98 protein-coding genes and 1 pseudogene (1 of these 99 running past the window's edge) are annotated in these 115,343 nt (G+C 40.4%); 42 read left to right on the top strand and 57 right to left on the bottom strand.

Annotated elements, in window-relative coordinates; all coding sequences use genetic code 11:
- The 5 genes from B4Z90_RS21865 to B4Z90_RS21845 all read right to left on the bottom strand — a co-directional run.
- Positions 1–980: the 5' portion of a hypothetical protein gene (locus tag B4Z90_RS21865; protein ID WP_115048174.1), read on the bottom strand. The gene continues 34 nt to the left of window position 1, outside the view; the window shows 980 of its 1,014 coding nt (coding positions 1–980); its start codon is at positions 978–980; its stop codon lies off the left edge, out of view.
- A 579-nt stretch (positions 981–1,559) separates the two neighbouring features.
- Positions 1,560–2,000, bottom strand: coding sequence for a hypothetical protein (locus B4Z90_RS21860; RefSeq protein ID WP_115048173.1), 441 nt, complete (start codon positions 1,998–2,000; stop codon positions 1,560–1,562).
- Positions 2,001–2,195: 195 nt separating this feature from the next.
- Positions 2,196–3,746 carry a serine hydrolase gene (locus B4Z90_RS21855; RefSeq protein ID WP_115048171.1) on the bottom strand — a complete coding sequence of 517 codons (1,551 nt, stop codon included), beginning with the start codon at positions 3,744–3,746 and terminating at the stop codon, positions 2,196–2,198.
- Positions 3,747–3,899: 153 nt separating this feature from the next.
- Positions 3,900–4,559: a SanA/YdcF family protein gene (locus tag B4Z90_RS21850; RefSeq protein WP_201303515.1), complete on the bottom strand. Its 660-nt coding sequence runs from the start codon at positions 4,557–4,559 to the stop codon at positions 3,900–3,902.
- Between the two features lie 154 nt (positions 4,560–4,713).
- Positions 4,714–5,754 (bottom strand): endonuclease/exonuclease/phosphatase family protein, encoded by a 1,041-nt coding sequence (locus tag B4Z90_RS21845; protein WP_115048169.1) that lies wholly within the window; start codon positions 5,752–5,754, stop codon positions 4,714–4,716.
- 364 nt (positions 5,755–6,118) lie between these two features.
- On the opposite strand from B4Z90_RS21845, the gene B4Z90_RS21840 reads away from it, so the two are divergent.
- From B4Z90_RS21840 to B4Z90_RS21830, 3 genes are all read left to right on the top strand, one after another.
- Positions 6,119–7,045, top strand: a complete 927-nt coding sequence (locus tag B4Z90_RS21840) for a hypothetical protein (protein ID WP_115048167.1) — start codon at positions 6,119–6,121, stop codon at positions 7,043–7,045.
- Positions 7,046–7,060: 15 nt separating this feature from the next.
- Entirely contained in the window at positions 7,061–7,462 is a 402-nt protein-coding gene (locus B4Z90_RS21835; RefSeq protein ID WP_139145064.1) for a luciferase family protein, read from the top strand.
- 170 nt (positions 7,463–7,632) lie between these two features.
- On the top strand, positions 7,633–9,174 hold the full coding sequence (locus B4Z90_RS21830) for a protein adenylyltransferase SelO (protein WP_070568529.1): 1,542 nt from the start codon (positions 7,633–7,635) through the stop codon (positions 9,172–9,174).
- Positions 9,175–9,776: 602 nt separating this feature from the next.
- On the opposite strand, the gene B4Z90_RS21825 is transcribed toward B4Z90_RS21830, so the two are convergent.
- A complete protein-coding gene (locus B4Z90_RS21825; protein WP_115048163.1) occupies positions 9,777–10,109 on the bottom strand; it encodes a MerR family transcriptional regulator in 333 nt (110 codons plus the stop codon).
- A 123-nt stretch (positions 10,110–10,232) separates the two neighbouring features.
- Here B4Z90_RS21825 and B4Z90_RS21820 point away from each other — a divergent pair, with 123 nt between their 5' ends.
- Positions 10,233–11,120 carry an alpha/beta fold hydrolase gene (locus tag B4Z90_RS21820; protein ID WP_070568803.1) on the top strand — a complete coding sequence of 296 codons (888 nt, stop codon included), beginning with the start codon at positions 10,233–10,235 and terminating at the stop codon, positions 11,118–11,120.
- Between the two features lie 105 nt (positions 11,121–11,225).
- On the opposite strand, the gene B4Z90_RS21815 is transcribed toward B4Z90_RS21820, so the two are convergent.
- From B4Z90_RS21815 to B4Z90_RS21805, 3 genes are all read right to left on the bottom strand, one after another.
- A complete protein-coding gene (locus tag B4Z90_RS21815; RefSeq protein ID WP_147282024.1) occupies positions 11,226–13,916 on the bottom strand; it encodes a carboxypeptidase-like regulatory domain-containing protein in 2,691 nt (896 codons plus the stop codon).
- On the bottom strand, positions 13,897–14,676 hold the full coding sequence (locus B4Z90_RS21810; RefSeq protein WP_070568541.1) for a GLPGLI family protein: 780 nt from the start codon (positions 14,674–14,676) through the stop codon (positions 13,897–13,899). Before B4Z90_RS21810 ends, B4Z90_RS21815 begins: the two co-directional genes overlap by 20 nt.
- A 66-nt stretch (positions 14,677–14,742) precedes the next feature.
- Positions 14,743–15,057, bottom strand: coding sequence for a hypothetical protein (locus tag B4Z90_RS21805; protein WP_139145066.1), 315 nt, complete (start codon positions 15,055–15,057; stop codon positions 14,743–14,745).
- Positions 15,058–15,533: 476 nt separating this feature from the next.
- Here B4Z90_RS21805 and B4Z90_RS21800 point away from each other — a divergent pair, with 476 nt between their 5' ends.
- From B4Z90_RS21800 to B4Z90_RS21785, 4 genes are all read left to right on the top strand, one after another.
- Entirely contained in the window at positions 15,534–16,046 is a 513-nt protein-coding gene (locus B4Z90_RS21800; RefSeq protein ID WP_286803257.1) for a sigma-70 family RNA polymerase sigma factor, read from the top strand.
- 86 nt (positions 16,047–16,132) lie between these two features.
- Positions 16,133–17,317 (top strand): FecR family protein, encoded by a 1,185-nt coding sequence (locus B4Z90_RS21795; RefSeq protein WP_115048158.1) that lies wholly within the window; start codon positions 16,133–16,135, stop codon positions 17,315–17,317.
- A 225-nt stretch (positions 17,318–17,542) separates the two neighbouring features.
- Positions 17,543–20,752 carry a SusC/RagA family TonB-linked outer membrane protein gene (locus tag B4Z90_RS21790; RefSeq protein WP_286803256.1) on the top strand — a complete coding sequence of 1,070 codons (3,210 nt, stop codon included), beginning with the start codon at positions 17,543–17,545 and terminating at the stop codon, positions 20,750–20,752.
- A gap of 10 nt (positions 20,753–20,762) precedes the next feature.
- A complete protein-coding gene (locus B4Z90_RS21785) occupies positions 20,763–22,358 on the top strand; it encodes a RagB/SusD family nutrient uptake outer membrane protein (protein WP_115048156.1) in 1,596 nt (531 codons plus the stop codon).
- A gap of 25 nt (positions 22,359–22,383) precedes the next feature.
- Here B4Z90_RS21785 and B4Z90_RS21780 read toward each other — a convergent pair whose 3' ends face one another.
- The gene (locus tag B4Z90_RS21780) at positions 22,384–23,343 is read right to left on the bottom strand and encodes an SPFH domain-containing protein (protein WP_115048154.1); all 960 of its coding nucleotides are present in this window, start codon (positions 23,341–23,343) and stop codon (positions 22,384–22,386) included.
- A gap of 262 nt (positions 23,344–23,605) precedes the next feature.
- Positions 23,606–23,797, bottom strand: a complete 192-nt coding sequence (locus B4Z90_RS21775) for a hypothetical protein (RefSeq protein ID WP_201303514.1) — start codon at positions 23,795–23,797, stop codon at positions 23,606–23,608.
- A gap of 154 nt (positions 23,798–23,951) precedes the next feature.
- On the opposite strand from B4Z90_RS21775, the gene B4Z90_RS21770 reads away from it, so the two are divergent.
- From B4Z90_RS21770 to B4Z90_RS21760, 3 genes are read left to right on the top strand one after another with little or no spacing between them, the layout of a single operon-like run.
- On the top strand, positions 23,952–25,097 hold the full coding sequence (locus B4Z90_RS21770) for a PAS domain-containing protein (RefSeq protein WP_286803254.1): 1,146 nt from the start codon (positions 23,952–23,954) through the stop codon (positions 25,095–25,097).
- Between the two features lie 3 nt (positions 25,098–25,100).
- Positions 25,101–25,361, top strand: coding sequence for a sensor histidine kinase (locus B4Z90_RS21765; protein WP_349681263.1), 261 nt, complete (start codon positions 25,101–25,103; stop codon positions 25,359–25,361).
- A gap of 24 nt (positions 25,362–25,385) precedes the next feature.
- Complete coding sequence (locus B4Z90_RS21760; protein ID WP_115048150.1) at positions 25,386–25,814, top strand: sensor histidine kinase; 429 nt, start codon at positions 25,386–25,388, stop codon at positions 25,812–25,814.
- Positions 25,815–25,873: 59 nt separating this feature from the next.
- On the opposite strand, the gene B4Z90_RS21755 is transcribed toward B4Z90_RS21760, so the two are convergent.
- The gene (locus B4Z90_RS21755) at positions 25,874–26,674 is read right to left on the bottom strand and encodes an inorganic diphosphatase (RefSeq protein ID WP_159332899.1); all 801 of its coding nucleotides are present in this window, start codon (positions 26,672–26,674) and stop codon (positions 25,874–25,876) included.
- A 114-nt stretch (positions 26,675–26,788) separates the two neighbouring features.
- Complete coding sequence (locus B4Z90_RS21750) at positions 26,789–27,220, bottom strand: tetratricopeptide repeat protein (RefSeq protein ID WP_147282023.1); 432 nt, start codon at positions 27,218–27,220, stop codon at positions 26,789–26,791.
- Between the two features lie 293 nt (positions 27,221–27,513).
- On the opposite strand from B4Z90_RS21750, the gene B4Z90_RS21745 reads away from it, so the two are divergent.
- From B4Z90_RS21745 to B4Z90_RS21725, 5 genes are all read left to right on the top strand, one after another.
- Entirely contained in the window at positions 27,514–28,011 is a 498-nt protein-coding gene (locus B4Z90_RS21745) for a DinB family protein (RefSeq protein ID WP_115048144.1), read from the top strand.
- A gap of 88 nt (positions 28,012–28,099) precedes the next feature.
- The gene (locus B4Z90_RS21740) at positions 28,100–28,696 is read left to right on the top strand and encodes a DUF4142 domain-containing protein (protein ID WP_115048142.1); all 597 of its coding nucleotides are present in this window, start codon (positions 28,100–28,102) and stop codon (positions 28,694–28,696) included.
- A gap of 233 nt (positions 28,697–28,929) precedes the next feature.
- Positions 28,930–29,799, top strand: a complete 870-nt coding sequence (locus tag B4Z90_RS21735) for an alpha/beta fold hydrolase (RefSeq protein WP_115049522.1) — start codon at positions 28,930–28,932, stop codon at positions 29,797–29,799.
- 134 nt (positions 29,800–29,933) lie between these two features.
- Positions 29,934–31,658 carry an NPCBM/NEW2 domain-containing protein gene (locus tag B4Z90_RS21730; RefSeq protein WP_115048140.1) on the top strand — a complete coding sequence of 575 codons (1,725 nt, stop codon included), beginning with the start codon at positions 29,934–29,936 and terminating at the stop codon, positions 31,656–31,658.
- A 273-nt stretch (positions 31,659–31,931) separates the two neighbouring features.
- Positions 31,932–32,531: a DNA-3-methyladenine glycosylase gene (locus B4Z90_RS21725; RefSeq protein WP_115048138.1), complete on the top strand. Its 600-nt coding sequence runs from the start codon at positions 31,932–31,934 to the stop codon at positions 32,529–32,531.
- A gap of 17 nt (positions 32,532–32,548) precedes the next feature.
- On the opposite strand, the gene B4Z90_RS21720 is transcribed toward B4Z90_RS21725, so the two are convergent.
- Positions 32,549–33,004 (bottom strand): hypothetical protein, encoded by a 456-nt coding sequence (locus B4Z90_RS21720; RefSeq protein ID WP_115048137.1) that lies wholly within the window; start codon positions 33,002–33,004, stop codon positions 32,549–32,551.
- Positions 33,005–33,619: 615 nt separating this feature from the next.
- Here B4Z90_RS21720 and B4Z90_RS21715 point away from each other — a divergent pair.
- Positions 33,620–36,292, top strand: coding sequence for a DEAD/DEAH box helicase family protein (locus B4Z90_RS21715; protein ID WP_115048135.1), 2,673 nt, complete (start codon positions 33,620–33,622; stop codon positions 36,290–36,292).
- A 94-nt stretch (positions 36,293–36,386) separates the two neighbouring features.
- Here the strand turns inward: B4Z90_RS21715 and B4Z90_RS21710 are convergent, their stop codons facing one another.
- The gene (locus B4Z90_RS21710) at positions 36,387–36,959 is read right to left on the bottom strand and encodes a glutathione peroxidase (protein WP_115049519.1); all 573 of its coding nucleotides are present in this window, start codon (positions 36,957–36,959) and stop codon (positions 36,387–36,389) included.
- A gap of 342 nt (positions 36,960–37,301) precedes the next feature.
- The gene (locus tag B4Z90_RS21705; protein ID WP_115049517.1) at positions 37,302–38,591 is read right to left on the bottom strand and encodes a glycoside hydrolase family 71/99-like protein; all 1,290 of its coding nucleotides are present in this window, start codon (positions 38,589–38,591) and stop codon (positions 37,302–37,304) included.
- A gap of 483 nt (positions 38,592–39,074) precedes the next feature.
- On the opposite strand from B4Z90_RS21705, the gene B4Z90_RS21700 reads away from it, so the two are divergent.
- The 4 genes from B4Z90_RS21700 (at position 39,075) to B4Z90_RS21685 (ending at position 43,826) form a co-directional block, all read left to right on the top strand.
- The gene (locus B4Z90_RS21700) at positions 39,075–39,896 is read left to right on the top strand and encodes an ATP/GTP-binding protein (RefSeq protein ID WP_147282022.1); all 822 of its coding nucleotides are present in this window, start codon (positions 39,075–39,077) and stop codon (positions 39,894–39,896) included.
- A gap of 24 nt (positions 39,897–39,920) precedes the next feature.
- Complete coding sequence (locus B4Z90_RS21695) at positions 39,921–41,663, top strand: ABC transporter ATP-binding protein (protein ID WP_115048130.1); 1,743 nt, start codon at positions 39,921–39,923, stop codon at positions 41,661–41,663.
- Complete coding sequence (locus B4Z90_RS21690; RefSeq protein WP_115048128.1) at positions 41,663–43,468, top strand: ABC transporter ATP-binding protein; 1,806 nt, start codon at positions 41,663–41,665, stop codon at positions 43,466–43,468. The genes B4Z90_RS21695 and B4Z90_RS21690 overlap by 1 nt, the downstream gene beginning before the upstream one ends.
- Before the next feature lie 196 nt (positions 43,469–43,664).
- Positions 43,665–43,826, top strand: a complete 162-nt coding sequence (locus tag B4Z90_RS21685; RefSeq protein WP_115048126.1) for an NAD-dependent epimerase/dehydratase family protein — start codon at positions 43,665–43,667, stop codon at positions 43,824–43,826.
- Between the two features lie 205 nt (positions 43,827–44,031).
- Here the strand turns inward: B4Z90_RS21685 and B4Z90_RS21680 are convergent, their stop codons facing one another.
- The 8 genes from B4Z90_RS21680 to B4Z90_RS21645 all read right to left on the bottom strand — a co-directional run bounded on the left by B4Z90_RS21680 (position 44,032) and on the right by B4Z90_RS21645 (position 52,072).
- Positions 44,032–44,385, bottom strand: coding sequence for a YtxH domain-containing protein (locus B4Z90_RS21680; protein WP_115048125.1), 354 nt, complete (start codon positions 44,383–44,385; stop codon positions 44,032–44,034).
- Between the two features lie 325 nt (positions 44,386–44,710).
- Positions 44,711–45,094, bottom strand: a complete 384-nt coding sequence (locus tag B4Z90_RS21675; RefSeq protein WP_201303512.1) for a hypothetical protein — start codon at positions 45,092–45,094, stop codon at positions 44,711–44,713.
- Between the two features lie 259 nt (positions 45,095–45,353).
- Positions 45,354–46,208 (bottom strand): AraC family transcriptional regulator, encoded by an 855-nt coding sequence (locus tag B4Z90_RS21670; RefSeq protein ID WP_115048122.1) that lies wholly within the window; start codon positions 46,206–46,208, stop codon positions 45,354–45,356.
- A gap of 142 nt (positions 46,209–46,350) precedes the next feature.
- Positions 46,351–48,231, bottom strand: coding sequence for an MGH1-like glycoside hydrolase domain-containing protein (locus tag B4Z90_RS21665; RefSeq protein WP_115048120.1), 1,881 nt, complete (start codon positions 48,229–48,231; stop codon positions 46,351–46,353).
- Between the two features lie 442 nt (positions 48,232–48,673).
- Positions 48,674–50,614, bottom strand: coding sequence for a family 43 glycosylhydrolase (locus tag B4Z90_RS21660; RefSeq protein ID WP_115048118.1), 1,941 nt, complete (start codon positions 50,612–50,614; stop codon positions 48,674–48,676).
- 252 nt (positions 50,615–50,866) lie between these two features.
- Positions 50,867–51,292, bottom strand: coding sequence for a DUF1330 domain-containing protein (locus B4Z90_RS21655; protein ID WP_070568634.1), 426 nt, complete (start codon positions 51,290–51,292; stop codon positions 50,867–50,869).
- A gap of 1 nt (position 51,293) precedes the next feature.
- A complete protein-coding gene (locus B4Z90_RS21650) occupies positions 51,294–51,638 on the bottom strand; it encodes a GIY-YIG nuclease family protein (RefSeq protein WP_115048116.1) in 345 nt (114 codons plus the stop codon).
- A gap of 17 nt (positions 51,639–51,655) precedes the next feature.
- On the bottom strand, positions 51,656–52,072 hold the full coding sequence (locus B4Z90_RS21645; protein WP_115048114.1) for a MarR family winged helix-turn-helix transcriptional regulator: 417 nt from the start codon (positions 52,070–52,072) through the stop codon (positions 51,656–51,658).
- A 315-nt stretch (positions 52,073–52,387) separates the two neighbouring features.
- Here B4Z90_RS21645 and B4Z90_RS21640 point away from each other — a divergent pair, with 315 nt between their 5' ends.
- The gene (locus tag B4Z90_RS21640; protein WP_115048112.1) at positions 52,388–53,110 is read left to right on the top strand and encodes a DUF3667 domain-containing protein; all 723 of its coding nucleotides are present in this window, start codon (positions 52,388–52,390) and stop codon (positions 53,108–53,110) included.
- A 95-nt stretch (positions 53,111–53,205) separates the two neighbouring features.
- On the opposite strand, the gene B4Z90_RS21635 is transcribed toward B4Z90_RS21640, so the two are convergent.
- From B4Z90_RS21635 to B4Z90_RS21625, 3 genes are all read right to left on the bottom strand, one after another.
- Positions 53,206–54,672: a sigma 54-interacting transcriptional regulator gene (locus B4Z90_RS21635; protein ID WP_115048110.1), complete on the bottom strand. Its 1,467-nt coding sequence runs from the start codon at positions 54,670–54,672 to the stop codon at positions 53,206–53,208.
- Between the two features lie 6 nt (positions 54,673–54,678).
- On the bottom strand, positions 54,679–55,800 hold the full coding sequence (locus B4Z90_RS21630; protein ID WP_115048109.1) for a vWA domain-containing protein: 1,122 nt from the start codon (positions 55,798–55,800) through the stop codon (positions 54,679–54,681).
- A 311-nt stretch (positions 55,801–56,111) separates the two neighbouring features.
- Positions 56,112–58,199 carry a DUF7594 domain-containing protein gene (locus tag B4Z90_RS21625; RefSeq protein ID WP_115048107.1) on the bottom strand — a complete coding sequence of 696 codons (2,088 nt, stop codon included), beginning with the start codon at positions 58,197–58,199 and terminating at the stop codon, positions 56,112–56,114.
- A 276-nt stretch (positions 58,200–58,475) separates the two neighbouring features.
- Between B4Z90_RS21625 and B4Z90_RS21620 the strand changes: the two genes are divergently transcribed.
- Complete coding sequence (locus B4Z90_RS21620; protein ID WP_115048105.1) at positions 58,476–58,874, top strand: DUF1801 domain-containing protein; 399 nt, start codon at positions 58,476–58,478, stop codon at positions 58,872–58,874.
- Between the two features lie 27 nt (positions 58,875–58,901).
- Here the strand turns inward: B4Z90_RS21620 and B4Z90_RS21615 are convergent, their stop codons facing one another.
- A complete protein-coding gene (locus tag B4Z90_RS21615; protein WP_236560168.1) occupies positions 58,902–59,714 on the bottom strand; it encodes a class I SAM-dependent methyltransferase in 813 nt (270 codons plus the stop codon).
- A gap of 213 nt (positions 59,715–59,927) precedes the next feature.
- On the opposite strand from B4Z90_RS21615, the gene B4Z90_RS21610 reads away from it, so the two are divergent.
- From B4Z90_RS21610 to B4Z90_RS21595, 4 genes are all read left to right on the top strand, one after another.
- Complete coding sequence (locus B4Z90_RS21610; protein WP_070568657.1) at positions 59,928–60,752, top strand: helix-turn-helix domain-containing protein; 825 nt, start codon at positions 59,928–59,930, stop codon at positions 60,750–60,752.
- Between the two features lie 116 nt (positions 60,753–60,868).
- Positions 60,869–62,131, top strand: coding sequence for a serine hydrolase domain-containing protein (locus B4Z90_RS21605; RefSeq protein WP_201639365.1), 1,263 nt, complete (start codon positions 60,869–60,871; stop codon positions 62,129–62,131).
- 129 nt (positions 62,132–62,260) lie between these two features.
- Entirely contained in the window at positions 62,261–63,568 is a 1,308-nt protein-coding gene (locus B4Z90_RS21600) for a hypothetical protein (protein WP_159332897.1), read from the top strand.
- 173 nt (positions 63,569–63,741) lie between these two features.
- Positions 63,742–64,800 (top strand): alpha/beta hydrolase, encoded by a 1,059-nt coding sequence (locus B4Z90_RS21595; RefSeq protein WP_070568666.1) that lies wholly within the window; start codon positions 63,742–63,744, stop codon positions 64,798–64,800.
- Between the two features lie 17 nt (positions 64,801–64,817).
- Here the strand turns inward: B4Z90_RS21595 and B4Z90_RS21590 are convergent, their stop codons facing one another.
- The 9 genes from B4Z90_RS21590 to B4Z90_RS21550 all read right to left on the bottom strand — a co-directional run bounded on the left by B4Z90_RS21590 (position 64,818) and on the right by B4Z90_RS21550 (position 72,887).
- Entirely contained in the window at positions 64,818–65,330 is a 513-nt protein-coding gene (locus tag B4Z90_RS21590) for a 4'-phosphopantetheinyl transferase family protein (protein WP_115048101.1), read from the bottom strand.
- A complete protein-coding gene (locus B4Z90_RS21585) occupies positions 65,327–65,581 on the bottom strand; it encodes an acyl carrier protein (protein ID WP_070568672.1) in 255 nt (84 codons plus the stop codon). Before B4Z90_RS21585 ends, B4Z90_RS21590 begins: the two co-directional genes overlap by 4 nt.
- Positions 65,582–65,585: 4 nt before the next feature.
- Complete coding sequence (locus B4Z90_RS21580) at positions 65,586–66,857, bottom strand: beta-ketoacyl-[acyl-carrier-protein] synthase family protein (protein WP_070568675.1); 1,272 nt, start codon at positions 66,855–66,857, stop codon at positions 65,586–65,588.
- Positions 66,854–67,291 (bottom strand): 3-hydroxyacyl-ACP dehydratase FabZ family protein, encoded by a 438-nt coding sequence (locus tag B4Z90_RS21575; RefSeq protein ID WP_070568678.1) that lies wholly within the window; start codon positions 67,289–67,291, stop codon positions 66,854–66,856. Before B4Z90_RS21575 ends, B4Z90_RS21580 begins: the two co-directional genes overlap by 4 nt.
- A gap of 17 nt (positions 67,292–67,308) precedes the next feature.
- Positions 67,309–68,361, bottom strand: a complete 1,053-nt coding sequence (locus B4Z90_RS21570) for a type III polyketide synthase (protein ID WP_070568681.1) — start codon at positions 68,359–68,361, stop codon at positions 67,309–67,311.
- The gene (locus B4Z90_RS21565; RefSeq protein WP_159332896.1) at positions 68,358–69,071 is read right to left on the bottom strand and encodes a methyltransferase domain-containing protein; all 714 of its coding nucleotides are present in this window, start codon (positions 69,069–69,071) and stop codon (positions 68,358–68,360) included. Before B4Z90_RS21565 ends, B4Z90_RS21570 begins: the two co-directional genes overlap by 4 nt.
- Positions 69,062–70,195: an NAD(P)/FAD-dependent oxidoreductase gene (locus B4Z90_RS21560; protein ID WP_070568688.1), complete on the bottom strand. Its 1,134-nt coding sequence runs from the start codon at positions 70,193–70,195 to the stop codon at positions 69,062–69,064. Before B4Z90_RS21560 ends, B4Z90_RS21565 begins: the two co-directional genes overlap by 10 nt.
- A 236-nt stretch (positions 70,196–70,431) precedes the next feature.
- The gene (locus tag B4Z90_RS21555) at positions 70,432–72,078 is read right to left on the bottom strand and encodes a carboxylesterase/lipase family protein (protein ID WP_236560167.1); all 1,647 of its coding nucleotides are present in this window, start codon (positions 72,076–72,078) and stop codon (positions 70,432–70,434) included.
- Positions 72,079–72,254: 176 nt separating this feature from the next.
- Complete coding sequence (locus tag B4Z90_RS21550) at positions 72,255–72,887, bottom strand: hypothetical protein (protein WP_070568694.1); 633 nt, start codon at positions 72,885–72,887, stop codon at positions 72,255–72,257.
- Positions 72,888–73,095: 208 nt separating this feature from the next.
- Between B4Z90_RS21550 and B4Z90_RS21545 the strand changes: the two are divergent.
- The 5 genes and pseudogenes from B4Z90_RS21545 (at position 73,096) to B4Z90_RS21525 (ending at position 76,442) form a co-directional block, all read left to right on the top strand.
- Positions 73,096–73,415 (top strand): annotated as a pseudogene (locus tag B4Z90_RS21545) (ArsR/SmtB family transcription factor).
- On the top strand, positions 73,363–73,881 hold the full coding sequence (locus tag B4Z90_RS21540) for an SRPBCC domain-containing protein (RefSeq protein WP_312195394.1): 519 nt from the start codon (positions 73,363–73,365) through the stop codon (positions 73,879–73,881). The pseudogene B4Z90_RS21545 and the gene B4Z90_RS21540 overlap by 53 nt, the downstream one beginning before the upstream one ends.
- Positions 73,882–73,889: 8 nt before the next feature.
- Positions 73,890–74,474, top strand: coding sequence for a YdeI/OmpD-associated family protein (locus B4Z90_RS21535; RefSeq protein ID WP_236560166.1), 585 nt, complete (start codon positions 73,890–73,892; stop codon positions 74,472–74,474).
- A 152-nt stretch (positions 74,475–74,626) separates the two neighbouring features.
- Entirely contained in the window at positions 74,627–76,186 is a 1,560-nt protein-coding gene (locus B4Z90_RS21530; RefSeq protein ID WP_115048099.1) for a sulfatase family protein, read from the top strand.
- A 13-nt stretch (positions 76,187–76,199) separates the two neighbouring features.
- On the top strand, positions 76,200–76,442 hold the full coding sequence (locus B4Z90_RS21525; protein ID WP_286803250.1) for a hypothetical protein: 243 nt from the start codon (positions 76,200–76,202) through the stop codon (positions 76,440–76,442).
- On the opposite strand, the gene B4Z90_RS21520 is transcribed toward B4Z90_RS21525, so the two are convergent.
- The 4 genes from B4Z90_RS21520 to B4Z90_RS21505 form a co-directional block, all read right to left on the bottom strand.
- On the bottom strand, positions 76,413–77,162 hold the full coding sequence (locus B4Z90_RS21520) for an SDR family NAD(P)-dependent oxidoreductase (RefSeq protein WP_070568703.1): 750 nt from the start codon (positions 77,160–77,162) through the stop codon (positions 76,413–76,415). The two genes, B4Z90_RS21525 and B4Z90_RS21520, sit on opposite strands and share 30 nt — an antisense overlap.
- Positions 77,163–77,271: 109 nt before the next feature.
- Positions 77,272–77,955 (bottom strand): hypothetical protein, encoded by a 684-nt coding sequence (locus tag B4Z90_RS21515; protein ID WP_046675907.1) that lies wholly within the window; start codon positions 77,953–77,955, stop codon positions 77,272–77,274.
- A gap of 107 nt (positions 77,956–78,062) precedes the next feature.
- Positions 78,063–78,587, bottom strand: coding sequence for a hypothetical protein (locus tag B4Z90_RS21510; RefSeq protein WP_070568706.1), 525 nt, complete (start codon positions 78,585–78,587; stop codon positions 78,063–78,065).
- Positions 78,588–78,591: 4 nt separating this feature from the next.
- Positions 78,592–78,891: a hypothetical protein gene (locus tag B4Z90_RS21505; protein ID WP_046675905.1), complete on the bottom strand. Its 300-nt coding sequence runs from the start codon at positions 78,889–78,891 to the stop codon at positions 78,592–78,594.
- Positions 78,892–79,034: 143 nt separating this feature from the next.
- On the opposite strand from B4Z90_RS21505, the gene mazG reads away from it, so the two are divergent.
- The 4 genes from mazG to kdsB all read left to right on the top strand — a co-directional run bounded on the left by mazG (position 79,035) and on the right by kdsB (position 82,384).
- The gene (mazG, locus tag B4Z90_RS21500; protein WP_115048097.1) at positions 79,035–79,847 is read left to right on the top strand and encodes a nucleoside triphosphate pyrophosphohydrolase; all 813 of its coding nucleotides are present in this window, start codon (positions 79,035–79,037) and stop codon (positions 79,845–79,847) included.
- 76 nt (positions 79,848–79,923) lie between these two features.
- Positions 79,924–80,922 (top strand): tryptophan--tRNA ligase, encoded by a 999-nt coding sequence (trpS, locus tag B4Z90_RS21495; RefSeq protein WP_046675903.1) that lies wholly within the window; start codon positions 79,924–79,926, stop codon positions 80,920–80,922.
- A 12-nt stretch (positions 80,923–80,934) separates the two neighbouring features.
- Positions 80,935–81,552, top strand: a complete 618-nt coding sequence (locus B4Z90_RS21490; RefSeq protein WP_046675902.1) for a deoxynucleoside kinase — start codon at positions 80,935–80,937, stop codon at positions 81,550–81,552.
- Between the two features lie 88 nt (positions 81,553–81,640).
- On the top strand, positions 81,641–82,384 hold the full coding sequence (gene kdsB, locus B4Z90_RS21485; RefSeq protein WP_070568708.1) for a 3-deoxy-manno-octulosonate cytidylyltransferase: 744 nt from the start codon (positions 81,641–81,643) through the stop codon (positions 82,382–82,384).
- A 6-nt stretch (positions 82,385–82,390) separates the two neighbouring features.
- On the opposite strand, the gene B4Z90_RS21480 is transcribed toward kdsB, so the two are convergent.
- The 3 genes from B4Z90_RS21480 to B4Z90_RS21470 are packed head-to-tail and all read right to left on the bottom strand — an operon-like array spanning position 82,391 to position 85,007.
- Complete coding sequence (locus tag B4Z90_RS21480; RefSeq protein ID WP_070568711.1) at positions 82,391–83,296, bottom strand: aldo/keto reductase; 906 nt, start codon at positions 83,294–83,296, stop codon at positions 82,391–82,393.
- A complete protein-coding gene (locus B4Z90_RS21475) occupies positions 83,283–84,014 on the bottom strand; it encodes an FKBP-type peptidyl-prolyl cis-trans isomerase (RefSeq protein ID WP_070568714.1) in 732 nt (243 codons plus the stop codon). Before B4Z90_RS21475 ends, B4Z90_RS21480 begins: the two co-directional genes overlap by 14 nt.
- Before the next feature lie 6 nt (positions 84,015–84,020).
- Positions 84,021–85,007, bottom strand: a complete 987-nt coding sequence (locus B4Z90_RS21470; RefSeq protein WP_046675898.1) for a glycosyltransferase family protein — start codon at positions 85,005–85,007, stop codon at positions 84,021–84,023.
- Positions 85,008–85,226: 219 nt separating this feature from the next.
- Here B4Z90_RS21470 and B4Z90_RS21465 point away from each other — a divergent pair, with 219 nt between their 5' ends.
- Positions 85,227–86,138: a zinc dependent phospholipase C family protein gene (locus B4Z90_RS21465; RefSeq protein WP_236560165.1), complete on the top strand. Its 912-nt coding sequence runs from the start codon at positions 85,227–85,229 to the stop codon at positions 86,136–86,138.
- 101 nt (positions 86,139–86,239) lie between these two features.
- Positions 86,240–88,126: a TonB-dependent receptor plug domain-containing protein gene (locus B4Z90_RS21460; RefSeq protein WP_070568720.1), complete on the top strand. Its 1,887-nt coding sequence runs from the start codon at positions 86,240–86,242 to the stop codon at positions 88,124–88,126.
- 154 nt (positions 88,127–88,280) lie between these two features.
- Here B4Z90_RS21460 and B4Z90_RS21455 read toward each other — a convergent pair whose 3' ends face one another.
- From B4Z90_RS21455 to B4Z90_RS21445, 3 genes are all read right to left on the bottom strand, one after another.
- The gene (locus B4Z90_RS21455; protein WP_286803249.1) at positions 88,281–88,997 is read right to left on the bottom strand and encodes a ThuA domain-containing protein; all 717 of its coding nucleotides are present in this window, start codon (positions 88,995–88,997) and stop codon (positions 88,281–88,283) included.
- Between the two features lie 121 nt (positions 88,998–89,118).
- Positions 89,119–90,186: a 3-dehydroquinate synthase gene (aroB, locus tag B4Z90_RS21450; protein WP_070568725.1), complete on the bottom strand. Its 1,068-nt coding sequence runs from the start codon at positions 90,184–90,186 to the stop codon at positions 89,119–89,121.
- A 50-nt stretch (positions 90,187–90,236) separates the two neighbouring features.
- Positions 90,237–90,443: an RNA-binding S4 domain-containing protein gene (locus B4Z90_RS21445; protein WP_070568728.1), complete on the bottom strand. Its 207-nt coding sequence runs from the start codon at positions 90,441–90,443 to the stop codon at positions 90,237–90,239.
- Positions 90,444–90,538: 95 nt separating this feature from the next.
- On the opposite strand from B4Z90_RS21445, the gene B4Z90_RS21440 reads away from it, so the two are divergent.
- The 3 genes from B4Z90_RS21440 to xpt all read left to right on the top strand — a co-directional run bounded on the left by B4Z90_RS21440 (position 90,539) and on the right by xpt (position 94,420).
- On the top strand, positions 90,539–91,732 hold the full coding sequence (locus tag B4Z90_RS21440; protein ID WP_286803247.1) for a proline dehydrogenase family protein: 1,194 nt from the start codon (positions 90,539–90,541) through the stop codon (positions 91,730–91,732).
- Between the two features lie 265 nt (positions 91,733–91,997).
- The gene (locus B4Z90_RS21435; RefSeq protein WP_286803245.1) at positions 91,998–93,776 is read left to right on the top strand and encodes an AMP-dependent synthetase/ligase; all 1,779 of its coding nucleotides are present in this window, start codon (positions 91,998–92,000) and stop codon (positions 93,774–93,776) included.
- Between the two features lie 68 nt (positions 93,777–93,844).
- Positions 93,845–94,420, top strand: coding sequence for a xanthine phosphoribosyltransferase (xpt, locus tag B4Z90_RS21430; RefSeq protein ID WP_070568735.1), 576 nt, complete (start codon positions 93,845–93,847; stop codon positions 94,418–94,420).
- A gap of 67 nt (positions 94,421–94,487) precedes the next feature.
- Here the strand turns inward: xpt and B4Z90_RS21425 are convergent, their stop codons facing one another.
- Positions 94,488–94,973, bottom strand: coding sequence for a hypothetical protein (locus B4Z90_RS21425; protein WP_070568738.1), 486 nt, complete (start codon positions 94,971–94,973; stop codon positions 94,488–94,490).
- Between the two features lie 177 nt (positions 94,974–95,150).
- Here B4Z90_RS21425 and mnmE point away from each other — a divergent pair, with 177 nt between their 5' ends.
- Positions 95,151–96,530: a tRNA uridine-5-carboxymethylaminomethyl(34) synthesis GTPase MnmE gene (gene mnmE / locus B4Z90_RS21420; protein ID WP_070568741.1), complete on the top strand. Its 1,380-nt coding sequence runs from the start codon at positions 95,151–95,153 to the stop codon at positions 96,528–96,530.
- A 114-nt stretch (positions 96,531–96,644) separates the two neighbouring features.
- Here mnmE and B4Z90_RS21415 read toward each other — a convergent pair whose 3' ends face one another.
- The 9 genes from B4Z90_RS21415 to B4Z90_RS21375 form a co-directional block, all read right to left on the bottom strand.
- Positions 96,645–98,462 carry a glycoside hydrolase family 2 TIM barrel-domain containing protein gene (locus B4Z90_RS21415; RefSeq protein ID WP_286803243.1) on the bottom strand — a complete coding sequence of 606 codons (1,818 nt, stop codon included), beginning with the start codon at positions 98,460–98,462 and terminating at the stop codon, positions 96,645–96,647.
- Positions 98,463–98,475: 13 nt separating this feature from the next.
- Complete coding sequence (locus tag B4Z90_RS21410; RefSeq protein ID WP_286803242.1) at positions 98,476–99,090, bottom strand: sugar-binding domain-containing protein; 615 nt, start codon at positions 99,088–99,090, stop codon at positions 98,476–98,478.
- A 4-nt stretch (positions 99,091–99,094) separates the two neighbouring features.
- Entirely contained in the window at positions 99,095–100,030 is a 936-nt protein-coding gene (locus B4Z90_RS21405) for a hypothetical protein (RefSeq protein ID WP_070568744.1), read from the bottom strand.
- A gap of 49 nt (positions 100,031–100,079) precedes the next feature.
- Complete coding sequence (locus B4Z90_RS21400) at positions 100,080–101,708, bottom strand: RagB/SusD family nutrient uptake outer membrane protein (RefSeq protein WP_070568747.1); 1,629 nt, start codon at positions 101,706–101,708, stop codon at positions 100,080–100,082.
- A 12-nt stretch (positions 101,709–101,720) separates the two neighbouring features.
- Positions 101,721–104,858 (bottom strand): SusC/RagA family TonB-linked outer membrane protein, encoded by a 3,138-nt coding sequence (locus tag B4Z90_RS21395; RefSeq protein WP_201303509.1) that lies wholly within the window; start codon positions 104,856–104,858, stop codon positions 101,721–101,723.
- Between the two features lie 28 nt (positions 104,859–104,886).
- Positions 104,887–107,751: a TIM-barrel domain-containing protein gene (locus B4Z90_RS21390; protein ID WP_201303508.1), complete on the bottom strand. Its 2,865-nt coding sequence runs from the start codon at positions 107,749–107,751 to the stop codon at positions 104,887–104,889.
- Between the two features lie 182 nt (positions 107,752–107,933).
- Positions 107,934–111,944, bottom strand: a complete 4,011-nt coding sequence (locus B4Z90_RS21385) for a hybrid sensor histidine kinase/response regulator transcription factor (protein WP_115048092.1) — start codon at positions 111,942–111,944, stop codon at positions 107,934–107,936.
- 420 nt (positions 111,945–112,364) lie between these two features.
- Positions 112,365–112,955 (bottom strand): YdeI/OmpD-associated family protein, encoded by a 591-nt coding sequence (locus tag B4Z90_RS21380; protein ID WP_046675883.1) that lies wholly within the window; start codon positions 112,953–112,955, stop codon positions 112,365–112,367.
- A gap of 545 nt (positions 112,956–113,500) precedes the next feature.
- Entirely contained in the window at positions 113,501–115,198 is a 1,698-nt protein-coding gene (locus B4Z90_RS21375; RefSeq protein WP_115048090.1) for an ISL3 family transposase, read from the bottom strand.
- Positions 115,199–115,343 lie beyond the last annotated feature (145 nt).

Genomic DNA, 115,343 nt, shown 5'->3' with positions numbered 1-115,343 from the left:
TTTCTTCTACGCAGTACATAAATTAGAAGAAAGCTTATAATGCTAAAGATAATAATTAATGATAGAGACCACATGATCATATCTTGCATAGAGAAAGTTCTATCAATTTGTATTTTGACATTTTGTCTAAAACTAGACGATTCCATCTCTTGCTCCGTCATATTCTCTAATTGTGGTCGAATAATGATTTCATATTCTCCAGAATTTTTGAAATTCTCCCGACCTATTGAAATATTCGGTTGCTCTATTCCATCTACAGTGTAAAAACTGTAATTCCAAGAATTACTTTTAAATACAATGTTGCCAGTTTCCTTTTCTTTTACCAATAACGAGTAAATGGAACTGTAATCATTTTTTCTAACTGCAACCTTCAGACCTGTAACATCATTGTCCAAGATAATTTTCGACGCATCTGTTTTCATTTCAACCGCAGATCGATTTGATCTATCAATTAGCTCCCTTCCAAGAAAGATAATATCAGTTTTTGGGATCGCTGTGTTATATATAATCACGCTTCCCTGTTCTGAAGGATCTTTTTCGTTATATAAGGTTACAGAAATGGTCTTATTTCGGATCTCCGTTATTGGCAATTCTGCTATATAACCAAATAAGCCGTGTTTGTTAAAGGTCAGGTCCTCTAAGCGTCCGGATAACAACGTATTTTTTAAATCATCGACAACAGCAAAGCGATAGTTCTTTATGCCTGAAAGTAGTTTAGTACGAATTTTGAATTGTACCCTATTTCCATTATTGATATAAGTCAGCGCTTGGTTGCTTATGTTGGGAAACCTGTTTGCATAGCTCCTAATTTTACTTAGGCTATCGAAGGAGGCACCGATGCTTATTCCTGCAATATCTATACTCCCTAAATAATATTCTACCTTTTTGTCTATTGAATATTGTTCGCCCTTGCTGCTAACCTGAGCAACAATGGGTATCCAAAAGAATATAGCGATTAGTAAAAACGTGTTTTTTTTCATGATCTGCCGTTTATACTTACAAAACTCTATAATTATTAATTTTAAAAAAATGCAAAAACAGTATTGCTCTCCGCTCACTTGGTAAACTATACGCCAGGATCAGGATTTAATCATTTGAGCGCTCATCACAATTACGCTCTTATATAGAAAGGTATAAACACAAAGTCGACATAGCCGGACTCTATCTTATTGTATCCGACCGCATTCGCTTTCGAGAGTCGCTTTGCGATTACGTTGATCCTTATTCGCGCCATAAATGAACCTATTAGTTGAAGCTCAGACGTACCTGTCTTGATTCGTAGTAGCCATAACTTGACGAAAGCAATCCTGCTAGATTTTGCGAGTATTTAACTCGGTTACCTTTATATTCGGAGCGCCTATGCTGTTCTGGACATAATCATAAAGACCTCCCCTCCATAAGAAGAATTTTCCAATCAATAAGAGCTTCGGTAAAGAAGTCATTTAGGTTACAATAAGATCTGATTTTTTCACTTGGGTTACTGAGATATCACGGAGATAAGCGCCTTATACAAGTAATAAAAATAGGTATAAAAGCTTAAATATTCAAAGGGGGGGAAACTACTCAGTATCAAATTGAAGGATCCCCTTCCCCTCGCGAATTGATTTATAAATACTATCCCGCAGTTTTGGATCTATGTTTTTTTGTTTAATGTATTTTAAAAAACCTGTAATGGTGTCATTATGATGATATATTCTTTCAGCACTACTCTTTTTCAATAATAATCTGTGATTACCAAGCAGATCCATTTCAGTTAATTCAATAGTTGAATGTATAGGTATTGGATCAGATAAGTTCACCTTGAAAGTTGGAACCTTTGATTTTAATAATACCCGATCCACCGTTCCTATTTTTTGATCGTTGAAATAAATATCATTGGGCATGGATGCTATTGTCTTTTCTTCTCTGAATTCCAGAAAATACTGTTTTTCCCTATCGAAATTACACCCCATCAAAAGTACGACCTCAATTAGTATTATTTTTACAGGTGAATATCTCATAATGCGTCTATAAATTATCAGGGATTAAATCTCAAATACTTAAGATTCATTAAAGTCCCCATTTTTAAATTCTCCCAATCTTCTGCTTTCGTATGTTCAAATACAATTTGACAGCTAATCTTTTCTGTGGCAGCTGGCTTAGGAGTGCCGTCGGGGCACCTCCTTTTCATGTTATTGCTCCATACGATTGGTCGGTTACTGGGATGCAGTAACAGGACTGGGTTTACGATCAAACATAACCGGTTTTTCACTACCGTCCAACAGAATTCCTATACCTTGAATCTGACCGTCCACATCGCTAAAGAAGTTAAAGAGAAGATTACTTGGTTCAGGATCCGCTGCGCCATCTTTATCGACAGACCGTGGGTCAAAAACATCATAATGTCGGTGGATAAGGACAACCTTCTCATAACCGAGTTCACTGTATAGCTTGTTATCCTTAAGCCTTACCTCAATAATTCCATATGCAGGATTCTCAAAAGAACCAGTGTACTGTTTTAAGGAATGGGAAGGGTTCGTCGCTGGAATGGGCAACTTTTCTTCTTCTTTTTTAACATGACGCAGCGAATCGATTTCAGCCTTTTTTTCACCATTCCAGTCGATTGGATTCAAACCAAGAAGTATATCCGCTATAGAATTTCTGACCACCGTAGGAACTTTAGATACGTTTTGATTGGTTAATACGACAATTCCGAGTGTATCTGTTGGAAAAAATGCCACATTCGCAGAAAATCCGTTAATATTTCCACCATGTTCTACTTGATAATGTCCTCTATAGGAGCCAATCATCCAGCCTAATCCATAATTGGAAAGGAAAACATCTTTGTGTTTGTCCGGTAAAGCGGCATCCATCACCATTTGGGAGCTCGCAGCCTCCTTTATGTAATTTGCAGGGAGTATTTCTTTCCCATTGAAATAACCTCGGTTGAGCCAAACCTTGAGCCAATTAGACATGTCATTAGCACTGCTATTTATGCTTCCTGCCGGCCCCATGCCACTAATATTATAATAATCAATTAGTTTTATCGTGTTATCTTTGGAAAGTGTATAAGGCAAAGATGCATCGCTATCCCGTTGGAAGGCTAAGAGATTGGTGTTAGAACGGGTCATTTGTAGAGGGGTAAAAAACTTTTCCTGTATATTTTGTTCCCATGTCTTACCACTCAATCGCTCCACAATCATTCCTTGAGCAAGGTACATAAAGTTATTATAGAACCATTTCATGCGCAGGCCTGAACTGGGTTTCATAAATCTGACCCGTGAAATCAGACTATCTCTATTTTTACTATTGAACAGAAACCAAGATAAATCATAGCGGGACAAGCCTGTCCTATGCGCCATTAGGTCTTTAACCACGATTTGATTATCCATCTCATCATTGTAAAACCGTAACGCAGGCAGTAAAGATACCGCTCTGTCCTCAAATGTCAGTTTGCCATCCGCTCTCAACAAACCTAACAATGAAGCGGTAAAAGCTTTGGAGCTCGAACCGATTGCAAAAAGCGTATTCGGTGTAACAGGTTTTTTATTCGCGAAATCACGATAGCCAAATCCCTTATTATAAATTATTTTATCGCCTTTTACAACAGCAACGGCAAAACCCGCCACATGATGATCTTTTAAAACTTGGCCGAGAACAGAATCAATTGCTTTAAATTGATCTTTCTGCCCACCTACTTTCCCAACCTGAGAAAATAGTGAAAAAGAAAACCAGGAACAAAAAATAAAGGTTAAAAGGAATTTCATATCAAATTGGAATATATACGAAAATACTTATTCAACATGATTCCCGCAAACTACTGGAGACATTGCCTTTAATTTTTTTATTCCTGGTTGTTCTTAGGAGGTTGCTGAATTTTACGATAATAATTGGTCTATCAATCCGTAAAATCTCCTAAATTATTCTTTCGTATAATTCGACTTTCCGTTTACATCCACCTGCTTACCTAAATACTTTGGTTTTCTATTTCTCATTACATCCAAAACCGCTTTCGTTACCGATAGTTTTTCTCTAAATGCATAATATTTATATCCAGGGTAAACTCCTCGATCGGCACTATAACCGAATGATTTTATGCCTAATTTATCACCCAGATAAACACATCTATTTAGATGATATTTTTGAGATACCAAAATTGCCGTATCAACATTAAATATATATTTTGCCCGGTACATGGTCGAGTAGCTATCGAACCCAGCATAGTCAATGTAAATTTTAGCGGTATCGATGCCATTTTTCTGACAGTACAACTTCATTACGCTAAGCTCATCGTACTCGTCTCTTCCGTTGTCTCCCGACAACAATATTTTATCCACTTTGTGGTTTTTGTACAACGAAATCCCGGCATCGAGTCTATCTTTCAGATACCTACTTGGCTGATCACCATTGATGCCAGCGCCAAAAATGATGGCTACCTTGGTTCTTGGCACATCCTTAAGTTCAGTGAAAATCACCGAATCTGTTTTAGCCGTTACATTGCTATTGGTTATCACCACAACAACCAGGGCTACTACGCATAGAACGACAACCACTAAAACGAACCTTTTAATCTTTTTCATTAGCTTGATTTGTTCATGATAAACTTATCATTTTAAACACAAATTTAATAGTACAACCAATTGAAAATCGAACCAATTATAATTCGCTGCAGATAAATTATCATTCGTAGGCACTTACAGTCTTTTCGGTATATTTCATTTGGCTATTAATGCTCTAGAATTTAAACATAACCAACATCGCTTTATGATCGGTTGGCCACACGCCTTCGGGCAGCAGGAAGTTATCTTCACTATCTTTTTCCTGCTTCTGTCCATACTTTACGGTTTCTACAGGACCGACAATGTTAGCTTTTACTGGTTTCAACGGTTTTTTGCTGCGGTAATAAACATAATCGATCCGATCTCGATCATCCGCTGTGGGTGCCCATGCCAATTTCCCAATGGGAACATCCTTGTTAAAAGCAGGATAGGTAAAACCAGGATGACTGACCGGGTTGGGATATAATTGACGGAAACTATCTATAAATCCGGCTTTTTCTAATAAAACCGAACAGTCCCAAGGAACCACTGCCCCACGATGGTCGAAAAGATCTCTTGTAGCCAATGTCCAATCCAAATGTGAAGGCTCATTAAAATCACCTGCAATAATAAACGATTGTGATTGATCCTCTTTTTCTACGTCGCTCAGGATATCTTGGATAGCTTCATCACGTTTGCTTTTCCGATTAGCCTCAATAATGGTACCTACATCTGAAACAGGACGATCTAACTTCTCCCAGGTCAAACCATCGTAACCACGCGGCGAGTAGCATGCGTAATTTGTGTAGTCCAAGTGTAAAGAATAGCATACAAAAGAACGCTTTCCAATCTTGATCTTACTTTTTAAAACACCGCCCATGGTACTATCTTTTTCATAAAGCGCATGCTGTGATTCGATCGGATATTTGGAAATAAAACCGACATCCAGTTTTGCATCACTGGACTGGCCAAAATAGATAGCCCCTTTAGATTTGAGTTCCATTAGTATACGCTGAATAAAATCTGTTCCCTTGTAATTGCGGACTTCACTAAAGAGAACGACATCTGCATGCTTGGCAATAATTTCGTCTGCAATCGCAGGAAACCCATTGGGCACAACAGTCCCCTCCTGCCAAATGTTGATCTGCAGTACTTTTACCTCATTTTTTGCCTGAGCGAAGAGTGTATGCCCCAAAAGGGCTATCACTAAAAGCAATATCATCTTTCTTAATTTCATTGGAGTTGTCTATTTCTACTGGAAAGTATTACCGCAACGTTCTTGCCGAGAGCGGTTTCTACCATTATCATATGAGCGAGTTTCTTACTTATTTCTGTAATAACCAAATAATTTTATCCACATTATCAACTCCAACACATTGTCGTTGACTTGCTTCATCAACTTTTTCGCGATTTGTATCGAATTCAGCAGTAGGATACATCCAACGCAACGGCATTTTTGTATTTGTAACATTTTGATCAGCTTCAATTGAATAGCATCATATTAATCAGCATTCCACGATTTATTAAATAGCGAATTATTTAATACCTTAGCCACACAAAGTTTTAGCACAACCGGTTTATGAACATAAAAATCAAGTATCATGAGTTTGAAACAAACGTTTTATAAAGTACGAAGTTCTAAAACAGTTCAAGGAATTCTAATCGCCAACATTTTTGCATTTCTAATTATTGGTATGCAATCTTCATTGCTGCCCAAGGATGCAGGGGTACTTGTTTTTTCTGAGTTTGTGATTATTCCACTGTTGATGGGTATTATCATGGCTTGGTGTTGGAAAGATACTGACATGAGAGGTAAACAAATAACCGCATGTTCTATCTTGGGTGGCCTTATGGCTATCTTACTCAGCTTTATATTCCTAGGTGAGGGCATTATTTGCCTCTTAATTGTTTCACCTCTTATCTTTGGCTTTGTTATCGCAGGTGCCTTTATTGGAAGGTCAATGTTTAAAAAGAGTAATCAAAAATTGAATATAAGCATTGTTAGCCTCTTACTTGGAATTTTTATTGTCGACTCCCTGACTGATCACCATCATGAAAATATGGTCTCCGATGAGATCTTAATTCATGCGAGTCCAACGCAAGTATGGCAACACGTGGTCGCCTTCGATCCCATATCTCAGAAGGAAAACTATTGGCTTTTTAGTATAGGAATGCCGAGCCCCATGGCTACAACGGTAAGTGAACATAAACTGGGCGCAAACCGAAAATGTATTTTTAGCAACGGGTATATTTTCGATGAGAAGATTGTAAAATTTGACGTCAATGAAAACTTAATTTTTGATATCATTGATCAACCCAAAGACCCTGAAATCATGGGACATATCGATATCAAAAGAGGTCAATTTATATTGAAAGATAATGGAAATGGTACCACTACTCTTATTGGGAACAGTTGGTATAATCTCCATGTTTTCCCAACCTGGTACTATGATCTTTGGGCAGAAAGTATCACTAGGAATGTCCATTTCCGAGTCATGGAGCATATTAAACTTTTAAGCGAGCGATAATCTATGTTTTCTTTTGTGGTAAAAAGAGTTGGCTTTTTAAAGGATATCCCCTTATTAGCCATTCTATTTGATAGTCTCATGAGATTTTGGATGTTCATTGCCAAGCCTGAACTGCTAAATTGGATCGATGACCTGGAAGAAAATGTAAAAGGAATGCCCGGGACGACGATTGGGATACATAAATATGGTGGGACTGCGTTCAATTATTTGGGAAAGGAATTTGCACATGTCCATAGCAATGGTTTAGTGGACATTTTATTAAATAAAGAGCTAAAAAAATCATTGATGATGGAGGGAAAAATTAAGGACCACCATGTGTTTAAAAATTCAGGCTGGATCAGTTTTTATCTTCACAATAAGCAAGATGTTGCCTATGCCTGTTATCTCTTGAAAAAGGCTTACGATCGTGCTAGATAAAAACAGCAGGCTATATTCTTTTAGACAGGCTTTGTCTTCATAAAATGTTCATTCACTGCAATAATTAGCTATCGGCTCTTTATTTTGGCTATCTATGTACTCATTATTAAGACACCATCTAGGTATAAAAAAGGAAGGTCTTTATCTTTTAGATTTAATATCTTTGCTGTATGAATATTGAACAGATCAAACAACCTTTCCTCAAAAAATTCCCTGGAGATTTTTCCAATAACCCTACACAGCGAGGCACGCCAAAAGTGCTATTTGCTACGATTGAACCTGCAGGGTTTGAACAGCCTCAACGGATTGCTTTTAACGAAGCTCTTGCTGAGGAAATAGGGCTGGGTAAATTTGAAGAAAAGGATCTTAACTTTCTGGTAGGCTCTCACCTACCCGACAATATTCAGACCTACGCTACAGCTTATGCCGGACATCAATTTGGTAATTGGGCCGGGCAACTGGGCGACGGCAGGGCCATTCTGGCGGGAGAAATTACTAATGCTGCTGGTAAGAAGACCGAAATACAATGGAAAGGAGCCGGTGCAACACCCTATTCAAGGCGTGCAGACGGAAGAGCCGTATTGCGGTCTTCTGTACGTGAATACCTTATGAGTGAAGCCATGTATCACTTAGGCATACCTACCACCAGGGCCTTAAGCCTGGCCTTTACAGGAGAAGATGTTCTTCGGGATATCATGTATAACGGCAATCCACAATACGAAAAAGGAGCCGTAGTGATCAGAACTGCCGAAAGCTTCCTTCGCTTTGGGCATTTTGAACTGATGTTTGCTCAGGGTGAACATACGTTATTACAGGATCTGCTTGATTTTACAATTGAAAATTACTTCCCTGAAATTGTTTCATCCGATCAGCAGAAATACAAAGATTTTTTTGAGAATGTATGTATCCGCACAGCAGACTTAATGGTAGAATGGTTCAGAGTAGGTTTTGTACATGGGGTAATGAATACAGACAACATGTCCATCTTAGGCCTAACGATCGATTATGGTCCCTATTCAATGCTGGATGAATATAATTTAAATTTCACCCCGAATACTACGGATCTACCGGGAAGAAGATATGCATTTGGAAAGCAGGCACAGATTGCCCAATGGAATCTATGGAAACTCGCAAATACCCTCCAGCCCATCATCAACGATGAAAAGTTTCTTGAAAACACCCTAAATAATTTTGGCGTTTATTTTTGGGAAACTCATGACAGAATGCTCTGCAAAAAATTCGGATTTGATGAACTAAAAGAAGAGGATGAGGTGTTTTTTAATAACTGGCAGAGCTTAATGCAGGACCTCGCATTGGATCATACCTTATTCTTCAATCAACTGGAGAAAACAACACCAGAAACTGATTTACAGGAACATTTCAGCCCGGTAGCTTACGGCGCTTTAAATGAAGAAAAGCTCAGCAGACTGAAAGACTTCATGGAAAACTATCGATCCCGTCTGAATTCAAATGCTATTTCAAAAGCTGAGTCCGTGGAATTAATGAAAAAAACAAACCCCAAATTTATATTGCGGAACTATCTTCTTTACCAATGTATTGAAGAAATTAGTGCCGGAAAAACAGCACTGTTAATGAAGCTAACGCAAGCATTAGAAAATCCTTACCAGGAATTATTTCCGGAATTTTCCGTCAAGCGTCCTTCAAGCTATGACGACACCGCAGGATGTTCTACACTTTCATGCAGTTCGTAGTATGAAATGCCCCGTTCGTTAAACATTCAGGGTGGGTTTAAAAGCTAAAGTTTAGGATATGTAGATTTTCTAAAAATAATCATACACAATAGCCAGCCAACAAGTAAACCTGCCAAGAGATAAGACTCCAGGTGCATATCCTGAAAACTAACACTAGGTATATCACTATCCGAAGAAAACTCGGCCCTTTTTAATAGGTCACGTATCTGAGCAACTTTAAATTTTAAATAAATCACGCGTATTCCACAAAATATAGATCCTGACGTACAGATCAATAGTATAGTAAACAATTGATTTCTTACCGAAGATATTTTACAATAATTTTTGACTGACAGATACAGAAAAGGAAGAATCCCAAAAGAGAAAATAAAAATCAGTGCAGGCAAAACCTGACCGGGTAGGCGCCAACTATTATTAAGCAAAGGGCTTTCACCTATTATTTCGGTGGTAAAAAACACCAAAAACCGATCTCTAATAAAAAAGGCAATTAGACACAATACGATTGACAGTCCAATAGCAATGCTGTATTCCTTCATCATTTTCTTTTTCGCAAAGTTTTTTATAGGTTATCGACTTAAACCATTTTCGATATTGCTTTTACATCATACAATTTGTTTTTTCATTAGCTTAAGTTCCTTTATCTTAGTGTCTATCTGTTGCAATTTAAGATCAAGCACTTCCATTTTACTTGCCTGAGTCAGCTCTTTTTGATACCATGCATCAATAACCTGTTTAATTTCAGCTAAGGTAAAGCCTACAGCTTTCGCCATCTTTATGAACCTCAGTTTTTCGGTTACTTCATCGTCATAATACACGTACTTGTTGGAAGTTACATCCTTTTTTGTCATGCCAGAAATGAGTCCGCTCTTTTCATAAAAGCGTATAGTTCCAATAGGCATGTTCGCTTCCTTCGCTAGTTGACTAATTAATTTCACTTGATAATCAATAGTTTAAAAAAATAATAAAAGTATATAGTATACTTCATACTTGTGGGTTGTAAAAATACAGTTTAAATTTGTCTATTGAAAATCAATGGTAACTATCAATTATCTTTTATCATGAAAATAGGATATTCCGACAAAGAACTTATTAAACTTGTACCCGGCTTCACAAACAATTTTATTGTAATAAATGGCCTTTCAATCCATTATGTTCAAGGGGGCAAAGGAGACCCCATAATTCTTATTCCGGGTTATCCAGAAACATGGTGGGCTTACCATCATGTCATGCCAATATTAGCAGAAGACAACCAAGTATTTGTTGTTGAAATTAGAGGGATGGGTAGCTCGGATAAACCGGAAAATGGTTACGATAAAAAGAACATGGCCAAGGATATCTACGAATTAGTCAAGCATTTAGGCTTCGACAGCGTTTGTATTGCAGGTCATGATATCGGTGCACATGTCGCTTTTAGTTTTGCTTGTAATTATCCACAAGCAACAAGCAAATTGATACTGCTGGATACACCACATCCAGACCCAAGCATGTATCAGCTTCCGATGTTACCTATTTTAGGGAGCAGTTATTTATATCCCTGGTGGCTAGCTTTCAACCAAGTCAAAGAATTGCCAGAAAAGTTGCTTGAGGGACGCATGTCAATCGTCATCTCTTGGTTATTCGACAACCTGCTGATTAATAAAGATAGCATAAGCCAATTTGATATATCGGTGTATAGTAAAGCGTATGACAACCAGGATGCCATTCGTAGTTCCAATGCATGGTATCAGGCCTTTCCACAAGATATTAAAGATTACGGGAGCTATGATAAATTAGAAATGCCAGTCCTAGCGATTGGTGCGAGTGGTTATGACCTATTGCATCATTCTTTACCGGAAATCACCTGTAATCTAACACTTAAAAAAATTGAAAACTGTGGCCATTTTATTCTTGCCGAAAAACCTATCGAAACTGCCGAATTGATCAAAGAGTTTTTATTGACGATCTAATTTCAGACGAAATCAACTTGTAATCAACCAGCAACGATTGTGTTGGCTATCCGCGTAGGATTTTCAGCTTTGGGGATAGTACTGTCCTAGTTTCAAAATAAAAACTTAAAAGCTATAATCTACCCCAAAACTGATATAACCAGGCAAAAGCTTATATTCGGTGCTGGTATTATAAAGGTCTGTCAATTCAGCATTTCTGAAAAAGCGAGTATTGAAAATATTTTTTGCTGTCATGGTAAATCTTGTCCTATGCTGCCGCAGTTCATAAGCTAAGGAGAAATCCGAGAAATAATAGGTCTTAGAATCCTGGCCAAGGAAACTGCCAAAGCGATAGGATTCATTCTTTAGATTACACTGTATGTTTTTTCCCATATTCAAAAATACATTCAGAAACCCGCGGCTATTATGTAGTGTAGTTTTGCTATCTGAGCGATAAGTGACCGACTGCAGGGCGTAACCTGTGTAAATATTCAACCTGGATTTCCATGCACTTCTAAACGATAGTCCATAATCGTATGTATCTGTATGGATGCGACGATTGCCCACGCCCACCACCAATGTTTCGTAATCTGCTGTATTTGCACCTAAGTCCAAACGAAAATTTCCTCCTACAGCCTTCAGGTAGTAATTAAGATCCGCCTTATAATTGCTGCTCTTTTTGTTTTTGAGCAATACCTGTTGCACAAGGCTAAAATTGGGGTCTAAACTGCTTTCTGTACCCACATAATCAAACAAAATCTGATGTCCGACCGAGAGGTTCGCAAAAAAACGATCTGTCATACTGCCATAGGTATACATCAGCGTGCCACCAGAACTGCTTAGCGTCGCTAGCTTATCCATTCCTCGAATAAAGTTTCGAACTCCTGTCGTATAATAATGGGGAATGAGCTCGGTAAGCGAGGTATTCTGTTGCTGAAAATAGAGGTCGGTTTCCAGGCGCCCTTTTGGGTGGATAACCCATTTCCCCGATAATCCAGGCGAAAGCAAGAGGTTATTTTTAGGCATGGTTTTCCCAAAATCTGTTAACCTATTCTGTACGAGACCTACCTGCAAACGAGGTGTTAATTCCCATTTATTTCGTTTAAAAGTGTACTTGGAAGTAAAGTTTGTCTGGAATACGTTTAAGTCCATCGCATTAGAAAATCCCGAGGGAGAGACTGCTTTTCCCCCTAACTCATCTGGATTTGACAGCAAATCTAATTCGGTATTAAGCTGTTGCTGCTGATAGGCCATATTGAAAGCCAACTCAAAGAAGTCACCATTTTTTTTCCGGCTTACATAATGCGTAGTGGCACCCAAATACTGTAGATTATTTTCAATATGTTGTTTTACCGCACGGATATCTTCCCCCCCAAACAAGTCTTTATAATAATATTGATCGATACTGTAATCTACTGGCGATTGCTGGTTTATCCAACGTAGTGAGCTGACCAGTACATCCCGCTCCGAAAATTTGTAGCTATAACTCAGATTGTGGTTGGTCAAATACCCCTTGCTTTTGGTCAGTTCCTCACTTTGTACACCATTGAACAATAATGCGCCCAAATCATTTTTCCTCAAAGAACCTAGTGTACCTGAATAGCTCAACAATGTACGCTTATTGGGCTCCAACTGCAGCTCCAATTTCGTGAAGTAGTTATCGATGTTTCTGGTAAACTGATAATCTTCGGTGTTGGTAAATTGGATATCCTCCAAATGATAGTTCTGCACGGTATTTCGGTAAAATGATTTTTTAGTAGGATTTGCAAAACCCAGCCATTTGATTTTTAACTGTGGGGTCGGATTTAAAATGGTATTCAATGACAACAACTTGTCGTTATTGAAATTGGTTCTTTTATAATCAAAACCAGGCAGATTTGGTGTATTATCTATCAAAGTGGGTGTTGTTACCCCCACACCAATCTGACCTGGTTCATCTGGAGAACCAGACTGAATGAGGTGGTTGATGCTGCTTACGGCATCCACTCCGTTATTGTTAGCAGCACCCAAGAGATAATATTTGTTCTTCTTCCCAAAATTCATCAGGTTAGCACTCGCCTGAGAATATTTGGGGCCTATGGGAACCACCTGCGCATCAACAGAGCCAAGCCACTGTGCCCTACTTTCCTCCTTAAGTTGCAGATTTAGTGCAATCTTGTCCGAATTTTCGATACCTTTCAGCTGCTTATTATTGGAATACCGCTGCAATATCTGAATTTTTTCCAAGGGACGAACAGACATGCTTTGCGTCAGCAAGCGGTAGCCCTTTTCGAAAAAATCATCCCCTTCCACCATCACTTTTTCCACTTCTTTATTACCTATTTTGATACTGCCGTCGGTACCCACCTGAATACCTGGGATCTTTCGAAGTAGATCTTCTACCGTACGCTCGTCGCCCTGCAAAAAGGATTTCACAGCAAGCTCAATGGTATCTCTGCCCCGACGATAAGCCCCTTTGGAGTGGACAATCACTTCCTGCAATTGTTCCACTCCCCCAGCTGATAACTGCACATCAATTAGCGTATCAACCTGCATTGGTGTGATGGAAAGGGAAACAGACTTAAAGCTCAGCGCCTTGAATAGCAACGTAAATGATCCACTTTGGGCCGTTTGCACATGATATTTCCCCTGACCGTCGCTAAACGTATAAGCCAGCATTTTGTTATCGCCATCACGCCGTAAATCAATACGCACCCCTCCTAAAGGTTTTCCTTCAGTACTGACGCTTCCATGAATAGCAACTTGTCCATATACGGCCATACACAACAGACAAAAGCTGAGTAAGACCGCTATCCGCTTATTGATGTTCCCATTCATACACTTGCTCTACACTGCCCCTAACTTTTTGCTTCTCAACGCTTACGCCTTCCATCATTGGCATTTTGCTGTACATAATGCGCATTTGCTCTTCATTGAATTGGTCGTCTTTCTTGACAAACTCTTCCAGGCTCAATTTGGGTAAAGACTGAATATATTTATCATTTACGGGAATATCGCCAGTATAGGGATAATTTACCTCCTTCAAGTACCAATAGTTCGGATTAGCACTTTCGTTATAGAGCATCACGATAAGGCCTGGCAAGCCGCCAAATTTTGATGGTCCAACAGGCACGGGAATATCATTCGTATAATAAGCTACCAACGTAGTCCCTCGATAAGAGGCCGTTGCCTTATGGCATACATGTTTGCCCAATGTATCCACATCGGTGTAATCCGTATTCCAGACCAGCGCCGGAAATTTGTCCGTCACCAAATAGTTAACACCTTGAATGGAACGGGTTTCTAACTGTTGGTCAGTCTTATTTTGATGGATCACGACCCTGTTATACCTCTTGCCAGAACCGATTGTTATCGAAAATGAAGATGCTACTTCTTCATCGTCGGCATCTTTGTTAAGCTCTTGCTTACGAATTGGCATCGAATCACGAACAGCAATCTTCACTGTTCCATCATAATAGACCGCTTCTTTAAAAGTAGCCATTGCCGATGGAATGTATTCATATGCGGCATGAAGCCGCTGTGCAGAAGATAATCTGGAAAGGAACAGAAATAAAAAGAATATATAATATTTACACATGATAATTTAGTTTAGAAAGACGGGGTCAAAGCCCCGCTTTTGTTTTTTGTGATAATGAATAAAAAGTTAGTTGTTTGCAACCCAGTCATGCATTGCAGCAAAGAAACCCGCACAACCGCCAGCTGAAGAAGCATAATCTGTATAGACTGCGCTGCCTAGCAAAACGCCGTCGCTGCTATATATGCTTACCTTAAAATTACAGCGTACAAAGGCTGCATTCGTTTCCGTGGTTTCCTCGGTTACCCGGAGCGTATTGTTGGCCAGGCGCTGGGAAGTTGTTTTCATAGATGCATTTCCGTTGACCGGTGTTGTCGCTGTCTTAGCCGAAGCAACAGATGATAGCATAACCACTGCTACCAAACTCATCATTAATCTTTTCATTGTTTTTAAATTTACTTGTTAAACCATGGTATGATTTGATGGCATACCCTTGTATATGACGGTAAAAATAAAGACACATTTAATTATTTAAATGATGATTAAATATTTGTAAATGGTCACTTAGAATTCGTAGCTGATCCGTTACTATTCGCAATGGGCTTGTTCACTGAATAACTAAAATTATGGGGAAAATCGCTATGAGATAAAAACGTACAAAGCCTTACTGTAAAGTAGCCTATCTGAAAAAAAATCGATAGAAACAACATATGAAAGATTCCGAAAAACCAAGATGTTCACACAGAAAACCTTCTGTTATATCATATTTATATTAAATTACAGTAAACTATCACTAAAAACAGCATTTAATAGTAGCTTTATAAAGCTTCAAAATTTTAAGACGTTTTACCTACATAAAATCTCTAATATTTTTCTTTATTTCACTTTTGAAATTTATATTTTAAAAAAAAGCAAACGAAATGTTATCCACAGAATATTATTTTAACAAATATTTTCTGCAACTCAGTGTATTTGCATTTCCATGGGTTGGTTCCGAAGAAATTGCAAAAGACATCGTGCAGGACGCATTTATCGTTCTAATGGGTAGACAGGACTTACTGCAAAAGAGAGAGCCCGTCATTAAGAGCTTCCTTTATAGCGCTGTAAAAAATATAGCGATGAATATCAAACGGAGAAATGTGGTATTTGATCGTGTACGGAGCCAATTTAACCCTGACCAACCGGATGACAATGATATCCTGGATAATTTAATAAACGCCGAACTGATTGGAGCTCTACATCGGGAACTCAATGAATTGCCCGAAGGTTGTCAACGAATCTGCCGTTTAATCTATCTGGACGGAATGAAGTATGACGAGGTCGCACAGGAACTCAATGTTTCAGTAAACACGGTTAAAACACAACGGATGCGTGCGATAAACCTGCTTAAAAGAAAATTTCTAAGCCTACTTCTTACATTTTTTACACTCTAACAATCAGCACCTTATAACTAAACCTCCACTTATTTCCATAAACGGATCACCCATTTCAACCGTTCAAGTTATTTAGCTTCTGAATTATGATAGAAACCGACAAAATACTATTAGCAGAACTGATTGCTCTTCTTTTGAAGGATGGTGAGTTACCATCCGACAAAGAAAACCAATTAAAAAATCTCTTACAAAAATATCCAAGCGCAAGGGATAGCTTATCTCGTCGGTTATCACAGACCGACATATATGTTCCTTTTGATCTTCGCAGTACTGATGTAAAACAAGAATGGCTCATCACACAACGTAAATTTACGGCGAAGGAAACGATTTTACAATCAAGAAAGAAGTATCTCTTCTTAAATAAACCATGGTACAAGGCTATTGGGATTGCTGCCGCCCTATTACTTGTCCTAACGCTGTTATGGCAAAGACAACAGCCAGAAAACCCTATAAACTATTTAATTCCGGACAAGATATACGGACATAAAAATGATGTTCTTCCAGGAGGAGCAGGTGCCGTTTTAAAAATTGAGGGCAAAGAAGAAATACGATTAACCGAAAAAAAGGCAATCCAATATTTTGCGCAAGGTATCGAATTAAAAGAAGGACGGCTTATATACCCCGCTAGCTTAGCAGAAAACCTAAAAAATACTTTAATAGTTCCTAAACGATCTACCATGGTATTAACCCTTAGCGATGGGACTAAAGTGTGGGTAAATGCTGCCTCTGAGCTCAGCTATAAAGCAAATTTTGATAAAAAAGAGCGAAGAGTGACACTAAAAGGTGAAGCCTATTTTGAAGTTGCAAAAGATGCACATAGGCCCTTTATTGTTGAAACAAATCATATCAATATACAGGCGATCGGAACAGCTTTCAATGTAAATTCCTATCATGCAAATACGAGAGTATCATTGACAGAAGGAAAACTTAAAGTTAGCAACTATGAAAACGAAATCTATATGAATGCTGGCAGCGAAACGGAGATTGTCGATAAAAAGCTAAAGACTTTTCCATTAGCCAGTAAGGCTGAAGCCACAGCCTTCAAAGACGGATATTTCTATTTTAAAAATAAAGATATGCAACAGATACTTGATGAATTAAGCCGTTGGTACGGAATTCAGGTCGATTGTAAGATCCCATTAAATAATGAACGGTATGAAGGTAGCATGAAAAGAGATGTAACGCTGGCGGAACTTTGTAATGTACTAAAAGATTTGACAGGTTATAAATTGACCATTGACAATGATAAACTAATTGTAAACAGATACTAATTATAAACAGATAAACTTATTGAGGAGGACTTTGTATGTAAAAAAGCGAAAAACCTAAATTAAGATGATAAAAATGCAGAAGTACGGCAAATACTCCTGCATCAAAATTGAATTAACACTGATCATAAACCATTAATTCTATACCAATTTATGAATAATTTATTTTATTCAAAAGGGACCTTATGTCCCGTTGACAAAGGGAAAACTCTGAACCATTTATTAAAAATGAAACTGACAGGAATCTTATTGGCGACATCCATGATGGGCGCCTACGCTTCAAGCTCCGCTCAGATAACTTTACATGCCCAAAATACCAAGATTGAGACTGTCCTGGAAAGCATTACCAAACAGACTGGTATACATTTTATCTTTAAAGAAGGATTACTAAAAAACGAAAAAGCAACGGTTGAAATCACAGATGTATCACTCGATAAGGCTTTAGATAAAATTTTCAAAAGCAGCGCTTTCTATTACATGTTACATCGTGGTACTGTTGTTATCAAGCGTAAAAATGAAGATATTTCTTTGCCAGAACAAAGTACCTCCGGCATATCCAATCTGCAGCAACAAGTCATAAAAGGAAAAGTACATGATACCAAGGGAAATCTATTGTCTGCTGTCAGCATCCTGCTAAAAGGTTCCAATACAGGAACTTCGTCAAATACGAAAGGAGAGTTCCAACTGACACTGCCCGATGGCAAAAAAGGAACCCTGATTTTTAGTGCAGTCGGATTCAAACAGCTTGAAATCCCGATTAACAATAAATCGGAGCTAAATGTTATTATGGATGCAGATGAAGTGGGGCTTGATGAAGTGGTGGTCGTCGGCTTCTCCGAAGTAGACAAAAAGCACGTTGCATCTTCCGTATCACAAATGGATATGGAGAAAATAAAAAATCGTCCAATTTTTAAAATGCAGGATGCTTTTTCAGGAACGATTCCAGGAGTCACAATGATGCGCGGAAACAGTATGCCAGGAAGTGTTCCGGGCACCATCTCTATTCGCGGAATCAGTACCTTACAAAATGCAGATCCTTTGGTCATCGTAGACGGTATGGAACAGAGCATACATGATATTGACCCGAATCAGGTTAAAAGCATTACCGTCTTAAAAGATGCCGCCTCCGCTTCTATGTATGGTTCCCGTGGCGCAAATGGCGTTATCATCATCGAAACAGAACGCGGACAGACAGGACAGTTTAAAGTCGTTACCAACAACTGGTTTGCAGTCAATAAACCCATTGATCTTCCAAAATTTGTCGGAGCCGTTGATTTTATGAAATTGCGGAACGAAACCTTAATCCAACAGGGACAATCTGCGATCTACCCCGAAGAAACAATCAACAAATATGCTTCCGGAGAATTAAAAGAAGTCAATTGGCTCGATCAAGTCATGGAACGAACGTCGACAGCAATGAATAATAACGCAAGTATATCTGGCGGTGGTGGGGTTGGTACTTTTAATTTAATGCTTGGCCATATAAAAGAAAATGGCCTCAATAAGATTGAAGGTACTCAAAAGTTTTCGGCACGTTTCAATACAAATATCAACATTGCCGATAAATTTGTATTAATGGCCGATTTCTATGCGCACCGTCTACAGGTAGATCGTCTTTTGGCAAACGATGATGGGCACGGTCTTTATAAACAGGCCTGGCGCCTGAACCCAACGCAACAAATTTTTTATGATTCTGACCTCCCCGAACACTATATCCTGCATAATAACATCAACCCAATTGCTTCAATAAAACACGGTGGCACAAAAAACAATATGTACGATCGTAGTACCATCAACTTACGTCCCAAATATAACATCAACAGCAATTTCAATATTGAGGGAAATGTCTCCTACATGATTAACAAATCGGCCAATAAACAAAAAAGGTTGACCTATAAGTTCTTTGATGAAAATGGTGCTCCGGCAGCAATTTGGGGAAATGATGTCAATGCCTCGCAAGGTGTTAGTGAAAGCCAGCTCACCGCTCGGATGCTGATTAACTTTAACAAAGAGCTCCGCCAGCACAAAGACAAGATCTATCTAACCGCAGGTTCAGAAGTCATGAATTACACCTTCACCGATTTTAGAGAAATCAGCAAAGCTTCTTTTTTCGGTAAATTAAATTATTCCTTTAACAACCGCTATATTTTAGAGTTGACTGGACGTTCAGACGGGAGTAGCAAGTTTGCCCCCGGTCATCGTTGGGGATTTTTTCCCTCGGGAGTTTTCGCCTGGAACTTACATAACGAACATTTTTTTAAACCTATTCTCGAATCGGGAACAGTTAATAACATTAAGATACGAGCTTCCTATGGACTTATCGGAAACGAAAATGTAGCGCCATACCTCTGGCAGGAATCTGTTAATACCTGGGGCTGGACAATACGTGTTCCCAATCCAAATTTCTCCTGGGAGAAACAGAAGCAATGGAACCTGGGCCTAGACGTCAATGCATTTAAAAATAGACTATCCTTTACGGCAGAGCTTTATCATAAAAATTCATACGATCTTATTTATGACCAATTTGCCGTCCCTCCGCTCACGGGATCAAATAGTCTGGAATCTGCGGTCAACATCGGTGCCGTGGAAAATAACGGTTGGGAGCTGTCAGCAAGCTGGTCCGACAAAAAGGACGATTTTTCGTATACGATTGGTGGAATGATTTTTGATAACCGCAACCGAATGCTCAAAGCGGGCTACAATGAAAACGATAGATTGATCTTTAAAGGCGATAATAACCGAATCTGGTACAAAGGTGTCCCAATCAACAATTATTATGGCTTCCAGTCTGATGGCTATTTCCAAACGCAGGCGGAAGTTGACGCAACGCCCGCTAAAATGCCAAATTCAAAACCTGGCGACATCCGCTACGTGGATAAAAATCAGGATGGTATAATCAACGATGAGGACCGCAGCTATCTGGCAGACCCTCTTCCCCATTATAACTATGCTATAAATCTGGACTTTCGCTATAAAGGCTGGGATTTCTCAGCATTGGGTCAGGGGATCGGAAAGCGCACGGGCCGCTTGATCGGACAAGAGGCCTATCCGGTGTATGTTGATGGAAACAGTAACGATCTCGGCGCACCGCGTGTCGAATATGTAGCAAACCATTGGAGCCCCGACAATCCGAATAGCCGTTTTCCACGTCTTTGGACGGGGCCAAGCCCCAATACCCTACTTAGTGATGTTTGGCTTAGCAATGCTGCCTTTTTCCGTATCAAGTCTCTTCAGCTTGGTTATACATTTCCTAAAATCGGCAAAAGCATCAAAAATTTTAGAATATATGTTAATGCGCAGGATGTATTCACGTTCACGAAATGGGAAGGTCTTGACCCCGAACGTATTGATGTCGATAGTCCTGGAACAAATGATGGGAACGGAAATTATCCACGTATGGCAACCTACAGTGTTGGACTGAGTGCGAGTATTTTTTAAAACTATGCTAATGAAAAAGAAAATTTTAACCTTGATAATTGCGCTAGCAACGTTAAGTAGCTGCGAAAAATTTCTTGATAAACGAGATCCTACCGCAACATCCTTCGACGAGTTCTTCAATACCGAAGAAGATTTACGTCGGGTAGTCTACAGTAGTTATTTGGATGTTTTTATGGGACCAGGAGAACGTCGCCTGCTCTTCTATATGTTAGATGGTCGTAGCGATAACGCCTATGCTAGAATAGAGACAGACCACCATATGATCATTGCCAATGGCAATATGACAAGCAACGCACGTTTGGCTGAGTACTATTGGACATTATATAATAAACACGTGGGGCGGATCAATACTTACCTCGCGAATATTGACATTCCCTATGTGGAAAATGAGTCGATAAGACAAAAATATAAAGCAATCTTAGAAGCACTACGTATCTGGCATTATTTCAGGATCACTGAAGTTTGGGGTGACGTACCTTTTGTCCTAGTCCCGGTTACACTTGAAGAAGCAATACCTCCAGTAACGCCGAAAGCTGAAATACTGAACAAACTATTTGAAATGAGCCAAGATGTGGCAAACAGGCTCCCTGAAAATGAAGGTACCACAAACGCCTATATGTTCAACAAATACTCCTTCAAAACGTTGGTCATGCGATATGCTCTTTACAATGGACGCTATGAGCTTGCCGCAACCCTTGCGAAGGAAATAATGGACAGTGGCAAATATCAACTTCACCCCCAATATGCTAGCCTATTCAATTATCAAGCAGACAAGACCAATAAGGAGTTTATCATCAAATTTGACATGGAAAGCCACAATAATTCTGCTACAAATTCCTTTCAGCATCTTGCCCCACAATATAAGACCGGAAATGGGCAATCTTATGTCGTTCCTTTGAAGTCTTTGGTTGATAGTTATTGGACACTACAAGGACGTTCGATTGACAAATGCCCCTTACACAGCAAGCAGGAATATGAGCTCAACCCCAAATTAAATCGCGATCCACGTTACACAGCAAGTATTTTTGGGCAGGGCGACCTATTCAACAAAGAAAAAATAGATATTTATGATTCAAAGAGTCTATTCTATTATCAAAACTTACGAAGCAGCCGATCGGGCTATTGGTTTAAGAAATTTGTCGATGAAGCTGATGCATTTCGGACGGGAGGCAATATGTATTTTCCTTTGGCACGCTACGCAGAAGTGTTATTGACCTATGCCGAAGCCAAAATTATGTTGAATAACGTAGATGAATTAGCGAAAAGCTGTATCAATCAGATTCGACAACGTGCAGGACTCGATATGAATGTAGCAGATGTCAATCTCACGGTGAGATCTCAACAAGAATGGATTGACTTAATTCGCAATGAGCGAAGGGTCGAATTTGCCGGTGAGGGGCTGCGCTATAGTGATATTCTTCGATGGAAAACAGCAGAAGTAGTTCTTAATCAACCTGCATTGGGTCACATGCGACAAAGTGCGGATGGGAAATCTGAGGTGCTTAAAATTGAAGATAGAAAATTTTTGAAACATCAATACCTCTGGCCTTTCCACGAAAGTAGCTTTCAAGTCGAACCCAATCTGATCCAAAACCCGGGATACTAATGGAACGATAAAACAAGGGTAGCGCTTATATCACGCTACCCTTGTTTGATTCCTGCCGACTGCTATCTTTAGGAATTTCAGGCAATTGCGCACTAGTATGCCCATCAATTTTTTGTGCTGCAGCCATTGAAACTACCAAATCATTCAGCATAGTGCTTGCTGCTGTTGGTGAATTTGGAAGCAAGACCAAATTGCTTCTGCTATTTGCTCCAATGGCATTCAGCGTATCATAATGTTGCGTCACGACAATTAAGGCAGAAGCTTCCTGTGCATTGATATTGGCCGCATTCAGCATTTTTACCGATTCTTCCAGCCCCTTCGCAATCTCTCTTCGCTGGTCTGCAATCCCCTGCCCCTGTAATTTTTTAGATTCTGCTTCAGCTTTTGCAACGGCAACAATTCGTATTCTTTGTGCCTCAGACTCATATTCTGCGGCAGTTTTCTCGCGTTCAGCAGCGTTGATTCTGTTCATAGCATGTTTCACCTGTTCATCAGGATCAATATCTGTCACCAATGCTTTGATAATATCGTAACCGTAGCTTTGCATCGCATCCTGCAATTCACTTTTTACAGCAATGGCAATATCGTCTTTTCTTACAAAAACATCATCTAATTTTGTTTTTGGAACTTCAGCACGCACAACATCAAAAACATACGATGTAATCTGATTTTCGGGATTCTCCAGACGATAATACGCGTCTTTTACATTATCTCTGATTACCTGATACTGAACAGAAACTTTCATCTTAATGAAAACATTATCCAATGTTTTGGTATCAATTATGACATCCAATTGCTTTATCCTAAGATTCAGCCGCTTAGCGATCTGATCCAAAAATGGAATTTTTAAATGCAAACCGGCATGACTTACTTTTAAAAATTTACCCAGCCTTTCTATCACGGCCGCAGACTCTTGCTTTACCGTATAAAATGAAGCAAATAATGTAATAAGTCCAAAAAAGACCAAAATTCCTAAATATAGCATAACCTTAAATTTAATATTGGTGATCTACAAACTTACACGTTTACATTGTCATTCTTCTACTACTGACAAAATTTTTCGACAAAGTTCCGAAACTCGGTTATCCATCCTAAAGATAGCCCAACGCTACATTTTACTGTGCTAGCCAACGCTGTGTTCTTTGCAATCTTGGCATAAGCCCCCCGCGATGTCCTTTCAAAAGCTCACTTTCAAAACGAAGCAGCTGCTATTAAAATAGCTATCAAGGTTAATTGGCGTTTAATATTTATTCTGGTTGGATAATGACATAATGGATAAATTGAAATTCGGTTTTAATGCGTGTACGGATGCGGGTAATTGCTTCGGTAATATCTTCTGTATCAATATCATCCTTAAAATCAATGATAAGCATCAATATAACGTCTTCAGGAGACCATGAAATATTATACTTAAAATTATTCGATATTATTATTTTCAAACTGCCGTCACCCAATTTTTGTTTGCTTTAAATACCTTCAAACATAGTTTAGTGCGATTTTTGTTATTTATCATTAAGATGACCCGTACTTTTACCTTTTTTAAAGTAGTTTTATATCCATATAATTGTCTTTATAACACCATACGACATCTTTATGAACAGCTCCGAACAAATAGAACAATTACGAATTGAAAATCTCGAGCTCAACAACCGGATTACTGAACTAACTGACTTTATCGACAGTGCATCTCTAGCACTACATTGGGTTAACCGGGAAGGGGTTATTATTTGGGCCAATCAAGCTGAACTTGACCTTCTTGGTTATCGTAAGGAAGAATATATTGGTTTCCCCATTGCAGACTTTCACACAGATCAGGATACCATTTCGAAAATCCTACACATGCTTTTAAATAATCAACGTGTGGAGGATTATCCAGCAAGTCCGAGGTGCAAAAATGGAGATATAAAGCATGTTGTTATAAATTCCAGTGCTTTGATGAAGGATGACGAATTTGTCCATTCGATGTGTTTTACCAAAGATGTTACGGAAGCCGTACTTGCAGAAAAAAGAAGAGATAAACTCACAGCAATCCTACAGGAGAAGGAAGAGCGACTTCGCCTTGCCATCGCCTCTACCGGACTTGGGACCTGGGATTGGGACGCTGCGAAAGGAATAGTTCAACTTTCCCCACAGGCTCAAGAAATTTTAGAACTTTCTGCCCCAATCCAAAAGAAAGAAGCGATGATAACGCTCATCCATCCGGAGGATCAACCCGCTATTTTCCAGCAAATGAAAGGGCTGAGCGAAAATAAAATGGACGGCCATTTTGAGTTTACCTGCCGCATTATAAGACCTATCACACATGGGATTGCCTTTGTAAAAATCACGGGATCGGCTTTCTTTAGCGGCAGCAAAGAATCGCGCAGGATTATCGGAGCGCTTATGGATGTGACAGATCAGAAAAAAGCGACAGAAAAAAGTGCCGAACTCGCAGCCATTGTTAACTCATCCTATGATGCGATTATCGGAAAGACACTAGACGGTATTATAACCAGCTGGAACGACGCTGCGACGAATCTTTTTGGCTATTCAAACGCGGAAATGATCGGTCAGTCCATCCTAAAATTAATTCCACGAGATAGGCATTCTGAAGAACATTATATCCTGGGGCGAATGCGCATGGGACATTCCATCAAGCATTTTGAAACTGTTCGGCAGACAAAATCAGGCAAATTGGTCGATTTGTCGCTGACGATATCCCCCATAAAAAACGATCTCGGCGAGATCATTGGTGTATGAAAAATTGCACGGGATATCAGCGAAAAAAAGCAGGAAGAGAAGCGAAAAAATACGTTTATATCCGTAGCAAGCCACGAACTCAAAACACCGCTCACCACAGTCTTGATGAGTGCGCAGATGATGCAACAGCATGCAACTATATTTGGTGAAAAAAGTGCCCAGATAGGAACTAAGATCGAATCCCAAGTAAGAAAAATGATGCTCATGATTGCGGATTTTCTAAGTATAACGGAGGTAGACGAAGGAAAATTGCAACTTCATTAAACCATTTTTCAGCTTGACAAATTAATGCGGGACTGTATTAATGATTTGGAAACGAATCGGCACAGCATTGAACTGCGTTGCGATCCTACCGTTCATATTTTAGCTGACTGGCCCAAAATGGATCAGGTTTTTGCCAACTTACTTAACAATGCCATAAAATACTCTCCCCACGGCGGAACGATTATTATTGGCACGCAGATAATAGGCGAAAAAGTACGTATATATGTTCAGGATGAAGGGATTGGAATCGAGCCCAAACATCAAAAAAATATTTTTAAATCATTTTATCGGGTCGATAACTTAAATACTTCTAACATATCTGGATTTGGCATCGGCCTATATTTGGTCGCAGAAATCCTGCGAAAACATGGTTCACAGATACACGTTCAAAGCGCCAAGGATAAGGGATCTATTTTCTATTTTGATTTTCCGTTCACCTACGCTTCAAACTAAATAAATCTATAAGCCTACTAGATCTACATTCCAGCAGATCTACAGTATTAATATACCGACTAGAGCAGCCCGACTTCACTTTGTCTAATAACTAACTCTTTCTGGGCAAATTGTAATTCAAGTTTTTTCTTGAATTGTTTCCAGTAGGCATGGTCGATTTCAGCAACCATGATTTCATAAACCACATTCTCGTCTTTAATTGGCTGTTTTTTAGGATCGATCCATATACCAATGGCAGGGGCACGCGTATAAGCTGTTATCCCGCCAAAGTCTTTAATGAGCTGCTTACTAATATCCTGAAATAGTTGAGCGGAGAAGGGTGTTCCCGACGCATCGTAGAGTGGAAGAAAAAGTTCAATTTTTTTGATGGGCTGACTGTTACTTTTTGCTTTTTCTATTGCCTTACATGCATCTTTAGCACTTAGAATTTTCAAAGGCTGGAAATTTTTGCCTTCCTGTTTATTATAATTTATGAAGAACTGTTGCAGTTCATCGAGCACGGTTTCAGGCAATTGGGCGACACGATGAATGTGACCAAAGACGGCTGAAGCCTCTGGCACAACCAAAAACCGGTCATTTTCTACAGTTTCGCCATTTTTATTCTGCTGTATCGCCTTTATTGCACCAATTATTCTGCATTTCAATATACAGCCAGGAAACGTCCCTTGTTCCGAAATAACGATAATATCCAAAGGGTCACCATCCTCTCCTACCGTGCCCGGGATAAAACCGAAATCATAGGGGAAAACTGAGCCCAAAGGAAGGTATTTTGCTAGAACAAATCCGCCACATTTTGGCTCATAGTTGTATTTAGCATTTGAATTTTTGGGTGTTTCAACCGTGCAGAATATGTATTTCATCGTCATTTCTAAAATGGGTTTCGGCTCAATATCGACTTATTAAAACTAATGAGTTTTATAGTGAACAGTAGCATCTACAATTTCGTTTACGATTTTATAACAAATTTAAAGCGTCTAGGTCTTTACACCTTTTGCCTTTTTGATAGATTGCTCTATCTTTCCCAAACGCTTTCTCCAGGCCATGACTTGCGGTTCTTCATATCTTGGAAGGCCATCCTCCTGCATTAATCCCAGTACTTTGGCCAAACGCTGACTTAAGTCCGCTGACCCACCGTTCAGCTTCTTCCATTTGCGCTGATCTTTCAACAGATCATTTTCATAGGCAGCGAGTGCCTTCTTTATGGTACTTAGCTCTTTCTTGTACATTTTCTGCCTATGATATACAATCATGAGCCGATTATATGCAGCGGTATGCAGCTTATCCTTTGCGATAACTGTATGATAGTTTTTGACAGCATCCTCCAATTTGCCTTCGGATTCTAACAATTTAGCCTGTTTCATTAATTCGTTGATAGACAGACGTGCTGTGGATCTTTGATCAGCCATTTCAATACGATTGTTCGAGACCATAAAACGCGGGTATGAGCCCGGATCATAAAGCGATTGCCTTTCCTAGGGAATCTCGATAGAAGGACAAGATTCAGCAAATAATAGTTTGTCTACTGATTACATCCTAACTAGAACCTTTTCACTCCGCAACTATTCCAGCGTTGCTAGCTGAAATTCTTCAGTACGAGGTTAGCATTTTAAACGAATACACAATTGGTTAAAACTAATTCCTGTATAGTTCGGTTTACTTTCTAAAATCTCAAACTTAATCATTTTAAAACTAAGTCATTATGAGCACTATTCTGATAAAAGATATCATTCAGCAATTAAAGGATGTGGAGCACGCCGATCTATGGATCGATGAAAATTTTGAAAAAAAATTAGCTACGGTGACCGAATCATCTGTTTATGAGCGTCCTATCCCAGAAATGCACAGTGTAGCGGAACTGATGTCGCATCTCATTGAATGGCGTAAGGAGGTTCTGAGCCGTTTGAAGGGAAATCCACGGGGACTCGAAATGAACGAAGCTAGGAATTGGCGAACGAATGACGAACTGAAGACAACAGGCTGGAAAAAGCTGTTGGAAGATTTCTGGGATAGTCAGCGACACGTTATTCACTTTCTCAACGGCAAAGACGATTCCTTCCTCGAACAACCCTATAAACATGCGAATCCTGATTTCCAGCATAACCTCAAATACCTCCTGACAGGCCTTATCCATCACGATTTTTACCACCTGGGTCAGCTGGGTATCACTATTAAATTTTTGAAGCTAAAAAACACGTGAATGTAATATGAGATAGTTGCGTTGGTCATTTTTTTGAAACGATACTGTTTTGACCACTGTTTATCTAGAAATCAAAACTCATAAGATCATGAAAAGAATATTTTTGACCCTAGCAATTGCATTTTCTATTGTTGCTGTCCAAAGTTGCGGCAATGCAAATAACGACAGCAAAAAAACAGCAGACAGTATCAACGAAACAAAAGCACCAGAAAACATAGACGATAATAATACGGCAACGACGCCTGTTGCTGTCAGTGAAGACGATGCAAAATTCGTTACTGAAGCAGCGAACGGTGGCATGGCTGAGGTAGAACTTGGAAAACTGGCAAAGGAAAAAGGCCAGCATCTGGATGTAAAAGCCTTCGGCGAAATGATGGTTAAAGATCATTCCAAAGCAAATGATGAACTTGCAACACTTGCACAAGCAAAAAATATCACGCTACCAGCCACCTTGGGTACAGATGAGCAAAATTTGAAGGATGAATTGTCCAAAAAGGCGCCCGGAGACTTCGATAAATCGTATATCGAAGATATGGTTAAAGATCATGAAAAGGATATCAAGCTGTTTGAGGACGCTAGTAAAAACCTCAAAGATACCGAGCTGAAAGCGTTTGTAGATAAAACTCTACCAACACTTAGAAACCACTTAGATCATGCTAAAAGTGTAAAAGATAAGTTGAAATAATAGCAAAACACAGGGGCTGGTATAGGATATTGGTCCCTGTCTTTTTTAATTACACCTCAACTGCCCCAGCGATACGAAATCCTTTCCTCGGGTATTATCGCGCTCCGATCTTTTTTTAACGAACTGTCTGCTTGCGTTTCTGACGCAATCGCCCCTATATTTGTCGTATTTCCACAGTATTTTCCTGGGAAATCGTAATGATATTTGTCATGTACATTTTAAATAAATTCGTTATGAACACACGTATCAAAACCAATACTATTTTTAAATCATTACTTTATATCATTATGATGATTACTGTTATGCAATCTTATGCCCAAATTAAACCCTCGGCTCAAGGTCTAGTACACCTTAAGGACAGCAAGGTATATTATGAAGTTTATGGTACTGGAAAACCGATTGTATTATTACACGGCGCTTTTATGACCATCAGCACAAACTGGAATCAGCTCATACCCGAACTGTCAAAAAACAGGAAAGTCATCGCCATTGAGTTGCAGGGCCATGGCCATTCACCCTATTCTGATAGAAAATTTGACCACGCCATACTTGCAGCTGATGTTGCCGAAGTGATGGATTATCTGAAAATTGAACATGCTGCAGTGCTTGGCTACAGCTTTGGAGGGGCAGTAGCCTACCAATTTGCCATTCAGTATCCGAAGCGCTTAGATGAATTAGTCATTATTTCTGCTACCTATAAAAGTAAGGGATGGATGCCGGAAATTAACAAAGCCTTCCAGAAAATGAAACCAGCACTATTTGAAAATAGTCCGATACAGCAAGCCTATGAAGCCGTTGCTCCCGACAAAACAAAGTGGACAAAATTTTTGGAACAGATGATCTCATTGGCACAGCAACCATATGATCTGGGAGACGCAAATATTGCCAAAATATCTTCACCTGTACTCTTGATTGCTGGAGACAACGACGGTCTAGACAAGATCGAGCTGGTAAAAACATATCAATTATTGGGCGGTGAAGTAGTTGGTGACTTTGGACAAATGCCGAAATCCCAATTAGCTATTATCCCAGGACAAAGCCACGTCAGCCTGATAGGCCAAACTGGAAGCATTTTAAGTTATCTGAATAGCTTTTTAAAATAAGTCCTGTAGAGGGAGAAGAACTTATGCATATTATTGAAGAAAACCATTCTGATTTTATTTAACTTAGTGTATAGATAATATAAAACCTAGATTAAACCTAATTGAAATCAATAGCGATTGTATATTCACCATGTATGAAACGTCAGCCAAACTTCCTCTGGATAATGCTGTCTATTTTACTATTAACATTTAACCAATTCGCTCAAGGAGCAATCTCAACAAATAAAAATAAACTGCTTCATACTGTTAAGGTTGTTTATTTTTATCCTGCTGACGCAAAACTGTCTTCCGATTGGAAAAATCGTCTCGACCGAACATTGAAGGACATCTCCTCCTATTACAAAACTGAGCTTGGAAATTCGGGGTTTAAAAGTGATGGTATCCCTTTTGAGGCAGACGATTCGGGTTATCGGTACCACTTGGTTCAAGGGTCGAAACCCTCAAATGATTATACAATAAATTCAGGGCGTGAAATAGAAAATGAAATCTTCGAGAAACTGACGCCTGCTATCAATCCAAATACCGAACATATCCTTATTATTACTGCCTTAAGCCATAAAGATGAAAATGGGACCTACGTCTTTCATTCGCCATACTATGGCAGGGGCTCTGCTTCCTCGGGCTTGTGCATGGTTGCCGACTGCGAATTGCTAGATCCGGCATTACTCACGGATGCAAGCACCAAAATAACTTTTACAGAGATGTTTGCCACAAATAAAGAATCTACTGTAGGAGAGTTCAACAGTTGGTACCTCGGTGGGATAGCACATGAAATGGGCCACCTATTTGGATTACCACACGATCATGGTTTTCCAAATGAGTTCAATCCAAACACGATTTCCTTAATGGGAGAACATGGTAGCAGGCACTACAAAGTCGAAAAATGGGGTGGTTTAAAATCAGCTAAATTTTCCAAAGCCTCAGTTTTTCAACTAAGTAGTCATCCCATATTTACACAGCGACCAAAACCTATCCTACAAAAAAACGAATTCCTATTACAATCATTTACGCTATTTCAAGCTGAAAATACGACAAAATTAAAGGTTCAGTACCGTGCAGGTACAGTACCATGTGGCGTTGTAGCACTGATCCGCCCTTATAATATCTCAGAGTATTTGAGCAACAGCTTTACCGCTGTAGTCAATCAGAGCAATTCTGTAGAAATTGATATTGCTCCTTTTGAAGGCAATATACCCTATGAAATAAGAATGCTATTTTTATTCGACAACGGATCAGTTAAAGAATACCGAAAAATGGTTAGCCATAGTAAAGAAGGAGATTTCCTAACCCTTAACAATTTTGGTCAGGCTACCGTCAATGACCTGATTAGAGTAGTAGAAAATGACAGCCTGGATAATCAAAAACAAGCCAAGTTGAGTGTCTTAAATCAATTGTTGCAGGACGACCACCCTATCAACCTTAGAACCATAAAAAAGGACAGTATCTTTCTTTCTGAGGCAGCATGGGAAGAAGCTTATGTAGGTTGGGAAAACCCAGCGAGAAATTATTACACAGCAGAATCTAATGCTTTATTTTTTCTAGAAAACAACGCTAAAGTATATCGCAAAGGATTATATGCCCATGCACCATCCCTGTATAAGTACAAGCTTGCAAAAAAGTGGCGACAATTAAAGATCATCGCAGCTTTACGCGACGGCTCACAAAAACCAGAAGGCATTCAATTTATCATTCGTGGTAATGGGAAAATCCTTTCTTCCCATAACGTCAAACCCAACGAACAGTATCTTTTTGATCTTGATATCACAGGTGTCGATCATCTTGAGCTTCTTACGCAAGATCAAAGCGGCAACAACTTTAATGCCTGGTCAATTTGGTGCAACCCATGTCTTATAAAATAAACAACGACGACCACTATTTATCAAGTTCGCAAAGGTATTTCCAGAAGGTTATATATTCCCGGAGCTGGCCAAACAATTTGATCTCACTGCTATATCTACCGATTGCGGCTGTTAGGCCTCATGAAAATTAGGATAAACAGGCTTTTCATCTGCTCCTGAATATAAGCCCTGAAATCATTTGATTTGCTAATGAATAGCGAATCAAATGATTTTCCCTATATTTAATCACCGTTATGCGACGAACATAATCGTTGACAGTTTGAAGGATAAAAAATGGTTAAACTACCTCAATCTTATTATACTAATACAAATACCATATTCCTGGCGGAAGATCTGTTAGGAAAAGTTCTCTATACGCAAAAAGATGGCCTGGTAACAGCGGGTAGAATTGTCGAGACCGAAGCTTACTTTGGCATTATGGATAAAGCATCCCATGCATTTAACGGAAAGAGAACATCGAGAACCGAGCCGATGTACAAGGAAGGTGGCGTCGCCTATGTATACCTCTGTTATGGTATTCACCATCTGTTGAATATTGTGACTTCTGGAGCAGACGATCCCCAATGCGTTCTAATTAGAGGGATTGAACCGTTGGTTGGCATTGACGTAATGGCATTGCGGAGACCTGTGCGGCCCGAAAAACCCTCCTTCTCCAACGGACCGGGATCTACGGCTAAAGCTTTGGGAATTGACGCCTCATTTAATGGCGTATTATTGACCGGTGATAGCATATGGATTGAAGATCAGGGAATAAAATACAGTTCAGCACAAATCGGAAAAGCAGCACGAATTGGTATCGCTTATGCTCAGGAGCACGCAGTCCTACCCCTGCGTTTTTTTGTAAAGGACAGTAGATACGCCAGGAACGGATAACATAACAATGCGGTTTATTACTGAACTTTTGGGTCAGCCTGCTGTTTTTTGATTATTTTCCGGAACAAGATAAATTCTAAGATGGTGCTGGCTAGATAAATAACGGAGAACAGAAGCAGCATTTTTAACGGGTCAAGAACCATATGATATTTATAAAATCCAACCAAAATATAAATAATCAGTAAGATCAGGCAAACAGCCGGTATTCCCGAAAATGTCAAAAACGATAATCCTTTATTACGGCGAATTTTTTCGATATGATTTAGAAAAAATAGTAAGGAACATAAAATCACCGCGAAAAGATAAATTGTTGAAAAACCCAAATTGACAATAATATCCAGAATAACGATGATTGTCTCGAGAAATCCCGTAGCAGCCGTATCCGTCTCTGCGATAACAAGTCGGTACAGTACAAATAGCGCGACACTTATCAATACATTAACCAACCAAAATCTGAATATAATTTTTCCCATATTACTTCGTATTTTACAATTGCTGTTGCTGATTTCTTGGTTTTATGAATAATATAACCGAGATAACGTTTTGTTTATGCATTGACAACTCCTTCAAGTAAGCTTACAAAGATATCAAGTTATTTTCTGGGACTGATACACGAATATAAAGTCAATCTCGGCGAATAGTAATTATTATGCCATCCAATAAGCCTAACAGCAGACAAAACGGAGCCAAAATCCACCCTGCTTATTTTTAACTTTTAATTAACCACCTGCTGAAATTCAGGGCTTAAAAAGAGCCCATTTTTGGAGACTGTACAGATCAAGCACAGATGAAGCACATGCTAAGCACAGATAAAGCATGGATATAGCACTGTTCGGGTACAAGGGGTTAGTGCCTTGAAAGTGCTTTAAACGCACTATGAAAGTATCTCTATCGTGGATAAAATGGTTGTTTTTTTCCCTCGGCAAGCATATACAATATTTAACTTAAAGAAAACATAGTCTCCATATCGTCGCCTAAATTCGAGGTCAATAGAGGTAATTTCACAAGCCTCTCCAACAAATCGTAATTTCAACTAAATTGGTATATTGCGCTGCAATATGGTGTAAATTTTAAATTATCCGAATCTATTGACTGAGTACCCTAAAGCAATTAAATTCAAATATCCATGGCGTAAATACCAATTACGGGTACTTGAAGAATTACAGGAGCATCTTAAAGATGGTCATTTACATGTGGTGGCACCTCCCGGCTCAGGTAAGACGGTCCTGGGGCTTGAAGTTGCTATACGCATCAATAAACCAACGCTAATTCTCGCACCTTCACGTGCAATCCGTAACCAATGGATACAACGGTTTTGTGAACTTTTTCTTCCATCGGACACCGTGCCTGACTGGATCTCTAGGGATATCCGAAATCCTAAATTTATCACTGTAGCGACTTATCAGGGAATGCATGCTGCCTGCAGTGATCAAGATCCAAAGGGAGCAGATTCAAACCTTGACTTTATCCTAAAAGGATTGAAATCCCAAAAAATTGGTACAATTGTCGTCGACGAAGCACACCATCTTAAAAATGAGTGGTGGCATACATTAATTAATATCAAGAAAAAGCTGAACCCGACGATCGTTGGCCTAACAGCGACTCCCCCTTACGATGTCTCTCCAACAGAATGGCAGCGCTATATGGACCTCAACGGCCCCATAGATGCGGAAATTTCGGTCCCCGAACTTGTCATTGAAGGTGATCTATGTCCGCATCAGGATTATATCTATTTCACCAATCCCAGCGAAAGGGAAAGACAGTTTATTGCCGATTACAGGGATAGTATGCTTAAGCTATTTAAGGAATTAGGCACGGACGAAATCGTACTTCAGGGGATCCAAAATCATCCGATATGGCTAAACCCGATGGATGATCTCGACTGGGTCTATAATAACTTGAAATATTACTCGGCATGCTTAATTTTTCTCCATGCCAACCAAATCCCAATTCCCGAGCTCCATATGGAAATCATCGGTGGCAAAGATTTTAAAATACCTCACCTGGATTATGAATGGCTCGAAATTCTACTTGAATTTTACCTACATCAGGAAAAAGTGCATTTCAATGCATTTGCAGAACATCGAAGCGCGCTGGAAAATAAATTACAACGACACGGTGCCATGGAAAGAAAACAGGTAAACTTTTCCCAAAATAGCCGTGTCCGACAATATTTAACATCCAGTATCAGTAAAATGGACGCTATTACCGCGATTGTGGATTTTGAATATGAAAAATTGGGGAAAGACCTGCGGCTGGTCGTCCTCTCGGATTTCATCCGAAAAGAATTCTATGTAAACACCGACCACAATACGCTTGAATTGAACAAAATAGGTGTCATCCCTATTTTCGAAAAATTAAGACGGGAAAATAAGAATAATAAGAAAATCGCTGTGCTTACAGGATCCATGATCATTATTCCGGCCAGTGCTTACTCAGCATTTCAAACTACTGCTGCTAGATATGGTATATTTGACAGCTCTACGAGCCCTGTTCCTTTTGATGCAAATTACCTTTTAATAAACCAGACGGAGGGTCTTAAACACGATATTGTTCACATTGTCACACAGCTATTCCAGGTTGGAGAAATTGAAGTCCTACTGGGGACCAAATCATTGCTAGGTGAAGGCTGGGATGCTCCGGCAATCAATGCGTTGATTTTAGCGAGTTTTGTCGGCTCATTTGTACTTTCCAATCAGATGCGCGGTCGGGCTATTAGAGCGCAACAGGGCAATAAGGATAAAACGGCAAATATCTGGCATTTGGTATGTGCTGACTCTACCTCGGCAACGGGTGGTGATGACCTTAAATTACTAAAACGACGGTTCAAAAGTTTTGTCGGCGTCTCGCTGCGACAAGAACCTGAAATTGAAAATGGTATAGGCCGTTTTGATCTACCTGAAAACATAAACAACGTTGGGGAAATTTCACGGAAAAATGCGGAAATGCTACTATTTGCTGCCAATCGGGTAAACCTCAGGCAGCGGTGGAATGATGCGCTTACCAAAGGAGTGAATCTCGTCGAGGAGATCAAGATACCTTTTGCGGAAGAACAAGATTATCAACGGGTAAAATCGTTGTATCTCAACAAAACAATTAGAAATGTACTGGCGACAGTGGGCGCTGCCTGGCTAAGTTTTGGACTTGACAACGTTCAAGGATTTTTTAGGGCATTAAAAAATATGCAAAGCCTAAAAGATTTTTATATTTACATCGCCAGCTTGAGTGCAGTAGGAATGCTGCTTTTCGGAAGAAATACGATCAAGTCACTCAGACTATATTTGAAATATCGCGATATTTCCAAAGATCTGAACCAAGTGAGTTCTGCGCTCTTAAATAGCTTGTTAAAAGCACATATCATACGGGCTGATCAAAACGAAGTGCGCGTGGAAACGCAAGTTGACCGCTCCGGTGCCGTTTATTGCCATTTAGAAGGGGGTACAACATTCGACAAATCCATATTTATCAATGCATTACAAGAGATTATTGCACCGATCAATAATCCGCGTTATGTGATTGTCAGGAAGAATAAATTTGCTTTTTTTGTCAAGCAGGAAGATTATCATGCTGTTCCGGAACTGCTGGCACGCAAAAAAGAATTCGCCGAATATTTTAGCAATCAGTGGGAAGCACATGTAGGGAATTGTGAATTAATTTTTACCCGAACAATTGCTGGTAGAAAATTGATCTTAAAAGCGCGGGTGAAATCATTGGCTGCGCAGCTGGATGAAAAAGTACTGCAGGTAAGCAAGTGGCGGTGAAGAAATAAGTTAAAAAAGAATTTCTCCCATTCTGCAGCCAGCCACTACCGCGGACTTTCAACTGTTTAAAGAAAGTTGAATGAACGCTGTCTAACTAATCGATCAGCGCTACAATTGCTGGATCTTCGGGATCTGTTTTTGGAGGAAAATGCTTGATAAGCCTGCCGTTTTCATCGATCAGATATTTCTGAAAATTCCACAGGACAGCAGAACTTTCTACGCCGTTCAAGCTTCTATTTGTTAACCACTGATAAATAGGCGCTTGCCGCTTTCCTTTAACATCAATCTTTGCTGCCATCGGAAAAGTTACGCCGTAATTCCGTTGACAAAAAGCAGCTATTTCGGCATCTTTACCAGGTTCTTGGTCTAAAAAATCATTTGATGGAAAACCTACAATGACCAACTTATCACTAAATCTTTTATACAAGCGTTCGAGTCCCTCGTACTGTGGTGTAAATCCACATTTAGAAGCGGTGTTTACAACAAGTATCTTTTTACCTTTAAACTGCGCAAAATCGATGGACGAGCCATCCAACCCCTTCACTTTAAAATCATATAGCGTAGCTGACTTCAAGGCCATATCTACTTTAACATTACCATTGGTGAATAAATAATAGGCTACACCTGCTGCGATTACCGCCACGATGAATAAAATTATAAAGAGCATTTTTTTTATTTTTTTTTGAAACATGACAATCTATAGCTACACGAAACCACCCCAACATCGTCTGAATTTAGGTCGATGAATACCCTTGGACCTAGGACCAAGGATGGTACATGACAACCTTGCCGACCAACGCTGTACAAGACAAAACGTATGCTGCGAAGTTTTATAAACGGTAAGCGCAACGTTCATCATAGATTAAAGTTACTAAAGAAAGTCTGAATTGAAAATGAAAAGTGCTTTTCTGATCGGATAATAAAACCCTATAAAAAACCGAATCTTCATAACGAAGATTCGGCCGCACTATTAAACTATATAAACCAATTGTGTTCGTTAAAAGTTGACTTATTGTGGGGAGGTTGGTCTATTTGGGTTCAGCGGTATCTGTCCCTTTAGCATCTTTCCACCGTCCATTGTGATCCGGAGATAGTAATCCGAAGAACAAGCAGTCCCATCTTCATCCATGGATTTAATCCCCAGCCCAACCGGAACATCCTGTTGGGTTGCAGCAGTCTTCGCGATCTGATTGGATTCGTTGTACTCATCAAACATAGACACATACATACTCTTGACACCGAGCGAAGTCAGATTATAGAATTGTCGCCACATAAAATCACCATGTTTTCTTTGCCCCTCCTGCAGTGAGCCCGGCAATACACAGGGCTGATAGTCTATGTTATTTAAATTACAAAACTGTAGATCAGCATTTTGGATATGCTGTGCATAATGATCCACGTCTGCAATGGTTCCGATACGTCCTACCATCCAAGGCGACAACATATCAAATGCTTTGTAAACGTCGATGTAGCCCTGCCTCGAATCTCCCCCTGCTTGTGCCAGCCTCCAATGTGTTGGCGTGCCGCCCATGACATAACAGCCTTGGTCGCGAAACCACTGGATCACATCCAGACAGACGGCCGCCGACCAGGGGTGGTTGTTGTCATTAAAACCAAATCCCCAAATACCGACCACAGGCTTGCCATTCTGTTTGGCATAGGCTGGAGACTGAGTATATTGTTTCATTAGATTTAGCCAATCATTTTTTATCTCAGCCTGCATATTAACCCAGGCCGACACATCATACATGATATAAAATTTGACACCGTGTTGCTCGGCGGCAGTTTTAACTTTAGCGGTAATGGCATTGCGAATGGGATCTTCTATCCCTGTGGGATCAAATCGCTGCAATGCCGCCGTGTGGATACCATAATCCTTCATCCATTTAACCTGGACATTGACTGTCTGATCGTCAAATGAAGAAAACAAAGACGCAGGTGAACCATTGCCCAACGCCGGTAAATTGCTGTTGTATTTTTTTTGGTATTCACTGTTGTCGGGCCAAGAAGGAATATGGAAATTACCCTGGGACGGCGTCTGTTGCCAGGCCTCGGTCCAGTGCCACCAATGTGTTCCCATGGGAGAATTGTCGCCAGCGCAGGAAAACCAGCCCTGGTATCCCACAGTAATCTGGCCAACAACATCGCCTGTCGCGGAAACTCCATTATTGCCATTTGCCTTTTTGGCCTCCTCTTTCGGGAGCGGTTGCTCCATCATCTTTTCGCTCTTCGAACAGGACGCCAGCAAAGTTGCCAACAAGAAGACCGCACATAATTTTGTTTGCTTTTTAATACTCATAATCAAGTGATTTTTTTTATAAATGGTTGAAACTGGTTTATACATATTGGTTTATTTCAATGCTGGTGCCCATACTGCTTCGCTGTTTTGAAAGGCCAAAATTTTATTGGGCTTATTCTCGAAATCAAAGTTATGAGGTACCATTAATGAACTATTAACAAGAAATTAATAGCTTCTATAAATCGGTATGAAACGAAAAATTATTTATAAATATATTGGTGGGCCTAAAGCAATTTTGCCGTATATTGAAAAGAAATATTACAGCAATTTATCTATAAAGAAGTATTGATCTAAGCGATCTGATGGGGTTTTCTTTCGAAAAAAGAAAACAATACGATCTAAATGCTGTATATTAAAGGAGCTCAATGGTCGGTTTTTTTGACTACAACTATTTATTCTTTAACAGAAGACCAAAAGTTCATTTGAGTAGTCGTTTTTTAACTCGAATAAATTAAACTAATATAAACACCAATCCGATTTTCTATGAAAATTACGTTAACATTAACCCTTATCATGTTTGTACAAGTCCTGTTTGGACAGAAGTCTTTAACGCCTCAATGGCAATCGGACACTACCCTAAGATCTCCAGAGTCCGTTTGGGTAGATGCCAAAAACAAAGTACTCTATGTTTCAAATACGATTGCCTTCGAACCTAACACAACGGCATTCATCAGTAAACTGGATATGGACGGAAAATTTATCAAAAAAGATTGGGTGACAGGATTAAATGCTGTTTTGGGCATAGGAATCTACAAAAACCGGCTCTATGCAGCGGAAGCATTCGCTAAATCGATTGCCGTCATCGATATAGATAAAGCAAGCATCGTTAAAAGAATTACCATCGATGGTGCTGAGCTGCTCAATGACATTACAGTTGACTCAAAGGGTATTGTTTATGTGAGTGATACGCGACTTGGAAAAGTATATCGCATTGAAAATGACGCCCCTATGCTATATGCCGAAAATCTCAAAGGTGCAAACGGACTGCTGGCTGTCGGCAAAGACTTGTATGTGTTATCGGATGGTGCTCTTGTTAAGATAGATCAGGATAAAAAAACCACTGTAATATCGAAAGGTATGGAAGGTGGATTGGACGGTGTCGTACAAATTAAACCCAACGAATTTGTAATTTCGGGCTGGCAAGGACTGATCTATCATGTCAAACCTGACGGCTCCAATACGGTATTGCTTGATACACGGGACAAGAAGATAAATGCTGCCGATATCGGTTACGACAAATCTTCGGGTATGCTTTATGTGCCTACCGTTAGGAGTAACAGCGTTCAGGCATACAAACTGGACTAAATGATTTAATGGATATACAAGTAGATGAAGCTTTCCACGTTTACCCCTTATACCAAGTCATTTAGAAAGGCTTTTTTGATTATTCCCTTTTTCGTTGTAATTGATGTGTTTTGCGAAATTGTACAACCTCGTCTAATGTCTATTATTGTCGATGACGGAATCTTGCATAAAGATATCAACTACATTTTGAAAATTGGATTGGCCATGATCGGGTTAGCCATCGTTGCCATCGTTGCCAATTTGTGCAACATCTATTACTCTGCACATGCATCTGTGGGTTTTGCGACGAATCTCCGGACTGCCCTGTTTCGAAAAATACAATCTTTTGCTTTTGCGGATACCGATTATTTCAGTTCGGCGTCGCTTACTACGCGGCTCACCAACGACACCAATATGATGCAGCAAGTCATGATGATGTGCTTGCGTATGCTCCTAAGGGCACCCCTTATGATGGTTTTTGCCATTATCTTTGCGGTTTCTATAAATAAGGATCTGTCGATCGTAATGGCCATTGCGTTGCCTATATTAGCCTTAAGCATTTTCATATTATTACGCAAAGGGCTCCCCTTTTTTATCAAGATGCAGCAGGCGGTCGATCGTGTCAATAGTGTTGTGCAGGAAAATCTACTCAATGTGCGGGTGGTAAAAGCTTTTGTCCGCCAGGATTTTGAGAAAAAGAAATTCGACAAAGTCAATTTCGACCTGATGGATGTTGCGACCAAAGCTTCAAGCATCGTTGTCCTTATTATGCCTGTTATGCAATTGGTGATGGGCTTGTCGCTTGTTGCCGTGACCTGGTTTGGCGGACAGAAAGTAATGACCGGAACGCTTGCGCTTGGTGGACTGATGTCCTTTCTAAGTTATATCACGCAGATCCTTATTTCTTTGATGTTGCTCTCATTGACTTTCATGATGATTTCAAGGGCAATCGCTTCGGGTGATAGAATTGAAGAAGTTTTAGAGAAACAGCCTTCCTTATCGGATACGGTGGAAGGTCTCCAAAACAGATACGCTATCACAGCAGGACGGATCGCCTTTCAGCAAGTCACTTTTCGGTACAACAAACAAAGTGCGAAACCCAACCTCGACAACATTAGCTTCGACGTGAAGCCTGCGAGTACCTTAGCTATCATAGGTGGCACAGGTTCCGGAAAGAGCACGTTGGTACAATTAATCCCACGACTGTATGATGTGTCTGAAGGTAGCGTGTTGGTCGATGGCATCGATGTCAGAAATTACCAACTACAGGAACTGCGCAGCGAGATTGCGATTGTCTTGCAGCAAAATCAACTTTTTTCAGGAACTATTTTAGAAAATCTCAAATGGGGAAATGAGCAGGCAACGGATGAGGATATTTATGCTGCTGCCAGGACTGCCTGTGCAGACGATTTTATACGCTCCTTCCCCGCCGGATATCACACGCTACTAGGACAAGGAGGCGTCAATGTTTCGGGAGGACAAAAACAACGCATATGTATTGCCAGGGCTTTATTGAAGAAACCTAAAATCTTAATTATGGACGACAGTACAAGTGCTGTGGACATCGACACCGACCGGAAAATACGTGAAGGTTTAAAAAATTATCTGCAGGATACCACACAATTGATTATTGCACAGCGTATTTCAAGCGTCATGCACGCCGACCAGATATTGGTCATGGAAGAAGGCCGCATTGTCGGTTCCGGATCACACGAGGTACTTCTGCAAACAAATACCATCTATCAGGAAATTTATCAGTCCCAACACCTGCAAAAAGAAGAAGCCTAATGAGTACCTCAAACAAATCCATCCCCGTGAGTTTACCCGGTCCCGGAAGTTCAAGACGCATTAAAAATGAAAAGCCTCAACAGGGATTTAGGGCTCTATGGCGATTGATGCGCTACCTGTCTTCGCAACGGCTGATGCTCCTGCTGATTTTAATTTCACTTTTGCTGGGAACTGCGGGAACACTAGCGGGCAACTACCTTTTACGGCCTGCAATCAACAATTATGTACTTAAAAAAGATATTGTTGGTCTAGGACATATCGCCCTCGTCATGATCGGAATTTATATCGCTACAGGAATTTTCAACATGTTGCAATACCGGCTGACCATAAAAGTTGCACAGAAAACGATTTCCAACCTCCGAAATGAGCTGTTCGACCGCATGCAGTACCTACCTTTGCAGTTTTACGATACCCATCAACATGGTGATCTGATGAGTCGCTTCACCAATGACATGGATACCGTAAGCGACGCCCTAAATAATAGCATTACACAGCTTTTAATCAGCTCAATTACCTTGCTGGGAACACTCGCGCTCATGGTATATATCAGCCCTATCCTATCTATTATTGCATTGATCATGATCCCACTGATGTTATATCTAGCGAAACTGATCATCAACAAAAGCAAGCGTTTTTTTGCCGCCAACCAAGCTGCACTCGGCAATGCCAATGGCTATGTAGAGGAAATGATCAGCGGACAAAAAGTGGTGAAGGTCTTCGGGCACGAAAACGCCGCCATCGAACAATTTGAACAGCTTAATCAAGTGCTCCGGGAAAAAGCAACAAAGGCACAGTTTTATTCTGGCATGATGATGCCTTTGATGGCGAATATGAGCACCATTAACTACGCGCTGACTACCATCGCAGGTGGTATTCTAGTGATCACACGTGGATTCGATTTAGGGGGATTAACTGCATTTTTACAGTATGCACGGCAATTTGGACGGCCTGTCAATGAGATTTCTAGCCAATACAATAGCCTACAGGCAGCGTTGGCGGGCGCAGAACGTATTTTTGCCGTTATTGACACGGCTCCTGAAAGTGAAACGGTCGATCCGCAGGCAATGCCGGCCCCGGTGCAGGGCCAAGTGACACTATCGCATGTAAATTTTGGTTATGTACCGGAAAAACAGGTTTTATTTGATATCGACATCGACGTAAAACCAGGTCAAAAGATCGCTTTTGTGGGTGAAACTGGTGCCGGTAAGTCGACAATTATCAATTTGCTGCCTCGCTTCTACCCTTTGCTATCCGGGGATATTCTGCTAGATAAGACATCGATTTTTAAGCTGGATCGCAATGAACTGCGTAAAAAACTATCTATTGTATTTCAGGACACCCATTTGTTTACCGATACGGTTATGGAAAACATCCGGTATGGCCGGCTCAGCGCAACAGATGATGAAGTGATAGCGGCAGCGAAGCTTGCCGCAGCGGATAGCTTTATCATGCAATTGCCACAAGGGTATAAAACCGAATTGACCAATGATGGAGCCAATCTGAGTCAGGGACAACGGCAGTTAATTAACATCGCCCGGGCAACTATTGCCAATACGCCAATCTTAATATTGGATGAAGCGACCAGCTCGATCGATACACGAACTGAAATCGCTATTCAGGAAGGTATTGACCGGTTAATGCAAAACAAAACAAGCTTCGTCATTGCCCATAGACTCTCGACCATCAAGAATGCCGACGTCATCTGTCTGATCGAAAAAGGGAGAATCGCCGAGTTCGGTTCGCATACAGAATTGCTAAAGCAAAAAGGTAAATACTATCGTTTGTATATGGGACAGTTCGACTGATCATCCCGAAGCTTTAACACCCTGCTTATTTCGTGAATACTGTATTTATTTCTTGGCAGAAGATCTTTTTTGAAAAGTACGGCGGCTTGCAAAATGCGAGATCATCGATTTTCTGAAAGATGGCTACAACACTCTGACATTTGGATACATCTGCCGTCAACTTTACACAGAACTTTGTCTCAAGAAAAAAAAGATTATGAAAGTATTTATAACTGGAGCTTCGGGCTTCATAGGTTCAGCAGTTGTTCAAGAAATGATCGATGCGGGACATCAAGTATCTGGTTTAGCACGCTCAGAAAAATCAGCAGAAATAATCACCAATTTAGGTGCTCAGGTAATCCGTGGCGATCTTGTTTAAAACAAAAACCAAACTTTCGCCCCTGGAATTTCGAGCGGGCTTTCACTAAGTTAGTGAAAGCTAACCGTGACCATCGAATGGCCGTTGGATTCAGTAAAACGGTCCATCTAGGTATGGACATTATAATTTTAGGGGCGGAGATCAAAAAATAAACAGCAGACCAAGCAATAGCTATTATCCGGTCTGCTGTTTGAAACAACAAAGATTATTTTCCTTTTTGATCTTTAATTGTATCTTTAATCGCTTTAGTTTCTTCGGCGGTCTTTTCACTTATTTGATCTTTATACTTATCAAATTCATTTGAGACCTTATCAGCCACATGGCCTGCTGTTTCGCTAATCGAGGATGACACATGATCATACTCTTCTTTCACTTTATCGGCTACTTCTTCGAATGTGTGTTTTGCCTGTTCATTGAGGTCTCTTGTTTTTTCCTTGATTTTTTTCCGCGTTTTTTTTCCACTATTCGGTGCCACTAATAGACCGACCAATGTACCAACTGCTGCTCCCGCCACCATTGCGAGAAGTAATCCCGTTGAATTATTTTTTCCATTGCACATCTTTAAATTCTTTAGACAATCGTAATTAAGCATATATTTCAAAATGATTATGTTGTTAAACTTCTACAAGACCAAACAAAAAAAGCAAAAGATTAGTTTGTCATATTTTAAATAGTGTACAACTAGATTACAGCATCACATGAATCGAAAAGCGCTAAAGATGATCGTTCGGGAACGGCCCGGATCAAATAGATCTACTGGATTCGATTTTTTAGTTCTGACCCCAATTCAGTGTTAATTTTCTTTTGTTTGAAGTATTGAAAAATGACCGCAATAATAAAAAGCACAAAGAGGACAAGAAGGGTCTGTCCAATAATTGGATCATTTATATCCTTTGCCAGGGATGTCCGACCGGAACTCTGGTAAAGGTCTCATTAACAGTAGGCACCAGCGACAAGAAGAAACTAAATGACCATAGAAAATTCTCAAAATACTGAGACTTCGTACTACTTTTCTTCGTTGCGTGCAGCCAATAGGCTACCGTGACAAGAACCAAGATGAAGAGTGAAAAAACATGTCCAGCATTGAAGCCGCCCTGTTTCGAAATTCCTAATGCCGTAAGAGAAGTGATGGCTGTCGCATAAAAATATAACTTCCCCGATAATACTGTAAGATTGATCTTACCATAGCTGATAAATCCTAATACAGCGCCTAAAAGTGCTGTAAGACCAATAACTGTGTGGAAAACTCCTAAACCTGATAAATTCATTTTTTCTATTTTTAACGTTGATAATTTCAAATAAATGTTCCTGTAATGTAAGGTCGTTGTCACGCTTTCACGGTACAGTCCATGGAATAACTACCCTTTAATGAAACACTACAAAGTTGCAATAGAATAAGGAAAATGGTTTTTTGATTTCGTTCAAAGATTTGATGTTTTAGTTCAAAAAACAGGACTACAATCTTATTGGAGAAAACTTGGTCCCCTCGATCAAAATGGAATACTATATACAAGTCACCATTGATTTTTAGTTGCTTTTAAGCTGTCGACGATAATTTGTTGGCGATATGTGGTATTTGTCACTAAAACTCTTTGTAAATGTTGCGAGGTCGTTAAATCCACAGTTAAAGGCAATTTCGGAAACACGCTGATCGGAAACTAAAAGGAGCTCTGCCGCCTTTTCGAGCTTCTTATTTTTGATATAACTGGCAGGTGTATCCTGATATAATTTGGCAAACTCTCTTTTAAATGAAGAAACACTCAGATTATTCTGTTCCGCAAGCTGCTCAATGGTCAATTGGGAAAAGAGATTGGCTTCAATGATCTGTTTAAAAGAATAGGTACTTGAAGAAAAAAGCTGTGATAATATCACCCGTATGACCGACGCGTTTCTCGTTTGGGACAGGAGCAATATAATTTCTTTTAATTTGAGCACCAGTATATCTTCATTGATCAATGAAGGATTTTCAAAATAAAACAGCAAGCCTTCCACATATTTCTGGATCAGAAAATTATTGTCAATTTTTTCTTTTGATTGGTTTGAAATGGTATTTTCGGGTTCAAGCAGCAACGAGGGCAACTCTCTATCGTAAACTTTCTTCAAGGTATCTGGATAAAAAGTGACGATTAACAGCTGACAATCACGCGTTGGATTCACATCGTGGATTCGTTTTCCAGAATTAATACAATTCAGCAATAAGGAATAATGCTTCGCAATAGTTAGCTCTTCGTCATTTGCCTGGTATTGCATCTCCCCTTCCAGCACATAGAGGAAGCAAGCCTGTTCCGCTACTGGAAATTCAAACGTAAATGGTGCCTTCAATGCAATTTTTTGCATCATCGGTCTTCCAAATAGCTCATATTTTTTGTAATCATTTACCATTGCCGCTCAATTTCTCAAATTTAACGATTGAGTTCCGTATAATTAAAATGACAGTTGTGCAATCGAGTCTTATTTTTTAAAATTCCGTTAAAATAGATTCTTCCAATCGATGTATTTTAAATTCGTTAAACACCTGTTAATATTAGTCTAAATTTACGTCTATTTTAACACCAAGATCTTTGCTGCTTGCCTTTAAAACATGATCTACCCAAACACATAACATAGACTGTTTTCCAGGTTTGTTTTGATCCCAGTCTTCTTTCCAGACAATGTCTATTGTTTTCCCGTGATAGGCTAAGTTTCCGAGGTAAAAATAATCCATTTTGCCAGCAGGTATCAGCGGCTGAACCTGAAAGCTGTTGTAATGGGATGCCTTAAATCCAATGAGATCTGCTATGATCATGTCTGGATAGGTTGAATGAAAATAATCATTCTGCCCGCCAAATTGCTGACCATCACTTGGTATATACCATTCACCGATATTTGGGTGGGCATAACCGTGGAGCCGTGTAAGCTTCATAATTTGTTCGTACAGGGTCTCTTTGTCCTGCGCAGTGATTTGATTTTTATAATTTCTTAAATAGTTGCTGTATGCTTTATAGACGACTGAGTTTTGAAAAGGCCATCCTCTGCCGTTCCAGGCATAAGCCTGCTCATTATAATAGGGATGTTGTCTTTCGGCCGTGGTCATTCCTTTATGGTTATTGAAACCTTTTTCGGAAGTAAACATCGCCCAAGCTACCTCATACTTTTTATTATCCTCACGCGGTATCATATTGAAATACCACGGGGTATAACCAATGGATTCCCGCACCCGCGCTTCGTAATCCCGTACACCATAGGCATTGTCTCCGGCTGTCAAGGTATAAAAAAAACCATCATCTGCATTCCAAAGTGTCCTGAGAAATTTCCGCTGTATTTCCTGGCTTCTGAATTTATAGTAATCTGCTTTCGCCTTATTCTTAATCGAAGGATGATGTTGCTCTTCCTGTCTATAGAGATTGTACAATGCGTTGGTATTCCCAAAGGAATAGCTTCCAACGGATGGGCGCACCAGATAAAAATCAGGATAACCTTTGGTAAAGGCCAATGGAAAGTCTTTCGCCGCAGTCGTATTTGCAGCCTTTTCTGTCGTCCCCCAACCTAAATAAAGATCCCTCCATGTACTATCGGTATAAATAGCATAGGGCCCTTTACTCTCAATCAAGCCAAGCACCGCCGAAAGGCTGAATTCCATACCATCGTACAGATCCAGAATTTTGTACATGCCGTTGGTCTTCGCATCGGGATTTTTCACAGTGAATAGGCTATCCAAAAGGTGCTGATGGTTCTCCATTGCGGGAAGCATCTTTTGCGTCCAGGCCTGATCGGGATGAATTTTTAAAAATGATTCAATACCATCGACCATCCAGCTGGAAAAATGAACACTTTCGGGCCTGCTCAAATGGGTCAAAAAATTACCGTTTTCCCGTTGATTTAATTTGGAAGCTGATCCAAGCATAAAATATTCGGCATAAGATCGAAGGTATTTTGGATCACGAAGCCAACGTACATCGTAAAACTGATGCGCTGTTGGGCAGGTAATCGCTCCACTCAAGGATCCCCAGGCGGGATACCCGAAAAATTCTGTTATAACCCAATATTTCTTTGAATCATGTGGATCGTAATAATCCCGAAGGTGCTTGCTGATCATCCACCAACGATAATTATACACGCGATTTAGGGTATCATTGGAACTCTCAAAATACGGAATATTATTGACCAAAAAGTCTTTGTTGTTGGATTCGTCAAAAGCTCCGTCCGATTTTGGCCGGTGCTCGAAAGCATTAAACTCCTTTATATTATCTGTTAGATTATTTTTCGCCACTTCCTTTAAACGATCAAGTTCAAGCTGATATATCGACTCCTGCTTCCCAGAAAATCCCCGGTTACTCGAACAGGAAAAAAGAGCACCTAGAACCAAAAAGGCTGTGCTGCTTAAAACAATAGAATTTAAAAAAACGGAACGATGTTGTCTTTTCATATGGTTGTATGGAATAGAACTGGAACAAAGACCTAATCAACAGAATTTTTATGACAATTAAGCATGGTGGAACAAATCGACGTAAAATTGATACAATGTATGATATTGCAACAACCGTATTTATATAAAACTCAAATATTCCCATTTTCACATAAAAAAGTATCTTTTTCATATTCTTTCTACTGCTGTTCTAAGCTACATTTGTTCCATAAGTAAACTTGACTCAAGAGAAGTAATTGCCGAAATGAATGGAGATGCCTATCTCATCATTTTAAATTTCTGAATTGATTCGATAAGAATACTGTAAAAAGAATCCTACAATACTACACTGAAAAACATTTTGTGGAACGACGCTGTCGTTCCACATTTTTAATTTATTAAACCGGTCTTTACCCCACCTTCTACGGCAGCCACTTTAACTTGCTCGCCGGCTTTTTCATGCTTAGTCTCCGGTAGGTCCTTCCGTTGTCATTTTAATTTTATGGATTGTACCATCTGGACGGTAATTTAGGGTGTCTATGCATATCGAACGGCTAAAACTGCCTCCATCTGGATTAATTCCCCCATTATGGTAAATGAAATACCATTGGTTTTTAAAAGGGACAATTGCTTGATGGTTCGTATTGCTGTTGCCTGCTATTTCATTCAGAATTCCTTTATAGATATAGGGACCTTCGATCTTATCGGCCATGGCATAAGCGATCTTCTCCGGAAATTCCGTGGCATAACTCAAATAGTATTTTCCATTGCGCTTGTGAACCCATGGTGCTTCCGTAAAAGCTAGTCCTTCAAAATTCACCTGTTTTATTTCGCCATCAATCTCAACCATATTTTCTTTGAGCTTTGCATAGTAACACTCGCGGTTGCCCCAGAAAATCCAGGCTTGACCATCATCATCAATAAAAACAGCTGGATCGATACAGGCCCAGGAATGGGAAGAAGCAAAACAGTCTTTGTTGGTCAATAAGGGTTTTCCCAATGCATCGCTAAAGGGACCTTCGGGTCTGTCTGCTACAGCGACACCTATTCCGGACCAATTGGAACTGATGTACCAGTAATATTTTCCATTACGTTCGGTAACATGTCCCGCAAATGCATCGCCGCTTTTTGCCCAGGTAAAATCACTTATGCGCAAAGACACGGGATATTCCGTCCAATTTTTTAAATCCGTTGTAGAATAAACGATCCAGTCTTTCATCTTATAGCCTTTCTGACCTCCTGCAAAGTCATGACCTGCATACAACCAAAGTGTATCCCCCTTAACTAATGCTGCCGGATCGGCCGTAAAATGATGCTTAATAATCGGATTTCCCTTTGCGGTAAAATGATACCGGTCATCCGCAGCCACAGGAGCTAGCAATTCACCAGGTGCACCGCCCCATTTATTGTTCAGAAGACGAGACTCTTCCTTGCTGATTGAAATCACACTTCCATGTCGCGGATTAAAATTCTTATGAAAAGGTTCAGGTTTTGAAGAGAAATTAAAGAGATCATCTGTGCGCTGAAATTCGTATCTTCCATTCGCATACAAATCGTACATCAAGATATAATCGTTTGTTCCATTCAACTTAAAAAGGCTAGATCCTTCGACAACAACAGACGTGTCTGCGTAGGCATCGAGATACCGAAAGTCTTCTCTCCATGGTCCTTTTAAGGATTTACTTGTCGCCTGCTGAATTCCATTTTTTACTTCTTTTCCGGCACCATCTTTTGTATTACCCTTAAAGAAAAAATGATATAGCCCATCTTTATAGACAATGTCGCCATCAATACCGCCAAATTTTGGACTGAACAATAAAGTAGGTTCCTTTTCAAAGCCACTAAAATCTTTATTCGCATAGGCCCCGTAAAAATCAAGTTTATCATTCTCATGCGATTTCACCGTAAAATACACCAGGTATTTTTTTTCAGCCGGATCGTAGATCGTCTGTGGTGCCCATACCCATTTTACGTTCTTAAATTTTTTAGGGTATAACTTTGCCAGGTCAACAGTATTGTGTTTCCAGTCCGTCAGATTATCAGATCGCATCAAAATAATACCCGGATTACTTCCCCACCCATTCTTTATCGTAAACATATCAGTTGCGACCATATAAAATGACTTTTTGTCCTCTCCCCTAAGGATGTGCGGATCACGAATCCCTCCCGTTTGGGATATATCCGCCGATGACAAAATAGGTTTATTGTTATTTAATGCAACCCAGTTTTGCGCATCCTGACTGACTGCAAATCGCAATTGCTCTTGTGTATTTTTATCCCCCGAACCTTCAAAATATGCAAAAAGATAACCCGCCGCCTTATCTGCATTGTATATTTTTTGCGCTATGACATTGGTAAAACTCATTAATGCAATACTCAATACCCCTATTTGTTTTAGTTTCATGTTTGATCAATTTTTAGGTTTTTCTAAATGCTCATTTGCCAAGTAAACCTTCTTTATTACACCTTAACAATGGATTATTTAATGCACAAATTCCAAATTATCTTGATCGAAGGGATATTCAACACAAATTTAAATTTGCTCAAAAACACTTTTCCACGAAGCTGTAGAAGAATACGATACGAGGTTTACTTTTATTAATGTCAAATATACATTTATTATTTAAATAGGCGATATTTTTATGGTAAGTACCGTTTAAAACGGGACATTTTCCAGAGGTAAAAGTCTTGAATCCAAGATTGCTGCAGTACGATGCCCTATAATCTTCATATACGCTGGATTTTGTTCAAATGAAAAAAAATCGGACACACTTCGCTGTTTGATCAGCAGACAAATATCCCACTGCTCCTGATCGGGGCCTATCAGAAACTGGTCACCATGCCCAACAAAAAGTAGCTCACCGCCGCTTTCTTCCACAAAAGGTTTGGCTAGCTTTATATAATTCATGAAAGCATCGTATCCCGAAATTTCTTTGATTGGCGCAATCTCCGGAAAATTAGTATAGTCCGCGATTTTCCTCAACTGAATTAAATTGAGATTGACAATGGGGCCTTGGATATTTTTCAATGCCAGATTCCTTCCGGCTTCATAACTCGGATACAAATACGTCTTTCTTGCCATATCAATAGATACTTGTTGTTTCACTCACTTTACTCTTCAACTCAGTTGCAGCATGATGTACGACTCTTTTATAATCAATGATTTTGTCGTTTTCAAATGGAATAATAACTGCATTTTCAAACAGGAAATTTCCCTCGCCCAATTGGTTCCAATCCGCCTGTAAATTTTTATTGTCAAATTGCCCCATGTTTAACATAAATCTGATTCTGTTGGAAAGAGCCGTTAAATTCAGGCTATCTGCGATATATGTTTTATTTTCGGCCCTATTGTAAATTGTTAACACTCCCATCAATGGTTTACTGTCCAAGAATTCGGCTTTCAATTGCTTTTTATCTATTTTGTTCATGTGTTTTTAAATTAAAATTATAAATCTCCGCCCAATGACTTCAATTGCGCAGCAAAAATAAGGAGATCTGTTACGGCCATTCCGTCCAATAGCTTATTGGCGATGTGCTCAGCTGTAACAGTCGCCTCCTTTAAAATTCGATCACCAGCCGCCGTAAGCTTCACATAACTGACCCGGGCATCTCTATCATTGTGCTCTTTTACAACAAGCCCCATCTTTTCCATGGGGGAAATAATCCGTGTAATTCCTGAGGCTGTTAAACCGGTACTTTCAGCCAGATCAATTCGCCGTAGCCGGTTACCGGGAACCTGGCTTAAAATATGTAGGATCATAAAGTCTGTCAGACTTAGTCCATGCAAGCTCAACCCATCAAACTTTTTGGTGATGACAGATTGAACTTTTACAATGTTCAGAATCGTATTAATCGCGTTCATAATATTATTGTTCTTGTTATTTGCATAATACTTGAGTAGTCAAGTATTATGCAAATATAACAGTTTTATTTAAATGGCCGAATAGAATAAAAGATTCTGCCAACAGCGCGCACGACAGCGCAATAAATCTATTTTCCTTACGAGAGAAGTTGGTTGGTATAAAACTACACTTAGGTGTAGCCTTGATTGACATAATCTATAATATTTTTGGACAAATTCTAATCGACAGGGGGCTAAAGCCAACGATTTTCAGAACATGGAAAGGAAAGAATCCTCAAATATTAACAAATTTATTACCTATAGCATAGTATAAATATGACAAATTGCAAAAACTGTGGGACAGATATAACGCTGAATTTCTGTCCGAAATGCGGACAGCCAGCGGTCCTTAAAAGAATTGATGCGCATTATATCGTCCACGAGATTGAGCATGTCCTTCATTTCGAGCGCGGCATCTTGTACACGATTCGTGAACTCATTACTACACCCGGAAAAAATGTAAAAAAATATATTGCCGAGAACAGGAGTCGCCTGGTAAAACCCATTATTTTTATCATCATCACCTCGCTGATATACTCTGTAGTAAGCCATTTTTTTCATGTAAACGACAAATATGTGAGCTATTACGAATCCCAACATTCTACTACGGGTTCGATATACCTCTGGATCCAGGATCACTATGGTTACGCCAATATCATGATAGGATTGTTTATCGCTTTTTGGGCGAAACTATTTTTTAATAAATACGGTTTTAATTTTTTTGAAATTGTTATCCTGCTGTGTTTTATTTTGGGAATCACGATGTTGATCTATACTATTTTTGCATTAGTTGAAGGTGTAACACATACAGGTGTTATGGTACAGGCTAGCATCGTCGCTATGGTATATAGCGTTTGGGCTATTGGACAATTTTTCGACCCCTACAAAATACCCAGTTATTTAAAAGCGCTCGCTGTTTATATTTTAGGTTATCTGTCATTTACTGTTGTCGTCGTTATTATTGGTCTATCGATAGACTTAATTTTAATGAAAAGATAGGTTATCCTCCTTTTTCCGTCCTTGTGAAACCTTTTAAAATAACATGATGGGTAAGTTTGCGCTGTAAACTTACCCATCCTATTACTCGTTGCCTGTTACAGATTATTTCTCAGATATCCCTGAAAATTATCTTGAAACTGAAGGCCGGACCCCAGTCTATATTTACTTAATTTATTGTTGAGGGTAAGTCCCCATAAAACGAATTCAGTCAGAAAATGGAGATCTTCGGGTTTCGTTTCCGGTTGGTATTGCTGAATTAAAGCATGGATAGGCTTCACTTGATCCAAAACCTGCCCGTACGCCAAATCGTTGAGTTCATCAGATAATTCGATTCCTTCTGATTCCGAAAACCAACGAACAATATCATCGTAGGGATAACGCTCGTTTTCTCTTTCCAGTTTCTCAATTTTTGGGAATAAAATCGGGAAAAGGCTTTTAATCGCGTTTTCTATCAGCTGCACTGCAACGACACCCGCTCCTTCTTGCTCGCCTTCATAAACGAGCTCAACTTTGCCGGTTATCGCAGGCACAATACCCATAAAATCACTCAGCCGTACTGCTGTTGCTTGTTCCCCACTTCGGAGCATGCGTAATTCAGCGGTACTTAATAAGTTTTGAAATGCTGTAATGCTCATACGCGCACTCACGCCGCTCTTTCCATCAACATATTCACTATTTCGTGCTTCAAAGCTTATCTGCTCAATCAATTCCCTAGCCAGCTCCGGGACATATATCTGCTCCTTCTGGGCCACTTCCAAGTTCGCCTCCTGCGCAGTAATTGCCTTTGCTATCTCAACCGATGCGGGGTAATGTGTAAGTATCTGCGATCCAATGCGATCTTTCAGCGGCGTCACAATACTTCCTCTATTGGTATAATCCTCCGGATTCGCTGTGAATATAAATTGTACATCTAACGGCAAGCGTAACTTAAAACCGCGGATCTGAATATCTCCCTCCTGTAATATATTGAAGAGGGCTACCTGGATTCTAGCTTGAAGATCAGGTAGCTCATTAATGACAAATATAGAACGGTTTGCCCGAGGAATCATACCAAAATGAATCACCCGATCGTCTGCATAGCTCAGTTTTAAATTTGCGGCTTTGATGGGATCTACATCACCGATCAAATCAGCTACTGTCACATCAGGCGTAGCCAGTTTCTCCACAAAACGATCACCTCTACCAAGCCATCTTATCGGTGTATCGTCGCCTTTCTCCTTCAGCAACTCTATCGCATAACGCGATATGGGGTCAAACGGATCATCATTAATCTCTGAACCTTGAACCACAGGCACATATTCATCCAATAAGTTGACCATGAGCCTAGCGAGACGTGTTTTCGCCTGACCGCGAAGGCCCAAGAAATTAATGTTGTGTTTGGAAAGTATTGCTCTTTCAAGTTCTGGAATTACGGTATCTTCATAACCATGTACCCCATTGAACACGGTTTCACCCGTCTTTATTTTTGTAATCAGATTCTGACGCAATTCTTCTTTTATTGTTTTAGGTTTATAACCCGAAGTTTTTAATGCACCAAATGTTGTAATCTTCGTGTAATCCATATATTCTTATCGTATTCTTTTTTTTCGATTTTCTTCGTAATCCTCAAAGATCATTTCACCTAGATCCCCAAGTCCCGTGTAATAAGCCTTCCCTTGATTTGAAGCTGTAAACTCGTCGACAAATTGCTGTAGATAAGGATCCGAAGCAATCATAAAGGTTGTAATTGGTATTCCCAACTTTCGAGCCTGCGCAGCCATACTATAGCATTTGCTGGTGATAAAAGGATCCAAACCCATAGGATTCTTATAGTAAGTGCCGTCCGGCATATTTAAACAGCTCGGTTTCCCGTCGGTTATCATAAAAATTTGCTTATTCGCATGCCGTTTTCGCCTTAGCAAGTCCATCGCTAGCTTTAAGCCCGCGACGGTATTGGTATGAAATGGTCCAACTTGCAAATAAGGAAGGTCTTTTATCGCGATAGGCCATGCATCGTTTCCGAAAACAATGACGTCAAGTGAGTCTTTCGGGTAACGAGTCAAAATAAGTTCTGATAAAGCCATCGCCACTTTTTTTGCAGGAGTGATCCGATCCTCGCCGTATAAAATCATACTGTGGCTGATATCGATCATCAACACTGTACTCATCTGTGACTTAAACTGTGTATCTTCTACGACGAGATCATTTTCGGATAAGACAAACTCACCTATCCCATGATTGATCTGTGCGTTTTTCAAGCTCTCTGTCAAAACTATTTTCTCCAGGCTATCTCCGTACTGATAGTTTCTGAAATCGCCCATATTTTCGTCACTCCGTCCCTGGTGATTGGTTTTATGATTGCCTGATTTCCCTTTCCTCATTTTCCCAAATATCTGGTCCAAGGCATGCTGACGCAAAGCTTTCTCCAGCTTTGAGGTAATATCTACGCCACCTTCACCACCAAACTCCACTTTTTCCCTGATATAACCTTTATTCTTCAGATCCGCAATGAAATCGTCTATCGTATAGGCTGGCGTCGTCAGTTTGAACTCTTTATCCAATTGCCTAAGCCAGTCAATGGCTTCATCAAAATCACCAGAGGTATGGGTAATCAGTTCTTTGAAAATGTCAAATAATTTATCAAAAGGCGTTTGAAACGGCTCTTCATATTGTTTGAAAAGAAAACCTTTCCTTCGTTTCGTGCTTTTCATGCATTCCTCTTATTAGTATGAAGAAGCTATCCAACTCCTGTATCGGATGCTTCATAGTATGAATTTACGAAATAATAATTTTTGTGAGCACCGTATGTCCATTTAACTTCAAAAACTGGCTATAGTATGACGCATAAAAAATAATGTACACTATAATTAATAGCAGTCTTGTTTACTTAGCCCGATTTTTTGGGTGATAGCATAAAGCGCTATTGGGAAAGCGTAAAAAGCCACAGAGAATTGGTATTCTCTGCGACTTCTTGATTTGGTTATTCCACAAATAGGATAGAATTACCTGAATAAGTACCAGCTTAATAAAGCAGTTCCAAAGTCGGTTTATTGGCGGCAGCTTCCCTACTACTAAAAGACATATCATTTGTAGAAGAGGTCGCAGCTGTATTTAAAAATAGAAAGGATGCTTTACGATCAGTGCCGGTCAGCAATCTGTTAATGGCCGAAGTGACGTCGATGGTCTGTAAACCTATCCCAGAAATAGGAATTTTACCGACAAGTACAGTATCCATTGGTGCATTGTTCCAATTAATGCTATTTTCCAACCAAGATGTCGTGGAGGTTGTATAAATATTAATAGTACGTTGTGGTGCTGTATTCACTCCTGCAACATACATTTTTAATTTTGCCGAACTCACTTTAGGTTTAGTAATCATCGAAATATCAAATTTAGTATATGCTTTACGTGCGTAAGATGTAGCGTCGGATTTGATGACAAGGTCAGTTGTAGTTCCATAATTTGTACTTGCATAGGTACCGTTGCGGACATAGGCATCGGCAAGAGAGCTTCCGGCATTGGCTACAACAGCATGCTGAAACGCTCCAACGTCTGGATTACCCAATGGCAGCACGTTTCCAGCGAAGTCCTCGCCCCCATTGTTACTTATAAATAAACCAGCATTAAGGGCGGCCGAACTGGAACCGACATCATAACCTTTTGCAGCGTCAAGGCCGTTTCCACCGATTGGATTGACAAATACCGGATCTTCATAGAAATTGTTGTTCCGTACGGTAGTTCCCCAGTTCAATGACGTAAATGTACTCGACGGGAATAAACAATTATTGTTAAACTTCAGTCCGTTATCGGCTTGGGTAGACAAACTACTAATGGTCGAGGTCGTGTAAAAAATATTATTTGAAAATGTTGCATAAGGCTTTCCTGAACTTACGCCATTCATGACGTTAAACAGGCTGGCGGTTGGATTTTTGATATAGAATACATTATTATAAATCTCACGGGAATCGTATGTCGTTTTTTCGATCAAAAAGAGCTTTTTTAACCGTGTTGTACCGATATCGTTAACAGAAACGTTATAGCGAACTTTAATATTCTTAGACTGGTTCATAAAAAGCATAAATCCGCCGTTGTTATCATGCGAATAATTGTATTCGAAAATATCTCCATCGGTTACTGAATTGGTATCGTAGCCATCGGCATCGAACGCGACTCCATCGTTAGCGCCCCCGCCTGTCATACCGTAAACTTCATTATAAGCCACCAGCGTATTCAAGCTACCAATTGTCCAAATACCCGCATAGTTTTCAGAGCCTGTGTTCATACATGCCTTATAGACCGTATTGTGTGTGATTTTACTTCCTCCCGTCACGCCGGACATAACGATTCCGTCGCCGTAGATATATTCAATCAAATTGTTATCAATAATAATATCTTTTGATCTTGCTGCCATAGCCCTATCGCCAGTGGTCCTTATCCCTTCAACGGAACAATTGGCTACGTGGCAACTTTGTACCAAAGCACCGTATATTTTACCGTCTAAGATAATCCCGCCAGAGCTTTTGTTATAATTGGTCTGTCCATCGATCGCACCATTGACGTCGTGAACATAACAATTTCTAACGGAGACATTGCTAATTGCTGTTCCTGCAGAACTGCCTCCAACCACGCGGATCCCCGTAGCAGCATAACTTGTTCCGCTTGGGATTGTATTTGTCAGTTCGAGGTTATTTACCTCAAAATAAGACACCCTATTGAGGTATAGTGCATTTGATCCGTTTCTCTTTCCACCACCGTTGATAATCGGACGAACATCGCCGCCATATTTATCTATAATAATAGGAGCTTCAGCCGTTCCCGAATTTTTCATATGCAACGTGTCATTCCATACGCCACCACTCTTGAACAAAATACGATCACCAGGGCCAAAAACCGAGGTATTAATTTTGGCCAGCGTTCTCCATGCTGCAGTTGTGCTCGTTCCTGTGCTATCATCGTTTCCGCTGGGATCTATATAGTAAGTATTACCTATACTTGCTAGATTTACCTTCGCTTTTGTTTTTAGTGATGTCGGAGAATCTAGTTGAACAGACTTTTGGCAGCTCAATAGCCCAATGATTCCAATAGAAATCACCATCATAAATTTTCTCATAATGCTGTTTTTAGTTTATAAATGTTATAATTCTTGCAGACGTATTCCTTATTCCAACGAATACGAATTGTATAATTTGATTAATAACATTAAATTATAAATAACTTGCCAACCACAGGGGGTAAAATCTGAAATAAAGAGGGGTAAAATTTTAAAGGCAGGTCAACATGTAACCAAGATAAATCAATGCATCTTTTTATGCTGACCTACATCGATATAGAAGAAAATTTGATACTTTTAGCTAATAACTACAGCCCTTAAGAACAATACGATATTATGGAAATAGATCAGTATATCAATACACTTTCGGAAACGGAGCAAGAGGTCATCCGTCAATTCCGGAAAGCGATAACAGAAAATGACAATACCGTCTCTGAGAGCTTCGGAAAATTCATGTCAAACCCTAATGCAATTAGCTTTAATGAACAGGGCGTATTTAAATACGGGCTAACAGTCGCAAAGAATTACATTTCGTTCCATTCCTTGGTTATCTATACTAACCCCGAATTGATGGAAGAACTAAAATTAAAATTACCCACGGCCAAATTTCAAAAAGGTTGTATTAATTTCAAAACATTGGATGAATTTCCCGCATCCGTATTGGCAGAACATATTGAGGCTTCATCCAAAATAGATTTTAGCCCCATGATAAATCGTTATTTGAAAAAGAAATAAGTACCTGGTCAATTCCCAGCATTCTATTTATTCACTTTTACGCGCAACAATAGCATAGACCATCGGAATTTTATTTCCCAAATGGGCTATTCTGAATTTTTTAGGATCTAGTTCTGTCATGTTTTTAAAAATGGGATAAGGTGAATAGTCAAATTCGTTCAGGTCTTGAATGTTTAGCCCATGATGAAGTAAAGCTCCAACGACCTCACTCATACTATGATTCCAGGTAACATAGGACTGCGAAATAGCTGCATCTTTATCGGCATAGGTTCCCTGCTCGGTTTCAACAATTGGAGCAACATTAAAATAATTATAGCCAATTTTGTCAAAATTATCATCGAACATCCAAACAACTGGATGAAACTCGACAAAAACAAACTTCCCTTTCGGTTTCAAGAAACGTGAAATTATTTTCCCCCATTTATCTAAATCCGGTAACCAAGTAATCGTTCCATAGCTGGTAAAGACCAGATCAAATTGTCCGTCAAGATGATTCTCAAGCTCATACAAATCACAACAGATAAACTGTACATCTGCATTCGTTTCTTTCGCAATTTCTCGGGCACTTTCAATCGCCTTGTCGGATAGATCAACACCAGTAACTTTGGCACCAAGTCTACTCAAAGAAATTGTATCCTGTCCGAAATGACATTGTAGGTGTAATATTTTTTTTCCGCTGATATCACCCAATAAGGCCAATTCGATTGAATTTAGCGAAGTCTCCCCTTTTAAAAATCCTGCTAGATTGTAAAAGTCTGATTTTAGATGTGTATCTGTTCTATTATTCCACGAGTGTTTGTTTATTGCGATGTAATTTTCTTCTGGATTCAAATCGTTCATTTGGTTTTTTATTAAACGGTTAATTACCGACTAAAGTACGCTAAAAACTGAATGCTATCGGATTCATCTTTTCCCCAATTTAAAAATAAGTGTTTTAAGAAATTAAGCTCGGTAAAAATTATCATAAAGGTTCTCTATATTTAAATCGATTATCCAATACATCCAAGTTTAAAAAGATGATGTATGAATAACACCTATTTACATGAAGAATAAATGACGATAAAAATATATAGACCAAAGAGCTTACTTCTAAAAAAATATATTGAATGCTTCTATGTACTTGAGAAAACTCACGAAGAAAAAGCGACGGCATATTTTACGTTTCCGAGCATTTACACCATAGTGACGATAAGTGAGCAGACCAAAACTAAGGTAAGCCCAAATGAGGTCATTACGAAGCATTGTCCGTCCAATTCGATAGAAACAAACCTTGTATGCAATTTTAATGAACCTGTTTTAGTGAGTTATGAGGGAAAAATAAATGAAATTACCACTTACTTCAAACCTCTTGGGATAAATGCTTTTATACCCAATGATTTAAGCTATTATAACAGCGGAACATTTCCCGATTTTAATCCGCACTTGGATTATAAAAACGCGATGGCATCTATCCTTTCCATTGATAAACAAGACAAGCGAATCAGGGCCTTAGAAGAGTATTGGATATCAAAATTTTGGCTATTTGAAAATGCATTGCTCGAAAACATAATCACCGAAATGCTAGATACAAGTAACCTCAATCAATCGATGTCAGAACTTTCGCTAAAAACAGGAAAATCGAGAACAACCATAAATAAGCAATTCGATCAACATATCTGTAAAACACCTTCCCAATTCAAAAAAATCATTAGATTTCGAGCTGCGATTCAAAGTCACCTCGAAGATGGCAACAAAATAGGTCTGTCTTATAACCTGGATTATTTCGATCAGTCCCACATGATCAGAGATTTTAAAAAATTAACAGGGTTTACACCAAAAATTTTCTTTTCCAAAATAGCTGATCTTGAACGGGACCAAATAAAATGGATTTTTATTTAGCAGGTTTACAAAAATACAATCACACTATTTTATTAAACAGTAACATTGCTCCATAATTATTTATACCATACGCTATGAAGCTTTTAATGTTACTTATGTTTTGTCCAATTTTTCTTGTGGCACAAGAAAAAACATCAGCCAAACTTGCCACCTATATGCAGGCACAAGCCGATGTAAATAATTTTAGTGGAACAGTTCTTGTCACGAAAAACGGTGCGATTTTATTAAAAAAAGCCTACGGTTTAGCAGATTATGAATGGAGGATCAAAAATACGATCGATACGAAGTTTCAGTTGGCATCGGTCACAAAACAATTTACCGCGGCTGCTATTTTACAGCTCGTAGACAGCGGAAGATTATCGCTAAACGATAAACTCAGTAAGATTTTCCCCGATTATCCAAAAGCCGATAGTATAAGTATCCACATGTTGCTGTCACACACCTCAGGACTTGCTATGGGTTTCAAAGAAATCGCATTAAGTAGTATAAGTAGCGATTCTGCTTATGCCGCCATCAAGAAAATTCCTTTCGAATGCTCACCGGGAACCAAAAGCGCCTATAGTAATATCGGTTATTATTTGTTAGCAAAGATTATTGAAAAGGTCTCAGGTGAGCATTACGCTTCTTTCTTAAAGAAAAACATATTTGATAAAGCTGGCATGAGTAACACCGGAGTCAGTAATAATGATTCCATCGTCACGAAAAAAGCAAAAGTATATTACCCTAATGCAGAAGGTTTTATCCATAATCCCCATATCAACTGGGAGATCAACCTGGGCCACGATGGCATTTATTCAACCGTTGAAAATTTAGCCATTTGGGACAAAGCACTCTATGGAACAACAATTCTATCGGCAGCGATGAAAGAAAAAATGTTTACACCATATAGCGCTGAAAATTGGGGCTATGGATTTATCATCAATCCATTTTACAATCACGGACATTATTTGATTGCACATGATGGCGGATTCTTTGGTACAATGACTTCTTTTAATCGATTTACTGAGGACAAACTCTTTGTCACTGTCCTTTCCAACAACGGCTCCCCCGCCCATATCATCGGGTATGGACTGTCTGCGATTGCGCTGGGTAAAGAAGTAGAGCTTCCCTATAAACATTATCCCACCAAAATAGATACGACGCTGTACGATAACTATGCAGGTGAATATGGGAAAATACATATATTAAAAATTACAGGCAAACTCTACTATAACGATGCGGATACTGAACTCATTCCCGAGTCTAAAACAAAATTTTTCAGGGCAGACGACAACGACAGAACAATCGAGTTTGTTAGAGACAAAACAGGAATTTACAATTCCCTTATTTTAACAAAAGGTGGCGTTAAGGAAGTTTCCCCAAGGACCAATAAAAATTAATGAACCCATATGCATGCTTTTAGCATCAAATGTGTAATCGACTCTTTGAAACCTTAAAGAAAAAAATTAAATTACGCCCTTATCAGTCCAGTGTTAAATAGTATACAAACTATCCTAAATTATAACATCGTGCAACAGACAGATCAAAATCCGGAGAAAGCTAAAAAGAGTCCTTTATTAAAGTCTTTTTTCGGATGCCTAGTGTTTATGGCAGCCTATCTCATCAGTTTTTTTATTTTTGATGCAGGCAACAATGTGAAGCTGAATTATATTATTTTTTCGCCGCTTGCATTTATACTGAGCTGGGTATTTTGCTATTTCTATCTGCTGTTAAAAGATACCAGTACTTTGAAATATTATCTACTGGGATGTATGCTGATAGCCGGTACAATTATATATACAAATGGTATTTTTGATATCGATATTAGGATTCAAAACTTCTTTCACTCGTCGACACTCCCGAAAAAATACGGGCAATATCTCGATATCAATAACACCAAAAATAGACTTGGACGACATGAAATCATTCTTTTCAAGGCGAGTAGTAATCCTATTGATCAGTTTTTGACAAAGAACAACGAATTAATCATCCATAGTTTGAGCAAGGCTAAAAACGCTAACGATGCAGAACCAACCATCCATATGTTTTATAAATTGGACAAAAACGGCAAGCAGATCGATCAATATTCTTACACACAGGATGAAGATAAGGATACAGAGATTCTTTTCGAGGGCTATCTGATTAACATAGGAAAACATTACTTTCGTAGCTGGCCATTAGATGGTGATACCACAAAAAACAGCATTGAAATACGCAATGCCGATCTCAACTGGACTGCGGATCAACAACGCCAACAACTAGATGATATCGATCGTAAAGCACAGTATTTTCTTTCTGAGCGAATCTATGATTTCGAACACAGCAATTCGAAAAGCTACTCAAAAAAAACGTATTTCATGGACGGTAAATGGCATATATTCTGTGAAAATATATCGGATGATGGTAATTTAAATCTGCAAACTGTGTCTAGAGGGCGTACAGTAAATGACCTTTTCGGACACTGGGACAAGAATGAATGGGTCACGAATCATTCCCCCGCCAATATTCAATCGGTTTATTACCAAAAAATCAGGCGTATTCGCAATCGACAGGATTTGAACAGCAGAAAATATGAGCAAGGCGATCGTTGGCAAGGTTGCCTTTTCTCACACCTTGTTGTCGAAAACGACACCTTAAAATTTAAAGATCATTTATATCTTGATGAGGAGTGGCATTGGTCTCAGATTGAAATCAATGGTAAGAATATTGGAGCGCTGACTTTTGAGGATACGGAACAATTTCATAACTATGGTTACTACTCAAATGCGGCTTTAAATTACCAGCTTTTCACCAGTCGACGCAATAGGCTTTATTTGATTAAAAGAATAGATCCTTAGCTTCATCCAGATAAATTAGGAAAAATAATAAGCAGACGAAATGCGGACTTGCTTTTTGCTATCCAAAATAATGACTATATTACATGAAATGAATTTTTGTAGAAATACATCCAATTTGATAGCCATTGGATCCTAGTGAAAATAAAATTCTGATATAGAAGGAAATAAAGCATATGAACAAAAGATATTTTTTCTACTTCATCCTCATTATCACCTTGTTCGCCTCGTGTGGTCTTATTCATAACCTTCCTGATTCGGCATCTCCCAATACTGGTGTAGATCCCAATTTATGGTATTCATTTGTGGATCAGAATGGAAATTTCTACCCCGATAATTGGAAGAAAAGTTATGGCATCCCCTCGAATAAAGCTGCTAGAGACCCTTATTCACTGATGAAGATTGCCACCGACAGAGGCGACCGCGAACAGTTACTTGCTTTTGAACGCGGTAACATGCTGCGTCTGTCAAAACGCATTGCACCAAAAAAACGTGTGTTCATTTTAGTTCATGGCTTTAATGCCGATGAAGAATCCGTTGTAAAACAATATAAATATATTGCCGATCATATCGTTACAAATCCCAAAACCGACGAAATTATTCGCTTTTATTGGGATGGTTTACGATCAACCTCTCCGTTTCGATCTGCAAAAAACTGGTTTTCCGCAGCCTCCTTTAGCCAGATGGCCGGTGAATTTGGATTGAGACGTATACTGAATAATATGGCCGATAAAGATGTCTTCATTATCTCTCACAGTCGTGGAGCATCTGTGGTGATGAGTGCTATTTCGAATCCGGAATACAACAGTTCTTTTTCCGCTCAGGCCAAAGACATTCATAAGGTCGATATCGAGCGGGCAAAACCTTTATTGGAAAACAAAAACAGGATTACCTGTATTATGTTGGCGCCAGCCATAGGGCTTTCCGAATTTCAGTATACCGATACAACAACTAACACCAAAAAATTTGTGGAACTGAGCTCCCAGGTTAAGAAAATACATATCACCATAAATGGTACGGATAAGATGTTGAAGAAGTTTTTTGGATTCTTATCGAATAAACTTAATCCAACAGATCTGGGATATAAAGAGGAAAGTTTTAACGCACTTAAGAAAAATTATACCATCTTTTCGATGACTGATTTCACAGGAATGTCAAGCCATGACTTTAGTCGTTATATCCGAGATCCCAAATTCAAACAGATGCTTCGGGAGGAATCCATCCAAGTACAATAAGATGGTCGCTCGTCTAATTAAGTCAATAGGCTATGAATCGAAACTATTCGCTCAAAACGGCCATGGTTACTTACGGAAACAGGCAAGCGCCTCTTCCCATCCCTCAGAACGAGGCTTGGGACTCCGAGAGAATCTTTAATAATTCCATCTCTTTTGATTTCAACAATATCGTCCAAATGAACTAATTCGCCAGCTGCTATGGTATGTATAAAATCAGGGGAAACGATGGTCTTCGTATAATACCTTTTTCCTTCGCAGATGACTTCTCCCCTCGCCTTGCAAGAAGATCGTTTATGAACTGAACACCGCAATTTCAAAGGGATGTACTTTCTGATTCCTGTCTGTCTATTCCATATTTTATAAGCAGCCTCTTTCATGCTCCATAAGAGCCAAACAACAATTTCGGGGTCTGGACTGTTCACAATCAACAGTTGTTCCTGCTCATCAAATAGTTTTGAAACAAAGCCCCTACGCCTCCAATTACTCTCTTTTCTGGACTGAACCAGATCGATAATGTCATTACCAATCATTTTTCTTGTAACTTGCTTTCGATTATTTCGACTGCGGCTCCTATATTAAGCATACGCTCCATGTCAGAATTTTCAATAACGATCCCAAATTGATCTTCGATATCCAGTACAATATCGACCAAATTGGCTGAATTAATTTGTAGATCACGCATAAAATCAGTCTCTTCAGTAAGCTTTGCGAAAGCTTCTTCGTTTGTTGTGTAGGGTGCTATAATTGGTTTTAAAGCACCGATCAATTCTTCTCTCTTCATAAATTTAGTTATCAAATTTTTTAAATATTAAACAGGCATTTACATCTCCAAACCCGAAACTTGCCTTGGCTATAATTTGGGGTTTGACATCAATTTGATGTATTGATACTCTTGATGGATCTATCAGTGCTGCGATCTCGGGATGTAAATCAGTACAATTACTGTTTCCGAATAAAAATCCATGAAATAACTGCAAAACTGTGGCCACACATTCTATGCTACCTGCCGCGCTGAGACAATGCCCAGTCATTCCTTTTAGCGAATTTATCCATGGAAAATCTTTCCCTTTACGCCCAAGTGCCTCGGTCCAGTTTTCTATTTCAAAAGCATCTTTGGCTGTTGCCGTTAGATGACCGTTTATAGCATCGACATCCCATTTGGAGACTCCCGAATTGTTTAGGGCCTCTTGAATGCAACGGCGTACAGCATCAGCGTTTGGAGCTGTCATACTGCCTGTTCCCCGTTGTCCTCCAGAGTTTACTTGGCCGCCCAATAACTCGCCATATATAACGGCATTGCGTGCTAAGGCACTTTCCAAATCTTCCAGTAATAGGGCTCCAGCCCCACTACCCGGGACGAACCCTGCGGCTGTTGCACTCATTGGGCGCGACCCTTCCGCAGGGCGGTCATTATATTGCGAACTACAGACACGTAGTGCATCAAAACCGCCCCAAATATAAGGCCCACTATCTCCAGTACTGCCTGCCAGCATGCGTTTTGCTCTTCCGGACCGAATCCGGTCATATGCCATTAGAATTGCTTCAGTCCCAGTAGCACAGGCCGAGGAATTGGTGGTCACCTGATTTCCGAGGCCTAGTTTCCCACCTAAATATGCACTGACACCACTGTTCATTGTTTGCGCCACAACAGTACTTCCTAGTCTGCGGGTTTGTAGCTCATCAATTTTATAAATACTCTCGCGAAACTTATCAATACCTGATGTACCTGAACCAAAGACTGTTCCGCTATCCCAATCGGGGGCCGAATTTACGACAATAGGAAGACCTGCATTTGTCCAGGCCTCCATTCCAGCAATGACTCCGTACAAGATGCCTGTACTATTAAAACCTCTAAGCTCAAGTTCAGTGAAATATTGCCTTTTAAGATCATCTGATATTTGCGGCATTCCAGCAATCTGGCAGGAAAACTGTAGTTTTTCCAGCTGTTCATTATGTCTAATACCCGAAACGCCATCTTTGATGGCCTGAGTAAAGGCAGGCACCCCCACTCCATTGGGCGCAACGACTCCTAGTCCAGTAATCACAACTCTCTTCATAACTCCTCCGTCATCATGCCTGCCAATATCCCTTTACAAACTTCCTGTCCGGCTTCATTCTTCATCGTAACGGCACACTTTAGTTTGCCAAACCTAAAATATATTTTTTTTGAAAACACGGTGACTTTCTCCTTTGGATATACTGGTTTTAAAAACTGTATTTCAGTAGAAGTCAACGCAATAGACGAGCCTTGCATTAAGTCTTTATTGAGCAGAAAGATTCCCAAACAGGCCAGACCTATTTGAGCCATCGTTTCGATCAGAATAACTCCCGGGGTAATCGCTCTATCATAAAAATGGCCGCGATAAAAGTCCAGATCTTCATCAAAAGTATAGGTACCTGCAACACCTTCGTCATCGACATGAATCAACTCATCGACAAATAAAAATGGGGCCCTGTAGGGCAATTTCGCTAGTATAGCATTCAATTCCATTGTTCAAAATGAGTAAGTTACCACTGTAATAAAACCCGCTGTGCTGAAAATCCCGGACCGAAACTCAGCATCAGCCCCAATTCACCGGCTTGAGGCTTACGTTTCATAATACGTTCAAGGACGTAGAGTACCGTAGCGCTCGACATATTACCATAGTCCGCTAGTATAGCCTTAGTATCTTCAATATCTTTATCAAATTCAGCAAAAATCTCCTCGATTGTGGCTACGATCTTTTTCCCGCCCGGATGAAAAATCATGTAATTAATATCTTTAATTTCCAGCTGGTTCTTTTTCAGGAATGGATGTATAACTGCATCAAAATGGGACGCAATCACATTGGGCACATCCACATCCAGTACCATCTGCATACCAGTGTTGGTCAATTTAAACCCCATAATGTCCTCCGCATCATAAAAATGATACATCTCCTGATCAAGAATTACAGGTCCGCAATCTTCCTCACAGGATGAAAGCAGACAGCAAGCTGCACCATCGCCGAAAATGGCGGCACTGACCATATTCGACATCGAGAAATCTTCCAGCTGAAAAGTCGCTGTTGGCGCTTCGACGGCAATAACCGCAGCACGTTTACCTGGGTTTGCCTGAAGAAAATTTTTAGCATAAATAATACCTGAAACACCGGCAACGCAACCCATTTCAGTAACTGGTAACCGCACAATATCCTGTCGGAGTTTCATCCTATTAATAAGATACGCGTCTAGAGAGGGGATCATAATTCCAGTGCAACTGACTGTAATGATATAATCCAGAGACTGGGGATCCCAGCCCGTTTGTTCAAGGGCCTGACGAAGTGCTTGCTCCCCTAGGGCTATCGCCTCCCGGCAATACACATTGTTTTTTTCTTCAAAAGATGTCGCCGTGAAGACTTCGATCGGATCCATAATCGCATAGCGCCTGTCCACGGCGGCACCTTCGAAAAGTTTCTTGATTTTCTTAATAAAACGAGGTTCCTGTCCATGAAGCCAAATATCCAATAGCGGAAGAATATCAACGGTAGTACAAGAGTATTTAGGGAGTTGCTTGGCAACATTTATTATTTTAACATTCATATATTGAAAATTATCCACTGGTAACGAAAGGCCCATTTCCATTGGATGGTGTAATGTTCTAACCGTAATCTCTTTGCGAATTGTACAAGCTCAATCTTTTTAAACCCGCGCAGTATGGAAACAAGCCCATCCACTTTTGTCATTCTATTTAACCTAAAAACAACAGCAATAGTTTGAAAAAGCCGGTAAGCCATTTTACTCCTTTGTAAATCGTTTATGACGACCCCCAATTTTGATACGTTGACCAGGCTATCTAGCAGACGAAAAATCGCTTCATCGTCGAAATGATGTAAAGTAAGCGTACACAGAACAATGTCATACTTGACATCTTCAAAATTCGCTTCAAAGATATCTGCACACAAATAGGATATATTGGTATAATCTTTCGACAGATCCCTTGCACAATTTATTGTATACGGATTAGCATCAATCCCGAGCAATGAAAGCTTAATATGATGTCTATTGCCATAATCGCTTAACATGCGAAGCATGTCCCCATTACCACAACCGATATCCACAATGGTTATTGTTTCATTCTTGTAGCCGGTTGAAAGCAATGTTTTCACACCATTCAACGTAATGCTATTTCCGCCTAGAAAACGATTAATCTTTGCAATTCGATCCAGCGTGACGCGAAGTTCGTCGCCCTCCAGCCGAAAATCGTCCATGATCTCATTCTGCGATGTTCTATATCTTGTGTCTATCCCCATTTTATTGAGCTTGCATTTCCATGAGTTTGTTTTATCATCCAACTTAAGATTTTTGGAAAAAATATCGTAGCCTTCATTAGAACCGCGGCACCTATTTTATAACGCAGTACACCCGACAGAAGTCGTCCGAATAAGAGCCGTCTTTTAAAGGTTCGATTCCATTGATTCATATAGGACTGTTCCAATTGCTGGCGCGAATCGATATGACCATGGAAATAGTCCACAATAAGCTCGGAAGCCATTTTTGCACTATGTATCGCCATCGCCATCCCATTTCCACAGAATGGATGAATAAGACCGGCCGTATCACCAATCATAAGCATATGGTTTTCTACCGCTGATTTCTGATCAAATGAAAATTGACTTATTGCAAGCGGCTTGTCAAAAAGTAGTCTACTCTTTTCAAAAAAACACTGAAGATGCCTATTTTTAGACAACACATACTTTTGATAATCACCTATATTTTTATACCTCTTGAACGTTTTTACATCGGCCAGATAACATAAATTTATCTGGTCATCTTCGACCTTAGAAATACCACAATAACCGCCTTCAAAATGATGCAAGGCAATAAGGTCATTCGGAAAATCGCCCGAATAGTGTGCTTTAACAGCCATCCACGGAGAGGTTTTTGTTATAAAATCGCGGGATAAGAGCTGATCCACATTGCTGCGTTTTCCATATGCGCCCAGTACAATTTTTGATCTTAATACCTGATCTTGAAATGAAACAGCAAATGTATCATTGCTAAAGGATACGCCTGTGACGGTCGCAATAACAATTGTACAACCCGCCCCTTTTGCTCGCTGATATAACAGATCATCCAACGCGTAACGACTGATGCCAATTCCACCCAAGGGTAACCTGACCCTATTCATCTGCCCACCTTCTGTCGTGAATTCAAGCTCCCGAATATGTGTTGGACAGAGCGATTCGACATCCACTTGTAGCCAATGCAGATAGGGCAAGACTTCGTTCGAAACATATTCGCCGCAAACCTTATGACGAGGAAAATCATGTTTTTCGATTAACGTCACGTTGAATCCTTGTTTAGACAGATGCAATGCACTTGTAAGTCCAGCCAAGCCGCCACCTATAATAATCACATCAGGGGGTATTACCATATATCCAAGTTTGTTCTATATGAGTTTCATCTACAAAAAATCAACGTTACAAATCATGCTTCGGTCTCCTACATTGGTTGCCCCCGCTATTCAACAGACGATTCTTAATACATCTGTTCGCGACCTAGGATTTTCCTGCACAGGACAATATCATCCATCCGCTTTTATAAAAAGTCTCTCTGATAACAGCCCTTAGCGATAAATGGTTTTTATTTGACCGTAAATAAAGAAGGCAACTATCTGGATTTATATTCACGGTCGACAAACATTTTATCCAGAAAAAGATACCTGTTCCGAAATTCTTCAGCAGAAGCTTTCACCTCGGTATTCAAATTCAAGATATTCATTCGCTGATCTTTTGCTGTTGTTTTCGGCCAGGCTGGAAGTCCTTTTCCATTTGGATCACCCGTCTTGATAAAATTAACAAAGTACTGCTGACCAAGTTTCGAAACCTTGTAATCATCTTCTGTCCAGGCAAAAACATCATTACTCTGCAGATTTCCCAATAAATATTCGATATCACTGGCATGGAAAGCTCCCGGTAGGGGCTGTGGGCTTTTTTCCTTGTTTTCTTGTGTAGATTTCTTGCTAATTCCTCCGGCAAGCCCGGTTTGTGCATCACGATATGCCGGTTGCATGGGTGGCCGCGGTTTACCGAATATATAAACGAAGACTGGGTTACCGCTATTCTTTCGTTGCAGGTCAAGCCATTTCCAAGTACTATACGCAATAAAATTATCGCTAGCTAATGCAGTTGCCGATTCAATGACTTCTGCCTCGGTCTTCCCTGGATACTCCTTGAGCACTTCTTCAGCTTTAACACCAAACTGTGCTCTTACCAACTTCTCATAATTCTCCGGAGATGGGTAAGATTTACCCATGTAAGCCATATACGGAGCTTCCGTGGAAGTCCAACCGGCAAGCAAGGGAACCTTAGATTGCTCCCCGGCTTCAAAAATAGCCAATGGAGATCGCGGCAAAAAATAGCCATCAACAATCAAACGGGTAGTGAAGGCTCCTGGCTCGCTGGCTTTATCTAGAAGTTCGGCCGCAGGAATTTCACGCAGTTGATCAAGACCTGTTGCATTTACCCGCGATGCAAATGCAACACCCTGTTGTTCCTGCTCAGTAATAGAGGCTGTACCATACCGTAAGTTAAAGACACTTCCGCTCTGACCGATAGCACGCGTAAACAACCCCTTGGATAGCGGACTAGTCATTTGAGCGGAAACAGACATACTTCCTGCCGACTCGCCACCGATGGTGACCGCATCGGGATCACCGCCGAATGCAGCTATATTTTTTTTGACCCAAACCAAAGCTGCATGCTGATCCAGCAGTCCATAATTTCCTGAAGCATGTTTCGGTGATTCCTCCGTTAATGCTGGATGCGCGAAGAAACCAAAGATACCAAGACGATAGTTGACAGTAACGACAATAAGACCTTCTTTGGCAAAACTTTCACCATCATAACGATTTTCAGATCCATCACCAGCATTGAAACCCCCGCCGTAAAAATAAACTAAAACAGGAAGTTTGCCTGAATGAAGACTCTTTGGACGCCATACATTCAGGTATAGACAGTCTTCACTGATCCCCGGCGACCGAAATCGCATATCCCCATAGATCGGTTTCTGCATCGGAGAATAACCAAAATGATCTGCTTTACGGATACCAGACCAGTGTTCAGCAGCTTGCGGTTCTTTCCATCTTAGATCGCCTACTGGGGGTTTTGCAAAGGGGATCCCTCGGAAGGACTCGACCCCGCTTGACAAGATAATCCCTTCTAGCACCCCCTCTTCAACCTTTACCTGTGGCATTTGGGCGAAAACAAACGATGCAACCAAAAGCCCAACAACTGTAAAAAAAATCTTTTTCATCATAACATTCATTTATAACTCCATGGTATTATTCTTAAAGTTAAAATACAAAATAAAATCTATACCGTCGTGATAATCTGACATTTCAGCGCAAAGACTTAAAGTAAACTTAACCAATAGACAAATACCTGCAGCAGCCGGATGCTTGCTTGCTTGCTTGCTTGCAGTGATCAACGCATTTAGTTGGTCAGCCAAACAAAAAGTAGCATAAGCCATTGGACAAGAATACATGTCCAAAATGGCTTACTACTTGCTGTGGTCAATATTTCGAGTACACCAATAAACTTTGACCTTATAATAGCATAGAAGCTAGTGTTATTGTCCAAATCCAAAGAATCAAACTTCACTTTGTTCAGACCAAAAATGACAATGCGTCGCACCCAAGGGCTCTCAATTTTGGTATTTTTTACGTCATTAATCAGTTTAAGTTTCGCAAACGAATAATCAGCGACATTTTGTATTACATCGGGCTGATTTGATTGAAAAATTAAGAGTACTTTGTCAAATGCCGGAAGAATGAGATCATCCTGCCTTTCCTCCACGACAAGACTTGCAATCTTCGAAAACACATATTTGTTGCTGAAAATAAAAAGTAATACAGGTAGCAGGATCAATCCAATCAACCAAAGGAATTTAGCCACGGCTTGTACAGGACTGACTGTCGAAAAGAAAGCTTCATGACTAGCATTAAATTGTAAACTACCAACCACCAAATAAAGTAAAGTCGAAACAATAGCCAGCAAATAATATTTGACTAAAGTTTTCGTCCCCAATACGCTCAATTTTTTTAAGTACGATAACTGTGTTTTCATCTTGTTATAATTAATTACCCTAATTTAGCATTATTCGCCAAACATTGATCAGTAGGTTTAATTCTCGATTGTTTTCATTTTAAATCCGCCAGGAAAGAATTTTTATTCGTCATCTCCTTTTCTGCCAACCGATTTTCTCTACAGAAATGTAAAAAATATTTGCGTAGCTAAATAACTACACGTATATTCGTAGTCAAATGACTTCAAAATGAACTTAAGACGAGATGTTTTCCAAGCTATAGCAGATCCAACAAGAAGAGCGATCTTACTTCTTTTGGCCTCACAAGCCATGACTGCAGGTGCAATTGCAGCCAACTTCAACACCGCAAGACCGACAGTTTCAAAACATTTACAAATATTGACAACATGTGAGTTATTAAAGTCTCAACAAAATGGACGTGAGATATACTATCAACTCAACCCAACGAAGATGAAAGAAATTGCAGATTTCATCGAACCTTTCGTCAAATGTGGGATGACAGATTCAATAAATTGGAAGCTATTATGCAAAACTACAAGAACAAATAATATGGAGGTAAAAACCAACGTACAGGCTGAGGATAATAAACAGGAGATTGTCATTACAAGAGAGTTCGATTTACCTGTTGAACTGCTCTTCAAAGCATACGAGGATCCCGAAATTTTTGAACAGTGGATGGGAACCAAAGTCCTAAAATTGGAAAATAAAACGCATGGCTCCTATGCGTTTGAAACTTCCCATAATGGCCAGGTCATGTTCAAAGCAAATGGAACGATACACGAATTCCTGCCCAATCAACGTATCACACGGACGTTTGAAATGGAAAACAGTACATTTCCCGTACAATTGGAATATTTAACATTTGAAAAAATAGGTGCAGAACGTAGCAGGCTTCACATCCATATTATATTTCAGTCGGTCGCGTTTAGAAACCAGCTGCTACAGATGCCTTTTGCGCAAGGAATCAATATGGCGCACAACAGATTACAAGAAATTCTTTCCAAACTTACCTAAAGCACTACATGATGAATCCAAAAATTGAACATTTTTTTGAAAATGCGACAAGATGGAATGAAGAATTCAATCTGTTGAGAGAAATTGTCCGTGGCAATAAAACACTGCAAGAGGATTATAAATGGATGCACCCTTGTTATACATTTGAAGGTAAAAATGTCGTATTGATACACGGGTTTAAAGAATACTGTGCACTGCTATTCCACAAAGGTGCATTATTAAAAGATCCCAAAAATATATTGATCCAGCAAACCGAAAATGTTCAATCGGCCAGACAGCTTAGATTCACCACTGTTGAACAGATTGAATCATTACGAGAGGTGATATCGGCATATATTCAGGAAGCCATCGAAATTGAAAAATCAGGTAAGAAAGTGGACATGCGAAAAGCTACTGATTACCCTGTACCAGAAGAATTTAAGCGCGCCTTACTGGAAGACCCTTTGCTCCAAAAAGCCTTTCAATCACTTACGCCTGGTCGGCAAAAAGGGTATCTATTCTACTTTAACCAGGCAAAACAAGTGAAAACTCGCGAGGCAAGAATCGAAAAATACTACCAGCATATTCTCGATGGAAAAGGTGTCGATGACTAACATATTTATTACAGTTTATTCGCGATATAGTAGTCTATAAAGAGTAGATTTGTCTACAATCAAATAGACAGAACTAGACCAAGACGAACGATTATAGCAATTATCGTAATCCGGTATACTCAATTCGTCGACTCATATATCGCTGAATTCACATGAATAAAAAATTAGTATTGCTCCTCTGCGGCCTCTTGCCCATTTTTTCACAAGCACAGAAAAAGAACAACGCAACACAACGCCCCAATATCGTCTTTATCCTGACGGACGATTTCACGGCCCAGGCATGGGGCGTATACGGTGGTATTTTAAAAGATTTTATCAAAAATCCGAATATTGAAAAATTAGCCAGTCAAGGGGCGGTGCTCAATAATACCTTCTGTACAAATTCCATTTGCACCCCTAGCCGTGCAACCATACTGACAGGACAGTACAGTAATAAAAACCAAGTTTACACACTTGAAGATGCTTTGGATCCCGATAAGGAAAACATCGCTAAGGATCTGCACCATGCAGGCTACCAAACTGCTGTTTTTGGAAAATGGCACCTAAAAAAGAGGCCAAGTGGATTTGACGATTTTAAAGTTCTACCTGGACACGGTGTTTATCATAACCCGACTTACCTCTCTAAAGACAATTGGAATGATAAGGAAGAGGCTGGCACACCTTACGAAGGCTATGTAGATGATATCACCACAACGATGAGTCTGGACTGGTTAAAATCACGCGACCCAGACAAACCCTTCTTTTTAATGTGTCATTACAAGGCGACCCATGAACCCTTTGATTTTGCTGAGCGATTCAAAGATTACTACAAAGATGTGGAGTTTCCTTATCCTCCTACATTTTTGGACTCAGGAGCAATCACGACTGGACGCTCTTTTGAAGGCCAACCCTTGGAAGAGCTTGGCCGCCGTTATGAGCAAGCTTCGGTTGGCCCCTTTTGGACATCTTATCCCGAGCTTCCGTTTTCAACAAAAGGAATGGACCCTTTAGAAGCTCGCAAAAAGATCTACCAAAAGTTCATCAAAGATTATCTGCGTTGCGTCGCTGGGATTGATGATAATCTGGGAAAAATTATGCATTACCTTAAAACCGCAAATTTGGACGAAAATACCGTTGTGATCCTAGCTTCCGATCAAGGTTACTTCTTGGGAGAACACAATTTCATGGATAAACGTCTCATGTACGAAGAATCACTGCGCATGCCTTTTGTAATCAGCTACCCCAAAGAAATCAAAGCAGGTAGTCGATTAGACGATATGATTCCAAATATCGATTTCGCTGCGCTATTTGCAGACTATGCCGGCATCAAAAAACCCGCTTACATCCAAGGCGAAAGCTTCCGGAATAACCTCAAAGGAAATACATCCAAAGCATGGCGCTCTGCCCTATATTACCGTTACTGGCAACATGCACCAATACGCCCTGCCCACCTGGGAGTCCGTGATGAACGTTACAAACTGATTTATTTTTACGGACAGCCCTTAGAAATGACAGGTAGTGACTCCAAAACAACAGCACCAGCCTGGGAATTCTATGATCTACATCAGGACCCCATGGAAACACACAACGCCATTCTAGACAAAAAATATGTCAAAGAAATTGCCCGGTTGAAGAAAAAGCTGACTAAACTAAAAGCCGAAGCAGGCGATGATGATGCAACAAGACCCGCTTTTCAGCAGGTCCTCAAGCAAGAACACTTAACCGTTAAATAATTAATTACAAGCGATGGATTTAAAGCATCTATTTTCGTTTATACCATTCTTATTTACCCTTGACGCTTCTGCAGCTTCCATTACAGATGGGAATAAACCGGCTCCACCCCCAAACACCGTTATTATTTTAATGGATGATATGGACCTGCTGCCAACCATCGTCAACTCAATTATAATAAAAACGGGGATCCAGCTTTGGATCCCCGTTTTTATTAAACGACCTCTGTTAAACAGCGGTATATCCACCATCAACTAAATAGTACCCTCCTGTCATAAAGGAGGATTTATCCGAACTTAGGAAAAGAACCAGTTCAGCGACTTCTTCGGCCTTTCCCAAACGTCCAATAGGGTGTTTACCGATTAATGCATTGATATGCTCTTTATCCAACTTCGCCAATAACGGGGTATCAATGTAGCCGGGTCCGACCGCATTGCAACGAATATTTTTTTGACCATATTCTGCACCAATGTTCTTTGTCAATCCCACAACAGCATGTTTGGCTGCAGTATAGGCACTTGACATTGGCGCAGCAACAGTACCATGAATGGAAGCCATATTCACAATAACTCCGCCTCCATTTTTTTCCATCGCCTCCAGCTGATATTTACAGCCATAAAATACGCCATTGAAATTAATATCGATGACTTTTTTCCAGCCATCTAGACTATACTCTCCAGTTAGGGCAGTCTCTCCCCCAATACCCGCGTTATTACAGGCAATATCGAGCCGACCAAATGTTTTGACTGCAAAAGCTACCAACGCCTCATTGTCAGTCGGAGATGAGCTATCTGCTTTAAAGAACGCGGCCTCTCCTCCCAGAGATTCAATTTGTTTTACTGTTTCTTGGCCCGCTTGCTCATTGATATCTGAGACAACGACCTTTGCTCCTTCTTTACCATAAGCCAGTGCAACAGCCTGGCCGATCCCCGAACCAGCTCCTGTTACCAAAGCTACTTTATCTGCTAAAATTTTCATATGTTATAAATTTTATGATAAATACAATTTACTAAAAGCAACGCGGAATAAAGCAGAAGCGGACATTTACTTCATTTAAATCGAAACTAAAATGACATTTCTAGACGGGTTAGTTCTGTAGCTGCGGATATTTTTTATATAATCTATCCAAAAACAAACGCCCCATCAATTGGAGCTTGGCTTGCGTTTCAAACATACCTGAACCTGGAGAAATAATACCATGCGGCATACGCTGAACAGTGCCATAATACATGATATCGAGCCCATTTCCATTGAGGTCAAGATGCATTTTCTTAGGTTTCAAGCCCATAACGGAGCCCATACGCGTTACCTTTTCAGCATTTGTAATCTGCGCAGTCCGTGCATTGAGCAAGGTTTCATGATCGAAAACCAAATGGTCTCTCACCTCCCCCTCATCAAAAAATACGTAATGCAATTCGTTGTTGCTAAGCACCAGATAAGAAGCGTTATCCCGTTCATTGTAACGAGCCTTTACTCCTACAGCCGCCCAAGCAACAGTCTTCGCTGCTGTCGCCGCAGCCGAAGCAACTTTATCCCCAACCGTTGCAATATACGCGCATTGCGTAAAGGCGTCGATTGGAGCGCCGTTCAATTGTTTTCTTAATTCGCTAAATTCATCATTTAACAATTCATCTTTTACACCTGGGGCTAGGCCAATCCCGGATTCACCTTCATATTTTTTGGCCGTTTCCTTTTGCTTTTTCATCATCATAAGAGAAAAAAACACGCAAGCCACAACGATAACAGCAAAAATGCCGATGTACAACATCATAAAATAAAATTTAAAATGGGTTTATAATTCAATAAAAATCCAAAAAAGGAACAACCTAGTTAGTTTTCCTTTTTTTTAATACAATCGGCTACAAAAATTTTGCCAGACTAAAGAATTTTATCCGGGTAGTGAATATTATTTAATGCGGTTTGGTGCATATCCACCCAAATAGCGCTGTTTGACTGCTGTATAAGCCAATTTGGAGAACTTCGCATGTCGGCATCGGCATCATTATTATAAACGGCTGGAAAATCAGACTCTTTGGTTCGAAGCAAAACGACGATCGTACCTGCCATAAGCAAAGGAATATCACCCAACACGAGATTATAAAAACCATCTTCAAGCAATCCTGGGCTAAAACGCTGTAAGCTGTCGTAACTACGCTCCAATTTGCCAATCAATTTTTCCAGTTCGTGTGGGTAGTGAACCTCAGCATATGACTCAAACAGCCTCGACCCTTTGTCGTAGGCGCCAGATTTCATCAGGTTGAGCGCTTCATTTCTATACACCTGCAACCAACGATCTGACCCGAGATCATGATATTCCGCTGCCGCATCTTTACCATCCCGTTTCAGGGCCCAAAGTTTAAGCTGCTCAAGCCGCTCGGTGGTTTCCATTTCATTTTTTCCCATAAGACTACCGCTCCCGTTCCCTAAGCTCTAATTGTAATAGAATATCGCGCTTTTTACCTTCAATCAAAGATAAATTGCCAGCAACAAAAACGCCTTTCTGTCCTGAATTTTTGCTGATACCATATACAGTCGATTCATCATCAGGATCTGACGCCCCTTCGTAGCGAAATAAGTAGTCAATTTTATACTCATCAGCATGAGCCAACAAATCGTCAAATTCGATATTATAGTCTATTGTGTAACCTAAGTTGTTTAACTTTTCCAAGGCAACACTTGCAGAGGAGTATCCATGCATTCTTTCCATAGTTGATTGTTCTAAATCCGATCTAAATTCTAATTTTTATAATTTATTATAAAACGATTGACAAAAGGGTTTTGTTTTCCGCAAATTGAAATAGTTTATTCAAAATCATATGTCTACTTTTGTGCTACCAAACACGATGAAATATGGCAAATCTAGCAGCACCAGCTTATCAGCATACACCTCAATTGGCATTTCAACGATTACTCGATGTCTTATATACCTTACGGATTGAATGTCCTTGGGATAAGAAACAGACCATGGAAACCCTTCGCCATTTGACGATGGAGGAAATGTATGAATTGACCGATGCCATTTTGGAAAAAGATTATCCCGAAATAAAAAAAGAACTTGGTGACGTCTTGATGCACCTTGTATTCTATGCGCGCATTGCCGAAGAAGAGGGACAGTTCAATATCGTAGACGTACTTAATGCAATCTGTGATAAATTGATTACGCGGCATCCCCACATCTACGGTAACACTAATGCCGATACAGAAGATCAAGTCAAATCCAATTGGGAAACAATCAAGCTCAAAGAAGGCAACACATCTGTTCTTTCTGGCGTCCCGAAAGGTTTGCCCGCATTGGTGAAGGCGTATCGTATTCAAGATAAAGTGCGCGGTGTCGGCTTTGACTGGGAAGATAAGAAACAAGTATGGGAAAAAGTAGAGGAAGAACTGGCCGAATTTAAAGCTGAATTTAATCTAGAGACAGCACTTCCAATGGATCAGGAAAAAGCGGAAGGCGAATTTGGCGACCTCTTATTCTCCTTGATAAATTATGCACGGCATATGGGTATAAACCCCGAAAATGCGCTTGAACGTACCAACAAAAAATTCATTGCACGCTTCACCTATCTGGAACAAAAAGCAGCCGAAAATAAGCAGCAACTGCAGGAAATGAGTTTAGCAGAAATGGACATTTATTGGAATGAAGCTAAAAAATTGAAAAAATAAAGCAATTCCTATAAAAGGCGGGCAGCGACCGAATTTAATTCGACTTTGTCAAATTTATGCGTAAATTCGCAGCAATATGGAAACAGTTGTTAGCGGTATCAGAAGTACCGGAAAATTACATTTAGGAAATTATTACGGCGCATTGAGCAATTTTGTGAAAATGCAAAACGAATATAATTGCTTTTTTTTCATTGCGGATTTACATTCACTAACGACCCACCCCACTCCTCATGGGCTTCAGGGAACGGTTCGCCAAGTTATTGTTGAATATTTAGCAGCAGGAATAGACCCTGAAAAATCGACTATTTACGTTCAATCTGATGTTCCAGAAGTCGCGGAACTCTATCTATACATGAATATGAACGCCTATCTCGGCGAGCTTGAACGCGCTACAGCTTTTAAAGATAAAGTTAGAAGCAATCCCGACAATGTTAACGCAGGTTTGTTGACCTACCCCGTCTTGATGGCCTGTGATATATTGATTCACCATGGCACAAAAGTTCCGGTAGGAAAAGATCAGGAACAACATTTGGAGATGACGCGGACTTTTGGTAACCGCTTCAATCGCTTATATAATGTAGATTATTTTAAAGAGGCATTTGCGTTCTCCTATTCTGACAAATTGGTGAAAGTTCCTGGACTTGCAGGCCAAGGAAAAATGGGTAAATCTAACGGTGAAGCTGATTGTATTTATCTATCGGATAGTGAAACCGTAATTCGTAAAAAGGTGATGCGCGCAGTATCGGATTCAGGCCCGACGGAGATGAACCAGCCTAAACCTGAAGCTATCCAAAATCTTTTTGACTTAATGAAGGTCGTATCTACTGCAGACACATTACAGCATTTTGATGAACTCTATAACAAATGTGAAATTCGTTATGGTGATTTCAAAAAGCAATTGGCCGAAGATATGGTCCTTGCCACCAACGATGTACGCTCCCGTATTGAAGAAATATCAAACGATGATGCATACATTGCTAAAGTTGCAAAAATGGGCGCTGAAAAAGCAAGCGAGTCCGCACGCAAGACCCTGAAAGAAGTTCGTGAGATTATTGGTATTAGAAGATTTTATTAAGCTAGAAATAATATGCACATAGCTATCGTTGGAAATATAGGTGCCGGCAAAACAACATTAACCGAAATGTTGGCCAGTCACTTTAAATTTGAACCTCAGTTTGAAGCTGTAGACAACAACCCTTATCTGGAAGATTTTTATTCGGACATGAAACGCTGGGCTTTCAATCTTCAGATTTTTTTCCTCAACAGTCGCTTTAGACATATTGTAAAATTGCAGGAAACCGGCATTGATATGATTCAGGACCGTACCATTTATGAAGATGCTTATATCTTTGCCGAAAACTTGTATGATATGGGCTTAATGAGCGCACGTGATTTTGAAAACTATAGTAATATTTTTCAAAGCATCATCCACTATATCAAACCGCCGGATTTATTGATATACCTCAAAGCCTCTGTCCCTACCCTGGTGAATAATATCCAAAAAAGGGGCCGTGATTATGAGTCTGCAATTCGTTTGGATTATTTGTCAAAGCTAAACGATAAATACGATAAATGGATCAATAATTACAAAGACGGTAAGGTCATGATTCTCGACAAAGACAATCTGGATTTTACCACAAACCCAGAGGACCTCGGAAATATCATTCAAAAGATCGAAGCCGAATTATTTGGATTGTTCGAATAACTGCGATATCAAAAAGCCTGTAAGTCAATTGATTTTACAGGCTTTTTAATAAACGCGCATTTCCTCAGCCAATGATAAAAAATAAAAAATGAAATTTTTAGGTATTATTCCTGCCCGATATGCATCGAGTAGATTCCCTGGAAAACCGCTAATCGACATCGAAGGAAAAACGATGATCCAGCGTGTCTACGAACAGGTCAAAAAATCAACAAAATTAAACGAGGTTGTTGTTGCTACTGACGACCAACGCATCGCACAGACTGTACGCTCTTTTGGTGGCGAAGTCGTCATGACCGCAGCGCATCACCAATCGGGAACAGATCGTTGCGCCGAAGTCATAACAAATATAGGAGGCTATGATGTTGCCATCAATATACAGGGTGACGAACCCTTTATCGACCCCGCACAAATTGATCTTTTAGCAAGTTGTTTTGAAGATACCACTACGCAGATTGCGACCTTGGTCAAGGAAATTACAGCAGAAGAGGAACTATTTAATGTAAACATACCCAAAGTTGTCCGAAACACCAAAGGAGAAGCCATCTACTTCAGTCGGCAGACCATTCCTTTTTTAAGAGCTGTGGAAAAAGACCAATGGCTACACAAGCAAACATTCTATAAACATATCGGAATATATGCCTACCAGGTAGATACATTAAAAGCCCTGACACAACTTCCTATTTCTATGCTAGAAGAAGCAGAAGCATTGGAACAGCTGCGCTGGTTAGAAAATGGTTACGCCATTCAAACGGCAATTACAACGCATGAAACTGTCGCTGTGGATACAAAAGAAGACCTCGCTAAAATATTAAGACTATTTTTCAATAAATAGTAAAGCTTACCGGTGTTCGGTATAGTATAACGACCGGACACCTTCCAATAGAAGCTGCTTATCCGAATCACTGAATTTGATCATCTGCTCTTTTGCTCTGATCAATTCATCCAATTGCAATTTGGTACTCACACCAACAAGTGCTGTTGCTACTGCTACATTAGAAAGCACATAAGAAAGAGCAACAATCATATTGTCTTTTCCGATACGTTTGGAAAGATTTGCCAAGTTTCTCACGATATGGGCCACCTCTCCCGAACTATACTGCAAGAAAGGTTCAATAGGTTTGTTAATGAGAACACCTTTGGCTAATACGCCGCGTACGACGATACTTACCCCCCGTTCTTCCAATAAGCTACTGATTTCTTCTTCAGGTCTTCTATCCAATAAGCTGTATTGCATCATAACTGAGGCCATATCAGATTTGGATAAAAATGCCTTAATAACATTTGGGCGAATTGATGAAAGACCATAAGCACGGATTTTCCCTTGTTTCTTCAACAACTCAAACGCTTCAACAATCTCCTCTATCGGATCTTCTATCGTACCACCATGTAACTGATAGAGGTCGATGTAGTCCGTTTTTAAACGTGACAAGGAACCTTCCACAGCCTTGATAATATAGTCCTTTGAAGCCTTCCAATCCCAACCTGATCCATCTGCACGCCAAAGGTTACCAACTTTCGACGCCAACACAATATGTTTGCGAAAGCTTTGCACACTTTCCCCAACGATCATCTCATTTAGACCCTTATCGTAGAGATCAGCCGTATCGAAGAAAGTGATCCCTTTCTCGTAAGCTTTTTGGATAATATCTTTCGATTGTTTGGACTGATTGCTTTTTAGCGACATACAGCCCAAACCTATTTTCGAAACGATTAAGCTTGTATTACCTAATTTACGTTGTTCCATCTGCACCAATATCAAGCAATTCTACCTCAAACACCAATGTGCTGTTTGCCGGAATTTCACCTGTTGCCCGTTCGCCATACGCTAATCTGCTTGGTATAAAAAATTTATACTTTGCCCCCTTGGACATTAACGGGATTCCAATCTGCCAACCTTTGATCACCTGACCCAAGGATAGTTTCAACGGCTCCTTACGGTCATATGAGCTATCAAATTGCTTTCCATTCAATAAGGTACCTTTATAATGCACTGTTACCTCATCGTCACTTTTTGGTTTTGGCCCTTCGGTTTGACTTAGAACAAGATATTGAATCCCCTCAGCTGTAGATTTCATCCCAGCAACCTTTGCATTTTCGGCAAAAAATTTATCTTCTTCAGCACGGCTAGCAGCCTCTTTTTTAGCACGAACGTCCATGATCGCCTGTTGGATAACAGCTCTTCCTTGCCCCTCTTCCAATAGAGACTTCTCTCCTTTCAGAACATCCGAAATTGCTTTTGCAATGACATCTGACTTCAAATAATCGATCTCAATAGACTTTAGGGAATTTCCGATATCGGCACCAAATGCATAAGACACAGAATCGGCCTTCGTTTTCAGTTGATTTGTTGCACTTGGTTTAGTTGCGACGACCTTCTTCTTTGCCGTCGTGTTCGTTTTTTTTTGTTGAGCAAATCCTGTGACCGTCGTCAAGGATAATAGGGCTAATGCGATATACTTCATGTGTGTTTAACGGTGCTTCTGCACGATTTCATTTATAATTTCTTGCGTGATATTAGGGTAATCAACGTCAACCCTAGATTTACTGTTGAGCCAGGCTTCTATCGCCAGCATGTTCTTCTGTTTTAAACTCGAAATTACAGGCACTCCCATCTCTTCCAATGACGCTGCATTCAAATGCTGCTCATACTGGTTTTTCATTGGGATAACTAACAGTTTCTTTTTCAAATATAACGCTTCTGCCGGTGTTTCAAAACCCGCCCCACATAAAACTCCAGAAGAAGATGCCATACTATCAATAAAAGATTGGTTATTGATCGGCCTTATCGTTACATTTTTCATGTCAAATGCCTTTGAATTATGTTTACTAAAGACATCCCATTTCACGTCCGGAAACTTCATCAAATGCTTTAAAAGATGCGCATCGTCATATGCGGGGAGGTAAACAGTGTAATGTCCCTGATCGGTGACATTTAATTCACGAACAGCATTACGGATAACCGGTGGATAAATGTTCTTGCCGTACCGCTTGAAATGGAAACCATAGGAATGGGTAGACGGGGCATAATTTTTCATGATAAATTTGCCCAACATGTCACTATCTTCTGGCTTGGGGCTCGAGGGGTCTAAAGCAGCGATCTGATGGCTCAGCCCAATGCATTCTAGATCTTTTGAATGACAAGCCCAAGCAGAGATCGGTTCAAAATCATTGATCACCAAATCATAGTTTTCGATGGGCAAGCTCTTAATTTCATTCGTAAATTTGCGGATCGTCGAACTCATAAAAGTTTTCCACAGGTCTACCCCGCCGGATTTACCGAAGATAAAACTCAGCCCATGATAACGGTATTTCACTTCAAAAGGTAATGATAGATCCGCTTGAATTCCACTAACCAAAACATCAACTTCCCCTAACTCCCTCAGACAGGGGACAATATCCATTGCACGGCTCAGATGTCCGTTTCCTGTCCCTTGTACGGCATACAATATCTTCATAACGACTGCATTTTGTGTCGGCAAATTAATCAATTTTAACGAGTATCAATATTATTTTATTGTTTAGTTATGTTAAGAAAATATAAATTAACATCAATAAAAAATACAGTTAATCCATTTTTAATTTTCCTTTATGTATATTTAATATCAACAATTAATTAATAGCCAGTTTGATACCCCATGAAGTCTCTATTTTATCAGATGCTTTGCATAATCGCCATGCTAATTTTAACATCGTGGGGATTTTTTGCGCATAAAAAAATTAATCATTATGCCGTTTTCTCCCTACCAGCAAAGTTGGCAAAATTTTATAAATCCAATATCGACCTTATTACCGAAAAAGCGGTCGATCCAGACAAACGTTGCTTCACAGATAGCGCTGAAGGCCCGAGACATTTTATCGATATGGAGGACTATCTTAAGGAAAGTACAATTGACACCATACCCCTACATTGGTCACAAGCCAAAGAAAGATTTCAAGAAAGTCAATTGTTAAAAAATGGTATAGTACCCTGGCAAATCAACCTTACCTATCAAAAGCTTGTTAAGGCCTTTCAAGCAAAAGATTATAAACGAATCATCAAACACTCAGCAGAACTGGGCCATTATATTGCAGACGCCCATGTTCCATTGCATACGACTAAAAATTACAATGGACAGCTCACCAATCAACTAGGCATACATGCATTCTGGGAAAGCCGCTTACCGGAAATGTTTTCCGAAAAATACAACCTTCGCGTCGGAAAAGCGAGCTATATCAAAGATCCTCTACAAGAGGCCTGGGTTATTGTTTACGAAAGTAATCGCCTTGTGGATTCTGTCTTAACGATTGAAGCTGGTCTCGATCGTCAATTTAAGGCATCTCAAAAAAAATCATTTATTGAACGAAACAATCAATTGGTATGGACCTACTCTGATAATTATGCCAGAGCCTATCATGAAGCCATGAACGGTATGGTAGAAAGGAGAATGCAAAAAACCATCTTACGTGTTGCCTCCTATTGGTATTCCGCCTGGCTCGAATCTGGCCAACCCGATTTGACCAACATCGAAAAAATAAAAAGCACCAACAAGCAAGATCACATCGATATAACAGGGAAAAAGCGTATCGGTAGAGAAGAATGGATGTAAAAAGGCTATAAAACATCATCCGGACTACCAGTATTATTCACACCGGACTATTTGTTTTTTAATCTGCTAAGCTACTTTTGCAGCGTAAAATCTAGGAAAGCATGTTGAATAAGAATATTACGTTAACAAAACTTGCATTAGTACTGAGTATTGGAGCTGCGACTGCGCAGATTAAAGACACAACCGCTTTGGGTGAAGTCATCATTAATCAAAATCGCTTACAGATCCCTTTTTCAAAACAAAGCAAGAACATCCAAATATTGACGCAGGAAGATATACAGAGACTACCAAATCGATCAATCAACGAATTGCTTAGCAATATCCCAGGAGTTGATATTCGCCAACGTGGACCATTCGGTTCGCAGGCAGATATAAGTATCGACGGAGGCTCTTTTGAACAGACAGCGATCCTACTCAATGGTGTTAAAATCACCGATCCACAGAGTGCCCATCACAATATGAACCTTCCGGTTCCGCTGGAGGCCATCGAACGTATCGAAATCATTCGAGGACCAGCATCCAGAATTTTCGGCATTAATGCGCTAACCGGCGCTATTAACATCGTAACAAAAAAAATTGAATCAAATCAAATTAGTGCCCAGGTGTATAGTGGTTCTTCATTCAAAGATAATGAGCAGACAAGTGCAGGCAAGTATTATGGTAAAGGTGTTCAGCTTGGCTCACAGTTCTTAACCAAACAAACAAGCCACGGTTTATATTTTGGCCACGAAGATTCGAATGGACAACGCTATAATACAGCCTCTAATAACAATAAACTCTATTATGACGGGACATATCAACCGAATACAGCCAATATGATAAAAGCCAATGTTGGCTATATCAACAATCAATTTGGAGCCAATGGTTACTATGCTGCACCGAATGACAAGGAAGCGTATGAACAGGTTAAGACAGCTTTCGCTTCCCTGCAGTCCAAGCATCAATTAACACAGGCATTTTCCATCAGTCCACGCCTCAGTAATCGCTACAACGAAGATGAATATTGGTATTTAGGCAGAGAAACAACCAAAGGTAGGTCCAAACATTACAGCAACGTCTTTGGAGCTGAAATCAATGCTACATTGGAGCATAGTTATGGTACATTTGGCTTAGGACTGGAAAGTCGATTTGAACGTATCAATAGCACCAGTATTGGCGACCATAACCGGGAGAATTACGGCGGCTACCTGGAATTCAAAACAGAGGCGATCGAAAAACTGATGATCAACTCGGGTGCCTACATCAATTATAACTCAAAATTTGGCTGGCAGGTATTCCCGGGTCTAGATTTGGGCTATAATATTACCGAACATTGGAAGATTGTAGTCAACGCAGGTTCTAGCCAACGCATCCCTTCCTTTACGGATCTTTACACCAATCAGACAGCCAACGTCGGAAACCCCACACTGAGCTCTGAAAATGCCTATCAGATAGAAAGTGGTATAAAATACTTATCCAATCGAGTTATTGCGCAAGTGGGCTATTTCCATCGAAGGATAAGCGATTTCATCGACTGGCAAAAAGAGGATGCCACTACAGGAAGCGGAACGGTCATTCCGTGGAAACCAATAAATATTGGAAAAAATAAAATTGATGGATTCAATGCTTCATTCCGATATAATATCAATGATCCCAGCGCAACGACACGATACTTTACTACGCTAAGTTATAATTATCTCAACCCAAGCATAACACTAGCAGATGGGATACTATCCAAATATGCTATTGAAAGCTTAAGGCATCAAGTTATTGCCAACTTTACCATAAACCACAAGAACTGGATGTTCACTTCTGCAAACCGCTTTAATGAGCGTATCAGTTACAAATCTTATTTCATCGCTGACGTAAGAGGATCGTACCAACTCCAAGACTTAAACATCTTTGTGGATGTTCAGAATATATTTGACAAGAGCTATATAGAAGCTGCCGCCGTTCCAATGCCCGGTCGTTGGTTTAGTATCGGCGCAAAATATAAACTGAACTATTAAACCCGATTAAATGGCAAAATCGGTTCTCTTCCCATTCGCCATCAATTATAAAAAAGTCCCAAATGGAATGACCATTTGGGACTTTTCATTGTGTTATTGCCACATAGAAGCATGTACCATGCCCTATTTAAGAAAACGCCAACTATAAAACAAGTTACTTTTTCTTGGGAAGAACAGATAAAATTCCTCCAATTAAATGTTTTTGGAACTCAGGTTCGTTATAGGACTCATCGGTATGTCCAAGCCCGGTATAGAAGACTTTCCCTCCATCGTAGCTCTGGGTCCAGGAGATTGGATGTTGATCCCCCATTTTTCCTCCTTGGTAGCTTTTTTCATCCAAATTCATCAACACATGCAATCCGTCCTTCACATCCTTGAAATTATACCATTCATCTTTGTGCCACCAGATCGGATCGAGGTGCTTGGTGGCCGGATGTTTTCTGTCCAGCACATCAATTTTGGCTTTTTGTACAGCAGGATGAGACGCAAAATACGCCCCTACAAGGCCGTTATACCATGGCCAATCAAACTCAGTATCCGTCGCTGCATGGATACCCACAAACCCTTTTCCCGATTGGATATACCGCACAAAAGCTTCCTGTTGCGCATTATCGAGAATATCGCCGGTTGTGCTCAGAAAGATAACGGCGTCATATTTGTTCAATCCCTGATCGGTAAACAGAGCTGCATCCTCCGAATGATCAGATTTTATCTTTTCTTTATCAAGCAATTGCTTAAGTACCTCTGCGCCCTTTTCGATGCTTCCGTGTCTAAACCCTTTTGTCTTGCTAAAGATCAATACTTGCCTTTGTGCCTGAACAGCAGCTGATATCCCCAACAGGAGAAACAGAAAAATGAAGATTCTATTCATGATATAAATGGTTATTATGATGATTAAAGTTTAGGTTTACTATTTTACGAAACGAAATCGCGATAAAAATAGCTGTGAAGAAAAGCCGTGCATTCTCCCGATACACGGCTTTTCTGTTTTATTATGGTGTGATTAGCTCACGGTAAAAATCAAGGCTTTCAATAATATCTTCCTCAGAAACGTAGATATCATATTGACAACTGCCAATTTGGTCAAGCAATGCAAAACCGATCTGATTGGACAAGTTTTTCTTATCATTTCGCATCAAATCCAACAAGGCTGTATCAATGGATGAATCAAATGTATAATCTTTAAAGTATTTTCTGAAGGTTTGGATCAAATCGTTTAATTCATCCAAAGGCAGACCATTCAATTTATGCGATAGATACCCCTCACAAATCATTCCCGCTGCAATAGCTTCTCCATGTAATAAAGGTGAAGCATCGTTCAACAAAGAGTATCCCTCAATAGCATGACCAATTGTATGACCAAAGTTTAATATTTTACGTAGTCCTTTTTCTTTCGGATCCTCAAGGATAACACGGTTTTTGATCGAAACAGAATGCTTGACCAAAGAATTGTCGATTTGATCGATCTCTAATGTTTTCACTCGCTCATAGTAAGCCCGATCGAAGATCAGTCCATGTTTAATTACTTCAGCAAAACCTGAGATTAACTGACGCTGATCTAGGGTTTTCAAAAACTGGCTTGAAATAAATACTGCTTGAGGTTGTGCAAAAGTTCCAATAATATTTTTCACACTGCCCATATCAATGCCGGTCTTACCTCCTACCGATGCATCTACCTGGGAAAGTAAAGTCGTCGGAATTTGAATAAAATCCATCCCTCTTTTGAAAGTTGACGCTGCAAATCCCCCCATATCGGTGACTACCCCACCACCCAGGTTGATCATCAACGAATGCCTATCCGCTCCGAAATCGAGCATATTATGCCATACGCCAATACAGAAATCAATATTTTTATTTTCCTCGCCAGGATCTACTTCTATCACGTCATAATTCGCCAAATTGGGTAAGGCCTGCTGAAATAAGGGTAAACAATTATCCAAGGTGTTGGTATCCACCAAGACGATGATCTTTGAGTAACTGCGCTCAGCTAAAAACGCCTCCAAAGAGGCCAACGTATCATCAAAATATACCTGATAGCCCAAACTTTCTATGACTTCCATTCTACGATTCTTTAAGGTTTAAGTTTTCTATTTACCAATATTGTTTAATATTACACCAATTTTATTTGCATCCCATCAAATTCAACAACATCTCCTGGTCGCAATTTGAGCCTTTTCCGGTAATCGACCTGCCCATTATACTTTACATACCCTTCCGCTACAACCCATTGAGCCATAGCACCATGCTCCACCCAATTTAAAGCTTTAAGTAACTGTATGAGCTGGATATATTCGCCCTCGATTTTAAATTCTTGCATTTCACAAAAATAGTGGTTTCACTGAGGAATACAACAATTATCATCGTTTTAATGCTTAGTAAATTGCTACATTTGCCTTATTGCAAATAAAGATTATGATTGAGAATTCTGAGCCCAAGACATTATCCTTTGATAATACAGAGATTGCTTTTAAAAGTAAAAGCGATAAGGATTTGGAAAGAGCGTATTGGTTATTCAAAATAATAGCGAATAACTTCTTGACAAAAGTAGGTCCATCCATGACCAACTTTGCACTGAACATCGGATTACCTATCCAGGGTATCATCCGTAAAACAATCTTCAAGCATTTTTGTGGCGGAGAGACCATCGAAGGTTGCGAAAATGCGATTAACGAATTGGGAGAGAATGGTGTAGGAACAATATTGGATTATTCCGTTGAAGGAGAAGAAACTGAAAGTGCATTTGACGCTTGCTGCAACGAGGTATTGCGCACCGTAGTCGCGGCCAGTAAAAACAAATACATTCCATTTTCAGTATTTAAACCAACTGGATTAGGCCGATTTGAACTGTTTGAAAAAGTCAATGCAAAGGAAGCCTTGACAGAAAGTGAACAGGCAGAATACCAACGTATGTTGGATCGTACCGATCGCATCTGTAAAGCTTGTCATGCAGCTGGTGTAAAAGTTTTAGTAGATGCTGAACATTCATGGATCCAAGATGCAATTGACGATATCGCTCGTGAAATGATGGAAAAATACAATATGGAAAAACCAATTGTATATAATACTTATCAATTGTACCGTAGTGATAAGTTGGCATCTTTGAAAGCCGACTTTGAATACGCAAAAGTTAGAGGCTTTCACATGGGTGCTAAGATCGTTCGTGGTGCCTACATGGAGATCGAACGTGCTCGTGCTGCACAAAAAGGTTATTCCGATCCCATCCAGCCAAATAAAGAAGCTTCCGATAGAGATTATAATGAAGCTATTGAATTTATCTTGGACCACCTGGACAACTTTGGGCTAATGGCGGGTACACACAATGAGGACAGTAGCATGTTATTGGCGAAGGAAATTGACAGACGTGGTATCGATAGATCCACCGATCGCATCTTCTTTGCGCAATTATTGGGTATGTCTGACAACCTGAGCTTTAACTTAGCGGCACATGGCTATAATGTTGCTAAATACATGCCTTATGGACCGGTTAAAGCGGTGATGCCATACCTTTTCCGTAGAGCACAGGAAAATACTTCAGTCGCAGGAGCGACAGGTCGGGAGCTCGGGCTTTTGATCAAAGAAAAACAAAGAAGAAAAGCTAGTCGATAACGACTAGCTTTTTTTATAATTGGCGGGCATCAAGTCCATCTACTCAAGGAACTATGCTCAAATGGTCTCCAAGAAACACCCTACTTTTGAAAAGCACAAAAGCACTTTACCTATCACTCGACTCCCCTTCATCCTTTTGAAACAAGCTAATTACAAAATCATTCCATATTCTTGAAACTATTATTTATGTTTGCAAACTTTTCCCTTAAAACAAAGTTCATACTGGAAGGGTGCTCCCCCGGAGCTTAAAAGAATACGATTTGAAATGGAAGAAAAACTTAGATTATTTGATCTTGCACGTCAACAGATGGGCAAATACCCCGATCTTGATATGTTTGCACACAAAGTGGACGGCAAGTGGAATTATATCAAAACAGCAGATTTTCTTGAACAAGTAGACAATCTCTCCAAAGGGCTGATTGAACTTGGCGTGAAACCCAACGAGAAAGTTGGCCTCATTGCCGGCAGCAGTATGGAATGGCATTTGATTGACTTTGCAATCCAGCAAATTGGTGCAGTGGTGGTGGCCATCTATCCAAATATTACGGATACAGACTATCAATATATCTTTAATGACGCCGAAATCAGGGTTTGCATCGTCAGTAACAAAAGCCTGTACGATCGCCTGATGAATCTAACCGACTCAATCTATACATTGAAGTATATTTTTTGTATCGCAGATCAGGAAGGCACACGTAGCTGGAAAGAACTGAATGATATAGGCTCCAATTGCTCCCTAGAAAAACTAGCAGCACTACGTGACCAGGTTAAACCTGAAGATCTCGCTACCCTGATTTACACATCCGGTACAACGGGCAAACCAAAAGGCGTAATGCTGTCACACAATAATATCTTTTCCAATGTATTGGGCGCAGCAGAAATTACCCCTTGTAAAGCTTATGACCGCGGACTGACCTTCCTCCCTCCTTGTCACGCCTACGAGCGTATGGTTTTATATACCTATATGTATCTTGGCTTTACGATCTATATCGCAGAATCTTTTGACAAGATTGGTGATAATCTGAAGGAAGTAAAACCTCATATCATGACCGTTGTCCCACGTATTCTTGAAAAAGTTTATGAGAAAATCATGAAAACAGGTCATGATCTCAGTGGTTTCAAACGCAAAGTATTTGATTGGGCTGTTTCAGTTGCAGAAGAATATGATCCAAATTCTGAGAAAAGAAGTCTATCCTATAATCTCAAACTAAAGCTTGCCAAGAAACTTGTCCTTAACAAATGGTATGAAGCATTAGGTGGCGAATTACTTACCGTTGCCTCTGGATCAGCCTCTCTTCATAGTAAACTAACACGTGCCTTCTTAGCTGCAGGAATTCCATTATATGAGGGTTACGGCATGACCGAAGCCTCCCCACTCATTTCGGTCAATCATTATATCAAAGGAATACGCATAGGTACTGTTGGCCTTCCTGTCCGTTTTGTTGAAATAAAACTTGCTGAAGACGGAGAAATATTAGTAAAAGGCCCTAATGTCATGATGGGATACTATAAGAACAAGGCCGAAACGGATAAAACGATCATTGATGGATGGCTGCATACCGGAGATATAGGAAAGTGGGAAGATGAAAAATTCTTGAAAATCATTGACCGAAAAAAAGAGATGTTCAAAATTTCGGGCGGGAAGTACGTCATACCACAACCTATCGAAACCAAGCTCGTTGAATCTAAATTTATTGAACAGGCAATGGTTATCGGTGACGGGATGAAGTTTGCTTCTGCCTTTATTGTACCAAACTATGCCCATTTGTTGGATTGGGCCAGAACAGATGCTCCTGAACTTGCAACCATGACAAAGGATGATTTTCTGACTGACCCTGCCATTGTAAAAAAAGTCAATCAGGAGGTACGTCGTGCAAACCAACACTTTGGTAACTGGGAGCAGATTAAGAAACCAATTATTTTAACCGATGAATTTACTATTGAAAATGGAGAGTTAACACCAACCTTAAAAATGAAACGGAAGGTCATTCTCGAACATCATCAAGAAGAGTTCAATAACCTCTATCAAATGGAGATGGATTAAGGATCAACTGATCAAAATTTTGACACAGCGCGTTATATTTAAGCGCGTTATATTTATACGAGTAAAATATGAAATTATTAAAGGATAGAATCCATCATGACGGTAAAAGTCTTGCAGGAGGCATACTTAAAGTAGACAACTTCATCAATCACCAGATGGACCCCGTATTGATGAAATCTATTGCGGTGGAATTTGTCCGTCGTTTTGCAGACCTCCCGATCAATAAAATCATTACAATTGAAGCAAGCGGAATAGCCCCAGCGATCATGCTTGGCTACCTTTTGGAATTACCGGTTGTATTTGTGAAAAAAGCAAAACCGACCACCATGGTTGATATGTATGTAAGCCAGGTGCATTCATTTACTAAGAACCGAACCTATGACATCTGTGTCAGCAAAGAGTTTCTTACGCCGAGCGACAATGTTCTTTTTATAGACGATTTTTTGGCCAATGGGAACGCCGCTTTTGGTATGCTCGATCTCGTTAAACAATCGGGGGCTTCAGTTTTGGGCATGGGATTTATTATCGAAAAATCCTTCCAGGAAGGTGGTAAAAGATTAAGAGAATTGTCCGATTTAAGAATTGAATCGTTAGCGCGGATAAAGTCGCTTGAAGTGAATAAAGTCAGTTTCGAAGAAGACTAGCAAAAAGAAAAGCCTCATCTCCCTAAAGATTGAGGCTTTTATATTCAAACAACAAGATAAATTCTTTCTAATCCCAACGGTAGTCGTTGTAAAAATCTTCAGGATGTCTGCTAATTGCAACATCTTTTACAATCCGAATATTGGCTGCTCCCAAGTTGACATTCAACATAAACGAAGGCACGTTTGATGAAAAATTCCAACGGCCATTGCGCATATACACGTAACCTCCTCTGTAAGGGTCATAGAATGTTTTGTAATCTCTAAAGTATACATGGTGTCTACTATCGTAACGATGTGCACTTGCCCAGGCCGGTGCTCCATGACGGTACCCTTTTCGGTATGACTTAGCTACTTCTTTATGATACTTACGGTCTTCTTTTTCGCGTTTTTCTAAATATTTTCGATATTCCTTATCCCTTTTCTCTTCATATTTTCTACGCTCTTTGTCCTGTTTCCACTCACGTTCATGTCCCCGATACTGAGCGGACGATTGTTGTGGAGCCATTAAGACAAGTCCTCCTATTGCCAACGCGAAGTATATCATCTTTCTCATAACAGTATAATTTAAATTTAAAAATTAATTTCACTCCGCCTGTGTTTCATTCTTTTTTACAAGCGTTTCTATGGGTATGACACCAATGTTTGAACAAAGGTTTAATCGGTCAATATGAATTTAATTTGTTCCGCAATATATAGAATCCATTATTCCAATTTAACGTATCTTTGTACCATGTCAAATACGGGATATATCACTGAAGATACCATTGTTGCATTAGCGACATCTTCCGGAACAAATGGAGCTATCGCTGTCATACGCGTTTCAGGTCAGAATGCCATAAAAATTACAAACGAAATATTTAAAGGAAAGAACCTGCTTCAACAAGCATCGCATACTATCCATTTTGGAACCATAAGGGATGGCGAAGAGATTATAGATGAAGTACTTGTTTCTTTATTTGTAGCCCCGAACTCCTACACGAGAGAAAATTCGGTGGAAATATCAACGCACAACTCCAAATATATTATCGAGCGCGTTGTAAATTTACTGATCAAAAAAGGAGCACGTGCTGCTCGTCCAGGAGAATTTACCCTACGTGCATTTCTCAATGGCGGCATGGATTTATCGCAAGCAGAAGCAGTTGCCGATTTAATTGCATCCAATTCTGCAGCTTCGCATCAAGTGGCGATGCAACAAATGCGGGGCGGTTTCTCCAATCAGCTTAAATCCCTTCGTGAAGATCTCATTCACTTTGCATCACTAATTGAATTAGAGCTTGATTTTTCGGAAGAAGATGTGGAATTTGCGAACAGGGATCAGCTAAAAAATCTAATCAACAAAATACAGGTCATTGTTCAAAAATTAATACAATCTTTTGAACAAGGTAACGTCCTTAAAAATGGTGTTCCTGTTGTCATTGCCGGGAAACCGAATGTTGGAAAATCAACCCTATTGAATGCTTTCTTAAATGAAGAACGTGCCATTGTTTCCGATATTGCAGGGACTACACGTGATACGATTGAAGATGAAATTAATATTCATGGCGTCACATTCCGATTTATTGACACTGCAGGTATACGTGAGACGGCAGATGTTATTGAAGCAAAAGGAGTTGAGCGTACCCGTGAAAAGATGAAACAGGCACGATTGATCATTTATCTTTTCGATCCTACACAGGACAAAGTTGAAGAAGTACAAGCTCAATTACCAGAAATCGAGCGACTACAAATTCCATTTGTCACCATTATCAATAAATCAGATTTGCTTTCTGAGGCGCAAAAAGACGTTTACAATGTCCTTAATCCGCTCTACATTTCAGCAAAAGAGCAAATTGGCGTCGAGGAATTGAAAGACGAATTGATCAATCGTGTACAATTAGGAAATTTGAATACAGATGATGTTATGGTCACCAACATCCGTCACGTGGAAGCGCTACAAAAAACAGCAGATTCACTGGAACGCGTAATATATGGTATTAACAATCCGGTCACTTCTGATTTCCTAGCAATGGATATCCGCCAAGCGCTATATCATCTTGGTGAAATCACGGGAAGTGTTTCGACAGACGATTTATTGGATAATATCTTCTCGAAATTCTGCATTGGCAAGTAAATCATAGCCTTAATGATCGCGTTATACAACAAAGAGCAAGGTCCGACCATGGTCGGACCTTGCTCTTATTAGTGAAAAAAAACATACAAATCCAGAGCAGAGCAGAGCCAAGAACTAATTGGCTTCAAGTTGAATATCACCCGAAATTAGTCCTTCGCTTTTTGCCCTTACCTGTATTTTGCCTTTGTTTTTGCTCGTGACAATCGCCAAGGCTTTACCATGAAAAGCATTGCGGGAAGCAGATTGGAAGCTCGTCAGATCCGTCGTATTGCCATTGTCTGTCGCCAAAATTTTTGCACCATCTCCCTCCACTTCAAATTCGATTTTATCGTCTGCATAAGGAACGATCGTGCCAAACTCGTCCACGATATAAGCATGTACAAAGGAAAGTTCTTTCTTTGCCGAATTGAAAGTCACATTTTCTGCAAACAATTGTATACGATGCGCTTTCGCTGCGGTACGGATCGTTTTACTTAGCAGTTTCTTGCCACCTTGAAACGATATTACTTCAATCTCCCCTGGTTTGAATTCAACAGCTTTAAATACAAGGTCGTACCGATCTGGGTCTTTGGACTGCTCCCTTATCCTTTTACCGTTCAGATAAAGCTCCACCCGGTCAGCCTGATTAAAATATACCACGATATCTACCCGATCACCTTGCTTCCAATTCCAATGAGGTAATACATGTAAGACCGGCTTTTCTGTCCAGACGCTTTGATACAGATAGTAGACATCTTTCGGAAATCCAGCTAGATCCACAATACCAAAGTACGAACTTCGTGCCGGCCAGGTGTAGGGTGTTGGTTCGCCGAGATAATCAAATCCTGTCCATACATACATGCCCGCAATATGGTCGTACTTTTCCATCAACCTCAAGCTTGTCTGATGATTTGATCCCCAAGGTGTAAATACATTGTCGTAAGCCGATATGTTCCTGTCTTTGTTCCCGCCAGAAAAGGGAATATCCCATCGTTCTGGCCACATGCGACTAGAATCATATGGCACCAAATCATACGTTCCGCGGCTTTCCAATGCCGAAGTACTTTCCGTTACGATAAACTTCTTTTCAGGATGATCTTGTGGGAAGCTTGCCCATTTCTTATGGTTATAGTTATAGCCAATCAAATCTACCGCCGAACTCATCAGCACCGGATTGGCTTTGGAGAGTTCATTATTGGCAATGGTGGTCGGACGTGTGCCATCCAGACTATCGACGATTGCTGCCAGCGCAATCGGAATCGCTGCACCATCAGCTTTGGAATGCCATTGCTCCTGCGCTTCATTGCCCAAGCACCATATAAACAACGACGGATGATTCCGGTCCCTTTTGATATGGTCAACAAAGTCCCGCTTGTACCATTCGTCCCAATATAAATGATAGTCATAGGGATTTTTGCGCCCTTTCCAGACATCGAAGGTTTCACTCATCACAACAAAACCCAAGCTATCGCAGAGATCCAAAAACGCTGGCGCCGCAGGATTGTGTGATGTCCGTATTCCATTCACCCCCATTTCTTTCATGATGCGAAGCTGACGTAATGCTGCAGATCGGTTGAATGCCATGCCCAAAGCGCCGAGATCACTATGTAAACAGACCCCACGGATTTTAAGCGGCCTCCCATTGAGCATAAAGCCCTGTTGCTGATCGAAGCTAAAATTACGTAAGCCAAATTTCGTAAGCTGTTCATCTACAACCTGACCATCAACAATAAGTTTAATCTTTGCTGTATATTGATAGGGATTTTCGATACCCCATAAGATGGGATTTATGAGGACTATCTGCTGATCGAGGGGATGCAGACCTGCCTTGAGGGCGTTCAACGTAGTACGTTTACTCGCTAGAACAGCACCTTGAGCCGAAAGAACCTCTGTCAGTAGCGTAATCTTTTTTGATTCCTCAGGGTTATGCTCAATTTCCAGGGAGAGATCCACGACAGCACGTTTCTCACTGAGCTGCCCCAGCTCTTATGAAGGTACTGTTCGTTCCTATGCTGACTGGATTCCGGCTGATTAATTTGACATCCCGATAGATCCCCGACCCCGAATAGAAACGCGAATTGGGCTGATTCTTATTGTTTACTTTTACTGAAAGCAGGTTTTCCCTACCATCCCAGTATAAATAAGGGGAAAGCTCATATTCAAATCCGATATAACCATTGGGTCTTTTTCCTAAGAAATGCCCATTGATCCAGACCTCACTGTTTTCGTATACACCTTCGAATGCAATAAATATCCGTTGCCCTTGCTCAGCCCGAGCCAGTTTAAACGTTTTTTGATACCATCCTACGCCACCATCAAGGTAAGCAGCCCCGCTACCTGCGGGACTGCTTTCTCTAAATGGCATTTCGATACTCCAGTCATGTGGTAGATCGAGCTTTCGCCAGCCCTCTCCTTTTCGTCCATTGCTATATTGCTGGCTGCTGTCCCGTTTAAACCACCAGCCCCCATTAAAATCAATAACCTTTCTGGACTGTCCACTTAAAGAACCCGCCGTCGCAAATAACAGGATCAGTATACCTATTATCCGGCTATACCTAGTATCAACTAATTGCTTCAGCATACATTTATGGGGTCTTATTGTTATTCTTGGCATCTTCGGCCAAACTCTCCTTGTAGGTCTTGCTGATAAAATTAAAGGTCAGCATGGCCGCTCCGTCATTCGAAAGCACGGGATCTCGCAATACGGCTAATTGCATGGTATTCTCGGTCAGCGACATAATACGGACATCGCCCCAGTCGACGACGATTCCATCTTGTGGCTTTCCATGTAAAGGCGACGCCCCAGTCATACGGATGGTTTTCTTTTCGGTATCAATGTTAAAAGTCCCCTTCTGGACTTTACCTAGCATGGCATGATTCACTTTGATGTTTGCACCGCCTTTCAGGTCAAAAGTCATACTTCCATAATCGCCTGCAGGCATAAGCCAGCTATTGCCTTTCCAATCGGGTTCCCAGCTCCAGCTATCGCTGTTTAAAGGCGCGGCTGTTTTATTGATGCTTCCCCACCAGTCACCGGTGCCGTAAAAATACATTGGACCTTTAAAGTAGCGAGAAATGCCCTCAGCATCCAGATCGAGGTACCAGGTTTTCTCTTCTCCCGCCCCACCTGTCAATAAGGTCCAAGTCTCGTCACTGATAAACTCGGCATACATCTGATCGATATTGAATGTCACAGGCTCGCCGTAGACGATGCCACCACGCGTCTCGACACCAAATTTGACAGTGTACTCACCAGGAAAAGGCATTCTTAGGGTTACCTTTTTCTCTTGACTCCGCCCCTGTGGATGCTCCCACAATGGGGTGTATTTTGAATCCATCAAGCTGGTTAAATACACAATATTGGGATTATTGGCATCATGTTCAACAGTAAAGGCCTTTCCCTTGTCCAACTGTGCCGATGTGACATCGATGTCTCCCAATATATAATTCTCAGGAGAACAGGCTCCAAAGAGTACCATCGCCGCAAAAAAGCAGATGGCATAGGTGAATATCTTTTTCATGTTTGTCTATTTATAATTCAACTAATAGTGAGTCCTCGTATACTTGTGTTTAGTTCCATCCAGCATTTTGTTTCAGTACACCATTGGATAAGGTAATCTGCTTATTGGGTATTTGCATAAATCCTTTCGTTGTCAAAAAACGCTCTTTAGTCACGATGACCTTCTCGGGTACAGATCCACTTAGCACATCCTCTGTTGTTTCTAGTGTTGCGGCGGCATTATTCAGCCCCTGCCGCAATACATCCCAATAGCGGATACCTTCAAAAGCAAATTCAAATTTTCTTTCTTTCAGAATATTGTTTTTTGAAACTGCTAGCGACACAAAATTGGTCTTATAAGCTCTTTTTCTTACCTCATCAAAGTATTTCTGCGCGTTTGCGGAACCGAGTTCTGCCGCCATAAGCAAGACATCAGCATAGCGGATGACAAAGTAATCCTGGTCTTGGGACAGTTGCATATCCTTATCCCCACCTGTATTGGTGGTCCCATCCGGCAATGCCGTGGGGGCGTATTTTTTTATGGTGTAACCTGTATACTCACGCTGGTCTTTGAGGTCAAATCCAGTGATGTTCTCGCCATCGATATCAATAATTGAGGCGGTTTTGCGCGTATCCGTGTTGTCAAACTCATTGAAAAACTTTTTGCTTACCGTACATGCCCCCCATCCTTGGCCATAGGGCGACCAATTTTTTCCGCGCAAGCCCAGAAAGACGACCCAGCGGTTGCCATCAACATAACCGTTGTAGTTCGATGTATTGTTGAATTTCTGTGCAAATACAACCTCTGCATTTCCCTTGCCGGCATATTTGGAGATATCTAGTGTATTATTGCTTGCATTGGGGATATAACTCGCTGCTGGCCACAGATTTTTGAAATCAGCCACCAACGCAAACTGGCCGCTACCGATAACCTCTTCCAGTCCCGCCAGGGCTTCGGCTTTGGAGACACCGATATCCTCGCCACCATAATAACCTGAATAAAATAGATAAACACGGGCTAATAGCGCTTTTGCTGCAAATGGAGTAGCCCGGCCATCATTGGTTGCCGCAGCTGACTTGGGGTAAGCTGTGGCTGGGATATTGGCAGCCGCAAATTTAAGGTCCGAAACAATCAGTTGATAAATCGCTTTGGGATCCGACTGTGGAATATTCTCATTGGTCGGGCTCGTTAGCAAAGGTATGTTTTCGAATAGACGGACGAGATCAAAGTACATGGTCGCCCGTAGGAACTTCGTTTCCCCTTCAATACGTGCCCGCGCTGTTGTGTTGCCTGAAAAATCAGTGCCATCCAATTTTCCCAAGAGTGTATTGCAGCGAAAAATTCCCGCATAGTAATCAGACCAGGTACCATCAAAGATATTATTGTCCGATTGGGACTGCGCAATATCAAAACGGTCTATTGCCTGAAATGATCGACCGTCTGTTGTACCTGTTCCGCCAAAACAATTGTCGGCGGACACCTCTGCTGTCAGATAGAAAGATTGGCTCCCATTGGAGGTCGTCCGTTGATAACCATCATAACAGCCGACCAAAGCCATGTCAGCATCGGCTATGGTTTTATAAAAATTGCTTTCCAAAACGCTTGTCATCGGTTCGACATCCAAAAAACTGGATGAACATGATCCTAAGATTAAGGACCCAAATAACATGGAATGATAGATATAGCTCGTTTTTTTCATGATTTCTTGTGTTTAGAATTTAACATTTAGGCCAAATAATACAGTCCTTGGTCTTGGATAGTAACCAAGGTCGATACCCGACACCCAACCATCGGTTCCATAACCGATCTCGGGATCCATCCCATCATATTTGGTGAACGTGAACAGGTTTTGTCCTTGAACGTAGAAGCGGATCTGATTAGCATACTTCCATTTGATCAGCTTCGACAGATCATAACCTAAGGTCACATTGCTGATCCGAAGAAAGTCTCCATCCTGAATATAAAGGTCTGAAAACTGCCAATTGACATTCGTTTCCGTAACACGGGGAATTGTACTGGAAGTCCCCTCTCCGGTCCATCGGTCTAATATTCGCGTGGTATAGTTTGCTTGTTTATTGGCATGATTGCGGTAAGATTGTACAATTTTGTTTCCCAGGGAACCGTAGGCATTCACCGAGAAATCAAATCCTTTATAATCCAGTCCAATATTAAATCCATAAGTAAAATTAGGCATGCCCACACCCAGATTTGTCTTATCCGAGGCATTAATAATACCATCACTATTCTGGTCTACATATTTCACATCGCCCGGTTTCACATCCGCTTGAAGGATACCTTTCCCGGCTGTTTTCCAGGCGTCGATCTCGGCTTGGTTCTGGAATAGGCCGTCTGTCTTATACCCCCAGAAGTAGCCAATGGGTAGACCATTTGCAGCACGATAAAATTCTTCCGAATTATCGTATAACATGGCTGTCTGTCCATGGATAATGCCATCTTCAGTCGGAATCTGTCCCACCTTATTTTTGTTATAGGCACCATTTACCCCAAGACGATACTTGACTTCATTGATCTTATCCGCCCAATTTAGGCCCAATTCCACCCCTGTATTCTTCACGTCACCGCCATTGATAAAAGGGGGCAACGTTCCGGTTGTCGCCAAAACAGGCGCTGTAACCAGCCAGTTCTTGGTCTTTTTGACATAAAAATCGGCAACAACATCCAGGCGGCTGTTCGCAAATTTGGCGTCAAATCCAATATTGGTCTGTTCGGAAGTTTCCCAGGTCAGATTCGGATTGGATAAGCGGCTCGGATAAGCACCGACGATATTATTATTGCTCGTTCCAAAGACATAATGTGCTCCGGGGTTGGAGGATGTAATGCCTGTTGAGGTACTGATGGGTGCCGCATATTGAAAATCAGCGATATCCTGGTTACCCACTTGCCCCCATGAAGCACGAAGTTTAAAGAAGTTTACAGCCGCTAAATGTTCTTTAAAAAACTCTTCGGAAGAAATGACCCAACCTGCCGATACCGAAGGAAAATATCCCCAGCGATTGCTGCGCGAAAATTTAGAGGATCCATCTGCACGCAATGTAGCATTCAACAGGTACTTTTCCTTATAATTATAGCCCAGCCGTCCAAAGTACGAGACCCTACGGGTGATGTTCTCTGGCTTTCCAGACACCGTACGCGTTTCGACGACGTTCCCTTTTTCATCCAGGTGCGCCTGGCCTGTGGTATTGTCCAAATAAGCATGTGCAAAATCATTGAACTGCGAAAGCAGATTCCAGTTGGATCCTGAAAGGTAAGTTCCCTGGTAACGTAGCGATTCCATACCGACCATAGCCGAAAAACGATGATCCGTATGGATATCAAAGTCATAGGAAGCCGTATTTGTCCAAGTCAGCGTATGACCTTTGCTCATGTTCTGCGAGGTTGTTGTATGATCTTGATTGTAGGTGTAGATAGAGAATCGATACATGGGCGTAAAACTTCTATATTCTGAAGCATAATAGTTGAATCCCAGCAATGACCGGATCTTCAAGCCTTTGATCGGTTCGATTTCCGCAAAGATATCGGCCAATAATTTTTGACCATCATTGGCATTGTTCGAATTGGTCATCATCACCCCATATGGATTGCTGTCACCATTGTACCATGGTGAATTGGAGGTATCATTATAAGGACTTCCGTACAAGCCATTGTCCGAATACACCGGTGACAAGGGCGAAGTAGCAAAAGCACCGCGCAGCGTATTGCTGTACTGATTGCCGACACTGATGCCTCGATTTTTGATGTAGTTAAAGTTGAGGTGCTGACCTATTTTCACAAAGTTATCGAAGAGTTTATGTTCCGAGTTCGTACGGAAACCATAACGCTGATAGTTGGAAACGTCTTTACCACCTACAATCCCCTCCTGACCAATATAATTCATCGATAAGGCGTAGGTGGATTTTTCATTGCCCCCGGTCAGAGCAACATTGTAATTGTCCATTTTTGCATTATCCTTAAACATGTAATCCATCCAATTGGTATTGGCCAGACCATCCATGCTGTTAAAATCAATCACCGCGGCTCCCGAATTCAGTGATTGCTCATTCATGATCAGCTTGTACTGATCTGCATCCAGCAATTTTGCTTTACGCGAAACGTTCTGAATACCCGTATAGCCATCAAACGACAACACATTTTTTCCGGCAGCCCCCATTTTAGTGGTAACCAGGATAACCCCATTTGCAGCCTGCGAACCATAGATGGCTGCCGAGGCGGCGTCTTTCAGTACATCGATAGATTGAATATCGGCCGCATTCAAGACCGAAATATCCCCCCCTGGGACGCCGTCGATGACGTATAAAGGGCCTGAATTGCCAATTGTTCCCAGCCCCCGTACGACCACCTTCATATCTGCTCCCGGCTGACCGGAAGTTGATGTAATGGATACACCCGGTGCTTGGCCCTGAAGCGACTGCAGCGGGTTCAATTGATTGCGTTTCTGCAGTTCTTCACCCTCCGCCTTCAAATTGGCTCCCGTATTCAATTTTTTCTTTTGTACACCGTAGCCGATAACCACCACCTCTTCGAGATCGGAAGCTTGCGGCTGTAGGCGGATCACCATATTGGGACCAGTAATTTTAACTTCCTCCGTTTTGTACCCTACGTAAGTAATGGTCAATATAGTCCCTGTGCTGGCCCCAAGAGAAAACTTGCCCGACTCATCGCTACTCGTTGAAATCTTCTGATTCTTTACGCTGATACTCGCTCCCCCGATCGGCAATCCTGAATCAGCCGAAACAACTGATCCCGTGAAGGATTGTGCCCAGACCAAAGAGGTCACACTGGTCATGACCACGACGGCCATGCCCCTGCTCAACAATTGTTTGCTTATCATATGTCTTGATTTATAAATTGGTTTTTTATTATTTTAATTTGATCTGCAAAGCTTTACCTGAATAGGTTACCTCTATTGGTTTTGCTGGTGATACATCCAGTCCAACGGCGTTGCTGTCGCTGACAAAAATGATATTGAACTTTCTTTTGGTCAGCATGCCGTCGAAATCCCCCTGACGGCTGGCCAAAGACAGTGTTTGTGCAGAATTGTCATAGCTGAAATCAATGCGGCTATATTTCCCTTTTTCATAATTATAATTGCTGCCTTCGTCTTCATAAAGTGAAAACTGACCGTCTGCTCCGGCATAGATATAAAGATCCAATACTTCCGGCTTTTTCTCGGCTGTATATTGCATGACCGGTCCAATGGGCAATATTGCTCCGGCTCTGACATAAACAGGGATACGTTCGTATGGTGCTGCAATAAGCAGATCCTGCCCGCCTGCTACCATCTTGCCATTGTATAGATCATACCAGCTGGCTCCTTTTGGAAAGTGTATCTTACGTGAGGTAGGCCCTTTTTCAGTAACTGGACTGATAAGCAAGGATGGTCCCCAAAGGTATTGGTCGTTGCTGTCGAATCCATCTTTGTCCTGCGGGAAATCCATCGCAAGTCCACGTATCATCGAATAGTCTTCAAAAAAAGTCTTCGCGGCAAGACTATAATTATAGGCCAGTAATTTATACCGTAGATTAATCGCATAGATAATGCTTTTATAGGCCGGATGATCCACAGGAGCGATATTATACGGCTCGCGGTAGGGATATTGTCCATGCGCCCTGAACAAAGGCAAAAATGCCCCGTATTGGTACCAGCGGCTATTCAGCTCGCGCCACTCCTCCAAGTCCGCCGCATCAGGTTTGTGAAACCTGTTTTCAACCAAAAAGCCACCTGCATCCATTGTCCAATAAGGTGTACCGGACATCGAGAAATTGATGCCCCCGGCAATTTGATCTTTCATGTCATGCCATCTCGAAGCAATATCGCCGCTCCAGGCAGCCGCCGCATAGCGCTGCTGCCCTGCAAAAAAGGATCGCGTCAGAATAAACACCCGTTTGTTAGGATCTGTTTCACGCTGGCCCTCGTAGATACCCTTGGCATTTTGCAAAGGGAACACATTATAGTAGCGAACAGATGATCCTATAGCTGGCTGAAAGACCGATTTACGCTCGTCCAGATCAATATTGGAGTGAATATCTGGCTCACTCGCATCCATCCACCAGGCATCGATCCCAATTTTGAAAAGATTGTTGTCCAACAATTTCCAGAACCCATCGCGTGCCGCTTTGTTGAAAGGATCATAAAATGTCGAGGTATAGCCCTTTCCGATCCAATCTTTACGGCCGTCATAAATATTTCGCGGATAGATCCATTTGTTTGCTTTAAATTCTTGGTATACCGATGACTCTTCATTGATTTTGGGCCAGGCCGAAATCATGATCTTAAAGTGCTGATCATGCAGCTTCTTCACCATCGCCTGAGGATCTGGAAAACGCTTTACATCAAATTTCTGGCTCCCCCAGTCATTTTCAGTCCAGTAAGACCAATCCTGCACAATATTGTCGATCGGAATCTTGCGCTTACGGAATTCAGCTGCGACCGCTTCAATTTCCGCTTGCGTCTTGTAGCGTTCCCTGCTCTGCCAAAATCCGAAGCTCCAAAGCGGCATAATCGGTGCCTTGCCGGACAAGTGGCGATAACCTGCAATGACCTCATCCATTGATGTGCCCTGAACAAAGTAATAATCAATGGCATCTCCAGCTTCCGAATTAAAGGAAAATACGTTTTTGCGCGCTTCTGGGATAGGACTCTGCCAGTTTAAGGTAAAATAAGATTCCCCCCCATCTGGTATCCATTCCATGCGGATCTGGTGGATCTTATCTTTCTGCAGGTCCCTTTCAATCTCAAAGGTACCTGCATTCCAGGATTGCCGCCAGCGGTCGGCGACCTGCTCCCCGTCAATCCAGACTTTCATATAACCTGAATATTTAAAATGCAGCACATGTTTGCCTGTGTAGGGCGAAGAGAAACTTCCGGCATAGATGACCTTACTTTCGGCCAGATTTACGCCCTTTGGAAACTTATGCTGATCTGTTAGGTAGCCATAGTCGATAATCGATTCCGGTCGGGATAGATACACTTCTTCGTCCCTGTTCCGATTTACATAGGTTGCCGTGAGCCAACCCGGCTCTCCTTCTTTTGACTGCAACTTAAAAGAATTTAAGGGCAATAAGGGCCTTACGTCGCCCGCTTTTGTAATGGAGTAATTGTGCCATAAAATACCATAGTTATTGGTTGACAGTAAAAAGGGTATTCCGATTTCTGTATTATATTGCAGCAGTGAAACCTGTTTTCCGCGGTTATAGTTCATCACTGCATTCTGATGTTGGCCGAGTCCATAGATCCCTTCTTCCGTATTGACAATAAAGTCCTGGTTTATGTGATAAAATGCATCACCTTGATAACTATTGGCTAAAAAAGAACTTGAATTCCGCTTTGCTTCTTTCAAGATGGATTGCCCCTTAAGGTCAAAAAATTCCACTTGACCATTCATCAAGGAAACTACGGCCTGCATATTGGCCGTTTGGACATTTACTGTTGAGTCCGTCGAACTTACTGCGAGTGATTTTACTTGCCGGCGCAGTGAATCGACGATTACTAAGCTTGTTTGTCCTGGTAAGGCTGCACCAGCCGGAACAGCTGTGACACGCACGATCTTGTCGGTCACGACATCCAAATAAATATCCTGATCAATGGAGGTCTCCGAATTTTTGAAGCTGACCTTAATACCGGAAGGCATTTTTTCATAATGAGCTTTATTGGTTTGGCTAAATCCCTGCTGCACGATTGCGAAGAGCATCAAACCACTTAAAGCGTACGTTAAGTTGCGCATTTAAATAAGATTTATTGGTTATTATATTCCCTTGGTTATTACGCGTCCTTTCCTATTGAAAGAACAGATCAAATATAGAATGCAACCGGTTGTATAAGGAGTATATTTTGTTAACTTTTAGGGGTTATTTTGTTAACTTACGCGGGGATACTGGCGGAAAACACTATCAACAATTCTCTTATTTACAAGCTTTTTCGATAAAAAGACGGCAGGTTACCAAATGCAGATTTAAAATATTTGCTGAATTGTTTCGGATTTCCGAATCCTACTTCATAAGCAATTTCAGCCATCGATAATTTCGAGTTCTGAACCAGATGCATGGCACGTTTGAGCCGAATATGTCGGATGTATTCCATCGGTGAATAGCCTGTGATGGCAAGCACCTTTTTATAAAGCCCTACGCGCGTGATGTTCATTCTTTTGGCAAGCAGTTCGACAGAAAGCGAAGAGTCACTGAGATCCTGTTCAATTTCCATTACCAGCGCACGGATAAATTGTTCATCAGCAGATGCGATATCGGGCTGCGTCAGATTAACATTAATCTGTTTTTTATACCGTTTTACCATTGTCTGTTGTTGATGGAGTATCTGCGCTAATTTTGAACGCAGCAGGTTAATATTAAAAGGCTTGTTGATATAATCTGTAGCACCCGACTCCAAGGCTTCCAGTTCAATTTTCTGATTGACTACGGCCGTTACAATCAGCACAGGGATATGGACCAGCTTGGCCTGGGCCTTTATAAACCGGCAAAATTCCAGTCCGCTCTCTCCAGGGAGGCTGAGATCGGTGATGATCAGATTGACCTGTTGCTTGCTTAGGATCAATTTTGCATCATTGATGCTTTGCACAGCGTGGATTAGGTAGGCTGAACTCAGGCTCCGCTCCAGGTAATGGAGGAAGTCGATATCATCTTCGACCAATAAAATAGCGGGTTTATCCTGCTTATTGCTTTCGACAGGATCGACACTCGCTTCGGCCTTATGTATGGGTAGCTGAACTTTAAAAATCGTCCAGTGCACATTGCTGCTTAGCGCGATAGTTCCGCCCAAGAATTCGACATAGTCTTTAACAATAGAAAGCCCGATTCCCGTACCCTGATTCAGTTTTCCATTGGGCACATCCAGTTGCATGTAACGTTCAAATACGCGGGCTTGTAGGTTTTCGGGAATCGCTGTACCCTGATTTTGAACTTCAATACGCAGCATCTTTCCTGTTTCGTGTTCAGTGACTTCGGCATTGAATGCCACAATGCCGGATACCGGGCTAAACTTGATCGCATTTGACATCAGATTGAAAATAATGCTTTCCAATTTGTTTTTGTCAAACCAGGACAGATAGGTGTCTGGAGCGATATTGACCTGCAGCGAGATCTGATTGCTTTGCGCTATCCCCGCAAAGGCATCAAGCATTTCGCGGATAAATCCCATGAGGTCCCCATACGCTTCGTTCAGCTCAAGCTCACTTTTCTCCAATTTTCTAAAGTCCAGCAGCTGATTGACCAATTTAAGTAGACGGTCTGCATTCTTCTTGATTAAGTTTAGGTCGGCTTTTTTTTCTGGATGCTGCTCTTCATCCAGCAGCTGCTGCGCTGGAGTTAGAATCAAACTGATCGGAGTTCTGAATTCATGACTTATATTGGTAAAGAAACGTGTTTTCAACGCATCCAGTTCCTTTGCCTGTGCAGCCTGTTCCTGGGCGAGGTAGAGTTGATTGCGCGTCTTGACACGTAGTTTTGTCAAATAAAAATAAGCCCATAGGACGATCAGTACCAGGCTGGCATAGAAAAGAAAGGCCCAAGCCGAACGCCAAAAAGGTGGCTGTATATCGATTGTTAGGAGCAGCACGCCCTCAGACCAGCTATTCGAATCGATGGCGTGCCGAATATACAAATTGTAGCTTCGGGTGTCTAGATTGGTGAAATTGGCGCGCATGGTTGCCGGTTCAAAATCAAACCATTCATCACTTAGACCAGCAAGCTGATATTGGTAGAGTCCATTATGCTGTTGCAGGTAGTCAAAGGTAGAGAACTCCAGCGAAATGGCATTGAGGTTGTAAGGAAGACTCAGTTCTTTAAGATTATTCAGGGCTTGATCGTAAATGACCCGGCCCGAAAATTCCTCACCTACGGCTATCCGCTTGTTAAATAAATAAAGATTGGACAAAAGCGGTAAGACCAGTTCACTTTCGCTGCTAATTTTCTTAGGGTCGATAAAATTGAATCCCTTTGGCCCACCAAAGACAAGTCTTCCGTCCCGCATTTTTAAAGCGGCGTTTTCATTGAATACATTCCCCTGAAGGCCTGATTCCCTTGTAAAATTGCGGATGATGAACTTCTCGGCCTGCCCTTTGCCGACAATCGCCGACAGTCCTTTGTTTGTTGAAGCCCAGATTCCCCCCTGATTATCGACCAAGAGCGCCAGGATCGCATCGTCGCTGAGTCCATCCTGCTGTGTGAGATAGCTTACTTTTGTACCGTCGATTACATGCAAGCCCTCTTGTGTTGCTACCCAAATACGACCAGTTTTGTCCTCTTTAATATCATAAATCAGATCATTCATAAGTTTCATGGGCGAACTGGATGTATTCATATAGCTAATCTTGTCGTCGGGAGCCAACAATGCCAAACCTGTCGCTGTGCCGATCCAGAGCCGTTTTTTTGAATCTTCAAACAAGACAGAGATATAATTGCTGTTAATGGTTTGTCCCTGCCGAGTATACGCTCTCGAAAACTGTTCTGTCTTTTTATCAAACAGGTACAAGCCAGCACTTAAGGTTCCTATCCAAAATCGATGTTTACTATCCTCGTAGATCTCCCATACACTATCGTCGTTCAACTTTCCAGGTGCCGAATCACGGTGGAAAACCTTAAAACTTTTGCCGTCGAATCGACACATACCACCTCGATAAGTTCCGATCCACAGCTTATCTTCCGTATCCAGCAATAAGGAAACAATCACGTTGCTGCTCAAACTGTTGGGATCCTGAGGATCATGCAGGTATTGCGTGAATGTTTTCTGACTGATATTATAATAGAGCAATCCCCCACCGTTTGTCCCGATCCATAGATTACCCTTTCGATCCTGTACAAACTTATTGACATCGTCAAAGGGAAGCGATTTAGGAAGCCCTGGATAGTTCCTGATTAAAGAGAATAACAACAGCTTGGGATGATAATAACTGATGCCACCTTTATAGGTTCCCGCCCATATGATACCTGACTTATCCCGATATAAAGCCGTTATGCTATTGTAAGGTAGGCTCCGTAAATCATATTTATCGTTAGCGAGGATCTGTACACTTTTTGTTTTTTTATCATAAACATTGATCCCACCATGATCAGTTCCTAGCCAAAGATGCCCTTGATCATCTTGCACGATATTACCTACAAAAGGATTGGATAGTTCTTTTTGGAGATGTTGAATTGATCCATCTTTCGGGTCAAGCCAGTATACACCGATTGGAATATCCTTTGAGAAGATCCATATCGCCCCATCCTGATCGGCAAATAGATTATAATTTACCAGCTTATTGCTGATCGGCAATAAGCTAGTTTTGGTACTTCGCAGTGATTTCGTATCAATGTGACCCAGCAGGCCATTTTCGTAGATTACCCAGATCGTCTGCCCTTGCCCAGCTATCACATCGGCTATTCGGTTGTTTTTGGTCAACTGCGGTACAGTACGATAGGTTTTCTTTAGGCTATCGTACAAGATCAGCGAACGATCACTATACAATAGTGCAAAGGTCTGCCCTTCCAGCTGTCTTATCGTATGTACGTCTTTGACGGGCAACTTTAAGCGGGTCAGTATGGAATCAAGCTGCTGGACGATAATGCCTGAATGCTGATCATACACATTCATCCGGTTGCTGGTACGGATCCATACATTGCCTTCTGGTCCCTCAAAGATTGCGGAAATCGAATTTCCACTCAGCCCGGTACGTTTATTAGCGGAATAGCGAAAATTTGTGAATTGCGCTCCATCAAATCGGCTAAGGCCAGATTCGGTACCAAACCAGAGGTAATTGTACTTATCCCTGAGTGCGCAATTGACATGATTATGGACCAGGCCCTGGTCAGAAGTTAAGGTTTTAAACGCATACGTATTGACCTGGCTCCAAACTGAAGATTGCCCTAAGAAAAGGAGAAGAAAGAGTTGGAGATAAGCGAATAAAAAAGACTTAAGCTGCTGCATTGGTTATCATCTCCCCAATGATACAAAAATTGAGTAAATACAGCAAATCAAGTTGCTATTAATATAAGCTTTAGCATGAGCCCCATATTTTTTATCCTATAAACTAGGTTACCACATTGAGATCAAGTTCGTGAGTTAAACCTAAATAACACCATTTTTATAGGGATATAGCAGGGGGTTAACAAGGGTTTACCCCTGTTATACCCCTGTTAACCCCCTCCTACTGGTTGAACTCGTATAAATTAATTGATACGTTTAACCACTCTAAACAATCGTTAAAATCCAAGAAAGAAATTGACTTATAAGGAAGCGATGGAAAACGTAAAAAAAGCGAAACAACGCTACATAGAACGTGCAATATTAGTCATAAAAGACAAAAGCTAATGCTATAGGCCTGATTCATTTCGATAAATGATCCCTTTACTGAAATTGTTTAGGCCTATCTTTTTCTGCTGCTCTTGCGGCAATCTCATCAATGCGTTTTTTGCGGGTATCTGGTCTTTTGGCAAGAACAATCCATTGCAACATCATTTTTTTGACGGATTTACTCAGCCCAAGAAAATAATCTTTTGAACCAGCATAATGTCGAAATGCTTCATCCAGATCCTCGGGAATAATTAATTCTTCCACACTGTCCAAAATTGACCAAGAGCCATTTTCTTGTGCTATTTTTATAACCGCGTACCCCGCTGGAGCCATCAGATTCGCATCGATTAGTTTTTTAACTTTTTCTTTGTTAATTCTAGACCACGTGCTCTTTGGTTTTCTTCGACTAAATAATTGCATAAATGAATAGGCATCAATCGGCCTCCTCGTGCTATCAATCCAGCCAAAACACAAAGCTTCATCCACCAGCTCTGTCCAACTGACGACTGGTAGATTTGATTTTTTGGTATTACAGATCACCCAAATTGATTGTGCTATTTGATGATTGTTTTCGAGCCAAAGCCGCCACTCTTCCTTTGTGTTCAGGTAAATAGTGACTCTTTCTTCTGCATGGTGTTTTATCATTGTTTTTGTCGATTGGAATGGATCGAATTTATCTATTGTGAAAATACGACTTTTTCAAATGCTAATCATCACTGTTGTACAAAAGGATATGGATAAGCCCAGCACATTTGTTAATCCAAATTGTTCACCAATATTTCCCTTCTTAAATTCTAAGAATGTACCTTTTTGGAACTAGGATAAGTATGACGAGTAGAACAATCTGTATGCAGACTGCGAAAAACACACCGACTTTTCCTCACTTGCCAGATGATCACTTTTCGTAGGCGCCAAATCGATAGCGTCAAATAGGGTAAAAAAAAAACATTTATTTTTTTGCATTTCGTTTCAGATAACAAGCCCTTAAAGAAATTATGATCAATGCAGCAGTTAACCCCGAAACCAGAAAAGACGAAAACTGGAAAATCACTTCACCAAACGCTTTACTGTCGCCAAAGCACTGTACGGAGTTTCCCCATGCATCCGTACCCATAGCCCCCTCATAAATACATTTCCGACAAGCCCAATATTCGGGAAGTATAATTGGTTCTTCGCCAATTTTGATGCACTTATCCAGTTTGTGAAAGGCAGACCTTTCTTCTGAGCAATTCAAAACTCCCCTTACCATACATTTCACGTTTTTTATTCTTTAACCGGTTCACATTTCCTTCCACCAGTCCGTTGGTCCAATCATAAGTTATCGCATTTTTTACTGCCTGAATATCCTTTTCTAATCCATTACAAAAAGTATCTATTCTTTTGCGGCCAATTAATCGGCCATCTTTAATCCAAGTGTCCAATTGATCAGGGCATCCTCCTTTTAGAAGAGCGCTAAACTCTATGTAAAGCTTGCGTAAGCTGGATAGAAGTGAAACTTCACGAACTAGTTTATCAACGGTTTGCCTTTCCTGTGAGCATTCTCCCGTATCTTTCGCAACTCCAAATTCCGAATTTGTCACATAAATTGATAGCATTTTGGGTAAAGGTAAAGGAATGAAATTAGTCACGATATCAGGATTATTGATTTTTAAGGGTTTAGTATATGTTCGATTCCCTTTATGTTTATAATCTGGAAAATTTAAGCTAAACCATCTAGTGAACGATCGTTCACAACATTTTAGCCCTATATCTTTTAAGGATCTAAACATGGCGGTAGGATTGATTTTCAAACTGCACATGTGTTTGATTTCGTTTATATATCTATTATAATTTACAGATGTACTCCTCTCTGGTGAAGGTATTCCGTGTTCTAAATATTTTTCAACGGTGCGCCAGTTAGTTTGTGTTTTTCGAGCTATTTCAGAAATGCTGCATCCATTTTCCTTCATTTTAATCATCTGAACAAGTTTTTCTTCTTTCTCCAACATACCAGACGGGATATTCTGCTTAATATTTTCTTTAGTATAGTTCTCGGAATCCAAATTCGTTTCAATATCAGGAGGGTTTTTTGATTCTGTCTTGGCATGAATAGCTTTAGAAACCGTCTTTAAATAGCTGTATTCTTGCCGAATTTCGTCTTGAATAGCATCACTTAAATTTTTTACTAAATGGAACCTGTCGGCAATCTGCTTTGCGTCCGGAATAGCTTTGGCGATGGCACTGGCATAGGCTGTGGCTCGATCCCGAGTTACATACTCTATTTCTTTATGACGGGATAGCCATTTGACAACATCACTGGAATCCCTACTGTCCAGAATATCTATGGGGCGTCCCGTATATGCGTCAACGATTATTGTTCCATAGTTCATTCCCTTTCTCTTTGCCCAATCATCAATACCGATGCAATACAATTGTTTATTTGTGGTCATAGGCATGGATTTGACCATCCTAAGACAAGTATTGTTGCTGACAGGGATATTCAATATTCTAGAAAAGTAAGCGCCTTTATTAGCCGAAATCTCAATGAAAAACTTCTTTAAATATTCGGAAGCTCTATTTGTACGTCTAGAATAAGGTTCAGTTAAATTATTGCACCTTTCTGAAAATATCTGCTTTTCACAGTCAAGATTTTTGCAGGCAAAGCGGCGTACCTCAAGCATTATAATAACTGAACTCGCCGCCAAGGGTAGATCTACGAGTTTTCTTACATAGGAAGAGCGCACAATGGCACTGTATTTCATACATCGTGGACACTTAGAACGAGCTCCTGTTCTTTTTGCAAATAGACGTATTGTTGTACCATGTACATCTGAACTGTATATCTTAGTTTCTCTGTCACCATAAAATAGACCTGTAGTTTTTAAGTTAAAAGTATCGCTTGAATTCACTGAAAAATATCTGATTATCAATACTTTAAGTTACGAAAAAAGCATTACTTAAACAAGTTTTTAAGTCGTTATGTTGCTGATAATCAAACAATTAATTGACTCTTATAGGAAGGGGTATTAGATGCATCAAAATTGGCGAAGAACC

The sequence above is a fragment of the Sphingobacterium sp. UBA5639 genome (genome assembly GCF_002421245.1).
Classification (GTDB): Bacteria; Bacteroidota; Bacteroidia; order Sphingobacteriales; family Sphingobacteriaceae; genus Sphingobacterium; species Sphingobacterium multivorum.
The sequence above is the reverse complement of the archived record's forward strand: the minus strand, read 5'-3'. Positions and strand labels throughout refer to the sequence as shown.

Excerpts from the sequence above, each read along its gene's own strand:
- B4Z90_RS21520 (WP_070568703.1), bottom strand. The coding sequence starts at position 77,162 with ATGAAAATTTTAGCAGATAAAGTAGCTTTGGTAACAGGAGCTGGTTCG.
- B4Z90_RS21725 (WP_115048138.1), top strand. The coding sequence starts at position 31,932 with ATGGTTAAACTACCTCAATCTTATTATACTAATACAAATACCATATTC.
- B4Z90_RS21465 (WP_236560165.1), top strand. The coding sequence starts at position 85,227 with ATGCTAATTTTAACATCGTGGGGATTTTTTGCGCATAAAAAAATTAAT.
- B4Z90_RS21650 (WP_115048116.1), bottom strand. The coding sequence starts at position 51,638 with ATGAACAAAATAGATAAAAAGCAATTGAAAGCCGAATTCTTGGACAGT.
- B4Z90_RS21815 (WP_147282024.1), bottom strand. The coding sequence starts at position 13,916 with ATGAATGGGAACATCAATAAGCGGATAGCGGTCTTACTCAGCTTTTGT.
- B4Z90_RS21475 (WP_070568714.1), bottom strand. The coding sequence starts at position 84,014 with ATGAAGTATATCGCATTAGCCCTATTATCCTTGACGACGGTCACAGGA.
- B4Z90_RS21805 (WP_139145066.1), bottom strand. The coding sequence starts at position 15,057 with ATGAAAAGATTAATGATGAGTTTGGTAGCAGTGGTTATGCTATCATCT.
- B4Z90_RS21740 (WP_115048142.1), top strand. The coding sequence starts at position 28,100 with ATGAAAAGAATATTTTTGACCCTAGCAATTGCATTTTCTATTGTTGCT.
- B4Z90_RS21590 (WP_115048101.1), bottom strand. The coding sequence starts at position 65,330 with ATGATTGGTAATGACATTATCGATCTGGTTCAGTCCAGAAAAGAGAGT.
- B4Z90_RS21795 (WP_115048158.1), top strand. The coding sequence starts at position 16,133 with ATGATAGAAACCGACAAAATACTATTAGCAGAACTGATTGCTCTTCTT.
- B4Z90_RS21855 (WP_115048171.1), bottom strand. The coding sequence starts at position 3,746 with ATGAAATTCCTTTTAACCTTTATTTTTTGTTCCTGGTTTTCTTTTTCA.
- B4Z90_RS21405 (WP_070568744.1), bottom strand. The coding sequence starts at position 100,030 with ATGAAAAAGATATTCACCTATGCCATCTGCTTTTTTGCGGCGATGGTA.
- B4Z90_RS21645 (WP_115048114.1), bottom strand. The coding sequence starts at position 52,072 with ATGAACGCGATTAATACGATTCTGAACATTGTAAAAGTTCAATCTGTC.
- B4Z90_RS21400 (WP_070568747.1), bottom strand. The coding sequence starts at position 101,708 with ATGAAAAAAACGAGCTATATCTATCATTCCATGTTATTTGGGTCCTTA.
- B4Z90_RS21455 (WP_286803249.1), bottom strand. The coding sequence starts at position 88,997 with ATGAATAGAATCTTCATTTTTCTGTTTCTCCTGTTGGGGATATCAGCT.
- B4Z90_RS21785 (WP_115048156.1), top strand. The coding sequence starts at position 20,763 with ATGAAAAAGAAAATTTTAACCTTGATAATTGCGCTAGCAACGTTAAGT.
- B4Z90_RS21860 (WP_115048173.1), bottom strand. The coding sequence starts at position 2,000 with ATGAGATATTCACCTGTAAAAATAATACTAATTGAGGTCGTACTTTTG.
- B4Z90_RS21770 (WP_286803254.1), top strand. The coding sequence starts at position 23,952 with ATGAACAGCTCCGAACAAATAGAACAATTACGAATTGAAAATCTCGAG.
- B4Z90_RS21615 (WP_236560168.1), bottom strand. The coding sequence starts at position 59,714 with ATGAACGATTTGAATCCAGAAGAAAATTACATCGCAATAAACAAACAC.
- B4Z90_RS21620 (WP_115048105.1), top strand. The coding sequence starts at position 58,476 with ATGGAAATAGATCAGTATATCAATACACTTTCGGAAACGGAGCAAGAG.
- B4Z90_RS21550 (WP_070568694.1), bottom strand. The coding sequence starts at position 72,887 with ATGAAAACACAGTTATCGTACTTAAAAAAATTGAGCGTATTGGGGACG.
- B4Z90_RS21695 (WP_115048130.1), top strand. The coding sequence starts at position 39,921 with ATGAAGCTTTCCACGTTTACCCCTTATACCAAGTCATTTAGAAAGGCT.
- B4Z90_RS21540 (WP_312195394.1), top strand. The coding sequence starts at position 73,363 with ATGACAGATTCAATAAATTGGAAGCTATTATGCAAAACTACAAGAACA.
- kdsB (WP_070568708.1), top strand. The coding sequence starts at position 81,641 with ATGAAATTTTTAGGTATTATTCCTGCCCGATATGCATCGAGTAGATTC.
- B4Z90_RS21635 (WP_115048110.1), bottom strand. The coding sequence starts at position 54,672 with ATGGATTACACGAAGATTACAACATTTGGTGCATTAAAAACTTCGGGT.
- B4Z90_RS21755 (WP_159332899.1), bottom strand. The coding sequence starts at position 26,674 with ATGAAATACATATTCTGCACGGTTGAAACACCCAAAAATTCAAATGCT.
- B4Z90_RS21800 (WP_286803257.1), top strand. The coding sequence starts at position 15,534 with ATGTTATCCACAGAATATTATTTTAACAAATATTTTCTGCAACTCAGT.
- trpS (WP_046675903.1), top strand. The coding sequence starts at position 79,924 with ATGGAAACAGTTGTTAGCGGTATCAGAAGTACCGGAAAATTACATTTA.
- B4Z90_RS21470 (WP_046675898.1), bottom strand. The coding sequence starts at position 85,007 with ATGAAGATATTGTATGCCGTACAAGGGACAGGAAACGGACATCTGAGC.
- B4Z90_RS21640 (WP_115048112.1), top strand. The coding sequence starts at position 52,388 with ATGACAAATTGCAAAAACTGTGGGACAGATATAACGCTGAATTTCTGT.
- B4Z90_RS21685 (WP_115048126.1), top strand. The coding sequence starts at position 43,665 with ATGAAAGTATTTATAACTGGAGCTTCGGGCTTCATAGGTTCAGCAGTT.
- B4Z90_RS21595 (WP_070568666.1), top strand. The coding sequence starts at position 63,742 with ATGAACAAAAGATATTTTTTCTACTTCATCCTCATTATCACCTTGTTC.
- B4Z90_RS21625 (WP_115048107.1), bottom strand. The coding sequence starts at position 58,199 with ATGAGAAAATTTATGATGGTGATTTCTATTGGAATCATTGGGCTATTG.
- B4Z90_RS21720 (WP_115048137.1), bottom strand. The coding sequence starts at position 33,004 with ATGGGAAAAATTATATTCAGATTTTGGTTGGTTAATGTATTGATAAGT.
- B4Z90_RS21750 (WP_147282023.1), bottom strand. The coding sequence starts at position 27,220 with ATGGCTGATCAAAGATCCACAGCACGTCTGTCTATCAACGAATTAATG.
- B4Z90_RS21710 (WP_115049519.1), bottom strand. The coding sequence starts at position 36,959 with ATGCTCTTTATAATTTTATTCATCGTGGCGGTAATCGCAGCAGGTGTA.
- B4Z90_RS21700 (WP_147282022.1), top strand. The coding sequence starts at position 39,075 with ATGAAAATTACGTTAACATTAACCCTTATCATGTTTGTACAAGTCCTG.
- B4Z90_RS21760 (WP_115048150.1), top strand. The coding sequence starts at position 25,386 with ATGCGGGACTGTATTAATGATTTGGAAACGAATCGGCACAGCATTGAA.
- B4Z90_RS21830 (WP_070568529.1), top strand. The coding sequence starts at position 7,633 with ATGAATATTGAACAGATCAAACAACCTTTCCTCAAAAAATTCCCTGGA.
- B4Z90_RS21515 (WP_046675907.1), bottom strand. The coding sequence starts at position 77,955 with ATGATGTTGTACATCGGCATTTTTGCTGTTATCGTTGTGGCTTGCGTG.
- B4Z90_RS21735 (WP_115049522.1), top strand. The coding sequence starts at position 28,930 with ATGAACACACGTATCAAAACCAATACTATTTTTAAATCATTACTTTAT.
- B4Z90_RS21810 (WP_070568541.1), bottom strand. The coding sequence starts at position 14,676 with ATGTGTAAATATTATATATTCTTTTTATTTCTGTTCCTTTCCAGATTA.
- B4Z90_RS21510 (WP_070568706.1), bottom strand. The coding sequence starts at position 78,587 with ATGGGAAAAAATGAAATGGAAACCACCGAGCGGCTTGAGCAGCTTAAA.
- B4Z90_RS21680 (WP_115048125.1), bottom strand. The coding sequence starts at position 44,385 with ATGTGCAATGGAAAAAATAATTCAACGGGATTACTTCTCGCAATGGTG.
- B4Z90_RS21745 (WP_115048144.1), top strand. The coding sequence starts at position 27,514 with ATGAGCACTATTCTGATAAAAGATATCATTCAGCAATTAAAGGATGTG.
- B4Z90_RS21530 (WP_115048099.1), top strand. The coding sequence starts at position 74,627 with ATGAATAAAAAATTAGTATTGCTCCTCTGCGGCCTCTTGCCCATTTTT.
- B4Z90_RS21665 (WP_115048120.1), bottom strand. The coding sequence starts at position 48,231 with ATGAAAAGACAACATCGTTCCGTTTTTTTAAATTCTATTGTTTTAAGC.
- B4Z90_RS21390 (WP_201303508.1), bottom strand. The coding sequence starts at position 107,751 with ATGCGCAACTTAACGTACGCTTTAAGTGGTTTGATGCTCTTCGCAATC.
- xpt (WP_070568735.1), top strand. The coding sequence starts at position 93,845 with ATGAAATTATTAAAGGATAGAATCCATCATGACGGTAAAAGTCTTGCA.
- B4Z90_RS21655 (WP_070568634.1), bottom strand. The coding sequence starts at position 51,292 with ATGGCAAGAAAGACGTATTTGTATCCGAGTTATGAAGCCGGAAGGAAT.
- B4Z90_RS21585 (WP_070568672.1), bottom strand. The coding sequence starts at position 65,581 with ATGAAGAGAGAAGAATTGATCGGTGCTTTAAAACCAATTATAGCACCC.
- B4Z90_RS21670 (WP_115048122.1), bottom strand. The coding sequence starts at position 46,208 with ATGGTAAATGATTACAAAAAATATGAGCTATTTGGAAGACCGATGATG.
- B4Z90_RS21570 (WP_070568681.1), bottom strand. The coding sequence starts at position 68,361 with ATGAATGTTAAAATAATAAATGTTGCCAAGCAACTCCCTAAATACTCT.
- B4Z90_RS21690 (WP_115048128.1), top strand. The coding sequence starts at position 41,663 with ATGAGTACCTCAAACAAATCCATCCCCGTGAGTTTACCCGGTCCCGGA.
- B4Z90_RS21555 (WP_236560167.1), bottom strand. The coding sequence starts at position 72,078 with ATGATGAAAAAGATTTTTTTTACAGTTGTTGGGCTTTTGGTTGCATCG.
- B4Z90_RS21730 (WP_115048140.1), top strand. The coding sequence starts at position 29,934 with ATGAAACGTCAGCCAAACTTCCTCTGGATAATGCTGTCTATTTTACTA.
- B4Z90_RS21445 (WP_070568728.1), bottom strand. The coding sequence starts at position 90,443 with ATGCAAGAATTTAAAATCGAGGGCGAATATATCCAGCTCATACAGTTA.
- B4Z90_RS21560 (WP_070568688.1), bottom strand. The coding sequence starts at position 70,195 with ATGGTAATACCCCCTGATGTGATTATTATAGGTGGCGGCTTGGCTGGA.
- B4Z90_RS21705 (WP_115049517.1), bottom strand. The coding sequence starts at position 38,591 with ATGAGTATTAAAAAGCAAACAAAATTATGTGCGGTCTTCTTGTTGGCA.
- B4Z90_RS21675 (WP_201303512.1), bottom strand. The coding sequence starts at position 45,094 with ATGAATTTATCAGGTTTAGGAGTTTTCCACACAGTTATTGGTCTTACA.
- B4Z90_RS21840 (WP_115048167.1), top strand. The coding sequence starts at position 6,119 with ATGAGTTTGAAACAAACGTTTTATAAAGTACGAAGTTCTAAAACAGTT.
- B4Z90_RS21845 (WP_115048169.1), bottom strand. The coding sequence starts at position 5,754 with ATGAAATTAAGAAAGATGATATTGCTTTTAGTGATAGCCCTTTTGGGG.
- B4Z90_RS21580 (WP_070568675.1), bottom strand. The coding sequence starts at position 66,857 with ATGAAGAGAGTTGTGATTACTGGACTAGGAGTCGTTGCGCCCAATGGA.
- B4Z90_RS21440 (WP_286803247.1), top strand. The coding sequence starts at position 90,539 with ATGATTGAGAATTCTGAGCCCAAGACATTATCCTTTGATAATACAGAG.
- B4Z90_RS21535 (WP_236560166.1), top strand. The coding sequence starts at position 73,890 with ATGATGAATCCAAAAATTGAACATTTTTTTGAAAATGCGACAAGATGG.
- B4Z90_RS21630 (WP_115048109.1), bottom strand. The coding sequence starts at position 55,800 with ATGAAAAGCACGAAACGAAGGAAAGGTTTTCTTTTCAAACAATATGAA.
- B4Z90_RS21850 (WP_201303515.1), bottom strand. The coding sequence starts at position 4,559 with ATGAAAAAGATTAAAAGGTTCGTTTTAGTGGTTGTCGTTCTATGCGTA.
- B4Z90_RS21660 (WP_115048118.1), bottom strand. The coding sequence starts at position 50,614 with ATGAAACTAAAACAAATAGGGGTATTGAGTATTGCATTAATGAGTTTT.
- B4Z90_RS21790 (WP_286803256.1), top strand. The coding sequence starts at position 17,543 with ATGAAACTGACAGGAATCTTATTGGCGACATCCATGATGGGCGCCTAC.
- B4Z90_RS21610 (WP_070568657.1), top strand. The coding sequence starts at position 59,928 with ATGACGATAAAAATATATAGACCAAAGAGCTTACTTCTAAAAAAATAT.
- B4Z90_RS21820 (WP_070568803.1), top strand. The coding sequence starts at position 10,233 with ATGAAAATAGGATATTCCGACAAAGAACTTATTAAACTTGTACCCGGC.
- B4Z90_RS21575 (WP_070568678.1), bottom strand. The coding sequence starts at position 67,291 with ATGGAATTGAATGCTATACTAGCGAAATTGCCCTACAGGGCCCCATTT.
- aroB (WP_070568725.1), bottom strand. The coding sequence starts at position 90,186 with ATGGAAGTCATAGAAAGTTTGGGCTATCAGGTATATTTTGATGATACG.
- B4Z90_RS21505 (WP_046675905.1), bottom strand. The coding sequence starts at position 78,891 with ATGGAAAGAATGCATGGATACTCCTCTGCAAGTGTTGCCTTGGAAAAG.
- B4Z90_RS21460 (WP_070568720.1), top strand. The coding sequence starts at position 86,240 with ATGTTGAATAAGAATATTACGTTAACAAAACTTGCATTAGTACTGAGT.
- B4Z90_RS21425 (WP_070568738.1), bottom strand. The coding sequence starts at position 94,973 with ATGAGAAAGATGATATACTTCGCGTTGGCAATAGGAGGACTTGTCTTA.
- B4Z90_RS21395 (WP_201303509.1), bottom strand. The coding sequence starts at position 104,858 with ATGATAAGCAAACAATTGTTGAGCAGGGGCATGGCCGTCGTGGTCATG.
- B4Z90_RS21525 (WP_286803250.1), top strand. The coding sequence starts at position 76,200 with ATGGATTTAAAGCATCTATTTTCGTTTATACCATTCTTATTTACCCTT.
- B4Z90_RS21565 (WP_159332896.1), bottom strand. The coding sequence starts at position 69,071 with ATGGGGATAGACACAAGATATAGAACATCGCAGAATGAGATCATGGAC.
- B4Z90_RS21780 (WP_115048154.1), bottom strand. The coding sequence starts at position 23,343 with ATGCTATATTTAGGAATTTTGGTCTTTTTTGGACTTATTACATTATTT.
- B4Z90_RS21480 (WP_070568711.1), bottom strand. The coding sequence starts at position 83,296 with ATGGAACAACGTAAATTAGGTAATACAAGCTTAATCGTTTCGAAAATA.
- B4Z90_RS21385 (WP_115048092.1), bottom strand. The coding sequence starts at position 111,944 with ATGCAGCAGCTTAAGTCTTTTTTATTCGCTTATCTCCAACTCTTTCTT.
- mazG (WP_115048097.1), top strand. The coding sequence starts at position 79,035 with ATGGCAAATCTAGCAGCACCAGCTTATCAGCATACACCTCAATTGGCA.
- mnmE (WP_070568741.1), top strand. The coding sequence starts at position 95,151 with ATGTCAAATACGGGATATATCACTGAAGATACCATTGTTGCATTAGCG.
- B4Z90_RS21435 (WP_286803245.1), top strand. The coding sequence starts at position 91,998 with ATGGAAGAAAAACTTAGATTATTTGATCTTGCACGTCAACAGATGGGC.
- B4Z90_RS21410 (WP_286803242.1), bottom strand. The coding sequence starts at position 99,090 with ATGCTGAAGCAATTAGTTGATACTAGGTATAGCCGGATAATAGGTATA.
- B4Z90_RS21380 (WP_046675883.1), bottom strand. The coding sequence starts at position 112,955 with ATGATAAAACACCATGCAGAAGAAAGAGTCACTATTTACCTGAACACA.
- B4Z90_RS21490 (WP_046675902.1), top strand. The coding sequence starts at position 80,935 with ATGCACATAGCTATCGTTGGAAATATAGGTGCCGGCAAAACAACATTA.